The organism is Paraburkholderia sp. HP33-1, assembly GCF_021390595.1.
Lineage (GTDB): Bacteria > Pseudomonadota > Gammaproteobacteria > Burkholderiales > Burkholderiaceae > Paraburkholderia.
This window is the reverse complement of record NZ_JAJEJR010000002.1, coordinates 1,373,043-1,486,018: the sequence shown is the minus strand read 5'-3', so window position 1 is coordinate 1,486,018 and position 112,976 is coordinate 1,373,043. Positions and strand designations below refer to the sequence as shown.

Here is a 112,976-nt window from a genome sequence, read left to right as displayed (position 1 = left end):
TCGACAAGGACGCGCCGTTCAATCCGCGCTGAGCAATGCTTCGCGGATCTTTCTGCCAGATGGAAAGATCCCTTCCGGGTGGCCCCGTTTATCCACGTTGGTGGCGGTCTTATAGTTTTGTCACCGCCTCGCAGTCATCGTCGCAGTAGTCGAAGGTCCCGGAGAATGAGATGAAAGTGTTGAAGATGGTCCTGATTGGCTGTTCTTTGTCCACCGCTGCCGCCCATGCACAAACGGCGCCGGCCGCGTCGGAGCAGCAGGTTGCGCAAGCAGAAAGCCAGCGCGCCGGTAGCGTTGCTGCGCGCAAGCATGTGGAAGCACCGAAAGCGAAAGCCGACGAGTGCGTTGGCCCGATGAGCTTCTGCAATATCGATTTCGGCAGCTAGGCTGCATCACGCGCAACACCTCTCGCTGACCCTGTCACGCGACCCAACACCTGTTTGGGATGCCGTCCGATCGAGACGCCGCGACGGGTGCGGCACCCGCCTATTGAGCGGAGCACATCGCAGAGGTGCGCACCAGTAGACGGAGCTGGCGACTATGGAGAGACTCCCTTTCATGTACGAAGACCGCATTCGCTGCGCCGCGCTGCGCGAAAAAATCACCGCGGCCGCCGACGCCTCGCTCCTGATTCACGACGGCATGCGCGTCGGCGCAAGCGGCTTAACGCGCGCGGGCGACGCGAAGGCCGTGCCGGTAGCGCTCGCCGAGCGTGCGTGCCAGCACAGCGAGGCGCTGCACATCACATTGATGACGGGCGCCTCGTTCGGTCATGACGTGGATCGCATGCTGACCGAAGCACACGTGCTCGCGCGCCGTCTGCCGTTTCAAGTGGACAAGACGTTGCGCGACGCGATCAACCGCGGCGAAGTGATGTTCGTCGATCAGCATCTGTCCGAGATGGCCGAGATGTTGCGTGCGAACCAGTTCGGCAAGCTCGATGTCGCGATCATCGAAGCCGCCGCGATCACGGAGAGCGGCGGCATCGTGCCGACGATGTCGGTCGGCAATTCGGCGAGCTTCGCGATTCTTGCAGACAAGGGCATCGTCGAAATCAATCTTGCGCAGCCGCTCGCGCTCGAAGGCTTGCACGACATCTGGATTCCGGGTCGCCGGCCGCATGTGCAAGCAGTTGCCGACGCTGCAGGCAGGCATCGGCACGATCGCCAACGCGGTGCTGGCAGGTTTCGTCGATTCGCCTTTCGATGTCTTTAAGATGTATTCAGAAGTCCTTCAGGATTCGACGTTCGATCTGATGGATGCCGGTACGGTCACGTTCGCGTCCGGCGCGTCGATCACGTTGTCGACCGCGCGGCAGGCACAGGTATTCGGTGAAATCGAGCGATATCGCGACCGGCTCGTGCTGCGTCCGCAGGCAGTCAGCAACCATCCCGAAGTGATTCGCCGGCCCGGTCTGATCGCGCTGAATACCGCGCTCGAATTCGATATCTACGGCAACGTCAATTCGACGCATGTGGGCGGCACGCATATGATGAATGGGATCGGCGGCTCGGGTGACTTTGCGCGCAATGCGTCGTGCGCGGTGTTCGCGAGCAAGTCGACCGCCAAGGACGGCCGCATTTCGAGCATCGTGCCGATGGTGCCGCATTGCGATCACAACGAACATGACGTGGACGTCGTCGTGACCGAGCAGGGTCTCGCCGATCTGCGCGGCCTCGCGCCGCGCGAACGTGCCACGCTGATCATCGAGCATTGCGCGCATCCTGGGTATCGCAGAACTTCTGCGCGACTACTACCGCGATGCATTGCGCTGCGGAGGGTACACGCCGCAATGCCTCGAGAAGGCGTTCGCATGGCATACGCGGCTGCGCGCGATACAGGGTCGATGCCGCCGTCCTGATCCGCGACGGCCGCAATTGCCGTGATAAAAGCAGAAGAATCAGACAAGAAAAAAGCGCCAGCGGCGCACACCCGCTGGCGCTTCATGCATCGGATGCCGTGCTCAGGAACCTCGTCGCACGAGTCGGATAACAAACAGCAGAATGACCGCGCCGATCACCGCGGTAATGATCGAGCCGATCCAGCCACTGCCGAGCGAGATATGCAGCACGCCGGCGAGCCAGCCGCCGATGAACGCGCCGACGATCCCGACGATGATGTCGACAATCAGGCCGAAACCGCCGCCCTTGACCAGCACACCCGCGAGCCAGCCCGCAATCGCGCCGATGATGATCCATGCGATGATGCCGTGTTCCATATTCGAGACTCCATGGTTGAGTGTGAAAAAATCACAGTGATAGAGCTTAGTCGAAGGTTATGGGACAGTCCCTGTTCAGGACGCGGAACTAACATTATCTGAATCTGCTGCAAGCTAAGTGTAGACGATGCGCGCGAACAGAGGGGACTTGCGTGCCGCGTTTCACTCGGGCGTCGGCTCCGCTTCTCGCGCGGTCCAACTGACGCTGGACACGCTCTTTTCCATGCTCAGGCGACTCGCCATCTGTTCGAGCTTCGATTGATCCTTCGGATGCAACTTCAACGTCGCCGTCACGCGAATGCGGCCCGGCTCGTCGTCGACATCTTCGCTCGTCAGGCTCTGGAATGACAGCGGCGCCGAGTACATCGAGTTGGAGATCGCGGTGCGAATGTGGATCTCGTCGGCTTCGCGGCAGACGATCATCAGCACGTACTCGCGGACGAGGTCGGCGTTTGAAACCGGCGTCGAGTTGATCATCCGGCTCACTTCGCGCAGCGCGGTGTTGGTCAGCAGCACGACCACGGTGCCCGCGAGCGCCGGTCCGTAGTGTCCCGCGCCGCTCAACACGCCGACGGCCGCCGAGCACCACAGCGTCGCTGCCGTGTTGATCCCCTGAATCGAGCCTTTGTCCCGCATGATGACGCCGCCGCCGAGAAAGCCGACGCCGGACACCACATATGCGGCGATCTGCGTGATGCCGCTGATGCCGTTGCCGGTCAATACGCCAAGCGTGACGAACAGGCAGGCGCCGCTTGCGACGAGCGTGATGGTGCGCAGGCCGGCGGTACGCTGGCGTATCTGTCGTTCGAGGCCAATCGCGACGCCGCAAGCAAAAGCGGTGAAAAGCCGCAGGAAGAATTCGAGTGTCATCGTTCAGAAAGGTTGACGTGCGTGCTGACGCAGTGAGAAGCCTACGCGTGAGAACGCCACGGCGTCTACCTCGTGGACGGTAGAAGCATGCGGGCGGGCAAGAGCGGATAGATGCGCGCGCGCAGCCCGAAGCATGCGGCATCGGCATGGCATCGAGTCGCGCTGCGCTTCACCGACAGTACGCGAATGAGAATGAAATGAGAACGACGTGCGCCATCGAGCCCGAGGGCAGGACAGCGACAGCGAAGACTGGCGCGGAAATCCTGCCGCTCAGGCGAGCGGGCAAATCGATTCTCGGCAGGTACAACAGCTACTGTCCAAGATCGTGATTCCGGTCAAAAGAATTGCGCGAATTTTAGGGGGCTGCGCAAAGTTTAGTCAAGCCACAATCGGTAGTGGCGCGCACGTGACTTCGCTATAGCCGCATTGCAGGGGAGTCCAAATTAATCAATGCGGACTCCGAATATTGAATTCAATCCTGTTGTCCCGCAACGAGTCTCAAGCGCGTGATTTCCGAAGGCGCACCGAGTCGCTTCGGCGGTCCCCAATAGCCTGTTCCCCGACTCGTATAGACCCATAGCCCGTTCAGGCGTGCGAGCCCTGCGGTAAACGGCTGTTGCAGGCGCACAAAGAAATTCCACGGAAAGAATTGACCGCCGTGCGTATGACCGGACAGCTGCAGCGTGAACCCGGCCGCCGCAGCCGCTTCGGCTGAGCGTGGCTGGTGCGCGAGCAGCACCCTGATCAGCACGTCGCCCGGCGCGCCCGCGAGCGCTGCGACCGGGTCGCTGCGATGCGCAGGGTCGTGATGACCCGCCGAGTAGTCGGTGACGCCGGCGATCACGGCGCGCGCACCGTCATGATCGACGATGACGTGTTCGTTCAGCAGCACCCGCAAGCCGAGTCGGCGGAATTCGGCGATCCATGAGTTCGCGCCGGAGTAGTACTCGTGATTTCCGGTCACGAGAAACGCGCCGTGCCGCGCGGCGAGTCGCGATAGCGGCTGCGTATGCCGGCTTAGCTGCGGCACGCTGCCATCGACGACATCGCCCGTCACCGCGATCAGATCCGGCTTCAGCCGGTTCACCGCGTCGACGATCGCATCGACGTAGCCGCCCTTGATCGTTGGGCCGACGTGGATGTCGCTGATCTGCACGATCGTGAAGCCTTCGAGGGCGGCAGGCAGATCGTCGATCGGCACTTCGATCGTCACGACGCGCGCGCGACGGCGCGCGTTGAACAGACCGATCAGCGTCGACAACAGCGCGAGCAGCGGCACCGCCGCCGCCGAGTCCATGCGCCAATGCGCGATCGCGAGCGTGTTCGGCCGGATCGCGTCGATCGTCAGCAGCGACACCAGTACGAAGTCGCGCGCGAACGTCAGCACCAGCAGCGAGGAGAAGAAACCCAACGCGAGCAGGCCGACCCACGCGAGCCGGTCGCCGAGCGGCTGGCGCTTGAAGCCGCGCGCCATCATGCCGATCGGGATCACGTAGACCGAAAGCACGAGCCACAGCACGCACAGCCCGCGGCCGGCGGCGTCGATCGGCATGTCGGGAATCAGCCGCAAGCCGACGTAGATATGCAGCAGGATGCCAATCAGGATGACGCGGACAAGAAACGATGAACGTCGCATAAGGAAGATCGAGGCGGGAAGGGGGCCGAAGGGCCGACAGCAGCGACAGCGCGGCGAATTATTGTACCGGCATGTTCAGTCCGTTGCTGTGACCGCAAAATTCGTGCTCCCGCACGGCACGACATATCGCCAGAAGGCGTCCGACCTTGTCACGACGGGGTTCGCGGACGCAGGCGCGATCCATGCTTGCCGTATGGTCAGATCGGCCACGCGCCACGCATTTCAATGCCTAAGCAAGCGAATTAAATGGGCTTTGAGTTGTATTCGTGTCTGCGCTATGCTTGAAACAAGCCAGCTTGTTACCGGGCCAGCGCAGCGACGCTTCGGCCACGACTGGTTCTGTCGCCGGGAAAGATCGGGCGGGGGGAGGCACACCATGAAGCTGCTCAAATCGGACCACCTGTGGCATCACGCGCACGACGTGCATCATGTTCATCATGAGCATCACGTCGGATACGAGGGTAGCCATGTGATGCTGCCGCTCGTCGGAATCTCGCTGATGGCGATTGCCCTCTACTTCGGCGTGCGCGACATTGATTTTTCCGAACTCGGCAAAAGCGCGCTATTCGACGTCGTGATGGTGAGCGTCGCGCTCGGCATCGCGGGCTTGTTCGGCGCGGTCGGCGCGTGGCTGCGCTCGAATGGCGACGAAGCCGAAGAGGGCTTCTGCTTCATCGGCGCGCTGATCGGCACTGTGGTGTTTTATATCGCCTTGCTGACCTGAGGCGGTTTCATCGAACGCACGGCGCGACACTCGTCGCGCCATCCATCATCCAGGCACCGTCACACTATGCGCGCCGCTTCGTCGAACGAAAAACGCGGGCTGCGCGCAAACAGCTTCGACGGATCTCCATAGCCAAGATTGATCAGGAAGTTCGACTTCACGGTCGTGCCCGCAAAGAACGCTTCGTCCACCTTGGCCGCATCGAAGCCGGACATCGGCCCGGTGTCGAGACCGAGCGCACGCGCGGCGAGAATCATATAGCCGCCCTGCAGCGTCGAATTGCGAAACGCCGTGTCCGCGATCAACCGCTCGTTGCCGACGAACCAGCTGCGTGCATCCGCATGAGGAAAGAGCTTGGGCAGATGCTCGTAGAAGGCCATGTCCATGCCGACGATCACCGTGACCGGCGCGGCCATCGTTTTGTCGAGATTGCCGGCCGACATCGCCGGGCGCAGTTTTTCCTTGCCCTCCGGTGTCTTGACGAACACGAAGCGCCCCGGGCTCGAATTGGCCGAGGTCGGGCCGAGCAGTACGAGTTCGGTCAGCTGGCGCAGCACGGCGTCGTCGATCGGCTTGTTCTGCCAGCCGTTGTGCGTACGCGCGTCGCGAAAGAGCTGCGCGAGTGCCTGATCGGAAAGTGTCATGAAAGTAGTCCGTGCGAAAGGAGAGAGGGAACGCGGCGAGTCGCGTCGAATGAAAGCGCAACGCGCGTGAATCAGCGGGCGTGCCGTTGTCGCCATAATAGCCAGGGTTTTTCCTCGCCCGCTTGCATCCCGACATTCCGATGACCGATCTTTTCAACGACTTGCCCACGCCCGACGTCGACTGGTTTCCTGACTGGCTCGAACCGGATACGGCCGAGCACCTGCTTGCCCGTCTGATCGACGAAGTGCAATGGCGCCAGGACATGATGGGCACACCTGCCGGCCGTGTTGCACTGCCGCGCCTGACCGCATGGCAGGGGGAGCCGGACGCGGTGTACGTTTACTCGGGCATCCGCAACGTGCCGCAAGCGTGGACGCCGGCCGTCGCGGAATTGAAAGCCGCCGTCGAGGCGACCAGTGGCGCTCGCTTTAACAGCGTGCTGCTGAATCGTTACCGCAGCGGCGCCGACAGCATGGGCTGGCACGCGGACCGCGAACCCGAGCTCGGCCGACAGCCGGTGATCGCGTCGGTGAGCCTTGGCGTCGCGCGCACGTTCGATCTGCGGCACAACCGCAGCGGCGTCGTGCAATCGTTTTCGCTGAAGGGCGGCAGCCTGCTCGTGATGAAGGGCGACACCCAGGCGCAGTGGCGTCACCGGGTCCCGAAGGAGCCGCGCGTGAGCGGCGAGCGCATCAATTTGACGTTTCGCTGGGTCACGCCGAGAGTTACGCCAACCTGAGGCAGCGAGCAGCCGTACGCTGAGCGCCGCGCTATATCAAAATTGGTATCGAGGGCGCGAATCATATGATTGGACGGTTAACGCGTCGCACAGTACGCTACATCACGATCCAGGTACCGTAAGGGCCGCTAGGGCCGGGCAGACCGCTGGGTCGTCTACACAACAACGATTGGAGACTGTCATGGCGAATACACGACGTGCAGCGTGTCGCGCTCTGGGCGCGCTCGCGCTTTCCGCGAGTCTCGGAGCGCTGACGCTGGCCACGCCCGGCGCGCATGCCGAGGACAAGAAAATTACGCTCGGTTTTGCGCAGGTCGGCGCGGAAAGCGCATGGCGCACCGCGAATACCGAATCGGTGAAGTCGGCGGCGGCGGATGCCGGTATCAACCTCAAGTTCTCGGACGCGCAGCAGAAGCAGGAAAACCAGATCAAGGCGATCCGCTCGTATATCGCGCAGAAGGTCGACGTGATCGCGTTCTCGCCGGTCGTCGAGTCGGGCTGGGAACCGGTACTGCTCGAAGCTAAGGCCGCGAAGATTCCGGTGATCCTGACCGACCGCAACATCGACGTGAAGGACACCTCGCTGTACGTGACGATGATCGGCTCGGACTTCCTCGAAGAAGGACGGCGCGGCGGCAAATGGCTCGAAGAACACTACAAGGACGACAAAGGCCCGATCAATATCGCCGAACTGCAGGGCACCGTCGGCTCCGCACCTGCCAACGACCGTCACTCTGGTCTGATCGAAGTGATCAAGAACGATCCGAAGTTCAAGATCATCGCATCGCAAAGCGGCGACTTCACGCTCGCCGGCGGCAAGCAGGTGATGGAAGCGTTCATCAAGACCTACGGCAACAAGATCAACGTCGTCTATGCTCATAACGACGACATGGCGCTCGGCGCGATCCAGGCGATGGAAGAAGCCGGCATGCATCCGGGCAAGGACGTCATCGTGGTTTCGTTCGACGCGACCAAGGGCGGCTTCCAGGCGATGGTCGCGGGCAAGATGAACGTCGACGTCGAGTGCAGCCCGCTGCTCGGACCGCAGCTGATGTCGGCGGTCAAGGACGTGGTGGCCGGCAAGCCGCTGCCGAAGCGCATCCTGACTCAGGAGACCGTCTTCCCGATGAGCGTGGCCGCGCAGACGCTGCCGTCGCGTAAGTACTGACACGGCGGCGCGTCCGCAGTTCAGTCGCCGCGACCACTGAGGCTCACGGCGCGAAGGAGATGCGCAGTACGGACGCATCGAACAGGTTTCTCCAGTGGTGCCTGACCGCCCGGGCTGCTTCGGCAGCGGGCGGTCTCTTTTCAGGAGCATGCCGCTGGAGCCCGCCGAACCACGCATAGCCGATCGAGCGAGGTCCATGACCCATTCCGCAACCGAAGCAAATCAGCCGGAGCGCGGCACGCCGGGCGCACCAAGCCCACAGGCCGGCGTGAGCGCGCGCGAACCCATTCTGGAGACCTCCGGCGTCAGCAAGACATTTCCGGGCGTGAAGGCGCTGCAGCGCGTCGACTTCCGCCTGTTTCCCGGCGAGGTCCATACGCTGATGGGCCAGAACGGCGCCGGCAAATCCACATTGATCAACGTGCTCACAGGCGTGCTCGAACCCGATGCCGGCACGATCCGCCTCGGCGGTGAGGTGGTCGCCTTCGCGTCGCCGCAGGAAGCCGAGGCGGCCGGCGTGCGCACGCTGTACCAGGAAGTGAACCTGTGCCCGAATCTGTCGGTCGCGGAGAACATCTTTGCGGGCCGGCAACCGCGCCGCTTCGGCACGATCGACTGGTCCGACATCAAGCGGCGTGCGCAGGAAGCGCTCGCGCGCCTCGACGTGTCGCTCGACGTCACGCGTTCGCTCGACGCCTATCCGATCGCCGTGCAACAGATGGTCGCGATTGCGCGAGCATTGTCCGTTGACGCACGCGTATTGATTCTCGACGAACCGACCTCGAGCCTCGACGACGGCGAAGTCGCGCAGCTTTTCAAAATCCTTCGGCATCTTAAGCAATCGGGCATCGCGATCCTGTTCGTCACGCACTTCATCGAGCAGACCTATGCGATCTCCGATCGCATCACGGTGATGCGCAACGGCGAACGTGAAGGCGAATATCTCGCGCGCGATCTGTCCGCGGATCAACTGGTCGCGAAGATGGTCGGCCACGAGCGCATGAGCGCGCGTCTGCGCGAGGCGGCGCGTGAAGGGCAGGCCGCCGACGACCTGCAGGAGATCGCACAGGACCACGCGGATACCAGCGACGCAACGGCTGCGCGGCCGTTCGTCGAGCTGCGCGGTGTCGGCCGGCGCGGCACCTTGCAGCCGATCGATCTCGAAGTGCAGTCCGGCAAGATTCTCGGCCTCGCGGGGCTGCTCGGCTCGGGCCGCACCGAAACCGCGCGCCTGTTGTTCGGCGCGGACCGCGCGGACAGCGGCACGATCCTCGTCAATGGGCGCGCCGTGCGGCTGCGCTCGCCGCACGACGCGGTGCGCCACGGCATCGGCTATTGCGCGGAAGACCGCAAGAAGGAAGGTATCGTCGGTGAATTGTCGATCCGCGAGAACATCGTGCTCGCATTGCAGGCGCGGCGCGGCTGGTGGCGCAAGATCAGCCGGCAACGCGCGCGTGAATTGGCCGATGTATGGATCGAGCGGCTCGGTATCAAGGCGTCCGACGCCGAGCAGCCGATCGCGTTGCTGTCCGGGGGCAACCAGCAGAAGGCGCTGCTCGCACGCTGGCTCGCGACCGATCCAAAACTGCTGATTCTCGACGAGCCGACCCGCGGCATCGACGTCGCCGCGAAGTTCGACATCATGGACCGGTTGCTCGCGCTATGCGCAAACGGCCTGTCCATCCTGTTCATCTCGTCGGAGATCAGTGAAGTGCTGCGCGTGAGCCACCGCGTGGCGGTGCTGCGCGATCGCCGCAAGATCGCCGAGGTGGCCGGCAAGGCATCGAACGAGGACAACATCTACCGACTCATCGCAGGGAGCGGCGAATGAAGCTATCGAACTGGTTCGCGCGCGACGGCGCCGAGCGTCAGCTGCTGTGGCCATGCGTGACGCTCGTGTTGCTGTGCGGATTGAACCTGCTGGTCAATCCGCATTTTCTGGCGCTGCGCGTGCTCGACGGCCACCTGTTCGGCGCGCCGATCGACATCCTGAATCGCGCGGCGCCGCTCGTACTCGTCGCGATCGGCATGACGCTCGTGATCGCGACGCGGGGCATCGACATTTCGGTCGGCGCGGTGGTCGCGATCGCGGGCGCCGCGGCCGCGACGATTCTCGCGACGCAGGCCGTGCCGAGCAGCGGGCTGATTGCGCAGGCACTGCTGGCGGCGCTCGTCGTCGGCGTATTGAGCGGCATGTGGAACGGGCTGCTGGTGGCGTTCGTCGGCATGCAGCCGATCATCGCGACGCTGATTCTGATGGTCGCGGGGCGCGGCGTCGCGCAACTGCTGACGGCCGGGCAGATCATCCCGATCGGCGCGCCCGGCTATCTGTTCGTCGGCGGCGGCTACTTGCTCGGCGTGCCGTTCTCGGTGTGGATCGCGACGGTGGCCGTACTGGCGACCGCCGCATTGGTGGAGGGCACGGCGCTCGGGCTGTTCATCCGTGCGATCGGCGTGAACCCGGTTGCGACACGGCTCGTCGGCCTGCGGTCGAAGGCGATCGTGTTCGCGGTGTACAGCTTCTCGGGCTTGACCGCGGCGCTGGCCGGCATCCTGATCAGTTCGAACGTGCGTAGCGCGGACGGCAACAACGCGGGCCTGCTGCTCGAACTCGACGCCATTCTCGCCGTGACGCTCGGCGGCACGTCGCTGCTCGGCGGCCGCTTCAGTTTCGCGGGCACGATACTCGGCGCGCTGATCATCCAGACGCTCACGTACACGACCTATTCGATCGGCGTGCCGCCGGAGGCGACGCTCGTCGTCAAGGCGGCCGTCGTGCTCGCGGTCAGCGTGATCCAGTCGCCGGCGGCGCGCGCGCTCGCGGTGTCGTTCGGCGCGTCGCTCGTCAAATCGCGTGGGGTGGCACGATGACGCGCGTTCTCGAAGCACTCGCACGCGTGGTCGACCCGCGCACGCTGCCGATCGCGGTGACGATCCTGCTGTTCTGTGCGCTATTCGGCTTTGGTTCGGTGATGTACACCGGTTTCTTCTCGTGGCAGGTGTTGTTCGATCTGCTCGTCGACAACGCGTTCCTGCTGATCGTCGCGATCGGGATGACGTTCGTGATCGTGTCGGGCGGCATCGATCTGTCGGTGGGCTCGATCGTCGCGCTGACGACGATCGTCGAGGCCGTGCTGTCCGAGCACATGCATGTGTCGGTATGGCTCATCATTCCGATCGTGCTGCTGATGGGCACCGTGTTCGGCGCAGTGCAGGGAGCGCTCATTCATTACTTCCGCTTGCAGGCGTTCATCGTGACGCTGGCGGGGATGTTTTTCGCACGTGGCCTGTGCTTCCTGATCACGATACAGTCGATCACGATCACTGATCCCACATTCAAGGCGATCTCCGCGTATCGGCTCAGTCTCGGCGTCGGCTCGGTATCGGCGAACGTGCTGATCGCGCTCGCGACCCTCGCCGCTGCAATCTACGTCGCGCATTACACGCGCTTCGGACGCAACGTGTATGCGGTCGGCGGCAACCCGCGCTCGGCGCTGCTGATGGGGTTGCCGGTCGCGCGCACGCGGGTCGGCGTGTACGCGCTGAGCGGCTTCTGTTCGGCGCTCGGCGGGGCGGTGTTCACGTTCTATGTGCTGTCGGGTTATGGACTGCAAGGACAGGGCATGGAGCTCGATGCGATCGCGGCGACGGTGATCGGCGGCACGCTGCTGACCGGCGGCGTTGGTTATGTGGTCGGCTCGCTGTTCGGCGTCGGCATTCTCGGCACGATTCAGACGCTGATTACGTTCGACGGTACGCTCAGTTCGTGGTGGACGCGGATTGTGATCGGCGCGCTGCTGTGCGCGTTCTGTCTGCTGCAGCGGTTGATCGAGCGGCATGCGAAGTCGATAGGGCGGCTCGGTGGTAACGGTGCGGTTGCGACGACGGGGCATGCGCAGGGGCATGAGGAGACGTCGACGGCGTCGTCGTCGGATTCGCAGGTATTGGGGAGGGCGCCGGGCTAGGGCGCATCCTTCCATGGCTTCAAATAGCGGCGGCCCGGTGCTGGGCCGCCGCATCCCCATCAGTCCACGCGGCTCGTCCCGGCCGCCGGCGCTGCGACCAGCAGATAGCCACGCACCATCGAATTCACCACCGAGCTGGAATAGAGGGCACGCTCAGCGGCGTGAACGCGGCGGGATACGAAACCACGTGAGTGCCACGATCAGCAGGAACGCCGCATAGGCTGTGGCGAACACCCAGCCGGGCAAGTCGTAGTACAGCCAGTAGCTTACCCAGCGCTGGACGAAGCCTTGCTGCCCTGCCTGCCCCGTACGTAGCCAGTCCTCCAGGACCGTCAGCGGACACGGTATGTCGACGATAGCGAGAAGCGCGACGACGCCTATCGCACCGAGATGCGTGAGCCGGAACACACGGTTGCGTATCCAGCCGCGTTTCAACCATGCACCGGCCCAGATCACGAGCAGTCCGCCGACGATGAACAGGACGACCAGCGCGTGTAGCACAAGAACGGTATTGGCCAGCCAGTTCATGAGATGCGATGGCCAGGTGATTTCCAACCCATCACCGTCCCTGCGCTCCATGGAGCTTCGGCAAGTCTCGAGACGAAGAAATCGGCCAACGCGCTGACCTTTGCCGGCCGTGCGCGGGCAGTGGGGGTCACGAAATACAGACCACCTTCGGGCAGTCGCCAGTCAGTCAGGATCGGTTCGAGCTGCCGGTCCGCGAAATACTGTGTGGCGACGAACTCGGGAAGCTCCGTGACGGCGAGCCCCGCGAGCAGCATGGGCAGCAGCGCTTCCACGCTGGTGACCCGCAATGCCCCGCTTGGTGTGATCAGGCATTCCTCGCCACTTGGGTGGGTAAAGCGCCAAACATCGCGCTTGCTCCGGTTGACGTAGGTCAGACACTGGTGAGCGCCCAGATCGTGCGGATGCTGCGGTCTACCGTAGCGGGACAGATAAGCGGGAGAGGCCACGACAAACCGGCGCACGGGTGCAATGAGGCGTGCCGCGAGCGACGAGTCTTCCATGATGGCGATACGGAGTGCGGCGTCGAAGCCTTCCCCGATCAGATCGGCATGGGCATCCGTGAGATGAAGATCCACGGAGATCTCCGGATAGGTGCGGAAGAACTCAGGCAGCAGCGGGGCGACCCAACGAGCACCAAAGGACAGGGGTACCGCGAGCTTGACCAGTCCGCGCGGCCGGCTCGAAGTCTCGCGAGCGAAATCCTCGGCCTCCTCGGCGTCCGCGTAGATCGTTGCCGCTCGCTCGAAGAGCGTATGACCGTAGTCCGTCAGTGCAAGGCGCCGCGAGGTACGGTTAAAGAGCCTCCCGCCCAGCCGCTCTTCCAGACGGGTGACGGCCCGGGAAACCGTGGCAACGGAGACGCCCATCGTCGCCGCCGCGGCAGCGAACGAACCTTCTTCGGCGACCTTCGCGAACATCGCGAATCCTTCAAAGTCCGGCAGTTTTGACATCGGCAAACCTGCAACGATGGTTTTCAATCATTTCCATTTAGAAAACTAGCACGCTGCCCTAAATTTGTCTCGCGACCGCTAAGCGCTTTGCTTCGGAGGGCGCGCAGCTCTCTTTCCCGCATCTTCCGATTCGAGCTTCATCGCAGCTACCGAGACTTTCGTCGACGGCGGACAAGCCCAGATTTGACGTAATCAATCAACCATGGAGAATCAAAATGAACGACCGTATTCATGAACTGCTCTATCGCAACCTTCAGGAGGTCTTTGGCGAAGGTGACGCAGAGCGTCGTCGAGCAGCGATCAAGGAGCTGTATACCGAAGATTGTGTGCTCTACTCGCCTCAGGGTGCACTGTCCGGGCGCGACGCTCTCGACAGATTCGCGGGAGATCTGCGAGCGACGCACCCGCATTTCGCGTACAGGCCGCACGGTAAAGCCCAGGCTCTCCACAATGCGGGTCGCCTGGCATGGGGCTCCGGTCCGCGTGACGAGGCGCCCGACTATACGGGCGTGGATGTCATCATCGTTCGCGATGGAAGGATTCAGGCGCTCTACGTCTTTCTGGATTCCCTGCCGTCATAGCCACGCATCTTTCAATATATGGGCGTGTAGCACCGGGCGCGTGCCACCAAATATGTGCAGCGGTGCATCATGCGTGACCTATCATCAGGAAAGGTATGAGCAGGCCAACTGCGGTTGCGCTGCTGCTCGTCCGGGCTCTGCGGCCCCGAGCTTCGGCGGCCCGCAGAGCAATCCCCGAATCGTGCAACTGATTGCAGATGTCGCGGAGAAAGGGCGATGGTTCGCAAAGAAATACTCGACGCGCTGCGGGTCTACACCGATCCGTTCCGCGTCACGATGGGCAACGATTTCTCCCTGAAGAATTTCGATCCCGGCGAGACGCTGGGACTCAAAATGGATAAGGAGGAGGCGCAAAAACTTCTCCAGCGCGGTTCGAAATGGCTCGCGATGGAGCAGGAGATCCTCTACGCGCAGGATTCCTGGTCCGTGCTGCTGGTGTTTCAGGCCATGGACGCCGCGGGCAAGGATGGGACGATCAAGCACGTCATGTCGCGCGTCAATCCGCAGGGGTGCGATGTCGTCTCGTTCAAGCAGCCGTCGGACGAGGATCTCTCCCACGATTTCCTTTGGCGCTATTGCACGAAAGTCCCCGAGCGCGGGCACATCGGCATCTTCAACCGCTCGTACTACGAGGAGGTGCTGGTGGTGCGCGTGCATCAGCATCTGCTCCGTGCGCAGAAGATTCCGCCGGCACGGGTCAGCAAGAACATATGGGACGAGCGGCTCGCCGACATTGCACGGTTCGAGGACTATCTCACACGCCAGGGCGTAGTCATCCTCAAGTTCTATCTGAACCTGTCGTTCGCGGAGCAGAAGAAACGCTTCATGGAGCGCCTTCACAATCCCGACAAGCACTGGAAGTTTTCCGCAGCCGACATTCGCGAGCGTCGATACTGGAACGACTACATGCACGCCTATGAAGAGGTCATCCGCGCGACGGCCTCCGAAGCCGCTCCGTGGTTCGTCGTGCCCGCCGACAACAAACCTTTCACGCGCCTCATCGTCGCGGCCGCAATCGTCGAGGCCGTCGAGAAGCTCGACCTCGAATATCCAAAACCCACACAAGAGCAGATGAAGGATCTCGCCGCAGCGAGGAAGGAACTCGACGCTGAAGCTGTAGATGCGACGAGACGCGATCAACCGGCGGGCGATCCCGACCATTGAGAGCGGCCCCTGACCCGAAATCACCGGAACCGGGAGAGACGAGGATGAGCTCAGTTGAGAGTACGGCGCCGTGGCATGCGCTACCGGCCGGCGAAATCGAGCAGCAGTTCAACGTGGATCCCGCGCAGGGCCTCGATGCAGCGGATGCAAGCACGCGGCTCACCACCTATGGCCCGAACCGCTTGCCCCAGGGCAAGAAGAAGGGGCCGGTCGCACGATTCCTCGCGCAGCTTCACAACATTCTCATCTATGTCCTGCTCGCGGCCGGGTTCACCAAGTTCATGCTGGGCCTTTGGCTCGACGGCTCGGTCATTCTGGCCGTCGTCATCCTCAACTCGCTGCTCGGTTTTCTGCAGGAAGGAAGGGCCGAGAAGGCGCTCGACTCGATTCGCAACATGCTGTCGGCCGAGGCGCGCGTTCTGCGTGGCGGAGCGGTTCGTCTGATCCCCGCCGAGGAGCTCGTTCCGGGCGATATCGTGCTACTGGAATCGGGCGACAAAATCCCGGCGGACATGCGTCTCGTCGACGCCAGGAATTTGCGCACGGAGGAAGCGGCTCTCACGGGCGAATCGGTCCCGGCCGAGAAGAGCATCGCGCCGGTACCGGCCAAAGCCACGGTCGGCGACCGCGAGAACATGGCGTTCTGCGGCACGATGGTCCTGTCCGGCCGGGCCACCGGCGTCGTCGTGGCGACCGGGAGCCAGACGGAACTCGGCCGGATCAACCAGATGCTCGCCGAGGTCAGCGCGCTCGAGACGCCGCTGCTGCGCCAGATCAAGAAGTTCGGCTACGTCATCACCACGGTGATCGCCTGTGTCAGCGTACTGCTCTTCTCCTGGGGCCACTGGCTCGGACACATGACCTTCGTCCAGCTGTTCCAGGCCATTGTCGGGATTGCGGTATCGGTCATCCCGGAAGGCCTGCCGGCGCTCATCACCATCACGCTCGCCATCGGCGTGCAGCGCATGGCCCAGCGCAACGCCATTATTCGCCGCCTGCCGGCGGTCGAGACGCTAGGCGCCGTCTCGCGCATCTGCTCGGACAAGACGGGTACGCTGACTCTGATGGAGATGATGGTGACCTCCGTCGTGACGGCGGAGGCGGCCTATGCCGTGAGCGGCGATGGCTACGCTCTCGAGGGAGAGGTCAGGGCCGATGGCAAGCCGATCGGCGCCGCGCCGGAGGTGCTCAAGCTGATGGGCCGCGTGTCACTGTTGTGCAACGACGCCGAGCTCTTCGAGGCAGACGGAAAATGGAAAGTGGAGGGTGACCCGACCGAGGGCGCGCTCTATCCGTTCGCCGCCAAGCTGGGCATGGACCGTGCCGCCGAGACGGCCGCCGCACCGAGGATCGACGCGATTCCCTTCGAGTCCGAGCACAAGTTCATGGCGACGCTGAACCGCTCGGCGGACGGCGAGATGCTGTTGGTGAAGGGCGCACCCGAAGTGATTCTCGAGCATTGCGACCGGCAGCAGACGGCGCAAGGTCCCGCGCCGCTCGATCGCGACCATTTCGCGAGGGAGGGGGACCGGCTCGCCGCTCAAGGCGAGCGCGTGCTCGGGCTGGCATGGCTGTCGGACCCGGGGCTCCGTACGGGCGGTTTGGGGCCGCAGGACCTGCCGCGTACCCTCGTGCTTCTCGGCCTCGTGGGCCTCATGGACCCACCTCGCAAAGAGGCCATCGACGCCGTGCGTGAATGCCACGGCGGAGGCATTCGCGTCACGATGATCACGGGTGACCACAAGATCACGGCGGCGGCAATCGCAAGAATGCTGGGCATCGGCGATGGCAAGACGGCCGTGTCCGGCACCGAGATCGAAGCGATGAACGATGCAGCGCTGCAGGAGTGCGTGCGCGGCGTCGACGTCTTCGCGCGCGCCAGCCCCGAGCACAAGCTGCGGCTCGTCAAGGCGATCCAGGCGAACCGGCAGATCGTCGCGATGACGGGCGACGGCGTCAACGACGCGCCCGCGCTCAAGAAGGCGGACATCGGTGTGGCGATGGGCATCAAGGGCACCGAAGTGACGAAGGAGGCGGCGGGTATGATCCTCGTCGACGACAATTTTGCTTCGATCTCCGCGGCGGTGAAGGAGGGGCGCACGGTCTACAACAACATCGAGAAGGCGATGCTGTTCCTGCTGCCGACCAATGTCGCCCAGGGCGCGGTGATCGCGGTGGCGATCCTGTTCGCCTTCACGCTGCCGATCACGGCGCCGCAGATTCTGTGGGTCAACATGATTACTTCAGTCGCGCTGGGCCTGACCATTTCGTTCGAGCCACACGAGGCAGACGTCATGCGCCGCTCGCCGCGTGCGATCGACCGGCCGATCGTCACGCGCTTTGGTATCTGGCGCATCCTCTTCGTGGGCGCGGCGCTCGTGCTCTATACGCTGTCGACCTTCTTCTGGATGAAGGGGCAGGGGGCGTCGGACGAGATGGCGCGCACGGCTGCCGTGAACGCCATCACGCTGGGTCAGGTGTTCTATCTCCTCAATATCCGGCATCTCATCGATTCGTCGCTGTCCGTGCGCGCCCATCAGGGCAATCGCTATCTCTGGTACGGCATAGCCGGTGTCGTGGTGTTGCAGCTTCTGTTCACCTATACGCCGCCGTTCCATGCCATCTTCGACACCGAGGCTCTACCCATGTCGGCGTGGGTGTGGCTCGTGTGCGGCGGATTCCTGTTTTTCCTCGTGGTGGAGATGGAAAAGCTCGTGATTCGACTCATACCCGCATTGAGAGGGCTTGCGACTTCGCAGCATGAGGGCGCGGACTTGCGCAATGATCCGGTGAATCCTGTGTGAAACGTCTATGCTGCGCATCGGCTGTTCTCATGCTAGTCGCCCATACCCATGCCAATCCGCTCGACCACGGTGACCTCGTGACGTTTGCGACGCGCGACGGAGTCACGCAAAGCATTTTTGTCGAGTCGCCTTCGTCGAGCCCGGCGTGGGGCGTCGTCCTGTTCGGGGGCACGCCGGGCGACCTGCATCTGGACGCCACGGGTGCGACGACGCTCAAGGGCAATTTCCTGATCCGCTCGGCGCACCACTGGATCGATCGGGGAGATGCCGTGGTGCTGGTCGATACGCCGTCCGACCATGCGCAGGGTGTGGATGACCTGTTCCGTCGCAGGCACAGTAGGGCTTCCCGGTTGCTGAATGGACGCGCTTTGGTGCGAAGCTGACGCAATCGCCAGGACCGCTCCGCCGTGATAGCCTTTTGGGCAAGCACATGTCATTCATCAACGCTTGTTGCATGCGTCGTCCTGAGTGAGGGGAGCGCGTGCAGATCGTAACGTTCGCCCATCGGAGAGTGCTTATGCCGCTGCACATTCACACGCGCGCCTCTATGTTTTTGATCGCCGGTATCGTTTTTCTTGCCGAATCTGGAACGGCGTTCGCGTTAAACCTCGGCTTCCTTAGAAATACACCGATCAGTCTGATGAGGCAGCGCGACCTGCAGGTGTTGAACGACGCCGCGCGTGTCGCACTCGATACTAAAGAGGATGGCGAATCACTCGACTGGAACAATGACGGCACACGCAATCCTGTGCGGATCGATGGCACCGTAACGCCGCACGACACCGTTAAGGACGGCGATCAAACCTGCCGCAAGATCACGCTGGTTGCAGTTGCGAGAGGTCAATCGCAGAGTTGGACTCCCACGGTCTGCAGGATAGGCAACGGCCGGTGGGACTTGCAGCGGCAGTAGCGGGTAGTCGCCTGCACCACGCGAAGTTCAACGCCGGGTGAACAAGGTTCCAGGTTGAGTAAATCTCGAACACCTGGACCGCCTTTCGACCCGGCACGCACCGGCGTCACATTACTCTTGTTGCAGTTGCGCTTATTGGCGCCTGGTTGTCATTTTCAGCAATTGTCATTGGCCGGCTGCCGGCGACGTTACGCTCGGTCTCGCCAGCGAGTTGTTGACCCCGAAAGCGGGAGCGTTGGTCGTCGCGCTATTGTTCGTGCTATTCGGTTGGCCCGAGTTCGGCTGCCAGGCCCCCTTGCCGCTATCCGTGTTGGTGGCGCCAGGCGTGCCGTAGCCGCTCGTTGTTTGGGCCGGCGACGTCACGCTCGGGGTTGCCAGCGTGTTGTTGCTCTGTGCATAAGCGCCGCCCGACAGCATGAGTGCGGCGACGGCCGCGATTAATGTGCTCGTTGCCTTGTTCATGACCCTTTTCTCCTTGATTGAAATGGAATATTGATGCAAACGATCCGTTTGCAGTGGTGCACGTGAGCAGTATTGACGACATGCAGTGCGCCGACAGCGCGGGATCGAGTCCTTAGCAGGAGATAAAGAGTTTAGGAAAGCGCTCGCTGAGAATTAAATGCCTTGTTCGCAAGGGTGAATTGCGATTTTTGGGGTTATGCCTGATGGGGCCTGGTCCCTAATCTGACCCGCGGCGTGGTGCGGCGTTGTACGGTGCATGCTTTCGCGATCGCGCGCTCGATCACCACGGCGAACTCGCCTGAACGCAGGTCAACCGCATTCGCATGCGAAGAGAACATCATGGACAGTCTTCTCAGCGCGAGCAGTGCCATTCGGCACGACAAGGCAGATACTGAAATCGCACCCGCTACCTGATTAGCAGCGCGAAACAACGACGCAGCGACGGCGTAGGCACTTTCAATTTGCACCTGAAGGCTGCTCGCGAAACGCTCGTTGCGGATCGTACCCACTCCGCGAACCGACGACGTACTGTCAGTGGAATAAGTCGGCGAGCTCCTTCGTTTTGGACATCAGGTGAACAGGTGCGCGTGCCGGATCTCTTTCCGGCGCCGCGTACGTCTGTGTATTTCCACACATTTGCCAGGCGACGCCGGTGATGCCGTGCGCGAAGCGTCGTCTTTTGTCGTCCCGCTTATCGCAGTGGGGTGGGTACCTGCGTGCCTGAAGAACCCCCAAGTGCGAAGCGGGCCGGAGGAGATGATGACATGACACATATCGTCGCCATCCGTCGCCTGCTTCGACGCGCCTGGATTCTGACGATTGAGGTTATCTGTCTGCTTCACGCCTCCTCTGCTGGGGCGCTCCCGATATTCGCCCGTCAAACCGGACAAAGCTGCGTCGCCTGCCATGCAGGTGGACAGTTTCCCGAACTGACTCCCTATGGGCGAATGTTCAAGCTGAACGGCTACACGCTTGGCGAACGAACCATTCCGATTGCCGTGATGGCGACGGCCGACTTGACAAAGACAAGAGTCAACCATGACGCCAGCGGCAACATCATTTCCCCCAAAGACGGATTACCGATTTTCGACGCTGCCAGCATCTTCCTGGCCGGCAAGATCACCGACAGGATTGGTGCGTTCACGCAGTTCACCTACTCGAATTACGATCATCAGGGCAGCGACGGCAAGTGGATCGGCCACTGGGGGTCTGACAACATGGACTTCCGCTATGTGGACAGAATCATAGGGGACGCACACGACCTGATTCTCGGCGCGACGCTGCACAACAATCCGACCGTGCAGGATGTCTGGAACAGCGCGCCGGCATGGAGCTATCCATACGTTTCCTCGTCAACGAGCACGGTGGGCGCGCCGCAATTCCAGCCGATCCTGGAAGGCGCCCTGGCACAGCAGGTTGTCGGCGCCGGGGCCTATGCATACTGGAACCGGACGATTTATGCCGAGTTGTCGTTCTACAGTACGGCCGACGGCATCTGGTCGTTCATGAGCAAGGGGAGCAAGGCCGGCGACCTCGCCCACCCTCAGACCTATCTGCGTGGTCATAACCCTTACTGGCGACTGGCCCTGACTCACGACTGGGGACCAAACAGCGTCATGCTGGGGACCTTCGGCATCAATGTCAACGTCTACCCCAACGACGCCAACGCATTGCCGATCTTCACACAGGGCGTCACCCGCTACCGCGATATCGGCTTCGATGCGCAGTATCAGTACCTGCTCGAACCGAACACCATCACCGCGCAGGCCCGCTATATCCGCGAGAACATCAGCGACCCGCAGAACCTCGTGTATGGCGACAGCAAGTCGGCCAGCCTCGGATCGCTGAGGCTGAAGCTCTCATACGTCTACCAGGACAAATACGGCATCAGCCTTTCTTTCTTCAACGTGACCGGCAGCCCCGACAGCGTCGCTTATCCTGGGAGTGCGAACTTCTCTCCGGCGACGCAAGGCTGGACACCCGAAATATTCTGGATTCCTGTGCAGAACATCCGGGTCGGTCTGCAATACACGCACTTCACGAAATATCTTGGTGCGCGCACGAATTACGACGGGCTCGGACGCAATGCAAGCGACAACGACACGCTCTTTGTTTATCTCTGGGCGGCGTACTGGTGATGTCTCTTGCCGCGCGTCCTTTCGAACATGAAGCAGCATCGTTCATGACGTCTTCCCGTCGCTAGCCATTCAGGGGGATTTGTGAAAACCATGCCATATCTTCGCCCGGGTAAATGCCGGGAATGCTGTCTGAAGCCTCGCAAAATGACAGCGATGTCGCGATGGATCCTGCTCGCCACGTTGCTCGGTGACGCCGGCTGTCACGACATGGAGCATTCCAGGCGGATCGACGATCCTGCCATTACCGGCAAGACGATCGCGTTGCAGGTGTGCTCGAACTGTCACGGTGTGAACGGCGTTTCTGTGTCTCCTACGTTTCCCAAGCTCGCAGGTCAGCAAAGAGAGTATCTGGTCAATCAGTTGATGGACTTCAGGGCCCATCGCCGGTCCGACCCAAATGCGAAAAGATATATGTGGGGCTTTACACATCTAAGCGATGCGCAGATCGAACAGCTTGCCGCGTACTTTTCAAGCCGTCCGCCACCTGCGGGCGGGTCCGGCAATCCTCTGCTCGTTGAAAACGGCAGGACGATTTTCGTATCCGGCTTGCCAGACAAAGGTGTGCCAGCGTGCAGCGCCTGTCATGGCGCACACGGTGAAGGCGCAGGCGAGTTTCCGCGCCTGGCGGGCCAGCATGCGGACTACATAGTGAAGCAGTTGGTGATCTTTCAACACACAGGAGAGAGGCCTCGCGGCGACGTGATGAGTACGATCTGCGTCAAGCTGACGGAAGAGGAGATGCACTCGGTAGCGGCTTTTCTTGAAGCGTCCACGGCTCGGGCCAAGATACAGGCTGATCAGGGCACCGTCGAGACGGGATCGGCCCGCGAATAACCCGACGACGGTGGATAGCGACGTGGCCATTTGCGCTGTGGCCTCGTTACTTCATGCGCGGATCGTCAGCGGCATTGATGAAATCGATACCGCCCGGCCCCATGTACTGAACCTGGACGATCGCCACCTGCCCGGAACCAGCAGATCTGAAGGTCCGAAGCTGGTTCAAAAAAATCGCGCCGACGCGGACGAGGCAGGGCTTCCGGGCCTTGGTTCCGTCAGAAGACGCCGACGTCGAACCAGACACACCCGTCCTCCAGACTGTCGACGAGCCCCGATAAGATGCCTCAGTGATTTTCCTTCCCGGCATGGTGTCTGAGCCATTTGAGCAACGTGTCCGTCACAAAGGCCGGATTTTCGAGGTTTGAAATATGGCCCGCCTCGGGAACCAGCACGTGTCGACAGCCGATCACGTCAGCCATCCTGATCATCTCTGCTGGTGAGCGGGTAGAGTCTAGAGCGCCGCACATCAGGAGCGTGCGGGTCGCATCCAGCCCCACGAGGCCGGGAACGGTATCGGGCCGGCTAAAAATCAGCCGCCCCAGCGGCACGATCGACTCCCGTAGTTGGGAGGCGGAAAACGCGCTCAATCTGTTTCGAAAGGCTGTGGGCACTTCGCCGTCCAACGCGGCACCGGGCCTGAAAAATAAAGGCACGATGGCGTCGAGAATCGGGGGCGGGATTCTACCGAGCGTCTCGATGGTATCGAGCATCTGGAAATATCGCATACGCGTCGAGTCGGGTTCGGTTCCCAGGTATGTGTCCATCATGACGAGGCCGCTGATACGACCGGGTTCGCGCAGGGCGAGTTCGGCGCCCCACATTCCGCCGACCGACAGACCGACGAGCGCGCATTGCTCGATGTCGAGGGCATCGAGGAGGCCGCTCGCGTGGGCGGCAAGGTCACCTAACGTGTGGGCATTTTCAGGGACCGGCCCGGACTGTCCGTGCCCCCAAAGATCCGGTGCTATGACTTGGTATGAGATGGACAACGCCTCTATCTGCGGCGCCCACATTGACGAATCCCACAAATAGCTGTGGCCCAGCAGGACCGGATATCCGGTACCTCGCATCTGATAGTGCAGCGGCTTTCCCGCTATCGTGAAGAATGGCATTTCAGGCTCCCTGACTTCAAACGAACGCAGCAGCGGCGGTGCTTCAAAGCGTTTGTCGGCCTTCGCTGCGGCACACGTTGCGTCGGGCAGCGATCGTGCCACTCGCTTGCGACGACTGCTGCATGGCCGTCGCGACCTAGGAGGCGGATACGATGATCTACGTTCCTGCTACTTCCACAAGGGACAGCGCGTTTCAGCTTTGGTGTCGAACGCCTTTTCGCCAGGAATGGTCGCAATGATCTTGTAGTAGTCCCACGGTTCCTTCGATTCAGCTGGCGTTTTCACCTGCATCAGGAGCATATCGTGGATCATGCTGCCGTCCTGACGGATATAACCCTTTGCGTAGAAGTCGTCGATATGCATCCTGCGCAACTGCGACATGACTTTGTCACTATCGGTCGAACCAGCCGCGCTCACTGCCTTGAGATAAGTCGACGCCGCGGAATAGTCAGCGGCCTGAAGGCTCGATGGCATCCTCTTCATCTTGTCGAAGAAGCGTTGCGACCATTCGCGCGTTGCCGCATCCTTGTTCCAGTACCAGCTATCGGTCAATACTAGGCCCTGCGCGGTCTCCAGACCGAGGTTCTTAACGTCGCCGATGAAGAGCAGCAGCGCCGTGATCTTCATAGTCTTCGTGACGCCAAATTCCCTTGCGGCCTTGATCGCGTTGACCGCATCTCCTCCGGCGTCGGCAAGGCCTAGCACCTGCGCTTTTGAGTCTGCGGCCTGCAACAGGAAAGATGCGAAATCAGCCGCCGATAGCGGATGCCGGACGGCACCGAGCACCTGGCCGCCATTCGCCCTGACAACCTCCGATGTCGTCGTTTCCAGTGACTTGCCGAACGCATAGTCAGCTGTGAGGAAGTACCACGTCTTGCCACCTTGCTTCGTCACGGCCGCTCCCGTGCCCTTCGCGAGCGCCACCGTGTCATACGCGTAGTGGACGGTGTATGGTGTGCATTGCTCGTTGGTCAGCGTATCCACACCTGCGCCTACGTTGATGTAGGGGATTCTTTTATCTGCAGTAACCTGGTTGGTCGAGAGCGCGGTCGCTGAGTTCGTCCCACCGATGATCACATCGACGCCGTCGGTGTCGATCCATTCACGGGCACGCGACGCTGCAATGTCCGCCTTGTTCTGGTGGTCTGCATAGACCACTTCGATTGGCTGTCCATTCACCTTGCCGCCAAAATCGGCGATCGCCATACGGATGGCTTCGAGGCCGCCTTGTCCGTCGCCTTCGGAATAAAGGCCGGAGAAGTCCGTAATAAAGCCAATTTTCACCGGACCGCTATCGGCCAGCGCAGCATCAGGAGAAAACCCTATCGTGATCGCCGCCGCAAGGCAGCATGAAGAGAGTGCGGTCTTGTGCATTCCGGTCTCCATCGGTATTTTTCATCTCTCGCAGCGAGTCGCTTCGCCGACATTTCTTTCAGTTCCGACCGGCAATACCTGGCGACGCCATATCAAGGTGCGCGGATTATGTGTTATCCAGCAAACATCTCTGCGGGAATGTTTAGGTATCCGAGATTACGCGCTGATCGGCCGTTCGGGCCATACGGATTGCACAGCGATTCAACCATTTCGAAATGAGCGTAGTTGGGTGTTTCAATGATTTGTACCGGCTTGCCTGCGGCTTGAACCGCAGCAGCGAAGTCTCGGCTCTGGCGTTGGAAGTCAGCCGTCTCGAAGGTGCCGCAGGCGACGCGCTGCCGCGTGCCGATGAGGGGCTCGTAGTACGCCTGATCGCAGGACATCAATGCAATGGATCGAGAAAAGGCGTGTCCGGGTCGCTGGTGTAAAAGACAACGACACGGAGGGAATCGCTATCGCTGCGGTTATAGCCGGTCATCTTCACGTGCGGCGGTTCCACCATTGCCTGACCTTGAGCAACGGTGACGGGGGGCCTGTCTTCCATCTCCAAAGTGAAGGCACCCTCCAGCACATAGACAGTCACCGGAAACCTGTGCGTGTGAAAAACGGTTTTATCGCCAGGTTTGAAAGTCGCTGTCAAAACGCGAAGTTCCTGTTTTTCCCCCCTCGGCATGCCTTCGACAATTTGTTGAAGAAGTATTTGAGGCTTGACGGTTCCCGGCTCTTGTGCCGCACACGGCAGGCAAAAAGCCGAGCCGAAGGCGACAATGGCGAAAGCCAGAAAGGAAGTCGTTTTCAATTTGTTTGCTCCATACACGTAGTGAGTATTGGCAGAGTCGAACGACGGCAAAGACTGGGGGGCTGTTCCAAAACTGAAACTTACTCGAATTGCGAACCACACCCAGCTCGCGAATTGTTGCGCTTGAAGCTATTTCAGAACTTCGGCGCTAACCGCATTCCTTTCCTTCCGGATACTTACGTCCAGAGAAGTGCGGATCCAACCGTTCCATACAGCATCATTTCGGCCATCCCACGTGGGTGCACGGTGTCAGATTCGATTTGCCAGCCGGTCCCGCAATTGTCGCCGCAGCACTTTGCCGACCGGCGTTTTCGGCAGATCGTTCACGAAGACCACCCGCTTCGGCACTTTGTAAGCGGCGAGGCTCGTCCGCGCAAACTCGATCACGTCCGCCTCGGTCAGCTCCGGTTCCTTTTTCACCACGAAGGCGACGGGCGTCTCGCCGGATTGTGAATCCGCCACGCCAACCACCGCGATCTCCAGAATCCCAGGATGCCGGAACAGCACGCCCTCGACCTCATTCGGGTAGACGTTGAAACCGGAGACCAGAATCATGTCCTTCTTGCGGTCAACAATCCTGATCACGCCGCGGTCATCCATGATCCCAACATCGCCGGTCGCGAAAAATCCGTCCGTACCGATCACATGCGCGGTTTCCTCCGGCCGGTTGAAGTAGCCTTGCATGACGACGGGCCCCGCGACGCAGATTTCGCCCGGCATGCCGTTGCGTACGGTCGCGCCGCTTTCATCGCGGATTTCAATACGCATGGAAGGCAGCGGCACGCCGATCGTCCCTTCAAAGGCAGTGAGCGTCACGGGATTGGCCGTCACCGCGCCGGCGGCTTCCGACAGCCCGTAGACTTCCAGCACCGGTCTACCAGTGAGTTTCTGCCAGCGCTCGGCAACCGCCGGCTGGGTCGCGGTACCGCCCGCGAAGGTGCAGTGCAATGCCGAGAAATCGAGTGCGCCGAAGTCCTCGTTGTTCATCAGCGCTGTAAATAGCGTGTTAAGGCCGCCAACCACGGTTGGCCGGTGCGTTGCAAAATCCTTCACGAGGGCGGGAATGTCGCGAGGGTTCATCACCAGAACGCAGCGAGCGCCCAAATGGAGAAAGACGAGGCATTGGCACACGAGGCCTGCCACGTGGTACAGGGGCAGCGCGATGAGCGTGATTTCGCCGCTCGCCCCCAACGCCGGCTTGATCCAGTCCGCAAACATCAACACATCCGCGAGTACGTTGCCATGCGTCAACACGGCCGCTTTGGGTTCGCCGGTAGTGCCGCCGGTGTATTGCAGGAACGCTCTGGTCTCGCGGTTCAGTGGCGGCTTGGTGAAGTCCGTCGCCGGACGTGCGGTCATCGCGGTTCTGAAAGCGATCGCTTTGGCGATCGTCCAGTCCGGTACAAGTTTTTTCTTTTTCCGAACGACGTAGTCGACAAGGATCGATTTCGGGAAGTTCTGCATCTCCGCCACGCGCGCGACGATAACGTGCTCAATGGGGACGTGGGCGAGCGCCTTCTCGACGGTGGCCGCGGAAATCTCCATGACCACGATCGCACGCGCGCCGGAATCCTTGATCAGATTCGCCAGTTCCGGCGCGGTGTAGAGTGGGTTGACGTTGACCACGGTCAGCCCGGCCCGGAGTGCGGCAAACAGCGCGATCGGGTGTTGCAGGGAGTTCGGCAACATCAGCGCGATGCGGTCACCGGGGTTCAGCCCAAGGTTTTTCTGGAAATAGGCGGCGAGGCGGGTGGAGTTCTCATCCAGTTGGCGGTAGGTGAGATCCACTCCGAACTGGTGAAAGGCGATCTGGTTGCCGAAGCGGGCGACGGCCCGCTCCAGGAGGGCCGCCATCGAGGGGTAATCCGCGAGGTCGATGTCCGCCGCAACTCCGGCCGGATATTGCGAAAGCCATGGCAAGTGTGACATTTCGTTCTCCGTTATTCGCGACGACCTCCGGCTTTGGACCCTCAGCGTATTCTCGCTACCCCTTCTCAAGGGTGCTTTAGCGCACATACATCTCACGGTCACGCTCAAAAGCGGCCGAACTAGCTTAAGCCGAGCGCCTTCAGCCGGCGATAGAGCGTCCGCTCGCTCCACCCAAGATGTGACGCGAGTGCTTTACGCGTGCCGGGGAACGCTTTCACGAAGTCCATCAGTTCTTCATCGGACAGGGAAGGCGAAGAGCGCGCCGGCGAGGACCGCCCGACAATGCCTGCACGTTCCGTAGCGGCGTCCCGTATGTATTCCGGCAAATGCTCGGGGCGGATCACAGCGTCATCGGAAAGAAGACATGCGCGCTCGAGCACGTTGCGCATTTCACGAATATTGCCCGGCCATGCATAAGCTTCCAGTCTCGCAAGGGTATCGGGACTGGCCCTGAACTTGTGGCCTGACGCGCGGGCGCCCGCAGCACCCGCGTTGCCGATGCGCTGGAGAATCGAGTCGACGAGAAGCGCGATGTCGTCACGCCGCTCGCGCAATGGCGGCAGAGAGATCGGGAACGCACTGATCCGGTAATACAGGTCCTCCCGGAATCGCCCATCACGCGTCATTTCGAGCAAAGGCTTATGCGTTGCCGCAACCAGACGAAAGTCGGCGTGCAATGTCTCAGTGCCGCCTACCCGGCGAAACGTGCCCGTCTCGATGAGGCGTAAGAGCTTCACCTGCATCGATAACGGCACGTCACCGATTTCATCCAGGAACAGCGTACCGCCCTGCGCCGTCTCCAGAAGCCCGGGCTTTCTCGTCATGGCACCCGTAAACGCGCCTTTCTCGTAGCCGAAGAACTCGCTCTCGAACAACGACTCCGTGATGCCGGAGCAATCGACGACGACAAAGGGACTCTGCGCGCGCGGGCTCGCCTCGTGTAGTGCGGTGGCGAAGAGTTCCTTGCCCGTCCCGGATTCGCCCAGCAGCAGCACCGGCAACTTCGACGGCGCGACGCGATGCAGCGCCGAGATCGCGTGATTGAAAGCGGCCGACCGTCCGACCAGCCCTTCTTCGCTCGGTTTGGCCGACGCACTGCGAACTGTCACGAGGCGCTCGACGTATGCAATGACGGCATGCTGCGCACCGAATATTGGCCGCAGTTCGACATCAACATGCTCGGGGCCGCGCGGTGTGTAGTGAATGTGAAGCACGCGATCCGGGCCGCGCTGCTCCAGAGCGCGCTTCATCGGACAGTGCTCTCCGGCCTGGTCACAGGGCACGTCGTAGTGATGTGAGATCTGATAGCACTTGTGGCCGATGTATGGTTCACCGGTAACGCCGAACTGGCGCTGGTACGCGGTGTTGGCCGCAAGAATCCGGTATTGCGGATCGAGCACGATCATAGGCTGAGGTTCGTGCTCGAGGTATGAGATGAGCGCGCCAATGTCCGGCGCCCGCTCGTCAGCCGGGACCGTCGGCAAGGCGTTCATTTCAATAATGGGGATGTGCGATTTCATGCCGCAGCTTTCGAAAGATGGTTCACCAAAGCCGGCCGCAAAGCCTCTGCCAACTCTGCCAATTCTGCCACATCACTGCCAGATCTGGCAGTGTCAGCCCTGAACCGCACGTATCGTTGTCAGTCACGCCAAACGAAGATCGAAAAATATCCTTTTGCATCAATTGACTTGCGGGCCGCCAGCCGCCGTAACCGCGGGTGGCACGAAGCTTGTATAAGAGCCCGCGACAAATTGATATAGAGCAAGGAGATGGCGATGACGACTGCGAGCCCGATGATCATCGAGGGCTTTTTCGATCCGGACACGTCCACGATCAGCTATTTGCTAAGAGACGCTGACACGGGCGAGTGTGCCTTGATCGACAGTGTGCTGGACTTCGATCAGAAGTCCGGGCGCACCCGCACGGCATGCGCCGACAAGCTGATTGCGCGCGTTCACGAACTGGGTCTGAACGTGCGCTGGCTGCTCGAGACGCACGTGCACGCCGATCACCTGTCGGCCGCGCCTTATCTGAAGGAAAAAGTCGGCGGTCAGATTGCCATTGGCGCGGAGGTGATGCGCGTGCAGGAAGTCTTCGGCAAGCTCTTCAACGTCGGGCTCGATTTCAAGCGCGACGGCAAGCAGTTCGACCGTCTGCTCACCGACGGCGACGTGCTGGAAATCGGCGGATTGAGCCTGCGCGCGATGCACACGCCAGGCCACACGCCCGCCTGCATGACCTATGTGGTGAGCGACGGCCACGAGACGGCGGCTTTCGTGGGCGACACGTTGTTCATGCCCGACTACGGTACCGCGCGCTGCGACTTTCCAGGCGGCGATGCGCGGGCGCTGTTTCGCTCGATCAACAAGGTGCTGAGCCTGTCTGCCGATACGAAGCTCTATATGTGCCACGACTATCAGCCAGGCGGGCGTGAAGTGCAATTCGTCAGCACGGTTGCCGAGCAGCGCGAGCGCAACGTCCATGTTCGTGACGGAACGAGCGAAGAGGCATTCGTCGCGATGCGCACGGCGCGTGATGCGAAGCTCGGCATGCCTCAGCTGATCCTGCCGTCGGTGCAGGTCAACATGCGAGCCGGGCAGATGCCGCAGGCCGAGGAAAACGGCATCTCGTACCTCAAGATTCCGCTGAACGCTCTTTGAGTGTCGTCACGTCGGATGAACAAATATTCGTGGAGAAATGCATGGAATTCAGAAGACTGACGGACGACCTGTCCGTATCGCCGCAAATTGCAGTGAAGGATCTGGCCGCCATTCGCGCGGCGGGGTATCGCGCCATCATCTGCAATCGCCCCGACGGTGAAGGCCCCGACCAGCCGACCTTCCTTGAAATCGAGGCGGCCGCTCGCGAGCAGGGTTTAGCGGCCTGGTATCTGCCAGTCGAAACGGGCAAGGTCAGCGACGACGACGCTGCGAAATTCGGCGAACTCATGCGCAAGCTCGAAAAGCCCGTGCTGGCCTATTGCCGCACGGGGATGCGTGCTGCAACGCTGTGGGGGCTTTCCGAGGCAGCGTCGAAACCACTGCCGGAAATTCTTGGCGCCGCGCAGGCGGCCGGCTATGAACTGGGTGCGATCACTTCGCGCATTGCCAACGGCGGCAAGGCGCCGGTGAGAGTCGCGGCGGCGAGCCACGACATCGTCATCGTCGGCGCGGGTGCCGCAGGCCTCGCCACGGCCGCCAGTCTTCTCGCGCGCGACGCGACGCTCGATATCGCGGTAATCGACCCCGCCGACACGCACTACTATCAGCCTGGCTGGACGATGGTGGGCGGGGGCGTATTCAGGCCGGAAACGACGGCGCGCGCGATGGCGTCCGTGCTGCCGCGAATCGTTCACTGGATCAAAGCAGGCGTCGCCGCGTTCGAACCCGACAATCACGCGGTGATTCTTGAAGGATGCCGGGTCGTCCGATATCGGAAACTGATCGTGTGCCCCGGGCTCAAGCTCGATTGGGGGGCGATTGCCGGTCTTGCGGAAACGCTCGGGCGTAATGGCGTGACGTCCAACTATCGCTACGATCTTGCGCCTTATACGTGGCAACTGGTACGCGAGATGAAGCACGGCCGCGCCATCTTCACGCAGCCCCCGATGCCCATCAAGTGCGCGGGCGCGCCGCAAAAGGCCATGTATCTGTCGTCCGATCACTGGCAGCGATCAGGCCGGCTGCAAGACATCGAGGTGCAGATGTTCAACGCGGGCGCCGTCCTGTTCGGCGTCTCCGACTACGTCCCGGCATTGATGGAGTATGTCGAGCGATACAGCATTGGACTGAACTTCGGCTACAACCTCACGGAGATCGATGGACCCGCCAGGCTCGCCACGTTTCGACGCGTACTGCAAGACGGCACGGTCGAATCGGTCACCCGCGACTTCGACATGATCCACGTGGTCCCGCCGCAAAAGGCGCCCGACTTCATCCGAGTGAGCCCGCTCGCCGATCAGGCTGGGTGGGTCGACGTCGATCAGACGACGTTGCGCCACAAGACTTTCGCCGACGTCTTCGCGCTAGGCGACGTGATCAATGCGCCGAATGCGAAAACGGCAGCGGCGGCGCGCAAGCAGGCCCCAGTCGTTGCGCACAACGTGCTGGCGAGCATGGGAAGGACGCGCGGGCAAGCCGCTTACGACGGCTATGGCTCATGCCCGCTCACGGTCGAGCGCGGCAAGATCGTGCTCGCGGAGTTTCTGTATGGGGGCAAGGTCGCACCGTCATTCCCGTCCTGGCTCATCAATGGGAAACGCCCGTCACGACTGGCGTGGCTGCTGAAGGAGCGGATGCTGCCGCCGCTCTATTGGCGCGCGATGCTCAAGGGCCGCGAATGGTTGGCAAAGCCGGAAATAGTCGGCTGAGCACGGCGCAAGCATCCCGATAGTGCCGTGTAGCGCCGGTCGCAGCCGGCGTCGCGGCTCATTCCTCCCATCGAACAACTCATGCTGACTTCACTGATACTTGGAATTCTCGTCGGCGCTGTATTGGGCCTGACGGGCGCCGGCGGCGGCATTCTTGCAGTACCCGCACTCGTCGTGGGGATGGGCTGGCCGATGCAGCAGGCGTCGCCCGTCGCGCTGATCGCTGTTGCCGGAAGTGCGGCGATCGGCGCCATCGAGGCCTTCCGCAGCGGACTCGTGCGCTATCGTGCGGCGCTGCTCATGACGATTGCTGGCGCGCCCGTGACTGCCCTGGGCGCACAGCTGGCTCACAAGTTGCCGCAACGGTTGCTGGTTGCGCTTTTTGCTGGGGTGATGCTGCTCGTCGCACTTCGTCTGCTCACTCAGGCGATGGGCCAGAAGACATCGGAGCAAACGACGTCACCATATTGCGTAGGCCGGATGGATCCACGCACGGGACGTCTCGCGTGGACCTGGACCTCGGGCGCCGCGCTCGCGGGGACGGGCGCACTGACAGGCTTGATGACGGGGCTACTCGGGGTGGGCGGCGGCTTCGTCATCGTGCCGATGTTGCGCAAGCTCACGAATGTGTCGATGCACGGCATCGTTGCCACTTCGCTGATGGTCGTCGCCCTCGTCGGCAGCAGCGGCGTCGTCTCGGCGATACGAGCCGGCGTGTTGCCACCGCTGACGCTAACGATCCTGTTCAGCCTCGCGACAGCGCTCGGGATGGTCGTCGGGCGCGGCGCATCGCGTCATCTGTCCGCGCGACATGTACAGATCGGCTTTGCCGGCGTACTTGTCTGCGTTTCGTTGGGAATGGTCGGGAAAGCCTTGCTCGGCGCCTGAGCACAGCGTTAGACGAGCTCAAGGCGCCTGCGCACCGTTCCCACCAATCTGTCAAACGGCAACGTACTGGCAGCCAGCGCAATAGCCTCGGGGAAATTCCCCGTCACGATATCCGTCAACACCTGACCCGGGGGCGCCTCGACCAGCACGTGCGCGCCCATTTCCTGCATCGCCGTCAGCGCATCGAACCAGCGCACCGTGTAGCGTATGTTGGTCGCGAGATCTTCGCGAATCGCCTTGGCCGTATATAACGGACGTCCGCCGCGATTGCCGATATAGACGCCGCGCGGTCGTTCAAACGGTAACTCGCGCGAGTACGCGAGCAGTTCGTCGCTCGCATGCGCGAGCAATTCGCAATGCGAGGGCACGCTGACCGCGAGCCGCGTGGCCTTGCGCGCGCCGGCCGAGAGCGCGTGTTCGATGAACGCGTCTAGCGCATCGTCCGCGCCGGCCATCACGATCTGGCGCGGCGCATTGACGTTGCCGATATACACGCGTTGCCGTTGCTCCGCAGCCTGCTGCGCGACGAGCGTTTCCACCCGCTGCTCGCTCAAGCCAGAGACAGCCGCGAGACCATAGCCCGACGGATAAGCGGTTTCCATCAGCTCGGCGCGTCGCCGTACCATCTTCAACGCGTCGCGAAACGCCACCGCGCCGCAACTGACCGCTGCCGCAAAAGCGCCGACCGACAGCCCCGCGCTGATTTCCGCCGCGAGTCCCTCATCGGCGAGCGCGCGCGCGATTGCGACGCCCGCGATGGTCAAGCCTAGTTGCACGGCGACTGTTGAACTCAAAGCGTCGGGTGAGTCGAGCGTCAGCACGTCGATGTCGAGGGTGTCGGCTGCTTCAGCGAGCGTGTCCTGTACCGCGCGATGCTGCGGCAACCGATGCAGAAAGCCCTCGCTCTGCGCACCCTGGCCGGGAAAGAGAAGCGCGAGCATCAGACAGCGCCATCATGAACAGCAGCAGCCCACGGATCGGCGATCAAGCGAGGACCGCCCGCATGCCGGGCAAGCACATGCGCCTTGCCCGCGGCCCATTCCGCGAGCGCCACACCACCCGCAGGCGTTTCGAGTTGCGCATCGATACGGATGCCGGTACGCACCGCGAGCGTTTGCAATTGCTCCAGCAACGCACGCGCGGCAGCCAATGCGAGCGGTTCGGGGGCGCGGATCAACAGATCGAGATCGCTGGCTTCGTTGACGGTCGGCATGTGTGTCGCCAGTTCAAAACCCGTGCTTCCCGCAGGACCCCAAACGAATCGCGAGAGCGGACCGCACGGATCACGTTGCAGGAAAGTCAGCGCAATGAAAGAGGGCAACGCGTCACGTCCGGTATCAGCTTGGGCTTGCGCCAAGGATTCCGGCGACACGGCACTGACGATATCGTCGGCATGCACCCAGGTGCCATAGCGCTGCGCTCGCTGCGTACCCCGCACGCCGATCGCGACGAACCCATCAGCGGCGAGCGCGCGTCGAACGACCGCGTACGGCGCGCGTTCGAACGTGTCGCGAACCCACGCCGGTTCATCGGCGAGCGCATCCAGCCGCCGCAAGCGCAGCAGATCATGCGGCCGCCACCGCGCGTCGCACGAGGTGGCGCGGGGGGTGGGGAAGGGCGCGGCCGCGCAAACTCGCATCACACGGCATCCCATTGTTCGGCAAGACGCCGCCGCACCTCGATCGACGCCGCGCGAGTCTGCCGCGCCGCCGCTGATTCCAGCCGGCGCGCGAGCGTCCGATTCCCCTCGCGCGCACTGCGAATCTGCTCGGCCAGCACCGCGCGCACGCGCTCGATCTGCGCCGCGTTTGGTGCATCCGCGTCGATGCCTCCGATGAGCTGATCGAGCAGCCCCAACTTCGCGAACGACGCCATCGAATACGACATCGGCACGATCGTCTCGCCGAGTTCGTCGAGCGCTTCGACCGTGCGGCGCGTGACGCGCGCGGCCGCTTCCTTGCCCATCGCGTGGACCATCGTGCCGGGTGCGTCGAGCGCGACAATGCGGTTCGCCTGATAGCCGTGCGCGAGGAACGCGCCCGACATCGCCGGACCGACGATCAGCGCGATCACCGGATGGCCGGCGTCACGCGCGCTCACATAGGCGTCGACGGCGGCCGCGCAGGCGAGGTGAATGCCCAGCATTTCCTCGCGATAGCCGTACGCCTGGCTCTTCACGTCGACGATCGCGACGATCGGGCGGCGGGCGCTGGCGTCCACGCCTGCATCCGCGTCGATCACTTCGCGCACCGCGCGCGCGAGCCGCCAACCCTGTTCGAGCCCGACCACGTTGGTGGTCGCGCGTGGAAAGCGGTTCGCGGGATCGGGCACGACCGTGATGAAGCGCGCGGTTGCGCCGCCGAGCGGCACATCACCGCTCCAGACCGGCGCCGCGCTCGACGGTTCACCTGCGAGTGCATTGAACCAGCGCGCGCCGCGCGTGAGTGTCGTGTCGTTCATGCCTGCTCCCTGTTCGATGCAGCGCGGCCCTGCGGGTTGTACACATCGCGCACCGTCTCGGGCGTGACGTTTGCCGGATCGATCCGCGCGAGCCGCTCCAGGAACGTGTCGACCTGCTCGCTGCGATGCGCGGCCGGTAGGCCCCTCGCGAACGCGGCGTGCACGGCGGCGCGCACCGCATCGGCATCGTCGTCGACGAGCGTGTCGGCGAGCCCGCTCGCGACGCGCTGCTCGCCGCCGATCAGTTGCCAGACCCGGCGACGATCGCTCGCATCGAGTTCGTCGATGCCGGCTTCCTGCTCGATCACTTCGGGTCCGTTCATGCCGAGCCGTCCCTGCTTCGTCACGACCAGGTAGGAGCACAACGCGGCCGCGAGCGACATGCCGCCGAAGCAGCCGACCATGCCCGCGATCACGCCGATCACCGGCACGTGCCGGCGCAGCGCGACAATTGCCGCCTGAATCTCGGCGATGACCGCGAGCCCGAGGTTCGCTTCCTGCAGCCGCACGCCGCCGGTTTCGAACAGCACGACGGGGCGCACGAGCTTGCCGCGCTCACAATCGCGCAGCGCCATTTCGAGCGCCGCGGCGATCTTGCTGCCCGACACTTCGCCGATGCTGCCGCCCTGGAACGCCGATTCGATCGCGGCAACCACGGCCGGTTCACCGTCGATCATGCCGCGCGCGATGACGCAGCCGTCGTCGGCCTGGCAGACGATGCCCTGCATGGGCAGCCACGGCGACGCGATGCGATCGAACGGTCCGAGCAGTTCGCGGAAGCTGCCCGCGTCGAGGAGCGACCGGGCGCGCTCGCGCGCGGGCAGTTCGATGAAGCTCTCGCGCAGCAGCGGCGCGCGATGAACGCTGGAGGTGGTGCTCATGCGCGGTCTCCTTCCTCGGCCGCTTCGACAGCTTCCGCGAGCCGCAGCGCGACTACGCCGGGCGTCGCGCCGAAGTCGTTGATCTCGATGTGCACGGCGCCGTCGTAGCGCGTGAAGAAGCGGTCGAGCACGCTCTTCCAGATGTGGCTATAGCCGTCGACGCTGGTGCGCACGACCACGTGCGCGGCGAGCGCCGAGCCGCTTGCAGCGGCCGTGGCGGGCGAGAGCAGCACTTCCAGATCGCCCGATCCGACCACGCCGACGTGCGCGCGGGTCGTGACGGCGCGTTGCGCCGGATAGTCGAAGGTCAGATGTTCCATGAGGCTCAGCTCCGGCTGGCGTCGCGATGCGCCAGCATGTCGAGAAAGAGGGTGGCGGCGAGCAGATCGGCCGCGCCGCCAGGCGATGCGTTCAGCGACAGCAGTTCGCGTTCGAGCGTGTCGAGCGCGACGCGGCCCGCGGGTGTCGAACTGCCGCCCGCGTCGAGCACGCGTCGCGCGCCGCGCTGGCCCGCATGCAAACCAGCGAGGCCCGCGCGATGCAGCAGGCAGGTATCGTCGAGCTTGCTCATGATCGCGAGCAGCGCGTCGATGCGCGCGGCGTTTTCGTCGAGATTGCGTGCGCGCGCCGCGTGCAAGGCGGGCAGGCCGACGTCGTGCGCGTGCGGAAAGCCGTCCTGTGCTTCGCGCCGCGCGCCGCCGACCTGATAGCGTTGACGCGCGCGTTCGCCGTGGCTGTCGGAAGCAGCGGCGAAGCGGTCAGGAAAGCAGGCGATCTGCGCGGCCAGCGTGCAGACGCGCGAGGTATCCAGATGGTTGGCCGCATTCGACGACGTTTCGAGCGCCACGCCCGCAACGAGCAAGCCGATGATCCAGATCGCGCCGCGATGCGCATTGCTGCCGCCCGTCGCGCGCATCATGTCCTGTTCGCCCGCGCGGCCGATCTGCGCGAGTTCGGCGCGCAGCAGCGCCGATGGCTCCCCGAGGCGGCGCGCCGTGCGGGCGAGCGCCGCGAAGGTCGGTTCGAGCGCGTGCGCGGAGCGCCGCATGATCGCGAGGTCGAGGTCGCGATGCGCGCCGCTGCCGCGCCGGTCGACGAGCGCGGGCTTCGGCGTGAGTTCGGCTTCGTCGATTAGCGCGGTGACCGCGTCGCGCGCGAGTTGGGCGTCGGAAAACGGTGCGACCGCCATCGGTGCGGCCGGCGGGATACCGCACGTATCGCGCAAGACTGAAGCAACCGGCGCGTCCAACCGTTCCAGAAGAGCAGCCGCGTACGCCATCGTCACCAGCTCCGGAAGCGCGCGGGCGGCGCGTACAGTCCGCCCGACCACGTGACCAGATCGTCGATGCTGCGCGCCGCGAGCAGCGACCGCTTCGCTTCGCCGCGCCGGATGCCGAGATCTTCCGGATACGCGACGATGCCGCGCCGGCGCAATTCGGCGGTTTTCTCCGTCTTCGCGCGCAAACCGATCGGCGTGACACCGGCCACTGCCGCGAGCGCCGCGCGCCGCTCGTCAATGCCCTCGGCCTTGTGCAGATGCGCGATGCCTTCCTCGGTGACCACATGGCTCACGTCGTCGCCGTAGATCATCACCGGCGCGATCGGCATATTGTTTTTCGCGCCGACGGCGACCGCGTCGAGTTCATCGACGAAGGTCGGCTCGCCGCCTTTCTTGTATGTCTCGGCAAGCTGCACGACGAGCTTCTGACCACGCGAAACGGCGCCGCCGCCCTTCAGCAGCTTCAGCCACGCCTCGCTCGAATGGCGCCGGCCGCGCGGATCGTGGCCCATGTTCGGCGCGCCGCCGAAACCCGCGAGCCGCCCGCGCGTGACCGTCGACGAATTCGCGTCCGCATCGATCTGCAACGTTGAGCCGATGAACAGATCGACGCCGTATTGCCCGGCCAGCTGACACAGCACGCGGTTCGAGCGCAGGCTGCCGTCGTTGCCGGTGAAGAACACATCGGGGCGCGCCTCGATATACGCCTCCATGCCGACTTCACTGCCGAAGCAGTGGATGCTGTCGACCCAGCCCGATTCGATCGCGGGAATCATCGTCGGGTGCGGATTGAGCGTCCAGTTGCGGCAGATTTTGCCTTTGAGGCCGAGCGACTCGCCATACGTGGGCAGCAGCAGTTCGATCGCCGCGGTATCGAAGCCGATGCCGTGATTCAGCGAGGTGACGCCATACGGCTCGTAGATGCCGCGAATCACCATCATCGCGGTCAGCACCTGCAAGTCGCCGATATGACGCGGATCACGCGTGAACAGCGGCTCGACCGCGAATGGCCGGTCCGCCTGCACGACCACGTCGACCCACGAGCCCGGAATGTCGACGCGCGGCAGTTCGTCGACGATCTCGTTGACCTGCACGATCACGATGCCGTGACGGAACGCGGCGGCCTCGGCGATGGTCGGTGTGTCCTCGGTATTCGGCCCGGTGTACAGGTTGCCGTGACGGTCGGCCTGTTCCGCGCACAGCAGCGCGACGTGCGGCGTCAGATCGACGAACATGCGCGCGTACAGCTCGACATACGTATAGATCGCGCCGATTTCGAGCTGGCCGTCTTCGAGCAGTTGCGCGACACGCAGACTCTGCGGCCCCGCGAATGAGAAGTCGACCTTGTGCGCGATGCCGCGCTCGAACAGCGTCAGATGTTCAGGACGACTGATGCTCGAAATCAGCAGATGCACGTCGTGCAGCTTTTGCGGATCGACCTTGGCGAGCGAGCGCGACAGGAAGTCGGCCTGCTTCTGGTTGTCGCCTTCGAGCGCGACACGGTCGCCGGGCTGGATCAGCGTTTCGAGCGCATCGACGATGCGGTGCGCGGGCAGCACGCCGTCTTCGAGCCACGGCGCGATGGCCGCGAGGCGGCGGTTCTTTTCGTCGCGACGGGTCGTCCACGAGCGGACGATGGACAGCGATGCGGCGGCTTCGGCGGGGTGGTTCATCGGCTGGGTCAGCTCCCGGTGGTGACGCGCGGACGTCGGCCGCGCGGCTTCGGTTGATGCGCAAGCGCGGCTTCCTCGCGCGCGCGCTCGGTCAGGAAACGATGCAGCAACTCGCCGGTGCCGAGCAGATGCGCGACGACGATCGACTGCGCGGCTGCGATATCGCGGCGCTCGACGGCTTCGAGCAGCGCGACGTGCTCGCTGTCGGACTCGCCCTTGTACGACGGTAAGCCGAATTTCAGGCGCAGGTAGCGTTCGCCGCGCCGGTGCAGGAGCCCGATCATGTCCTCGAGCTGCGGCCGGCCGGCGGGCGCGTAAAGACTCATATGAAACGCGGCATTGCGCGCGACGTACAGCGACGGGTCCGCTTCGCGTTCGGCGGCGCGGCACAAGTCCGTGACTTCGCGCAGCGTCGTGGCGGTGTGATTCGGAATCGCGAGGCCGAGCGCGAGACTTTCGAGCGCGGAGCGGATCTCGTAGATCTCGCGCGCCTCGTCGGCGGACAGCGGCGCGACGGTCGCGCCTTTATGGACCGCCGCGCGTGCCCAACCCTCGCTTTCGAGCTGGCGCAGCGCCTCGCGCACGGGAATCGCACTGACAGAGAAATGCCGGGCGATCGCGTCCTGCCGCAACGGTGCGCCAGGCGCGAGCGTGCCGTCGACGATCGCCGCGCGCAGCGCCTCCGCGATCACGTGCGAAGTGCTTTCGCGCGGCGCGGCAGCCGGAAGTATCGAACCGGACATAGGGGCATCCAGGGGAAAACCTTCAGTTGCGTGAGTCATGATATCAAATATTATATATAAAAAGACGCGCATTTCAGCGCGGGCAAACCCGGAAGAGTTTTCACGCATGTCCCGGCAAATACCCCGCGCCGTCCTCTGAGTTAGTTGTATGAGGACATCGCCGATCAATCAACGTCGTCGATCGCCTTCGAGCGCGCCTGTCGTTTTTCGTTACGTTCAACCATCGTAGGCTGGAGGAGCATGATGAATACAGTGACCGACCGACGAGCCGTCGTGCGTCAGCGCACACCGCTCAATCGTTCGCAGATCGCAGGGTTTTGGGGCGCGTGGGCCGGCTGGACGCTCGACGGCATGGACTCGTTCATTTACGCGCTGGTGCTCACGCCCGCGTTGACCGAGCTGTTGCCGCGTTCGGGCATCGCGGCGACGCCGTCGAACGTCGGCCTCGCGGGTTCGATCCTGTTCGCGCTGTTTCTTGTCGGTTGGGGGCTGTCGTTCATCTGGGGACCGCTCGCCGATCGCTTCGGCCGCACCAAGGTGCTCGCCGCGACGATCTTCACGTTCGCGATTTTCACGGGGCTCGCCGCGACCGCGAGCAACGTGTGGCAGCTCGCGATCTATCGTTTCATCGCGGGCGTCGGCATCGGCGGGGAATGGGCGCTTGCGGGCACCTACGTGGCCGAGGCATGGCCCGAGGATCGTCGCAAGATGGGCGCCGGGTATCTACAGACCGGCTACTACGCGGGATTCTTTCTCGCGGCCGCGCTCAATTACACAATCGGTGTGCATTTCGGCTGGCGGGCGATGTTCCTGACCGGCGCGGTGCCGGTCGTCGTCGCGATTCTGATTCTGCTGCGCGTGAAGGAGCCGGAGAAGTGGCAGAAGGCCGAGGCAAAGGCGGTGCGTGTGAAGCCATTGCGCGAGATCCTCGGACCGGCTTACCGGCGCCGCACATGGGTCGCGTGCATTCTGCTGACGATCGCGATCATCGGGCTGTGGGCGGGTGCCGTGTATGAGCCGTCCGCGGTCATCCAGCTCGCGACGCGCGCCGGCATGTCGAAGGGCGATTCGATTCGCACGGCGTCGCTTGCTACCGGTCTGCTGTCGATCGGCACGATCATCGGTTGCCTCGCGTTGCCGCCGCTGGCCGAGCGCATCGGCCGCAAGATGACGCTCGCGGTGTACTTCGCGGGGATGGCGGTGGCGATCGCGGCGAGCTTCGGCTGGGCGTTCTATCTGCCGAATGGCCTCGCGCCGTTTATCGCGTGGCTGTTCGTGCTGGGATTTTTCGGCGGCAACTTCGCGCTGTTCAGCCTGTGGCTGCCCGAGCAGTTCGAAACCCGCGTGCGCGCGACCGCGTTTGCGTTCTGCACGTCGTTTGGGCGCTTCGTCGGCGCGGGCGTCAACTTCCTGCTCGGCGCTGCGGTGCTGCATATGCAGACACTCGGCGTACCGATCGCGTTGACCGCGCTGGCGTTCGTGGTCGGCCTGTTGGTGATTCCGTTCGCGCCGGAGACGCGCGGCGAGGTTCTGCCGCAGTGAGAGAGTGGCGGGGCGCGCTTTACTTCGCGTGACTGCGCGCCCGCCCGTTCGGATTGACCAGCGTGAGCAACGGCCAGCCGAGATTGACGCCAAGACTCGCGGCGACGATCAGCGCCATGCCCGCGAGTTGCGATGGCGACAGCGCGCGGCCGTACACGAGCGCATCCACGACGATCGCGGTCAGCGGATAAACGAACAGCAGCACCGCGATGACCGGCGTGCTGAGCCTGGGCAGCGCGCCGTAAATCAGCACATACGACAAGCCCGTGTGCAGGACGCCCATGCCGACCAGCCAGAACCACTGCATCGGACCGATATACGTGAGCGTCAAAGGCGCGATCAGCGGCGCAATCAGCGGCAGGCAGATCACGCCGACCGCGCATTGCGTGAGCGTCAGCAGATGCGGGCGCAATTCGCCGAGACTCTTGGCGATCAGCGTGACGCTCGCATACAGCAGTGAGCCGAGCAGCGCTTCGCTCAAGCCGATCAGATAGCTGGTGTGGCCTTGCAGATTGCCGGCGGCGATCACGCCCGACGCGAGCACGAGCCCGACGAACGCGGTCGCGATCCAACCGAGCCGGTCCGCGCCGAGCCGCTCGTTGAACAGCGCCGCGCCGATCAACACGACCCAGAACGGTTGCACATGAAACACCACGGTCGCGACCGCGATGCTGGTGCGATGAATCGCGTCGAAAAAGCCGACCCATTGCGTGACCATCAGCACGCCGGAAATCAGCGCGAGAAACATCGTGCGGCGCGTGAACTGCGTGCGCGTGAAAAAGCCCTTCCACGCGCAATACGCGGCGAGCGACAGAAAGCCGAACAGGCATCGGAAGAAAACGAGCGTCAGCGCATCGAGCCGCGCTTCCTCGACGAAAACGCCGATCGTGCCCATCAGCAGCCCGCCACTCGCCAGCGTGATCGCGCCTTGTTGACGTGAGGTGAGGGACATGCGCAACGACTCCGTAAGACGATGCCTGCGAGTATTGCGCCGCTTGCGGCCTCATCACAAACGAATTAAATTGAGCAATTCCATAAGCCCGGTTGATAAATCGTGAACCCTGAATTCGACGTCGACCTGTTGCGCAGCTTCGTCGCGGTGGTGGAGGCGGGCAGCTTCACGAAAGCGGCGGCGAGCGTGCATCGCTCGCAGGCGGCGGTCAGCATGCAGATCAAGCGGCTCGAAACGATGCTCGGCACGACGCTGTTCGCACGCAACACGCGCAACCTGGCGCTGACGCGGCCCGGCAATACGCTGCTCGAATACGCGCGTCGGGCGCTCGCGCTGCAGGAGGAGGCGTGGTCGGCGATCGTGCGGCCCGAGGTGACCGGGCGCGTGGTGCTCGGCGCGCCGGACGACTATGTGTCGTCGCTGCTGTCGCCGGTGTTGCGGCGTTTCGCGACGCTGTACCCGCGCGTCGAGATCGAGATCGTCTGCGCGCAGAGCACGGCGCTCGCGCCGATGCTCGCCGACAACAAGATCGACCTCGCGTTCGTCACGCGCGACCGCAAACTGCGCGGCGAATTCGTGCGCAGCGAGCCGATGGTGTGGGTGGGGGCGTCGGTCGATACGCCGGTGTTGAAGGCCTCGCCGTTGCCGGTGGGCTTGTACGAGCCGGGCTGCGTCGCGCGTCAGCACACGCTTGCTGCGCTGGATGGCGCGCGCATCCGTTATCGCGCGGCGTTCAGCAGCGCGAGCCTGATGGGGCTCGTGGCGACCGTGGATGCTGGTCTGTCGGTGATTGCTCTGACGCGCTGCAGCGTGCCGCCGCGTCTCGCGATACTCGGCGACGCGCAAGGTCTGCCGAGAATTGCGCCGCTCGAAATCGTGGTCGCGCGCAGCGCGAAATCGGATCGGCCGACCTGCGATTATCTGGCGCAGCAGATGGTGCAGGACCTGTCATTGCGGTAGCTGGGAACGCCAGCCCTGACCGTTCAGGTACGCGAATAAGCCGTCACTTCTCCCTCGACAGCGAGCCGCACGCGCTCGCCTGGCCGCGGGCACAGATAGCCGGGCACGCGCGCGCGCACCATCGTGCGCGTGGCGGACTGCAATTGCAACGCCACGCTCGCGTCCTGCCCCTGGAAGATCACATCGGTGACGAGCGCGTCGTGTGCGGCACCGGTGCGCACGGTTTCATCGGCGCGTAGCAGACGGATCTGCTCGGGACGCAACATCACGTCGACCGCGCCGTTGCCCACGCGCGCGACCAGCTCGAGTTCGCCGAGCTCGCAGCTCACGCGATCCTGTTGCGCGACGCCCGGCAACAACACCGCTTCGCCGACGAACGACGCAAGCTCGCGCGTCAGGGGCCGGCGGTACAGCGCCTCGGGCGTCGCGGTCTGGATCAGCCGGCCGTTCCACAGCACCGCGACTTCATGCCCGAGCGACAACGCCTCGGACTGGTCGTGCGTGACCAGCACGGCAGTCGCGCCGGCCGCGCCGAGCGCACGCGCGACCGCCTGGCGCGTTTCGACGCGCAACGCGGCGTCGAGCGATGAGAACGGCTCGTCGAGCATGACCAGCGTTGGAGCAGGTGCGAGCGCGCGGGCGAGCGCGACGCGCTGCTGCTGGCCGCCCGATAGTTGCTGCGGCGCGCGCTCGCCGAAATGCGCGGGCAGGCCGACCAGCTCCAGCAGTTCGGCGACGCGATGCCGCGCGCGGCGCTGCGCGCGCGGCAGGCCGAACACGATGTTGTCCGCGACCGACAGATGCGGAAACAGCGCGCCTTCCTGCGGCACGTAGCCGATGCGGCGTTGTTCCGACGGCACGTGCAGGTTGTCGCCGACGACGCGTCGTCCGTCGATCTCGACGCTGCCGCCGTCCGCGCGCTCGAAGCCGCACAACAGGCGCAACAGCGTGGTCTTGCCGCTGCCCGAGGGGCCGAGCAGCGCGAGCAGCGTGCCGCGCTCGACCGAGAGATCGATGCCGTGCAGCACCGGGTGACCGTCGAACGATTTCTGCAGTCCGCGGATACGAAGTTCGCTCATGAAAATCCGAAGCAGGTCGAAGAAAAGCAGCGATCAAAAAAAGCAGGCGCGTGTTAGCCTCGCTCGCCGAGCAGCGCCGAACGGCCGAGCAGCGTGAACAGCAGCCCCGAGGCGAACAGCGAGATGCCGGTCAGCAGCGCCGCATACGGCGCGGCGGCGGCGAACGCCATCGTCGAAGTATCAGCCCAAATCTGGGTAGCGAGCGTTTGCGTATCGAGCGGCGACAGCAGCAGCGTCGCGTTCAGCTCGGTGACGACCGAGATGAACACCATCGCAGCGGCCGCGCCGAGCCCGGGGCCCGCGAGTGGCAGGACCACGCGCACGAGCGTCTGGGTCCAGTTCAAGCCGAGCGCGCGCGCGGTTTCCTCGAGGCGCGGCTGCGCCTGCATGAATGCGGCGCGTACGCTGACGAGCGCGACCGGCATGAACAGGATCGCGTACGCGACGACCAGCAGCGTCGCGCTTTGATAGAGCGGCTGCAGCGCATGCACCGCGAGCGAGACGATCGCGAGCGCAATCACGAGCCCCGGCACGCCCTGCGCGAGAAACACGGTGCGCTCGAACAGCGTCGCGAAACGCGTCGGATAACGCACCAGCAGAAACGCGAGCGGCACGACGAGCAGGGTGGTCAGCGCGGCGGCGGCGAGGCCGAAACCGAGCGACGACAACGTCGCGTTCCACAGCAACTCGGGCGACACATCGGCGGGCGTCACGGCGGCCGCGCCCGGCTGCGTGAGCCAGAAGCCGATCATGCCGAGCGGCACGCCGAGCGTCGCGAGCGTGAGCAGCGCAAAACCCGCGACGACGAGCCAGCGCCACGCGCCGAGCTGGTAGCGCAACACCGCGCGGCGCGTGCCGCGATCGACGCGCTCGTAGCGCGCCGCGCCGCGCACGTGAAACTCGAATGCGAGTACGACGAGGCAGATCACGATCAGCAGACACGCGAGCAGCGATGCGCCGCCGCCGTCGAAACTGGTGCGGTATTCCGCGTAGATCTGCGTGGTGAACGTGCGGAAGCGCAGCAGCGTGAACGCGCCGAACTCTGAGAGCACGCCGAGCGCGACTAGCAGCATGCCGCCGAGCAGCGCCGGGCGCAGTTGCGGCAGCACGACGCGCACGAAGCTGGTCCAGCGGTTGCAGCCGAGCGCGCGTGAGCTTTCCTCGAGGGCCGGGTCCATGCCGCGCAACGCGGCGGCGACCGGCAGATAGACGAGCGGAAAATACGCGCAGCTCAGCACGAGCAGCGCGCCGTTGAAGTCCTGCAAGTCCTCGCTCAACGACACCCACGCATAGCTCGAAATGAACGCTGGCATGGCGAGCGGCGCGGCACACAGCACGGCCCACGCGCGCCGTCCGGGCAGATGCGTTCGTTCGACGAACCACGCGGCGGCTGTGCCGATCACCGCGCAGACCAGCGTCGTCGTGACGGTGATCAACACCGTGTTGACGAGCAACTCGCCGACGAGCGGCCGCCAGATCAGATCGAGCGCGTCACCGAGGTCGAAGCTCGCCGCGCGCCAGAACGTAAACGCAATCGGCAGCAGCACCAGCAAAGCGCTGAGTGCCGCCGCCGCGAACAGGCCGCACGGCGCGCGCGTCCGCACGCGCGCCGGGGCAGGGGGGACAGCCGGCGGACCGGCTGACAGAGCTTCGCTCATTTACAGAAGACCTGCCTGACGCAGCAGCTTGCCGGCCTGGCTATCGTCGCCGAGCTGCTGAATCGTCAGCGTGGGCGGAGTCAGTTCGGCGAACGGTTTGAGGATCGGGTCCGGCGCGACGCCCGCGTGCAGCGGATACTCGAACATCACGTGGCTGTTGGCCATCAGTTGCTGCGCGCGTTCGCTGACCAGATAGGCGAGAAACTTCTGCGCACCGTCCGCGTTGTGCGCGGACTTCAGCACGGCCGCGCCCGATACGTTGACGAGCGCGCCGGCGTCGCCGTGGCCGAAGTGATAGATCGCGCTGCGGGTTTTCGCATCGCCGATTTCCGCATGCAGACGAGTCCAGTAGTAGTTGTTGATCAGACCGGTCGCGACCGCGCCGCGATTGACCGCGGCGACCACGCCTTCGTCGTCGTCGAAGATCTGCGAGTTGGCTTTCAGGCCCTTCAGCCATGCGAGCGTCTGCTCTTCGCCCTTCAGCGCGAGCACCGCGCTTACGAGCGGCAGGAAATCGGCGTCGCTCGGCGCGATGCCGACCTTGCCTTTCCATTCCGGCTTCGCGAGGTCGAACACCGATTGCGGCAGCTGCGACGCCTGCAGTTTCGTCGTGTTGTACGCGAGCACGCTCTCGCGCGCGGTCACGGCGACCCACACGCCGCCCGGCGAATTGAAACGAGCCGGCACAGCGCCGAGCGTCGCTGCGTCAACCTTCGCGAGCAGACCCTTTTCCTCGAGCAGCATCAGCTCCGGCGAGTTCTCCGTGAAGTACACGTCGGCGGGCGACGCCGCGCCTTCCGCGACGATCTGCGCGGCGAGCGCCGGCCCTTCGCCGTTGCGGATTTTCACGGAGATGCCCGACTGCTTTTCGAAGTCCTTGGCGAGCAGATTGACGACCTGCTCGTGCTGCGCGTTGTACAGCGTGATCGACGCGGCATGGGCCGCCGACGGCATCGTCCCGAGCGCGGTGAGCGAGAGTGCGGCCACGCTGCCTAGCGCGCGCAAGCGGGTGGCAAACCAGGAATAAGCCATGTTGCAGAAGTCCGTGTTGATTGTGTTGAGTGAGCCCGGCGTTGCGCGCCCGGCGTTCTTCGTTGACTTCATCACGTCTCGAACAGCCCCGCGCCGACATACGAACCCGGCTTCGCCCCCGGCGGCACGACGAAGATCGCACTGCCGATGTGGGTCGTGAACTGGTTCATCATGTCGAACTTCGCGAGCCGGTCGTTGATCGGGATGAAGCCGGTGCGCGGGTCGCGCTGGTGCGCGATGAAAATCAGCCCCGCGTCGTACTCGGTTTCCTGGCGCCACGGCGGCCAGCGCTCGATATAGAAGTTCGTGCCTTCGTTGTACGAATACGAGCGGCGCAGAATCTGCGCGCCGTTGTTGCTAGCCTGATTCGACAGACGCACGTGCGAGTTCTCCGGGATCATCGGGTTGCCGTCCTTGTCCGCGGCCTTCAGGTCCACCGCGTCGAACTCGTTCTTGCTGCCGATCGGCGCGCCGCTGTACTTGTGGCGGCCGAACACCTGTTCCTGAAAGCCCAGCTCGGTGTTGTCCCAATGTTCGAGCGTGATGCGGATGCGGCGCACGACCGTATAGGTGCCACCTTCCATCCACGGCGCGTCGTCGGTGGCGCGGGCCCACACGAACTGGTTCATCAGCTCCGGCTTCGCGGTCGACGGATTGTTGGTGCCGTCCTTGAAGCCCATCAGATTGCGCGGCGTCTGACCGCGCGGACCGGACAGGAAACCGGCCTGGCCCCAGCGCATCGTCGCGACGCCATAGGCGCGGCGCGACAATTGGCGCACCGCGTGAAACGCGACCTGCGCGTCGTTCGCGCATGCCTGGATGAACAGGTCGCCGCCGGTTTTCTCCTTGATCAGCTGATCGCCGTTGAAGCGTGGCAAATCGACGAGTGCGGCGGGGCGGCGCGAGGCGAGCCCGTAGCGGTCCTTACCGTCCTTCGTGAAGAGGCCGGGGCCGAAGCCGAACGTGATCGTCAGACCGTTCGGGCCGAGGCCGAGCACGTCGCCGGAATCGGGCGCGGCCTGGTTGTCGCCGACGGGCATCGCGAACGCCGTGCCGCCCTGGGTGAGACGAGCGGCCGCTTCGGTCCAGGCGCGCAGCAGTGCGATCACGTCGTCGCGCTTGTCAGTGGTCAGATCGAGCGCGGCGACGTAAGTGTGGCTCTGCTGCGGCGTGACGATGCCGCCTTGATGCGGGCCGTAGAACGGCTCGACCGCGAGCTGCGGATCGGCGTTCTGCGCGCTATGCGCGGGCGCCTTCGCGAGCGCGGCCGGCGAGTTCGCAAGCCCGGCGCCGAGACTCGCGCCGGCGGCGACCGCGGCGCCGCCCGCTTTCAGGAAGCCGCGTCGTGACGGCCGTGGGGGGTGATCGTTTGTCATGGTCACTTCATCTTCTTGAAGCCTGCGTGGGTGCCGCTTACTTCGCGAGCACCAGCGTATTCACGTCGTCTTCGACGTAGTAGAAGCCGTCGCCTTGCGGCGTCATCGCGATACCGAACAGGTCGCCGTTGCCGGGGGGCGATTGCGCCTTGTCGGTATCGATCCAGCGTGCGTAGAGCTGCGTGCCGGTCGCCGGATCGATCTCGACGACCTGGCCGTTCAGCGCGTTGGTCACGAGCAGGTGCCCGTTGGGCGCGCTGACCATCGCGAGCGGACGATGCAGCAGGCCGTCGGCACTCAGCTGGCGGCCGACGCCCGCGCTGGTATCACGCGTGAGCGGATCGTCGATCTCGGTGATGCGGTTGCCGATCGCATCGGACACGTACAGCAGTTTCTGATCGGCCGACAGCGCGAGGCCGGTCGGCCCGACGAGGAACACGCCCTTGTCGGCCTGCGCGCCGAAGCCGCTGCCGATCACGGTTTCCTTCTTCACGACGGGCGGCTTGCCTTCGGGCACGTCGAGTTCCAGGCGCAGCACGGTGGCCTGCTTGAATACGGGCGGATTGCCGTCCGCGCCGCCGACACCGAAGCCCGCATTGCTGACGAACAGTGTCGCGCTCGTGCCGTTGTCGACGACCGCCATGTTGCCCCACGGGTCGTTGATGTTCGGTGTCGAGATCGACGACGCGATCTTACCCTGCGGGTCGATCACGATCAGGCAGCCGGCGCCTTTCGTACCGGTCGTGCCGTCGTTGCTAGGCGTGCTGCCGACGATCACCCAGCCGGACTTCAGCATCGTCATCGCGGTGGACAGGCCGATGCCGCCCGGGCATTGCTTCAGGTCGCGCGGCACGGCCGCGAACACCGTCGTCTGTCTGGTGTCCGGGTGATAGTCGATGATCGTGCTGCCGGTGCCTTGCAGATTCGTCGAGTTGTTGAAGTTGCCGACCAGAACGTCGCCTTGCTTCACGGTGCCCGCGCTGACCGGCGCGACCACGATCGCGTACGGGTTCTGGTCGCCGTTGTCGGGCACTGTGTTGATCAGCGTCGTGTGATGCTTGATGGTTTCAAGGAAGCCTTGCGGCTCGGCCTGTGCGTTGACGGCCACCGTGAGGGCGGCGGCGCCGGCCGTCGCGGTGAGCAGGGCTCGCGCGGCGCGTGGCGAAAACTTGCGCGTGAGTGGATTCACGATTGGGCCTCCGTAGGGGCGCACAAAGCTGGGATGGCGGTGACGATCGAAAGCATGGGAAGTGCTGGTCCGGTTACGTGAGTTTGCGTATCACTGTGAGGCGAGCGGCATCAGAAATTGATCGTGGTCCGCATGCCGACGACGAACGTATTGCGCAGCGGCTGCGTCGGGTCGGTCGGGTTCTGGCCCGCGCCGGCGTTGAACGTGTATTGCGCGTCGGCCTGCAGCTGCCACCACGGATTGACCTGGTACTGATAGGTCGCTTCGAGCGTGGTTTCGCTGGTGCGCACGCCGTACGGGCTGCCGTTGAATGCCAGGAAGTCCTGATCAAGTCCGTTGACGTGACTGCCGATCTTGATGTAGGTCAGCGCGAGGCCGGCGCTGTCGTTGTCGCGGCCCTTGAACGGCGCCTTCAGCACGACGCCGAGGTTGGCCGCGACGCTCACGAGGTTGCGATCGCCCGGCGCGCCCATCACCCGCGCGAACACGCCGAGGCTGCGCGGTTCGTCGGGGTCGGGGCGCCACACCATCTGGTCGGCGACGGCGTAGAAGCTGTAGTTGCCGTTGTGATTCGCGGGGATACCGCTCGACGCTGGATTCGCGAGCGACAGCCCCATGTTGTCGTAACGCTGATCGGCGAACTTGTTGGTGTTGTACCAGACGCCGAGCTTGTAGGTGCCCGGCAGACCGGCACGACCCACGCCGACCATTTCGCCTTCGGCCGGCTGGTTGATCGCGTACTGCAACTCGCCGATCCACAACGCGCCGTTATGCAGGTTGAAGTTCGTGCCGCTCATGTTGCTCGGGTCGTTGCCGAGCGGGTCGCCGGAGTACACGCCGGCGAGCGCGGTCAGCGACGGCGTGATCTGGCCGCGCACGCGTACGCCGAGACCCGCGAGCGGATAGGCGGGTCCGCCCGACGGCATGTCGTACGAGGGCAGCGCGGGCCAGCCGAACATCGTGTTGAGGAACAGGGCCGCATACGTGCTCGTGATGAATTCCTGGTCGAGACTCTGCTGGCCGATCTTTACGTCGACGCGCTTGTTCAGGAATGACTGCTGATACCAGAGCTCCCACAGACGCGTCGCGTCGTCGGCCTCGATGCCGCTTGCCGTGTTCAGCGTGCCGAGCTTGTTCGCGCTCAGGTTCGCGCCGTGAATCTGCAGCGCGCTGACGTTGAAGAGGCCGCCCGGAAGGCCGAACGCTTTTTGCGTATCCATCTGCAAGGTGGCGGTGGTCAGGCCGTCGTAATCGGCGCCGCGCTCGAGACCGCCGCGCAGATTGGCCAGCACTTCGCTGGTTTCGGTCAGCGTGAAGGTCATCCCGTACTTGCCGAGCCACGGACGCAGGCCGCCCATGTCGCCGAGCAATTGCTGACGGTTCCACAGGCCCGTCCATTGGTTGGTCTGCGTCGCCTGAATGTTCAGGTCGGCTTCAGGGGCTTCCGGGTTGGCATCGGGGTTGGCTTCGGCCAGCGCCGAATGGGCGGTCAACGAGGCCCACGCGAAGGCCGTGCAGACGGCGGCGCGCCGCATCGAAGGCAAACGCGTACGATGAGTTGCGCCTGTATGTGCAGAAGAGTCGCAAATGGAACGCGCATTGGCGCGCGTTCCAGCGAGTTGGGCGAACTTCATCCAAATCCTTATTAGTGTTGTTTCGACCGATGTGATCAATTTGCGACTGCCTGGCGCGGCCTCGCGTGATGTTCCGGGATGCCAAAGCAGCAGATGGCGTGATCGTACGCAAGCGTATTGCGAGAGTCAACACAAATGAGAACGATTCGCAACAAGATTACGGAAATGTAATTCCAAGATTGACGGAGTATCCGAAAACTGCATGAAGACGTACGGCGACGTTAGTCACAACGCAATGCAAACGTATTGATTCAGTCCGACCGAACGTGCGAAAGGGTGGGGTGTCGAAGCGCACGGGTAACCCCGAAAGTAAGAGTAAGGAGGTCGAAATGAGCAAGCGCATTCTTGTGGTGGTCGACGTTGAAAGGGGGTGGGCACCTTGCGTTTTGCGGCGCGGCGTCGCTCATGAGCCGATGTCGCGCCGAAAGCCGCTATGATCGCGTCGAACCCGCAACCCAACCGGAATTCCGCCGATGTCCCACACCATCAATCTGGAAAGCTACTTCGCCCGCATCGGCTATCAAGGCCCGCGCGCCGCTACGCTCGACGTGTTGCGGGCGATTCACCGGCTGCATCCCGCCGCGATCCCGTTCGAGAACCTGAACCCGCTGACGGGCCGGCCGGTCAGGCTCGACCTCGAAGCCATCGAACGCAAGCTCGTGAGCGCCAGGCGCGGCGGCTATTGCTTCGAGCAGAACCTGCTGTTTGCGAACGTGCTGATGCAACTCGGCTTCAAGGTGACGCCGCTGCTCGCGCGGGTCGTATGGGGCCGCGAGCCCGGCACGATTGCGCCGCGCACGCACACGGTGCTGCGCGTCGATATCGACGGCGAAGCGTGGATAGCCGACGTGGGCTTCGGCGGCGTGACGCTGACCGCGCCGCTGCGTCTGACCGCCGGCCTCGCGCAGCCGGTTCCGCTCGGCACGTTCCGCCTCGCAGACGCAGGGCACGACACCGTCTATCTCGAGGTGTTGGCCCCGGACGAAAGCTGGGTGCGCGTTTATCACGTGGGTCTGCGCGCAGTCGAGTGGGTCGACTATGAAACCTCAAACTGGTACTCGTCGACGTCGCCGGATTCGATCTTCCTGCGCAACCTGATCGTGGCCCGCGTGTTGCGCGAGTCGCGCCTGGCGCTGTTCAACGATCAGTTCAACGAGCGTGACGGAGAAGGACAGATCGTCGACGAACGGCGCCTCGCGAGCGCCGCCGAACTCGCCGATTGTCTGCGCGAACGCTTCGGTGTGAACCTGGAGGACGTCGATATCGCCGACGTGTTCGAGCGCGTGCGCACGCGCAACGAGACCGCGTAACGAGACCGCTGGAGGGAGCCGCCATGGTCACGCGTCTGATCCTGCAATCGCTGGCGTGGCTGGCGGTCATGGGCGGGTTGCTGTTCGGCTCGGCCGGCACGCTCGCGTGGCCGGCCGCGTGGTGGTATCTGATCGAGCTGGCGGTGTTGAGCCTGTGGCTCGGCTTATGGCTCGCGCGTCACGATCCCGGGTTGCTTGCGGAGCGGCTCGCGCCGTTGGTGCAGGCGCAGCAGAGTCGCTGGGATCGTCCGTTCATGGCCGCAATCTGGACTGTATGGTGCGGCTGGCTGATCCTGATGGGCTTCGACGCGATGCGCTTTCGCTGGTCCGCGCCGGTGCCGGCGTGGCTCATGATCTTCGGCGCGCTGTGCGTGTTCCTGTGCATCTTTATTTGCCGCTTCGTATTTCGCGCGAACAGCTATGCGGCGCCGGTCGTCAAGATCCAGGCGAGCCGCGGGCACAAGGTCGCCGACACCGGTCCCTATGCCTACGTGCGTCATCCGATGTACGCGTGCGCGCTGCTGTTCTTCGTCGGCACGCCACTGCAGCTCGGCTCGTGGTGGGGGTTCGCGGCGCTGCCCGTGATGGCGTACGGCATGGGCTGGCGCGCGGTGCGCGAGGAGCGGCTGCTTGCCGAGCAGCTCGACGGCTACTCGGCCTACATGGAACGCGTGCGTTACCGTTTCGTGCCGTTTATCTGGTAGCGCGTTCCGGTGGTACCGCCGCCGTCGAATTGGGTAAGATTGGGCCCGGCCGCCGGAGATCCGGCCACGGTGTACCTGATGTCACACCGGCGAACCACCGATGAGGTTTGGAGTGAAAACAACTACACAGGCGCACAAAATGCCCGCCGTACAGACCGAGCAGAAACAGGATTTCGCCGAACGCGATGGTGATACGCCGGCCAAAGCGATGCCCGCGTACGAACAGATCAAACGCTACGTGCTCCAGCGCATCAGCGAAGGCGAATGGAAGCCAGGCGGGCTGATCCCTTCCGAAACTGAACTGGTCAAGGAGTTCGGCGTTGCGCGCATGACGGTGTCGCGCGCGCTGCGCGAGCTGACCGCCGAGCGTGTACTCACGCGCGTGCAGGGCTCGGGCACCTTCGTCGCGCCGCAACGGTATGAATCGACGGTGCTGGAGATCCGCAATATCGCTGATGAAATCGCCGCGCGCGGTCATCGTCACTCGGCGCGCGTGCTGACGCTCGAACCGAGCGACGACGCCGATGCGCTCAAAGCGCTCGGTCTCGCGAGCGGTCCCGCGTTTCATTCGTGCATCGTGCACAGCGAGGAAGGCGAGCCGATCCAGTACGAAGACCGCTTCGTCAATCCGAAGGTGTTCCCTGAATATCTGCAGCAGGACTTCTCGGTCGAAACGCCGAATCACTACATGGTGCGGCTCGCGCCGGTGCAGCGCGCCGAGTTTCGCATTTATGCGCAGAAGCCCGACGCCTATGTGCGGCGTCATCTGATGATGGATATCGGCGAGCCGTGTCTGCTGTTGTGGCGGCGCACGTGGGTCGGCGAGAACGTCGCGACGTCGGTTTGGCTATGGCATCCGGCGTCGCGCTTTCATCTGGCCGGGACTGTCTAGCAGGGTTTCTGAAGCGCGCTTTATCCCTGCCGCTGCGATGTATTCGGCGAAAAGCGGCAACCGAGTCGATAGCGCGAACCCGGGTGCACGAAGCGCGCGAACGTCACCGCGACGCCGCTCGTCCACGTGCGGCGCGTCAGCGTGAGGCACGGCTCCTCGGCGTGAATTTCGAGCAACCCGGCTTCGGCGGGCGTCGGCAGCGCTGCGTCGACCACGTGTTCGAGATCGTGCATCGGCACGACCGTCAGCAGATACTCGGACGGCTTGAGCGCCGAAAAATCGTGCTGTAGAAAGTCGGGCGCGACGGCCGGATTCACATAGCGATCTTCCAGCTGCACCGGCTGGCCGTTCTCGCGATGCACGCAGACGACATGAAACACCGAAGCGCCCGGCGCGAGCCCCAATGCGTTCGACACCGTGACCGACGCGGTCTCGCGCTGCAACAGCACCATGTCGCAGCGATACGCGTGCCCGCGCGAGCGGATTTCGTCGCCGATATGGGCGATCATCAGCAGTGTCGATTGCGGCTTGTTCGGGGCGACGAAAGTGCCGACGCCCGAGACGCGCGTGACGAGTCCCGCGTCCGCGAGTTCGCGCAGCGCGCGATTGACCGTCATGCGCGATACGCCGAGCGTCGCGACGAGGTCGAGCTCTGAAGGCAGCCGATCGCCCGCTTGGCGCTCGCCCGATTCGATGATCTGGCGGATGTGCTGCTTGACCTGTTCGTAGCGCGCGGCGGGTGGGTCGTCGGAGCCGCGTGCGGTTTTGGCCGCGCTGGCGGAGGATTTGCCTTGACGCTTGTTGCGAACGATGGTGCTCATAGCGGCTGGGTGTCGTCGGGGCCGCGCGTCCAGAACGCATTGCGGTCCAAATAGTTTTGCAGAAACTGCCGCAGACGCGGCTGCGCGGCATCGTGAAACACGTCGCGCGGTTTGCCCTGCACGGCGACGCGGCCTTGATCGATGAACACGACCTTGTCGGCGACCTGCGCGGCAAAGCCCATTTCATGCGTGACCACGGCCATCGTCATGCCGTCGCGCGCGAGCTGCTTCATCACCTGCAGCACTTCGCCGACGAGCTCCGGATCGAGCGCCGAAGTCGGTTCGTCGAACAGCATGATGTGCGGCTCCATCGCGAGCGCGCGTGCAATCGCCACGCGCTGCTGTTGACCACCCGACAGCTTGGCCGGATAGGCGTCGCCCTTGTGCGCGAGGCCCACCGTCTCCAGCATCGTGTTTGCACGGCGGCGCGCTTCGTCGTGCGACAGGTGCCGCACGCGCAGCAACGCTTCCATCACGTTGCCGAGCGCCGTCATGTGCGGCCACAAATTGAACTGCTGAAACACCATGCCGACATTGCGACGCACGCGGTTGATCTCGCCATGCGATGCGCGCACGCGTTTGCCGTTGCGCTCGGTATAGCCGAGCAGTTCGCCTTCGATGCGCACGTCGCCGTGATCGTAGGTTTCGAGCGCGGCGAGGCACCGCAGCAGCGTGCTCTTGCCCGAGCCCGACGGCCCGATCACGCAGACGACTTCGGAGCGCGCGATCTCGAGATCGACGCCGCGCAGCACCTCGACATCGCCGAAGCGTTTGCGTAGATCGCGCACTTCGATCAGCGGCGCGGCGTTCGGTGCGCTCGCCGTGGCGCTCGCGGACGGCGCGGAAGATTGCGCGGAGGAGGACATGTCGGCGATGGCGTTCATAGGAATTCGGGAATCATGCCATGAAGCGTGCGAGGCGGGCTTCGGCCCACATGCCCGCGCGCGAGGTCAGCTCGACCAGCGCGAGGTAGCACACGCACAGCACCAGCAGGGTTTCGACGAAAGCGAAGGTGGCCGAGCCGATGCCGGTCAGCACGAACGTCAGCTCGGGCACGGTGACGATCGACAGCACAGCCGTTTCCTTGCTCAGCACGATGATCAGATTGGTCAGCGCGGGCACGATCAGTACCAGCATCTGCGGCGCCTGGATGCGCAGGATCGCCTGCCAGCGCGTGAGTCCGAGACACGACGCCGCTTCGAGATGGCCTTTCGGCACTGACTGGAAGCCGGAGCGGAATGCCTCGGCGAAATACGCGCTGCCATAAAGGCCGAGGCCGACGATGCCAGCCGTCAGCGGTTCGAGTGTGAGGCCGATCGACGGGCCGCCGTAGTAGAGCAGAAACAGTTGCACGAGAAACGGCGTGCCGCGCAGCAGTTCGATATAGACGCGCAGCGCGACGCGCAGCCAGCGTCCACAGAACAGTTGCAGCACCGCGATCAGGAAGCCGATCACGAGACCGATCGCGACGCCCCCGGCCCACGTGCCGAGCGTCGTCGCGAGACCGGCGGCGATCGGCTGCAGGTTGTGCGTGATGACGGTCGGGTCGAACGTTTGCATGGCGGAGTAGATGTGCGCTTGGGATCGGTCAGGCGTGCTGCAAACGGTGCTCGGCCGCATGCGCGACGAGCGCGAGCGCACCACAGATCATGAAGTAGATGAGCCCGGCTGCGACATACGCTTCGAGCGGCCGGTAAGTGCTCGCGGCGATGTTCTGCGCGGTGCGCGTCAACTCCGCGACGCCGACCACCGAGATCAGCGAAGAAGCCTTGATCAGCAGCACCATTTCATTGACGAGCGACGGCAGCGTCAAACGGAATGCCTGCGGCACCAGAATGCGCCGCAGCGTATCGAGCGACGATAGACCGAGCATGCGCGCGGCTTCGAGATGTCCGGGCGGAATGCTCAGAAAGCCGCCGCGCAGAATTTCCGCGATATACGAGGCCGAGCACAGTGACACTGTGCTGATCGCAGCGACGATCGGCGACACGTTGATGCCGGCGAATGGCAGCAGGTAGTACACGAGCAGCAGCTGCACGAGCATCGGCACGCCGCGAAAGAAGAACACATAGGCGCCGCCTGCGAGACGCGCGGCACGATGCCGTGACAGCCGCGCGCTGCACACGCCGATGCCGACGAAAAAGCCGATCACGAGCCCCGTCAGCGAAATGCCGACGGTGGCGAGCGCCGCATGCAACAACAGCGGCAGACCCTGAACGAAGACGGTCGTGTTGAACATGGATCGCGGCCGATGGAGCGGGGAGGGCGACGCACGCTGCGCTATGGCGACACTATTGCGCAGCGCGTGACGCCTACGTCAAAGACGCTCAGTAATTCGGCGTGGGCTGCGTGGCCGGCATCTCCATCGCGACACCGAACCACTTCTTCTGCAACGCGGCGAGGCGGCCGTCCTTCTGCATCTTCACGAGCGCGGTGTCGAACGCGTCGGCGAGCGGCTTGCTGTCGGCGTCCTTACGCAGTGCATAGGCGAAGTACACCTTCGCGCCGAACGGCGGCTGCACGACCGCGAACGTATCGGGGCGTTGCTTCGCCACATACGCGATATTGGTCATCGAGTTCGCGACCGCGACGATGCGGCCCGCCGCGAGGTCGGCGTAAGCCTGATTGTTGTCGACGTACTCGCGAATTTCAGGCTGCTTCGGCAGCGTGGCCGCGTAGCTCTTCAGCTGATCGAGCTGCGCGCTGCCCTTGCCCGCGCCGACCGCTTTGCCCGCGATATCCGCCGATTGCTTGATCGATGCATCGTTCGCGCGCTTGAGCAGCGCGTCGGTTGCATCGGCGATGGGCAACGTGTACGTGTAGCGTTCCATGCGCGCCTTCGTGACCGTCAGCGGGCCGCCCACCATGTCGAACTTGCCCGCTTCGAGACCGGGCAGCACGCTCGGCCACGGCAGATCGATGAAGCGCACCTTCACGCCGATTTCCTTGCCGACCTCCGCGAACAGGTCCTTGTTGAAGCCCGCCTGCTGACCGTTCTCGAGGAAATCGAACGGCGCGAACTGCATTTCGGTACCGACCACCAGTTCGCCGGCTTTCTTCACTTTGGCGAGCTGGTCTTCGGCGTGGGCGGCCACGCTTGCCGCGCACAGCGCCAGCATGACCAGACGAGACTTCCAGCCTGCAAGGATACGCATGAGGTTCTCCGGGAGCGAAGATGGATTGGGTTGCCGGGTGTTGAAGGTTCTGTGCGGAATCCGCCGCGCCGGCTGCGCGTTGCGGTTCATGCGGGGCAGTATATACCGCGCTTCCGGCGAAAAATAAATGCTCGTGCGAGTAGAGAAAAGCCCTGATTTCGCGGTGCGCGAAGCAACTTGCGGCGATGCTTTTGGCGGTATATACAACTGCAATACCGATGCTTGAAGGAGCAGCGCGATGCCCGTGACCCGCATTCCGATCATCGATCTGGCCGGCGTACGCGCGGGCGATCCGCAAGCGCTGCGACGCGTCGCAACGGAAATTCATGAAGCGTGTACGACGATCGGCTTTTTTTACATCATCAATCACGGCGTACCGCAAGCGACGATCGATGCCGCCGCGCAGGCCGCGCGCACGTTCTTCGCGTTTCCGGTCGACACCAAGCGCCGCGCGGCGGTCAATCGTCGGCATCGTGGCTTCAATGCGCTTGGCGACGCGACGATGTACCAGGCGAAGCGGCCCGATTACAAGGAATTCTTCAGCATCGGTCTCGAACTGCCGGAAGACGATCCTGATGTGGTGGCCGGGCAAGCACTGCGCGGACCGAACAACTGGCCGGACTTCATGCCCGAGCTAAGGCCGGTGCTGTATGACTATTACGAGGCGGTCGGCGCGTGCGGTGCCGATCTGCTGCGCGCGGTCGCCGTGAGCCTCGGCATCGACGCAGATTTCTTCGCGCCGCGCTACACCAAGCGCATGCAGCGCACGCAGATGGTCTATTACCCGCCGCAGCCGCCGCAATCGGATGAAGATCAGTTCGGCGTCGCGCCGCATACCGACTACGGCTGCATCACGCTGCTGTGGCAGGATCAGGTCGGCGGCCTGCAGGTGCGCGAAATCGCCAACGATACGTGGGTCGATGCGCCACCCGTCGAAGGCAGCTTCGTCGTCAATGTCGGCGATCTGCTCGCACGCTGGACCAATGACCGCTTCCGCTCGACGCTGCATCGCGTGATCAATGCGTCGAGGCGCGAGCGCTATTCGATCGCGACGTTCTACGATCCGACCTATGGCGCGCTCGTCGATCCGCGCGAGCTTGGCGCAAGCGACGCGCACAGCAAATATCAGCCGGTCGCCGCGGGCGACTATATTCTCGGCCGCATCAACGATTCGATGGGCTATCGCAAGAAACTCGCCGCGACGGCACCGTAAGGAACCCCTGCATGACAGAGCACGGCGTCACTGAAGCCGGAACGACTACGACCGAACCGCTCGCGACGACACTCGACGCCTTGCGCGCCGCGCTCGGCGCCGACGCGGTGCGCGTCGGTGAACAGATCGGCGAACACGCGATGACCGACTGGACGCGTCACCAGCCGACGCGTCCGGCGGCGCTGCTGTTGCCGCGCACGACCGACGAAGTATCGCGCGCGCTCGCGATTTGCCACGCCGCGCATCAGCCCGTGGTGCCGCAAGGCGGCATGACCGGACTGGCCGGCGGCGCGATCGCGCGTGCCACCGATATCGCGTTGTCGCTCGAACGACTGAGCGGGGTGGAAGAACTGGACGCCGCGTCGGCCACGCTGACCGTGCGCGCCGGCACCACGTTACAGACCGCGCAGGAAGCCGCCGAAGCAGCGGGCCTCGAACTCGCGCTCGATCTCGGCGCGCGCGGGTCGTGCCAGATCGGCGGCAATCTCGCCACCAACGCGGGCGGTAATCGCGTGATCCAGTCCGGCACCGCGCGCGACCAGGTGCTTGGGCTCGAAGTGGTGCTTGCCAATGGCGACGTGCTCAGTTCGCTCGGCAAGATGGTCAAGAACAACACCGGCTACGACCTGAAGCACTGGTTCATCGGTTCGGAGGGCACGCTTGGCGTGATCACGCGCGCGGTGTTGCGGCTGCATCCGCGGCGCGCGGCGCGCCATACGGCGCTCGTCGCGCTCGACGATTACGATGCCGCGGTGAGCCTGCTGCGCCGTCTCGCGACGCGTTTCGGCAACGACATCGGCGCGTTCGAGATCATGTGGCCGGACTTCTACGACTTCGGCGTGAAGCTGACGGGCGCGCGCTCGCCGTTCGAGGCCGCTCATCCGCTCTATGCGCTGATCGAGCACGCGGGCTTCGATGCCGACGACGCTGGCGAACGCTTCGCGCAAGTGTTGACCGATGCGCTCGAAGCGGGCGCGCTGCGCGACGCGGTGATCGCGCAGTCGGTCGGTGATGTGCGCGCACTGTGGGCGATTCGCGAGTGCACGGCGGAGTTTCCAATCAGGCTCGATCCGATCAACTTCGACGTGAGTCTGCCGATCGGCGAAATCGGCGCGTTCGTCGAGCGTTGCCGCGCGGCGCTCGATCAGCGCTGGCCCGGTAACGAATCGTATTTCTTCGGGCATATCGGCGATTCGAATCTGCATGTGACCGTCGATGGCCGCTCGATTCCCGGCGTCGATCATCACGCGGTCTATGCGTTCGTCTACGAGATGCTGAGACCGTTGCGCGGGTCGGTGTCGGCGGAGCATGGCATCGGTTCGCTCAAGCGCGAGTTCCTGCCGATTTCGCGCTCGCCGGCCGAGCTTGCCGCGATGATGGCGATCAAGCGTGCGCTCGATCCGCACGGCATTTTGAATCCGGGGAAGTTGTTCTGAATCTGGTTGAGGCGGCGGGCTGCCAAAATTCGTTCCGCAATTTTCCGCGCCGCTCCGTAGAACTAAGCGATATCAAGAACTTGCCGCCATTTTGCTACCGCAACAGGTTGCAAACTTCCAGCGCTATCCGCCATTCGGCGATGGGCTGAACGATGGGCTCCCAAATTCAAACAGGGTGGAGCCACGCGCGCCGCCTTGCTGTTCCTGATACTGACGGCGGCGCGAAGCGGCGAAGTTCGCAGCGCGATATGGAATGAGTTCGACCTCGAAGCAAGCATCTGGACCATTCCAGGCGAACGGATGGAAGCAAAAGGAACGCACCGCGTTGCTCTGCCTACCCCGGCGCTTGAACTCATAAAAAGGCTGAAGCAATAGAAGTTGCGCGAAACGCTTGTATTTGTCTCGCCGCACGGAAAAGTTGTCAGTGACATCGTGCTCACGTCCTTCCAGCATCAAGTGGAAGCGCAAAGCGACACACCTGGGCGCGCCTGGCAACGGCACACGGCTTTCGTCCCGGCTTCCGCGATTGGGCCAGCGAACACAGCTATGCGCGCGACCTCGCCGAGCGCGCGCTCGCGCATACCGTCGCGTACAAGGTCGAAGCGGCCTATCACTGCACTGATTTGCTGGAACAGCGCCGCCCGCTTATGGAAGCGTGGGCGCAGCACGTCTACCCATTGGGCTGACTGCGCAAAAACGCCGATGTGCTGGACAGAACCGGCATTATTCCGCCTGTCCCTCCGTGCCACGGCGTGCTTCCCGGCGTTAAAAAAGTTGACGTTTGTTGACACAGCTGAAGCCTAAAATCATCCATCGCCCATTCCCTGTCCCTGTAGTCGCCTGCTAGGTTGACTCTCCCCCAACAACTACAGAGGGATTCGGAATGTCGTATCAAAAGGATTCGGACGGCGTGCGCGTGGTGCTCAGCGCGCCGCAACTCGCGGCAGTGCTGACCCGCCGGTCGATCAGCCAGACGGAGATGCTCTCCAACCGGCTATGGGGCGGGTTGCAACTCGTCGGCGGTCTGCTGGAAATGGTCGGAGCCGCGGCGCTGTGTGTGATGCCAGAACCGACGATGGCGAGCAAGGCCGGGTGCATTGTGTTCGGCGCACATGGTTCTGACTCGGCGGCGGCGGGCCTGCGTCAGGTGTGGACAGGGCGCGATACAGCCACCCTCACCCAGCAGGGCACGACGAAGCTGGCCGAGGCGATGAAGGCCGATCCCGACATGGCGAACAATATCGGCCTGTCGCTCGATATGGTCGTGCCGTTCGGCTTTGCCGGTTCAATGAAGGCAGCACGCGTGGCAAGCGTCTCGATGGGGCGAATCAACTTGATGCGGCACGAAGCGAAGGACGGAAGCGGGATTGGAGGACATACAATCCGGAAGCACGTCGGAATAAATAGGGCATGGCTGCAAGCAAGACTGGCACGCGAACCCCGACGCGAAATGGTGAGTTCATTCCCCAACTTGGAAACCGCCGAACGGGCTATTTCTCAGGTAATGCAACAAAACGTAGCGACGATCCGGGTATGGGCACAGGCGAGCAATGGTTCAAAGAGACTTTCTTTGATTGGTGAAACTGGACACACTGTAGGGTACGGGTTGGTCAGGGAGACCGGACAGATGATTGAACTTAGCAAAGTCCAGATGTTCTTGCGGAAGGAACAATACAACGATATGCCATTTTATATCATCACTGCTTATTTGATAAAATAAATTCAAATGGAACAGCCAGACAAATACCCGGAACTTTCGAATTTTATTCGAAATTATTTTGGCGAGGACTTTGATTTGTGGGGAAATTCAATAGAGGAAATATTCGCCTTATACAGAAATGAAAGCGAACCGGCAGCGCGCTCAATGTTGGAACGGGAAATCGACAATTTCTGTTTCGCCAACTCCCACGACTTGGACGCTTCCTTTAAGGCTGCCTACGGACTTTTCTTTAATCCTGTGGCCTGGGGCCACACCACGGCCTCATTCTTTGACGAGTTGAGACGTCTGTTGCACGATTGACCTGCTTGTCGCCGCACCCGGACGGTTCCACAAGCCGTCCGGGGTATGCACACGTGGCGATGTTCGCATTTCACGCCAGACTGTTCGCACATCTGTCCGCCAGGTTGTTCGCACGCCCTGCCGCAAAGGCGAGCCAGTCGCGGATCGCGTGAAATGTGCAGTGGGGTGCGAACAGCTTCAAAGAGTATTAGCTACTCTGATTCCGCGAGTCCTCGCGTCCGCATTGCAAATGTTCGCGGGAAGGCCCGCGCCGCCAATCTACAGGTTTCCCCGCCGCTGGCGGCACGCGCGCAGCAGTTCACTCACGCGCCGCCGTCTGCGTCTGTGCTGCACGAATGTCGGCGAGCATCCTCGAACAGACCAAAAAATTGAAACCTGCGCAACAGTTGAGAGATTGGAAAACTGCTCCGCGGCTCCTTCCAGACTCAACAGCCCCGCCAGCGCGTGCACCTGATCAACGCGAATAACCGCGGCGTTCGCTTCTCCCGGACTAGGGGAAATGAACAACCTCTCTATGGCGCTGGCGTGACAGAAACGAACTGTTTCAGTGTGCAGACACCGAATCAAGCCCCGTCGCCCGAACCGTTTCCTGCGCGCCCGGCGACGCCAGATACTCAAGCAGCGCCTTCGCTTCCTGCGGATGCGTCGCGTTGACCGGAATGCCCGCGGCGAAGCGCGTGACCGATTGCACCGAATCCGGGATCTTGCCGACGAAGGTCGCCCCCTTCACCGGCAGCAACTCGCTGACCTGCTGGAAGCCGATTTCATACTCGCCGCTCGCCACGACCGAGGCGACCGGGATCTTCGGCACCATCTTCGCCTTCGCGCCGACCTGATCTTCGATGCCGAGCCGCTTGAACAACTCGCGCTGAATATAGACACCGCTCGCGCTGTCCGAGTAAGCAATCGACTTCGCATGCAACAGCGCGTCCTTCAGGCCTTCAACAGTGCTGATATCGGGCTTCGGCGCGCCCTCGCGCACCACCATGCCGATGCGCGAATCCGCCAGTTCCACACGCGAACCGGGCATGACCTTGCCCTGCTTGATCAGATCGTCGAGCGCATAGCCGACCATGATCACGACGTCCGCGGATTCGCCGCGCGCGAGCCGGTTCGGAATCGCTTCGGGCGATTGACCCATCGACGGCCCGAGGATCGTATCGAGCGTGTTGCCGGTCGACGCCGCGAACTGCGGCCCGAGCTGTTTATACGCGGCGGTGAAGCCGCCCGAGGTCATGACGCGAAGTTCGGCCGCCTCTACCTGCGTGGCGGCGATGCTGTTGCCGAGCAGCCCGGCGGCGAACAAGGCCAGAAAGAATTTTTTCATTGGTATGGGTGGGTGAGTGCGAAGGGAACGAACGCGCAATAGCAACCATACCGGAATCACGGCGCACCGAGAACCCGCCAAGCGTAGATAACGCGTCGCGCATCGGCAATGTCCCTCCGTCAATGCGCGTTCAGATAATCGACGATCAGCGGATAGACATCGACCGCCGCGTTCTTGCCGAAGATGCAGTCGATATGCCCATAGCCTGGAATCAGATGCCGCTCGTACGGCTGCTCGGGGAAGTGCTCGCGCAGTAGGGCGTACGTGAGCGCGGTGCTGACCGGCAGATAGGTTTCGTTCTTCTCGCCATGAATGAATCCGATCGGCAGACGCATGCCCTCGAGTCCTTTCATGCCGTTCGCACCGGTCAGATACACGTCATCGCCGCGCGCATCGACGACCTTGCCTGCGCGCACCATCGTCGCAAGGTGCTGGAACACGGACATGTCGTGAATGCCGAACAGTTCCTGCAGGTTCGCATGCAACGTCTCGTTCAGTTTGTCGTGCTCGTAGAGCAGGCCATACAGGAACGTCGCGCGATGACAGATCGGATTGCCGCAGCCTTCGCCGTGATCGAGCGGATAGAGACGCAGCGCCTCGTCGAGCAGGTTCGCGGGCCACGAGTCTTCCTGCGTATAGGCAGTGAGGTCGCGCACGCGCAAATGCTGCATCAGGTCGGGAATATGCAAGCCGGCCTTGATGCGTTGCAACGTGCCCGGTACCGGATGCGCGGACACCTGTGAAATCACCGCCGAGCGCACGCCGTCGAGTCCGGACAGCAGCGACATGGTGAGCGCCAGGCCGCCCAGGCAGTGGGCTAGCACCTGGATCTGTGGCACACCGGTCAGCTCGCGAATCTTCGCGACCGCGGCGGGAATGTCTTCGCGCGCGACCTTGTCCACGTTGGTCGGCACCAGCACAGTCGGCAGTTCGATGCTGACGCGCAGATCGACGAGCCACACGTCATAGCCCGAGGCGTACAGATATTCGACGAGGTTGGTCGGCGTCAGATCGGTCGAGAAGATGCGGCTCGATACGCCCGAGCCGTGGATCAGCAGGATCGGCTTCGAGGCTTTGCCGGCGCCCGGATCGAAGTAGCGCGTGAGCTTGAGGCGCGTGCGGTCGGGCGTGTCGAAGTACGTGACTTGCGGCGCCGGCGCGCGCAGCATGCGTTTCGCGCGCGGCGGCGTGTACGGATCGAAGAACTGCAGCGGCGCGGCCACGCCGCCGTATTCGGTGTACAGCACGCCCGCGAAGAACTTGCCGAACTTGAGCGTCCATTCGAGGCGCGTCTTCAGATCGGGCGCATGCGTAACTTCGAGCGTGCGCTGCTCCTTCAGGAAGTTTTCCGGCGTGACGATCAGCGTCGCGGTGCCGACGACGGGCGCATCGTCCTGCGCCGACGCGCGAATCTCCGTGTACAGCGTGTTGGTCTGCTCCCACAGATTGATCGGCGAGGTGCGCGTGATGATCTTCTTGCCGGTTAGATACCACGTTTTGCCTTCGACCGCGTCGAGCGTCATGCGGTAGTTCATGTTGCGCTCGTCGACGTCGGACTCGTTGACGACGAACAGGTTGAACGTGCCGTCGCTGATCGTCAGCGGCTGCGCAGAGAGGGCGGGGCAGGTCAGCGTGCCGGCGGTTCGCGCGAGATGATTCGGGTTGCCTAGCATGTCGGCGAGATCGTCGGACTCGGCCGTCAGCGTGAATTCGATCGGGCTCTTCGCGGCTTCGCCCGCCACGTTCGGCGTGTAGGTGCCGACCATCGTCTCCGTGAAGAGCAGGCCGATCTTCTGCGCGGGCGGCGCGGCGGCGGTGCCCTGCGACTTGTAATCGATCGCCCAGCCGTGCGCTTTGGCCAGCAGCGCGCAATTGCGTTCGGCGAGCGCGGAGATGGTCAGCAACGGATTCACGCCGAGCGACATCGGCATCACCGCGCCGTCCATCACATAGAGGCCGTCGTGCACCTCGGCACCGGCCTTGCCGCTGAACACGCGGCCCTGATGATCGACCACGCCGCGCTCGGCGTCCTCGCCCATTCCGCAGCCGCCGAGCGGATGCACGGTCACGGTGCGCCGGCCGGCGATCTTCGTCGAAATCGGATTGCGCAGATATTTGCCGCCGAGCGGCTCGGTCGCCTTGATCAGCACGTCCTCGATGGTCTGGAAGATCGGCTGACGTCCCGCGTTTTTCCATTCGATGCGCGCGCGGCCTTTGTCACCGACCGTGACGCGGCCGTCTTCGTCGTCGTGCGCCATCACCAGGTAGCTTTGCGTGTGATTCAGCGCTCCGTGATACGGGCCGCGAATCAGGCTGTCGATCGCGCGGGCCTCGTAGGCCATCCTGTCGAACAGCGACGGCGGCCCGGCCGCATCCACGCCTTCGAGCGGCGCGACCGCGCCGAGCATGCCGACGAGCGCCTCGCCGACCGGCCCGGCCAGCGAACCTTCTTCGATCACGTAGCCGTTCTTGACGTTTTCCTCGTCGGCGCGATTGTCGATCAGCCCGGTGATGGTGGGGCCGACCGGCGGAATCTGCCCTTTCTTGTGCTCGCCCCAGCCGACACCGTTGATCGTGTCCTTCGTGTTGTACGCGAACGCGAGCACGTCGCCGTTGCCGGTGAAATGCTTACCGAGCATCTCCGACACGCTCAAGCCCGCGTCGCGCGAGCGCAGCAGCAGCGCGCTCGAACCGATCGTGCCGGCCGCGACGATGACGATGTCGGCCAGCACGAACAGATCGGGTGCGTCGTAGCTTTCGCGGCCGAGCTTCACGAGCTGGAAGTTGATCTTCCATTGCTGCGTATCGGCGTCGCGCAGCACCGAATGCACGGCCGTGCCGGTGAAAATCTGCGCGCCGTGCGCGACCGCGTCGGGCAGATAGTTCATGTGCGTCGAGTTCTTTGCGTCGTAGTTGCAACCCGAGTTGCAGTCGCCGCAACCGACGCAGCGCTGCTGCTCGACGCCCGCCGCGTTCGGGCCGTCCTTGAACGTGACGGTGATCGGCGGACGGCTGAAGTGGTCGGCCATGCCGAGCGCCCGTGCCGATTTTTCGAGCGCCTGCAGCTTCGGCAGCGGGGGGAAATCGTCGGGCACGGGCGACGGTGACAGCATTTTCCACGCGAGCGCATAGCCGTCGCCGCGCCCGGCCTTGTCGGCGCGCAGCGCGGCTGGCCAGCGCGGGTCGTCCCATAGGCGCGGATCGGCCTCGAGCGCGACGTTCGCATTGATCAGCGACGTGCCGCCGAGCCCGCAGCCCACCACCGCGTTGACGTCCTCGTTGACGTGTACTTCGAGCAGCGCGAGCGGCGAACCGATCTGTGCCTCGGCGGTGTTGTACTGGATCTGCTCGGCGCCCTGCACAGGCGTGCGCGGAAACTCGCCGGCCATGAATTCGCGGCCACGCTCGAGCACGCACACGCGACGGCCCGCGCGCGCCATGCGGCTCGCGGCAATCGCGCCGCCGTAGCCGGACCCGATCACGACCACCTCGTAGTACCTTTGCAGCGCCGTCGGCGCGCTCGATAAGCGGTTCATCAGGACCACCTCGTCTGGAATCGGATGCGGGGAACGGAGGCTCGACTTTGGAACAAAGACGGCGTGCAGCAGCAGCTTTTTTATCGTAGGCGGAATGTGCGCGCAAAAAAAGCGCGCCGTGGAAGGCGCGCCGTAGTCGTAGCGTGCGACGCGTAGGGCGACATGACTGGCCGGCCGTTGCCGGGGGGCGGGCCGTCCGGGCAAGCGCCTTTAGCGCGCTTCTTATGTGGGCTGTTGGTTGTCCGAACTATTACGCGGCCACTTCATTGAATTCACTGTCGCTCGATTCCGCCGCGAGCAGATTCAGCGCCACCAGAATCGCCGCGCGATTGTCGACGTCGATCGCGATGCCGAGCACGTCGATGAGCCAGCGGCCGATCTTCGTGTTGGAAAATTCCTCGGCGCCGGCCGTCTTTTTCATCGTGACGCCGAGTTTGACGGCGCGATAGTGATAAGAGGGGACCCGATGCTGAGCCGCGACCGCCGAGAGCCCGCCTTCGCCTTCCGAGCACCAGCCGAGGCTGCCGGCCAGCACGATCCGCTCGGGTTCGTCGAGCCCTTCGATGAACTCGCGCGCAGCGTACCGCACGCGCTGCTCGTCGAGGCCGTATTGCAGCAGCACGCTTTCCACCGGGTCTTCGAGCGCGTGCGCGTGCAGATCGATCTCCTGCGCGATGCCCTCGGTTTCCATCGACACGTTGCGCTGATGGCACGCGCTGCGCAGGCAGTCGATCAGATAACGGCGGAAATACGCGCACACGGCGTAGCTGTTGGACGGCGCGCTGTCGGCGCAGGCGTTCGTTTCGGTATGGCCGGGCGCGAGGCGTAGCACCTTCGCGTAGATGAACTGCGCGACCAGTTCTTCCTTGTCCTCGCCGAGCGCCTGCAATTCGAGCGGGTGGTAGGTCCGCAACGCACGCTTGACCAGTTCGACCATCGAGACCATTTCGTCCGCGGACAGCCGGGTGCGCCTGCGCCACAGGTCAGGCAGGATCGCGTCGTCGAGTTGGCGGGCGAACTCGTAGCCCGGGACTGCGCCCATGGAAACCTCCGTCACCGTTGGCGTGGGGCGCGGCGGGCCGCGGCGCGTGAGCCGCGAAGCGAGGGAAAGGCTGCCTGAAATGCCGCGCTGAAATGTGAATGCAGTATGGTTCGCGGCAAGGCCTTCGCCTATATGGATTAAGTGTTAGCTGATGGGTAAACTGCCGGGTAAACCTTCTGACGGATAACTGACTATTCGTCTGAAGAGTGGGCATTCGCTGTAGAAAAAGCCGCGCGGGTGACCCGTTTTGTCGCCCGGTTCGACCCGCGGCTTCGCCGGAGCGTCGGAGGGCCGTCGCCTGGTCAGTGCTTCGTCTCAACGAAGTTGCATGCCCCCTGAGGAGACCGCCCCATGCGGGCCGACCCGATCCAGCGTGCCATCGACGAAGACCTCGTGCGGGTGCTCTACGCGCAGGACCCGATCGCGTTCTTTTCGCACTGGTTTTCGATCGCGGTGCTCGTGGCGATCTACTGGCCGCATGTGCCGTCGCCGCCATTCTTTATTGCGTGCTTCGTTTTTTACGCGCTCGCCAATTGCGCGGGGCTCGCGCTATGGATCTGCAATCGCCGCTATCCGCACCTGGTCTCGCCGCGCGACTGGATCTATCTGCATGCGCTGCGCGGCGTGCTCCTGTATAGCGGGCCGGGCTTCGCGGTGTGGTTCGCGTTCCAGAGTCCGCAGACCGATCTGCCGCTATTGCATACCGTGATGCTGGTGACGCTCGCGGCCGGCGTATTCATGTCGAATGGTTTCGATCTTCTCAATTTTTCGACGTCGATTCCGTTCCTGTTGCTGCCATCGATCGTGCTGCATTTCGGCTCGCACACGTTCGATCGCACGATTCTTGCGATCGTGCTCGCGTTCTTCTTCTGCGCGATCAACGTCTACGCGATGAGTTATCGCAAGCTGTTTCGCCAGGTCGTGCAGGCGCGTGTCGATCAGCAGTACCTCGCGCAATCGCTGGCCGCGCAAAAGCGCGTCGCCGAACAGGCGAGCCTCGCGAAGACGCGCTTTTTCGCGGCGGCCAGCCACGATCTGCGCCAGCCGCTGCATGCAATCGGCCTGCTCGCGGCGTCGCTGAACGATCCGGCCGCGACGCCCGCGCAGCACGCGAAGACCGCCGGGCACATCGTCTACAACGTCGAGGCGCTCAATCAGCTCTTCAACCAGGTGCTCGATCTTGCGCGGCTTGAAAGCGGCGTGACCCAGGTGATCCGCTTGCACTTCCGGCTCTCCGAGCTGTTCGAACGGGTCGGCAGCCAGTATCGTCCGCAGGCGGCGGCGAAGGGGCTCGCGCTGCGCATCGCGCCGACCTCGATGGTCGTCTACGACGATCCGGTGCTGCTCGAACGCGTGCTGAGCAATCTGCTGTCGAACGCGGTGCGTTATACCGAGCAAGGCGCGATCTGGCTCGGCTTCCGACGCGCGGGGCGACCGAACGGCGGCTTTATCGAGGTGCGCGATTCGGGTATCGGCATTGCGCCGGAAGAGCACGCGCGCATTTTCGAGGAGTTTTATCAGGTGGAGAATCCGCAGCGCGATGCGCGCCAGGGTCATGGGCTCGGGCTGCCGACCGTCAAGCGGCTCGTCGGCCTGCTCGGCAGCGAGTTGCAACTGCGCTCCGCGCCGGGGCGCGGCTCGGTGTTCCGCTTTGCGATGCAGGCGGGCGATGCGAGCGGCATCGTCGCGATTCTGAACGACTCGATCGCGGGTGGCGCGGCCGCGCAAGGGCGCCGGGTGCTGTGCGTCGACGACGAGCCGTCGATACTCGAAGGCCTCACGAGTCTGCTCGCGCGTTGGGGCTGCAATGTGCGCGGCGCGCGCGACGAAGTCGAGGCGCTCGCCGCGCTCGAGGACGGTTTCGTGCCGGACGCAGTGCTATGTGACTACCAGCTCGCGCATCACCGCACCGGCGCGCAGGTGTTGAGCGCGTTGCGCGGCGCACTCGGGCGCGCAGGGCATGGCAATGTGGTGACGCTGCTGATCACCGGCGATATGGCATCGCCGGAACTGGCGGCGCTCGCGTTGCAGGGGATTCCGGTGCTGCACAAGCCGGTGACGCCGGCGCGCTTGCGCCGCACGCTGGAAATGCTGTGGCAGCAGGCGGAACTCGACAAGGGGCGGGCGGCGGGCGCGGTGGTGTTGGAGGATGGGGCGGCAGAGGCAGACCCGGCGCATTCGCCCGCCGCAGCCGGCTTGCAGCAAACTGAAGCGGAGTCTGGGGAGCAACGTGCTACAACGTCTTCCCCGCCTCCAGCCATCCGTTGATCACCGCGATCGCGGTCGAGCGGTTATGCACCCCGAGCGCCCGAAAGATCACCGACAAATGCACTTTGACCGTGCCTTCGGCGACGCCGAGTTCGCGCGCGATCATCTTGTTGGTCCAGCCGCGATGCACGAGCCGCATGATGTCCTGCTGTCGCGGTGACAGGTTCTCGAGCAGATGCTGCTGATGCGGCTGCAGCGACGGCACCTGCGTGACCGGTTGGGTCTGCGCGGCCGTAGCCTGGCCCGACGCGCGGGCGGCTTGCGCGGTGGCGCTCGGGGCCGACACAGCAGCCGATCCGTCGGGATCGGCTCCCGCGTATCCTGCCGCCTGGGTCTCGCGCGAGCCGAGCAGACTCAGCGCCTCCATCGGCACGTAAGCACCGCCCGACAGCACCAGCTCGATCGCCTTCAGCATCACGCTGGCGGGCTGGCGCTTCGGCACGAAGCCGAGCGCGCCGGCCGCCAGCACCGCGCGCATCTCGTCGGGCGATTCCTCCGCGGACAGCACCACGACCGGGAGCGCCGGGTTCGCCTTCAGCAGTGTTTCCAGCGAGGTCGCGCCGCTCATGCCCGGCATATGCAGATCGACGATCGCCAGATCGTGATTCGCGTCGGGTCGCGCGGCGGTCGCAAGGGTTTCCCAACTATCGGCTTCGTCGAACTGGGCATCGGGATCGAAGCCGCGCAGCATGCCTTTGACGCCTTGCCGGATCAGTTCATGGTCGTCGGCTACAAGAAACTTCATGATGTCTCCGCGAGTCGAGCCTGTCCGTTGTGGGCCGCCGCCGTTGCGCAGTGCGCCGTTGCGGCGTGCGCAGTTGCAGCATGATTAACTGCTGTACTCGTGAACCGCATCATGGCCGGTCTTCCGCGCTTATTGGTCGATCTTCGGGCCGCCCGTCGAGCCGATCCGATGTCGCCGCGTCGAGTGTCGCACTTATCGCCGCATCCGGTATCGCTCTAACCCGCTGGGATCCCGCTCCCTTGCCGTGCCGCGCGCCGCCTCGCTGAGCGGAGACGCGCCTGGCCGGCGGCCGGCATCGTTCGATGCGCTTCGTGATGTTAAGGCAGGTCTCCCGCGCATAGGTTCCGGCTTGCTACGTAGACGAGCCGCGCGGCCCTTTTTTTAAGCGCTTGCGCGCGCGATCCGGCAGGTTATGCCCGGCGGATCGACGCAGGTTCGCACGTCGCTATCTGACCGCAAACAACGTGGCATTCATCAGAAGCTTGAAGGCGAAACCGAGCGACATCGCGGCGGCCACGCCGAAGCACCATAGCGCGATGAACCAGAGCCAGCCCGGCAGTTTGCGGCTGGCCGATGCGGTGGCCGACGGGCGGGCGCCCTGGGTTTCAGTGATAGTGATGTTGGTCGCCATGACGCACCTTGCCTCGAAAGACCCAGTAACCCATCGTCGTATAGGCGACGATGATCGGCAGGATCACCGCCGCGCCGGCCAGCGTGAATGTCTGGCTCGTACGTGGCGCGGCGGCGTCCCATAGCGTGATGCTCGACGGAATCGCATACGGCCACAGGCTCACGAGCAGCCCGAGATAACCGAGCAGCACGAGCGCCAGCGCGAGCACGAACGGCGTGTTGTGATGGCGCGCGCGCACCGCGCGATGCATGAAGAATGCGCAGATCGCGACGAGGAATGGTACCGGCAGCAGACGGTAGAAGATCCCGTCATGGAACCAGCGTTGCGCGATGCCTGCGTCCATCAGCGGCGTCCACAGACTGACCACCGCGATGAAGCCGAGCAGAACCAGGGTCAGCGGCCAGACGACGCGATGCAGGCGCCGTTGCAGATCGCCCTCGGTCTTCGCGACCAGCCAGCAGCAGCCGAGCAGCGCATAAGTGGCGACGAGCCCGAGGCCCGTGAGCAGGCTGAACGGTGTGAGCCAGCCGAACGCGTCGCCGGCATACGCGCCATCGGCGACCGGAATGCCTTGCAGGAACGCGCCGAGCACGATCCCCTGGAAGAATGCCGCGCCCGCCGAGCCACCGATGAACGCGAGGTCCCACAAATGCCTCGTGCGGCGCGCCTTGGCGCGGATCTCGAACGACACGCCGCGAAAGATCAGGCACACGAGCATGAACACGAGCGGCAGATAGAGCGCCGACAGCACGGTCGAGTAGACGACCGGAAACACCGCGAACAGCGCGGCGCCGCCGAGCACGAGCCAGGTTTCGTTGCCGTCCCACACCGGCGCGACCGTGTTCATCATCAGGTCGCGTTCCTTTTCGTCGGGGAAGAACGGAAAGACGATGCCGATGCCGAGGTCGAAGCCGTCCAGCACGACGTACATGAAAAGGCCCAGCGCGATGATCGCGGCCCATACGACGGTTACGTCCATTTTCTTTCTCTTGAATCGCGGGTTAGACGGCGTCGATCATCTGATCGGCGGCGGAGAGGGGGCGGCGTGCGGTCTGCGCGGGCGTCGGCTGCGGCAGACCATGGGGCCTGTCGTGCGACTTGCCGCCAGGCAGCGCGGGGCCCGAGCGCATTAGCTTCAGCATGTAGTAGATGCCGGTGCCGAACACGAGGAAGTACACGACCACGAAGGTCATCAGCGACAGGCCGACCTGCTGCGTGGTCAGCGGCGATACCGCCTGCGACGTGCGCATCACGCCGTACACGACCCACGGCTGGCGGCCCGCTTCGGTGGTGACCCAGCCGGCCAGCAGCGTGACGAAGCCGCTCGGCCCCATCGCAACGCACAGCCGCTGGAACCACTTCGCTTCGAACAGACGCCCGCGGCGGTGCAGTACCCAGGCCGCGATCGACATCGCGATCATCAGCACGCCGAGGCCGGCCATGATGCGGAAGCTCCAGAACACGACGGTCGAATCCGGCCGGTCCTGCGGCGGAAATTCCTTCAGGCCGCGGATTTCTCCGTCCCAGCTATGCGTGAGGATCAGGCTGCCGAGGTGCGGCACCGACACCGCATAGCGTGTGGTTTCCGCCTTCATGTCGGGGATCCCGAACAGGTTCAGCGCGGTGCCGCCTTTTTCGGTGTCCCAAAGACCTTCGATCGCCGCGATCTTCGCCGGCTGATACTCGCGCGTATTCAGGCCGTGCTGATCGCCGACGAATGCCTGGATCGGCGTGAGGATCAACAGCAGCCACAGCGCCATCGAGAACATCTTCTTGACGGCGGGGTCGCGCCGGCCGCGCAGCAGATGCCAGGCGCCGACCGCCGCGACCACCAGCCCCGCGACGATGAACGCCGCGAGCGCCATATGCGCGAGCCGGTACGGGAAGGAAGGATTGAAGATGATCTTGAACCAGTCGAGCGGCACGACATGGCCGTCGACGACATCGAAACCCTGCGGCGTCTGCATCCAGCTATTGGACGCGAGAATCCAGAAGGTCGAGATCAGCGTGCCGATCGCGACCATCAGCGTCGCGCCGAAGTGCGCGCGCGGACTCACGCGCTGCCAGCCGAACAGCATGATGCCGAGGAAGCCCGCTTCGAGAAAGAACGCGGTCATCACCTCGTACATCAACAACGGACCGGTGATGGGCCCGGCGAAACTCGAAAAGCCCGACCAGTTGGTGCCGAACTGATAGGCCATCACGACGCCGGAGACGACGCCCATGCCGAAGGCCACTGCGAAGATCTTTGACCAGAACAGACAAAGATCTTTGTAGTACGCCTTGCCGGTTTGCAGCCAGCGCCATTCGAGTACCGCGATGAAACTGGCGAGACCGATACTGAGCGCGGGGAAAACTATATGAAAAGAAACGGTGAACGCGAATTGAATGCGGGCGAGATCGAATGCCGATATTGCGGAGGTCATGATCGTGTTGTGCGCGATGGCCGCTTGAGTGGAATTACGCGCGTCGACCGGTGTCGATGCGCACTGCGCTGGACAGATGGCGCAAGAGTAGGGGATCGAAACAAAATGTGTTGCGACGCGATGTGCGTCAAAAAACCGCGTTGTTTTATGCGAAATGAGCTTATTGACGGGATAAGCCGTTGATGAGCATCACGTTTCTTTAATCGGCTGTTGTGCGGCTGTGCGCGCGTTGCGGCGTGAGCTGCGTCAATCGACCGCGCTGCAGCAATCCGCTTCGTCGCGCCGCGCGCGGGCTTGTCGAGCCTCGGTCGCGGGTCGTAGCCGTCGCCAGCCGACAATCGATCCATCTGAACCGACTTCCTCGGTCCGCGCTCGCCTCAGGCGATTCTTTTACTTCTACGCTTGTGCCGTTTCCGTGATTCACTGGCGTTTCCGCGCGGCGTTCTGTCATGCGTCGCGCGCATGCTTCGTGAACAGCGTTCGCTTCATCCACCTGCCGGCGACGGCAGACTTCAACAACAAGGAGTCAGCAGATGAGCACGATCAAAACGAAAGACGGTACCTCGATTTTCTACAAGGACTGGGGCAAGGGCCGCCCGGTCGTGTTTTCGCATGGCTGGCCGCTCACCGCCGATGCGTGGGATGCGCAGATGCTGTTTCTCGGCAGCAAGGGCTTTCGCGTGATCGCGCACGACCGGCGCGGTCACGGCCGCTCGGAGCAGCCGTGGGACGGCAACGAGATGGACACCTACGCCGACGATCTAGCCGCGCTGATCGAACATCTCGACCTGCAGGACGCGACGCTGGTCGGTCATTCGACGGGCGGCGGCGAAGTCGCGCATTACATCGGCCGGCATGGCACGGGGCGCGTCGCGAAGGCCGTGCTGATCGGCGCGGTGCCGCCGCTGATGCTGAAGACCGCGGATAATCCGCTTGGCCTGCCGATCGACGTGTTCGACGGCATCCGCAAGGGCGTCGTCGACGATCGCTCGCAGTTCTTCAAGGATCTGGCCGTGCCGTTCTACGGCTACAACCGCGAGGGCGCGAAAGTGTCACAGGGCGTGATCGATTCGTTCTGGCGCCAGGGCATGGCCGGCTCGATCAAGGGGTTGTACGACTGCATCAAGCAGTTCTCCGAAGTCGACTACACCGAAGATCTGAAGAAGATCGATGTGCCGACCCTGGTGCTGCACGGCGACGACGACCAGATCGTGCCGATCGACGCATCCGCCCGGCAGACCGCGAAGATCGTCAAGGACGCGACGCTGAAGGTCTATCCGGGCGGCCAGCACGGCATGTGCACGGTCGAGGCCGACAAGGTGAATGCTGACCTGCTCGAATTCATCGGCTCCTGAGGGCTCGGGAACGCAATGGTGTAGTCAGGTGACGACGCGGGCGGTGCGCTGGCGCCGCTCGCGCCGGTCGCCAGCTCAAAGAATCCGCTGTTGGTTATACGATGTCGCATAAATGCTTTGATCGTATGTCTTTGTTTTTTAACGGGATGCGAAACTCGGCACCGGCAATTTAAGGGTAAATGCGGAGTTGAATTCCGCCTGCTCATCGTCGATAGTACGTTGTCGTACAACTTGAGTGTGTTTGGATGACGCGCGCGGCGCGGTTCGCGGCCCGCTCAACCCCCTGTCAGTCCCGTGTAGACCTCGCGCGCGGCGCAGTAAAAGGAACCCCTTATGAAGAAGATTGCCCTGAGTGGCGCCGGCGGCCAGCTCGGCTCCGTGGTACGTGCTGAATTCGTCGCGCGCGGCGTGCCGTTGCGCTCGGCCGCGGGCTCGAAAGTGCTGACGCCGCTCGTCGACGGCGAAGACGTGATGAACGGTGACCTGCGCGATCCGGCAATCGTCGACCGTCTGCTGAACGGGGTGGACGTGCTGATCCATTTCGCGGGCACGAGCGTCGAGCGTCCGCTGCCTGAGATCATCGAGAACAACCTGCGCGGCCTCGTCGAAGTCTACGAAGGTGCGCGACGCAACGGCGTGAAGCGCATCGTGTTCGCGAGCTCGAACCACGCGATCGGCATGTATCCGGTCACCGAGCATCTGAGCCTCGACTGCGAACTGCGCCCGGATGGCTTCTACGGCCTGTCCAAGGTGTGGGGCGAAGCGCTCGCCCGCATGTACTGGGACAAGCACGGCATCGAAAGCGTGTGCGTGCGAATCGGCAGTTGCCTCGCGCGTCCGACCGAGCAACGCCACCTGAGCACCTGGTTCGGCCACAAGGACCTGTTCCATTTCCTCGACCGCTGCGTCGAAGCGGAAGACGTCGGCTTCCTGACCATCTGGGGCGTGTCGGCCAATACGCGCAGCTGGTGGGACAACAGCGGCGCCGCGCGTCTGGGCTACGAGCCGAAGCAGAACGCCGAGGACTACGCGGAAGACATTCTGTCGCGCCCGAATCCGCTCGATGAACTGTGCCAAAGCTATCAGGGCGGTAGCTTCGTCGGCATCGACTATTCGCGCAAGGCTTAAGTCCCGGTCGGTTTGACGGGCATTGCATCACGAGGAGTAGCAGCAATGAAGATCAAGGGTATTCGTTGGTGGATGGTCGCTCTGGTCGCGGCCGGGCTAATCATCAACTACCTGGCACGCAATACGTTGTCGGTCGCGGCACCGACGATGATGAAGGAACTCAACATCACGACTGAGCAGTATTCGCATGTGGTCGTGGCGTGGCAGCTCTGCTATGCGTTCATGCAACCGGTCGCCGGTTTCGTGCTCGACACGATCGGCACCAAGGTCGGCTTCGCGGTGTTCGCGCTCGCGTGGTCGGTCGCTTGCGCGGCCGCCGCATGGGCAACAGGCTGGCGTAGCCTCGCGGTGTTTCGCGGTATTCTCGGTCTCGCTGAATCGGCCGGTATTCCTGCCGGCGTGAAGGCAACGAGCGAATGGTTCCCGGCGAAGGAGCGTTCGGTTGCGATCGGCTGGTTCAATATCGGCTCGTCGATCGGCGCGCTGCTTGCGCCGCCGCTCGTCGTGTGGGCGCTGTTTCACGGCAAGTGGCAACTCGCGTTCGTGATCGTCGGCGGCGCGGGCATCGTGTGGAGCCTGCTGTGGATGATCGTCTACAAGCATCCGCGCAACCAGAAGCTGCTGGGCAACGCGGAGCGCGACTACATCCTGAGCGGCCAGGAAGCGAAGCATCACGACGACATCAACACGCCGAAGCGCAACTGGCGCGCAATGTTGGCGAGCCGCGACTTCTGGGCGATCGGTATTCCGCGGATTCTGTCCGAACCGGCGTGGCAAACGTTCAACGCGTGGATTCCGCTGTACATGATGACCGAGCGTCACATGAACCTGAAGGAAGTCGCGATGTTCGCGTGGATGCCGTTCCTCGCCGCCGATATCGGCTGCGTGCTCGGCGGTTATCTGAGCCCGCTGTTCCACAAGTACGCCAAGGTGTCGCTGTTCACGTCGCGCAAGATGGTGTTCGTGGTTGGCGCGCTGTTCATGATCGGGCCGGCATGCATTGGTCTCGTCGAGAGCCCGTATATGGCGGTGGCGCTGCTGTGCGTCGGCGGTTTCGCGCACCAGACGCTGTCGGGTGCGCTGTACGCGATCACGTCGGACATGTTCGGCAAGCACGAAGTCGCGACTGCGACGGGCATGGGCGGCATGGCCGGCTACCTCGGCGCCGCGGCGTTCACCGCGCTGTTCGGCGTGCTCGTCACGCAGATCGGCTACAGCCCGCTGTTCGTCGTGCTGGCGGTGTTCGACCTGATCGCCGCGGCTGTGGTCTGCCTGATGGCCAAAAGTTCGGAAAAGATGCCGGAGCCGAAGTGGGTGTCGCCCGGTGCGGCGACGGCGAAGTAATGTGAAGTGCGGTCGGCTCTAGTGGGCCGATTCAGTGAAAGAAGCGGCGTCCGTAAAACTGGGCGCCGTTTTTTTTGATTGGCGGGGTTTGAGGCGGTCGACTGGTTGGAGGTGCTGTGGGGCGAGCATCGCTCCCGATCAGAAGACGAATTGCGATCGAGCCGCCCATCGGTCACATGCGGACAGACGGAAAACCCGATCGCAACTGTGAAGTGGCGCGTTACAACAGCGCGCTTACGCGGTCTTCTGACCGATCTCGTGATTCGCGAGCACTTCGAGCGCGCGGACCATCGCCGAGTGATCCCATGCCTTGCCACCGTGCGCGACGCACGCGTTGAACAGCGCCTGGCAAGTGGCGGTGTTCGGCAGCGACACGCCGAGCGCCTGCGCGGTCGACAGCGCGAGGTTCAGATCCTTCTGGTGCAGTTCGATGCGGAAGCCCGGATCGAACGTGCGCTTCGTCATGCGCTCGCCATGCACTTCGAGAATGCGCGACGATGCGAAGCCGCCCATCAGCGCCTCACGCACACGCGCCGCATCGACACCCGCCTTCGACGCGAGCAGCAGCGCTTCGCCGACCGCTTCGATCGTGGCCGCGACGATCACCTGGTTTGCGACCTTGCACACCTGGCCCGCGCCGACCGCGCCGATCAATGTGATGTTCTTGCCCATCATGTCGAAGAGGGGCTTCACGCTGTCGAATGTGGCCTGTTCGCCGCCGACCATGATGGTTAGCGAGCCGGCCTTCGCGCCGACTTCGCCTCCGGACACCGGCGCGTCGAGGTAATCGGCGCCGGTTTCGCGCACGCGCGCCGCGAACTCGCGAGTCGCCATCGGCGAGATCGAGCTCATGTCGACGACGGTCTGGCCCGCGCGCAGCGCGCTCGCGAGGCCGTTCTCGCCGAACAGCACGCGTTCGACGTCGGGCGTGTCCGGCACCATGATGAAGATCACGTCCGCGTGCGCGGCGACCGCGGCGGGGTTGTCACATGCGACGGCGCCGGCCTGCGTGAGTTCGGCGGGCACGCCGCTACGCGTGAAGGCGGCGAGCGTCACGCCGTTTTTCAGAAGGTTGGCGGCCATGGGCTTGCCCATGATGCCGAGTCCGATAAAGCCTGCTTTTTGCATGGAATGCTCCGAAGATGTCGTGGCGGCGACGTTCAAGCCTCGCCCGCCGGTTTCTGCATGAAGTGCTTCTGCGCCGCCTGCGCGGCGCCCTTGAGCAGCCCGAGATCCGCGCAGACGGCGACGACACGCGCGCCCATCGACAGATAACGTTCCGCGTCGGCCTGCACCGGCGCTAGAATGCCGCTCGACTTGCCGGCCGCCTGCGCGCGCTCGAACACATGCGCGATCGCCTGCTGCACGTCCGGATGGTTCGCATTGCCGAGGTGGCCATACGAAGCCGCGAGGTCGGACGGGCCGATGAAGACCGCGTCGATGCCGTCCACCGCGAGGATGCTGTCGATCGCTTCGACTGCCTTGCGGCTTTCGATCTGCGCGATGACGCAGACGTTGTCGTTGGCGATGGAGAAGTAGTCGGGCACAGTGCCATAGCGGTTGCCGCGATGGCCGACCGACACGCCGCGGATGCCCTGCGGCGGATAGCGCGTCGACGCGACCGCACGGGCGGCGTCGTCGGCGCTGTCGACGAAGGGCACGAGGAAGTTCGAGAAGCCGCTGTCGAGAAAACGTTTGATCACGACGCTGTCGTTGGCCGGTGGTCGGACGACTGGCGCGCTGCCGCTGTCCTTGAGCGCCATCAGTTGCGGGATCAACGTGAGCACGTCGTTGGGCGCGTGTTCGGCGTCCAGCAGCATCCAGTCGAAGCCGACCGTGCCCAGCAGTTCAGTGGCGATCGGGCTCGCGAGCGAAGCCCAGCAGCCGATCTGGGTTTTTCCTTCGCGCACCGCGCGCCGGAAGCGGTTGGGCAAGGATTCGTAAGGCGTGACTGTGGGCATGCGGAATCTCCTCGAACTACGATGGATCGGGAAAAGCTGCGACGACGCCCAAAAACCAAGCAGAATGCGAAGTTATAAGTCGTCGTATGACTGGTGGCAGATTAGCACCGCAGACCTCTGTTGTAACGGGCGAGTAAACCCGAGTATCCCAGTCCGACAAGCGTTTCGGGTTGCACGAAGCCCCCGCAATGTTGTAGGATGACCTATATCTGAAGCCTTCATTCAAGGAAAGCCAAAATGCCTATTACCGGCGAAATGCTGATCGGTCGCAAAGCAGTGCGCGGCGAAGAAAAACCGCTGCGCGCGTTCAATCCTGCCACGGGTTCCGAGATTGCCGAGCCGGTGTTCGGCAGCGGCACCGTCGAAAACGTCGAGCAGGCGTGCGCGCTCGCGCGACAGGCGTTCGACGCCTATCGTCAACTGCCGCTCGCAGTGCGCGCCGAGTTTCTGGATCGTATCGCGGACGGCATCACTGCGCTCGGCGATGAGCTGATCGAGCGCGCCCAGGCTGAATCGGGCCTGCCGAAGGCGCGTCTGGAAGGCGAGCGCGGCCGCACCACGGGCCAGCTGAAGCTGTTCGCGCAGACCGTGCGCGCGGGTCAGTGGCTCAACGCGACGCTCGACTCGCCGCTGCCGGATCGCAAGCCGCTGCCGCGCTCGGATCTGCGTATGCAGAAGATCGCGCTCGGCCCGGTTGCCGTGTTCGGCGCGAGCAACTTCCCGCTCGCGTTCTCGGTGGCCGGCGGCGACACCGCCGCGGCGCTCGCGGCCGGCTGCCCGGTCGTCGTGAAGGCGCACCGCGCGCACCTCGGCACGTCGGAGCTGGTCGGTCGTGTGATCCAGCGCGTCGCGCAGGAAATGGATCTGCCCGAAGGCGTGTTCTCGATGATCGTCGGCGCGGGCAACTCGGTCGGCGAGGCGCTGGTTGCGCACCCGGCCATCAAGGCGGTCGGTTTCACCGGTTCGCGCGCGGGCGGCACCTCGCTGATGCGCGTCGCGGCGGCGCGTCCCGAGCCGATTCCGGTTTACGCGGAAATGAGCAGCATCAACCCGGTGTTCCTGCTGCCGAACGCTCTGTCGGCACGCGGCGACAGCATCGCACGCGGTTTCGTCGACTCGCTCGTGCTCGGCGCGGGCCAGTTCTGCACGAACCCGGGCCTCGCCATCGCGATCGACAGCGATGCGCTGAAGGGCTTCGTCGCGGCGGCATCGGAAGCGCTTGCCGCGAAGCCGGCGCAAACCATGCTGACCTCGGGCATCCACGCCGCGTATGAAGACGGCGAAAGCAAGCTGGCCGCGACCAGGGGCGTCGAAGTCGTGGCGCGCGGCGTGGCCTCGACCGGCCCGACCCAGGCTTGCGCGGCACTGTTCGTGACCGATGCGCAGACGTTCCTCGCGAACCCGGCGCTCGAAGACGAAGTGTTCGGCCCGGTGTCGACGATCATCCGCTGCAAGGACGAGCAGGAAATGCTGACGGTCGCCGAGCACTTCGCCGGCCAGCTGACTGCGACGCTGCAGATGGACAGCGCCGATGTGGCGGGTGCGAAGAAGCTCGTGACGATTCTCGAGCGCAAGGCGGGCCGGATCCTGGTCAACGGCTTCCCGACCGGCGTCGAGGTGTGCCACGCGATGGTCCACGGCGGCCCGTTCCCGGCAACGTCGGACAGCCGCGCGACCTCGGTCGGCACGACGTCGATCGACCGCTTCCTGCGTCCGGTCTGCTACCAGGACTTCCCGGCCGAGTTGCTGCCGGAAACGCTGGCCGACGGCAATCCGCTGGAACTGTGGCGTCGTCGCGACGGCGAACTCACGCGCGGTTAATGGCGTGATGCCGTCCTGAACGGATGCGCGCCGGGGCCGATCGCCTGGGTGCGCATCGAAGGAAAGGGCGGAAGCCATCGCAAGATAAAAAAATGGCCGGGAGATTCCCGGCCATTTTTTTCACCCGCGAGCTTCGCGAGAATCAGGTGTTCGCTTCGCTCGCTTCATTCGCGCGGCGCAGCCGCTCGCGGCTATTGGACAGATGCATCCGCATCGCCGCGCGTGCGCCTTCCGCGTCGCGCCGCGAGATCGCCTCGAGGATGCTCTCGTGCTCGAGATTCACGAGCGACAGGTACGCATCAGGATCGGCGTGCGCGATGCCGGCCGAGTCGAGCCGATTGCGCGGAATCAGCGCGCTGCCCATTTGCATGAGGATGTCGACGAAATAGCGGTTGCCCGTGGCGCGCGCGACCGAAATGTGGAACTGCAGGTCGGCTTCCACGCTGTCGAGCCCGTTGTGACGCGTGGCCTCGATCCCGTCGAGCGCGCTGCGCATGCGCGCGAGGTCGTCCGGTTTCGCGCGTTGCGCGGCGAGACCGGCGCATTCGGTTTCGAGGCTGATGCGCAGCTCCAGAATGGACAGCACGTCGCGCAGCGTGGTGGCGGGCACCATGTCGATGCCGAGCTTTTCGCGCTGTGGCTCGAGCACGAAGCTGCCGATGCCGTGGCGAGTCTCGATGACTTTGCCTGCCTGCAGGCGCGAGATTGCCTCGCGAATCACCGTGCGGCTCACGCTGAGCGTGTTCATCAGCTGCGATTCGGTCGGGAGTTTGTCGCCCGGCTTCAGCACGTTGGCCGCGATCTGCTCGGTGACGTAGTTGACGACGAACTCGGCAAGATTGCGAGCGCGTCGTGGCGGTGCCGCGGATGCTAGTGGAGTAGCCATCGAAAACGCTCCTTGTCTCGAAGATTGCTGGGGATCCAACATTTTATTATATCGTCGTCTGACGACTGATTATATAAGCGCCGAATCATTTTGGACGCAAATCTCACATCTATCGGCGGATGCCCGACATTTTGCGCCTCGGGACGCAAAAAACGTGCGGGGCGGCGGGCCTCCGCCGCCCGGAAGTACGATAACCGGGACGATAACCAGGCCTATACCTGGCTCACGCCGCGCGCAACTCGACCCGCCGGATGTCCTTGACGATCACGAGATAGCTGATCACCGTCAGCAGGGCGTTCGCGCCGACGAACACCAGTGCGCCGTTGAACGAGCCCGAGCGCGCGACGAGATAACCGATCACGATCGGCGTCACGATGCCGGCGATGTTGCCGAACATGTTGAAGATCGCGCCGGACAGGCCAAGCGCCTCCTTCGGCGATGTATCGGCGACCACCGCCCAGCCGAGCGCGCCGATGCCCTTGCCGAAGAACGCCAGCGACATCAGCGCGACGACGATCCAGTCGGTCGCCACGTAGTTGCAGCCGATGATACAGGTCGACAGCAGCATGCCGCCGACGATCGGCACCTTGCGCGCGACGGTCAGCGAACAGCCGCGGCGGATCAACCCGTCCGACAGCACGCCGCCGAGCACCCCGCCGAGAAAACCGCAGATCGCAGGCAGCGAGGCCACGAATCCCGCCTGCAGGATTGTCATGCCGCGCGCCTGCACGAGGTAGATCGGAAACCAGGTCAGGAAGAAGTAGGTCAGCACGTTGATGCAGTACTGCGCGAGATACACACCGAGCAGCATGCGGTTGCTGAGCAGCTGGCGCATCAGCGTCCAGCCGCCGGCCTTCGATACGTCGTCCGGCCGCGTCTTGCGCGCACCGTTGACGAGGCCGCCGCCTTGCTCGATGTACTCGAGTTCGGCGCGCGACACGCGCGGGTGGTCGGCGGGATTCTTCATCACCTTGAGCCACGTCAGCGCGAGCAGCAGGCCGGCCACGCCCATCACGACGTAGACCATCTGCCAGCCGAACGCGTGCGTGAGCCACGCCATCAGCGGCGTGAACACGACCGCGGCGAAGTATTGCGCGGCGTTGAAGATCGCCGACGCGGTGCCGCGCTCGTTGGTCGGGAACCAGCTCGCGACGACCTTGGCGTTCGCCGGGAACGCCGGCGCCTCGGCCGCGCCCATCACGAAGCGCAGCGCGAACAGTGCGGTGATCGCCGCACCGGCGCTGCCGAGCAGGCCGACCGAGCTTTGCAGCAGCGTGAACAGCGACCACGAGAAGATGCTCGCCGCGTACACGCGGCGCGGGCCGAAGCGGTCGAGCAGCCAGCCGGCCGGCAGTTGCGACAGAACGTAGGCCCAGCTGAATGCGGAGAAGATATAGCCCATGCGGATCGCGTCGAGGCTGAACGCGGTGCGCATCGCGGAACCGGTGACGGACAGCGTCGCGCGGTCGGCATAGTTGAGCGTGGTGATCACAAAAATCAGCAGCAGGATCCCGTAGCGGACCTTGGTGCGGGCCGCGCTAGAGGCGGCGTTGGTGGAACTGGCCGTGCGGCTCAAGTCCATGGGTCATCTCCTGAATTGTCGAGGGAGGTGTGGCCTCCGCGCGGGGCGGCCCGCAGGGCGCCTGCCTGTCCTGCAAATGCACAAACGCCCGGCGACGTTGCCGTGCCGGGCGTTCGCAACGGGGCCGTCTATGCGGCCCTCGCTGATGAGGCTCGCGAGCCGCTTCGCTCGAAGCCGTCGCGCCGGTGCCTACTGCGGTCCGAGCTTCTTGATCAGCGCGTCGAGCTGCTCCATTTCTTCCGAAGTCAGATCGGTCAGCGGTGCGCGCACCGGACCCGCGTCGTGGCCGACCAGCTTCGCGCCAGCCTTGACGATGCTGACCGCGTAGCCTGCGCGGCGGTTGCGGATCTTCAGGTACGGCAGGAAGAATTCGTCGATCAGCTTGCCGACCGTGGCGTGGTCGTCAGCGGCGATCGCGCGGTAGAAGTCCATCGCGGTCTTCGGAATGAAGTTGAACACCGCCGACGAGTACACCGGCACGCCCAGCGCCTTGTAGGCTGCTGCGTAGACTTCCGCGGTCGGCAGGCCGCCGAGGTACGAGAAGCGGTCGCCGAGGCGGCGGCGGATCGTCACCATGTTTTCGATCTCGCCCACACCGTCCTTGAAGCCGATCAGGTTCGGGCAACGGTCGGCCAGACGTTCGAGCATGTCGGCGTTAAGCTTGGAGTTCGCGCGGTTGTAGATGATCACGCCCATGTTCGGCACGGCCTTGCAGACCTGTTCCGCGTGCTCTGCGATGCCGTCCTGGCTGGCTTCGGTCAAGTAGTGCGGCATCAGCAGGATGCCGTGCGCGCCGAGGCGCTGAGCTTCCTTCGCGTAGGCGATCGCCACGCGGGTCGGGCCGCCGGCGCCGGCGAGGATCGGTACCTTGCCCTTGCAGACTTCGACCGCGGTCTTGACGACCTGCGTGTAGTCGTCTTGTGTCAGCGAGAAGAATTCACCCGTGCCGCCGGCGACGAACAGCGCCGAAGCGCCGTACGGAGCGAGCCATTCGAGGCGCTCGGCGTAGGTGTCGGCGCGGAAGTCGCCTTTAGCGTCGAAGTCGGTGACGGGGAAGGACAGGAGGCCTTCCGAAACGATCTGCTTGAGTTCCTGCGGTGTCGTCATGTTGAGTATTCAGGCGTCGGATTACGGTGTTTGTCGGATCCAGCCAGTACAACGGACGTCGTACTGGTAGAAATTCTTTAGAAATTGGATTTCTTATACGTCATCGTACAACAAGAAATCGGACAACTCAACGGGGTTTTCACGGCATAATTCACCCTATAGGGTAAATACGGAACATCCGGGCAAAGTTTCATGTTGTAGGATGACGTATGATTGCTGGCGAAGCAGGCTGATTACGCCTTAAGGATCGATTCAATGGAACAAACTCCGCTCTACATACGCGTTCATCCCAATGACAATGTCGCGATCGTCGTCAACGACGGCGGTCTGGGCGAGGGCGCGGTGTTTCCCGATGGCCTCAGGCTGCGCGAGCGTGTGCCGCAGGGCCACAAGGTCGCGCTGGCCGATCTCGCCGAGGGCGACGAGGTCATCCGCTACAACGTGGTGATCGGCTATGCGCTGAAGCCGCTGCCGAAGGGCAGCTGGATCAACGAGCACGTGATCCGCATGCCGAGCCCGCCGGGGCTCGAAGACCTGCCGATCGCCACGATCAAGGCGCCGGACATGCCGGCGCTCGAAGGCTACACGTTCGAGGGCTACCGTAACTCGGACGGCTCGGTCGGCACGCGCAACATCCTCGCGATCACGACCACCGTGCAGTGCGTAGCCGACGTTGTGCAACACGCCGTCACGCGTATCAAGGCCGAGCTGCTGCCGAAATATCCGAACGTCGACGATGTCGTCAGCCTCGGCCACACCTACGGCTGCGGCGTCGCGATCGACGCGCCCGACGCGATGGTGCCGATCCGCACCGTGCGCAACATCGCGCTGAATCCGAACTTCGGCGGCGAAGTGATGATGGTGAGCCTCGGCTGCGAGAAGCTGCAGCCCGAGCGTCTGATGCCGCCGGGCACGATTCCGATCGCGGCGGCCGCGGTCGTCGACGATGTCGCCGATATCGGCGACATGGCGCTCGATCAGAACGGCGACGTCGTGGTGCTGCAGGATGAATCGCACGTCGGCTTCCAGTCGATGATCACGTCGATCATGAAGATGGCCGAGGGGCACCTGAAGCGCCTGAACAACCGCCGCCGCGAAACCTGCCCGGCGTCGGATCTGGTGATCGGCGTGCAGTGCGGCGGCAGCGACGCGTTCTCGGGCCTGACCGCGAACCCGGCCGTCGGCTTCGCGACCGACCTGCTGGTGCGCGCCGGCGCGACCGTGATGTTCTCGGAAGTCACCGAAGTGCGCGACGGCGTCGATCAGCTGACCGCGCGCGCAGCCAACGCGGATGTCGCACAGGCGATCATTCGCGAGATGCAGTGGTACGACGATTACCTGAAGCGCGGCGGCGCGGACCGCAGCGCGAACACGACGCCCGGCAACAAGAAGGGCGGCCTGTCGAACATCGTCGAAAAGGCGATGGGCTCGATCATCAAGTCGGGCAACTCGGCGATCTCGGGCGTGCTGTCGCCTGGTGAGAAGGTCCAACAGAAGGGCCTGATCTATGCGGCGACGCCGGCCAGCGACTTCATCTGCGGCACGCTGCAGGTCGCCTCGGGCATCACGCTGCACGTGTTCACGACGGGCCGCGGCACGCCGTACAGCCTCGCGGAAGTGCCGGTCATCAAGGTCGCGACGCGTTCGGACCTCGCGCGTCGCTGGCATGACCTGATGGACATCAACGCCGGCACGATCGCGACCGGCCAGTCCAGCATCGAGGAGGTGGGCTGGGAGCTGTTCCGCCTGATGCTCGAAGTCGCGAGCGGCCGCCAGCAGACCTGCGCGGAGAAGCTCGGACTGCACAATGCGTTGACGCTGTTCAACCCGGCGCCGGTGACCTGATCAGGCACCCTGCGCCATCAAACCTCAGGCGAGCGCCGGTCCAGCCGGCGCTCGCTTTTCTATTCAATAGATCCAATCGCCATCACAACAGCAAAGAGACATGACCGATTTGAACGTTGACCGCTCCGCTACCAAGAAACCCTTCCGTCGTCTGCTGCTCACCGGTGCCGCGGGCAACCTCGGCAAGCAACTGCGTCCCGCGCTCGCGCAATGGGCCGACGTCGTGCGCGTGTCCGATATCTCGTCGCTCGGCGAAGTCGCCGCGCACGAGGAAGCGCAGGTCGTCAATCTCGCCGATGAAGCGGCGGTGCACGCGCTGCTCGAAGGCGTCGACGCGGTGGTGCATCTCGGCGGCATTTCCGTCGAAGCGCCGTTCGAAGACCTGCTCGAAGCGAACATCCGCGGCGTGTACAACCTGTACTCGGCCGCGCAGAAGCACGGCGTGAAGCGCGTCATCTACGCGAGCTCGAATCACGCGGTCGGATTCCACCCGGTGACGTCAGTTCTCGATACCAACGTGCCGCTGCGCCCGGACGGCATGTACGGCGTGACGAAGTGCTTCGGCGAGTCGCTGTCGCGCTACTACTTCGACCGCTTCGGCCTCGAAACCGTGTGTCTGCGGATCGGCTCGTCGTTCGAGCAGCCGAAGACCGCGCGGATGCTGGTCACTTATTTGAGCTACCGCGATTTCATCGAACTCGTGCGCTGCTCGCTGTTCACGAACCGCGTCGGCCACGCGATCGTTTACGGCGTGTCGAACAACCGCATCTCGTGGGTCGACAACACGAACGCCGCGTTCCTCGGCTACCGTCCGCAGGACAGCTCGGCGCAGTTCGAGCACCTGTTCCCGCCGAGCGCCCCCGACACGCGCTTCGACGACCCGACCCAGTTGTACCAGGGCGGCCCGTTCGTGCTTGCCGGTCCGATGGAGCCGAAGCGGGAGCCCAAATAATGAGCGCGAATCCGCAGGTAGTGCGGTTCGAGGCGGCGGGGCCGCTGCCTGCGGCCACGGGCGAAAGCCCGGTCTGGCGCGCGGCCGAGCAGGCGCTGTACTGGGTCGACATTCCGGCGAAGAAGATCGTGCGTGGCTCGCTCGAGACGGGCAAGCGCACCGAATGGCTGCTGCCGGAACAGGTCGCCTGTATCGCGTTCGATAGGGCCGGCACGGTGCTCGCCGGCTGCGAGACCGGGTTGTTCGCGCTCACGCTCGCGGATGCGTCGAAAGCGGCGAGCGGCGGGCCGCTCACGGCGTCGCTGCGCAAGCTGGCGGCACCAGAATTTCCCCACAGTGGCATGCGTTTCAACGATGGCCGCTGCGATCGGCAAGGACGCTTCTGGGCCGGCACGATGGTCATGGACATGGCCGCGGCGATCCCGGCCGGTGCGCTGTACCGCTTCGACGCGAAGGGCGTGCTGTCCGCGCCGGTCGTCGATTCGCTGATCACGCAGAACGGCCTCGGCTGGTCGCCGGACGGCGCGACGATGTATCTGTCCGACTCGCATCCGCTGCGCCGGCTGATCTGGGCGTTCGACTACGACGTCGAGACCGGCGAGCCGCGCAACCGTCGCGTGTTCGCCGATCTGCACCACTACGCGGGCCGCCCGGACGGCGCGGCAGTGGACGCCGACGGCTGCTACTGGATCTGTGCGAACGACGCCGGTCTGCTGCTGCGCTTCACGCCACAAGGCAAGCTGGACCGGCAGATTCCGGTGCCGGCCATCAAGCCTGCAATGTGCGCGTTCGGCGGCCGTGATCTCGATACGCTGTTCGTCACGTCGATTCGCCCGGCCAACGGCGCGAGCGAGCACGACGGTCATGTGTTCGCGCTGCGGCCTGGCGTGAGCGGGCTGCTTGAGCCCGAATACGCAGGTCAACTGTAATCAGCCTTACAACACGCATGCGCCGGGATGAAATTTTTTTCCCGGCGTTTTTAATTTTTGGGTCTGTTTTCGTAGCCCGGCATTCGTCACTCATCGTACAACATGTAGCGTAGAGACCACGGTCCTCGTGTTTCTTCAGCAAAAAAACAACACCTCCGGAGACCCCGCCGATTCCGTCCCCATCCAATGCCAGACGGCGCGGGGCCTTGGCGGGATGCCACGTCGGTCATAGGTACCGGCGCTTTTCTTGATGCGGGTAAATACCGTCTGTACAAGTTAAAACCCCTTTAATAGACTTCATATGTCGTCGTACAACATATAAGTCCAAACAAATGGCTTTCTGTGTTTGTGTGGCAGCGCGATTGAGGTAAGTAGTCGAGTGGTCGACTGGAGTGCTGGGTTGTCTGTGCCGGGGAAGTCGCACAGCCAGTACGGCGAGCGCCCGCACCTGCAAGGGGGCGAGCGTGAAGCCGGAGACGCATCAAAACCATGTCACATCCGCTATTGCTGGGATGGTCTATTTTTCAAGGAATGTCACGATGAACAAGAAGTTTGCCTATTCCCGTGTTTCGATGATCGTCGCTGCCGCGGCGCTGGCGTTCGGCACGATGTCGGCTGAAGCGCGCGTGTTCCGCGTTGCTGACGTGCACGGCGACACCTTCCCGACCAACATGGCCGTGAAGTACATGGGCGAGGAGATCAGCAAGGCGACCGACGGCAAGGACACCGTGAAGGTGTTCGGCAACAGCGCGCTCGGTTCGGAAAACGACACGATCGACCAGGTCCGTATCGGTGCGCTCGACATGGCGCGTGCCAACGGTGCTGCGTTCAACGAAATCGTGCCGGAATCGATGATCCCGTCGCTGCCGTTCCTGTTCCGCGACATCGACCATTTCCGCAAGGTCATGTACGGGCCGGAAGGCCAGAAGATCCTCGACGCGTTCACCGCGAAGGGCATGGTCGCGCTGACGTTCTACGAGAGCGGCGCGCGCTCGATGTACGCAAAGAAGGCGATCAAGTCGCCGGCTGACATGAAGGGCCTCAAGGTTCGCGTGCAGCCGTCTGACCTGATGGTCGACGAAATCAAGGCGATGGGCGGCACGCCGACCCCGATGCCGTTCTCGGAAGTCTACACGGGCCTGAAGACGGGCCTCGTCGACGGCGCCGAAAACAACCTGCCGTCGTACGACGAGACCAAGCATTTCGAAGTCGCGCAGGTCTACTCGGAAACCCAGCATTCGATGACGCCGGAAGTGCTGGTGTTCTCGAAGAAGGTGTGGGACACGCTGTCGCCGCAAGAGCAGCAGATCATCAAGAAGGCCGCGGCTGACTCGGTGCCGTACTACCAGAAGCTGTGGACCGCGCGTGAAGCCGACGCGGCGAAGGCCGTCACGAAGGGTGGCGCAACGATCGTCACGGCTTCGCAGATCGACCGTGCGGCTTTCGTGAAGGTGATGCAGCCTGTGTGGGCGAAGTACGAAAAGACTCCGCAGATGAAGCAGATCGTCGACGAGATCGAAGCAGTCAAGTAAGTCTCGCGTCCCGGACGCAATCAGCATCAGCAACGTTTATCGCAGCAGCGGCGTGACTGGTCCCGCGAGGAAACTCGCGAGACCGTCCGTCGCGCGATGGCGCGCGCGTGTGTACAGATGGCGTCTCGTCGGGACGGCTGAATTTCAAGCATAAGTCGGTCGTAAGCAAGGACAGGGTCATGAGTTTCCTGAAACGCCCAAATGATTTTCTTTTTCGCGTGCTGCTGGTCGTGGCGTCGTTGAGCCTCGCCGCACTTTGCCTGCTCGTGATTTATAGCGTGGTGATGCGCTACGTGTTTAGCGACGCACCCGATTACGTCGAGCCCATCGCATTGTTGCTGGTGATCCTGATCGCGATGTTCGGCGCCGCGCTCAAGGTTCGCGAGGGCGGTCACATCGGACTCGACTCGCTCGTCAAGACATTGCCGGAGAAGGGCCAGTTGATTGCGAAAGGGATTCAGCACCTCTGCCTGATCGCTTTCGCGGTGGCGGTTTTCATCGGTTGCTTCGAGATGGCGGAAACCACGATGGGCGACCGCATTCCGATCATCGGCGTGCCGGAAGGCGTGCGCTACGTGATCCCGATCATCGCGAGTGTGTGCATCGCGTTGTTCTCGATCGAGCATCTGCTCGAGCTCTTCTCCGGGAAAAAACGGGAAGAGCCAGCGCTCGAACTCTCCGCCACGGAATAAAAGTAGAACCATCATGGAACTTGCCCTTCTTACCGCCAGTTTTCTAGTTTTCCTCTTCCTCGGGGTTCCGGTTTCATTCGCGTTGGGTCTGTCCTGCGTTCTGACGTATCTGTTCGAAGGTCTGCCGACCGCGACCGCGATGCAGTCGATGATCTCGGGCATGAACGGTTTTTCGTTCCTCGCGGTCCCGTTCTTCATCTTCTCCGGCGAGCTGATGCTTCACGGCGGTATCGCTGACCGCATCCTGCGTTTCGCGCAGGCCACGGTCGGCCATTTCCGCGGTGGCCTCGGCATGGCCAACGTGGTTGCCTGTACGCTGTTCGGCGGCGTGTCGGGTTCGCCGACCGCGGATACGTCGGCCATGGGCGGCGTCGTGATCCCGCTGATGAAGCGCGAAGGCTATAGCGCCGCCTACGCGGTCAACGTGACCACGCACTCATCGCTGGCCGGCGCGCTGATGCCGACCTCGACCAACATGATCATCTACGCGTTCGCGGCGCAAGGCGTGAGCGGCGTGCTGAACGGCAAGCAGATGAGCGGTGTGTCGATCGGCGATCTGCTGTTCTCGGGTCTGTTGCCGGTGCTGTGGGTGATGGGCTTCGTGCTGATCGCCGCTTACTGGCAGGCCGTCAAGTTCGGCTATCCGCGCCGTCCCGACGGCTCGACCGGACTACAGCGCTTCCCGGGCTGGATGGCGGTGCTGCGTACGTTCATCGGTGCGGTGCCGGGTCTGATGGTCATCGCGATCATTCTGTTCTGTGTTGCGCGCGGTATTGCCACTGCAACAGAGGCCGCCGCGATTGCCGTGGGTTATTCGCTGGTGCTGACCATCTTCGTGTATCGCTCGTTGTCGATGGCGAAGCTCGGCCATGCGCTCGGCAAGGCGGCGAAAACGACCGGCGTGGTGCTGCTGCTGATCGGCGTGTCGAACATGCTGCGTTTCCAGATGGCCTATCTGGAGATCCCCGACGCGATCGAACGCATGCTCGACGGCGCGACCTCGCTGCCCTGGCTGATGCTGTTGTACATCAACGTCATTCAGGTGTTCCTCGGTACGTTCGTCGACATGGCGGCGCACATCCTGATCACGACCCCGCTGTTCCTGCCGATGGCAATGCACAACGGTGTGGGCCCGGTTCAGTTCGGCATCATGATCCTGCTGAACTGCGCATTGGGTCTCGTGCATCCGCCGATTGGTTCAGTTCAGTTTATTGGGTGCGCAATTGGCAACGTGTCGATAGGGGAAACTACTAAGGTGGCGTGGCCGTATTACCTCGCTATCTTCTCGGCGATCAATGTAGTCACCTATGTCCCGTGGTTCTCGACCTGGTTGCCGAGCATCATCAACGGTCACCCGGTGTTCTGATCCAAATAAGACGTCTTCACCACACTCAGCGGCGCTCGTACAGGCCGTTCATAGAAAGTTTTTAACGAGGAGTAAAAATGAAAAAGGCAGTTATCGCTTCGGCTGTGGGGTTGGTCGCCCTGAGCGCGCATGCTCAAAGCAGCGTGACGTTGTACGGTATCGTTGACGCGGGGTTGGGTTGGCAGAGCAGCTCGACGTCGTTGAGCGCATTGGCTTCGGCGAAGCCGTCGGCGGGTGGTCGCTCGGTGGTCAAGATGATCAACGGCGTCTGGGCAGGTAGCCGTTTCGGCCTGAAGGGCTCGGAAGATCTGGGCGGCGGCACGAAGACGATTTTCACGTTGGAACAGGGCTTTAACAGCGCAACCGGCGCGGAAGGCGTGTCGGGTCTGGCATTCAACCGCCAGGCATGGGTCGGTCTGACGAACGCGAAGTTCGGTACGCTGACGGCTGGCCGCCAGTACACGTCGTACTACACGCTGCTGTCGCCGTACAGCCCGACCACGTGGCTGACCGGTTTCTACGGCGCGCACCCGGGTGATATCGACTCGCTGGATACGCTGTACCGCTCGAACAACTCGCTGGTCTACACGTCGCCGAACTTCTCGGGTCTGACGGTCAGCGGTTCGTACTCGCTGGGCGGCAACCCGGGCAGCTTCGCTGCTGGCCAGGTCTGGAGCGTGGCAGCACAGTACCTGAACGGCCCGGTCGGTATCGCTGCAGGTATCCAGCGCATCGACAATGCAGGGATTTTCACCCCCGCCACCGCCACTGCCGCGGCCAGCACGAACTGGAATTCCGCGATGTCGAACAACGGCGCTCAGCCGGCCGTGTCGGCAATCAACAACGGCTTCCAGACCGCAGCGAAGCAGCAGCGCGTTGCAGTGACGGGCGGCTATGCGTTCAACTCGGCGTGGGACGTTTCGTTCGCATACTCGAACGTTCAATACGCTGCGGGCACGGGTTCGCTGTTCCACGGCACGCAAATCTGGAACACCGGTGGCGCAGTGCTGCACTGGAAGCCGATCTCGGTGCTGGACCTGGCCGCTGGCTATAGCTACACCCGTGCAACGTCGTCGAACGGCATTGAGAACACGGCTAGCTACAACCAGTTCAACCTCTCGCAGTACTACACGCTGTCGAAGCGTACCGGCCTGTACGCGCTGGAAGCGTATCAGCGCGCTGGCGGCCAGACGCTGGCAGGCAACGGCAAGACCATCATCGATGCAACCGCAAGCATCGGTGACGGCCAGAACAGCACGCCGTCGTCGTCGCGCAGCCAGGTTGCTGTCGGCGTCGGTCTGATCACCAAGTTCTAAATAGTTACTGAATACGTGGCGGCGCGTTGTTTTGCCGCCACATCGACGCAGGTTTTTCGCGTCGTCAGTCTCGCAAGCTGCGCACGTCGAGTGCGCAGCTTTTTTTATTGGCGTGCCATTTTGATGTGTCGAAAGCGCTGGTCTCGCTAGTGCTACCCACTGGCATGCCGTGCGGGGCGTTCAGGGTGGTGAGTCGAGCGTGACTCTTCCTGTGTGACGAACTTTCCTGAGCTGTCCACTTCGATTCCCCAGTCGCCGTGCTCGTACCAGTCATCGCCAAGCAACTCGCACGGATGCTGGGCTCGGCTCTGTCCATTGCCGCACCGCATGTCATTGGCCTGACAGTAATGATCGCAGCCCCAACAGAGCCGCTCAGGATGAATCGGGTGCAACGGAAATTTCTTTGCCATGCTGCCTCCCAGTCGTCTTGTCTCACCGGTCGTTAGTTGATTTTCCTCCACTGACTAATGAATGAAGCCAGGACAGAATGACGCGATCTGACTCGCCGAAAGGCTGCGAGCGCCTGGGGTATCAAACCTGAGCGGCACATGATGGCCGACATGTCGGCCGTCTGGAACGTCCCCGACATGATTGTGGCTGCGTGCGCACGGGCTTTCGCGCTACGATAAGAACCCGGCGCGCCTGCTGCGCCGTTTCGCGAGGAGACACCAATGCGTGAATTGCGATGGGCCTCGGAAGAGGGCGATGGCATCGAACACCTGGTATTCGATGCGCGCGATGACGGCTTCGCCGTCGAAAGCGTCGTGGTCGGGCAGCGCTATGGCAAGGCATATGGGCTGCATTACGCGGTGCGCTGCGACGCGCAATGGCGCACGCGCTACGCGCGGCTGAAGATCGTCGGCGGTGGCGAAGTGGAATTGCATGGCGATGGCGACGGCCACTGGCACGACGGGCACGGCCTCACGCTGAGTGCGATCGAGGGCTGCATCGACATCGATATCGCCGCGACACCGTACACCAACACGTTGCCGATCCGCCGCCTGCAACTGGCCCAAGGCGAGCGTCAGCCGATCGAGGTCGCCTATATCTCGACGCCGGATTTGCAGGTCACGCGCGTCGATCAGGCGTACACGTGCATCGAGTTGAATCGCGAGTACCGCTATGAAGGCATTTTTCGCGAATTTACCGCGAATTTGAGCGTGGATAGTGATGGCCTCGTAATCGACTATCCGACATTGTTCACGCGCTTGCCGCGCGCGCATTAGGTTTTGCGTTCGGCGCCGGCGCGCTCTTCGCGCCGGCCCTGGCGCCGTGGTTCGTCTCGTTCACTTGATGCGCGTCGACAAGAAGCCGCCACCAGCGCGCGGGCCTAGTCGCGAGTGCCGCTTGCCGCGCTTGAAACGTCGTCCGGTTGGGTCGATGCACCGCGGCCGAGCGTGCGTTGCATCAGCGTCGTGTCGAGCCAGCGGCCGTGCTTGTAGCCGACAGCCTTGAGCGTGCCGGTCAACTCGAAACCGAGTTGCGTGTGTAACGACAGAGAGCCGCCGCTGCCGCCGTCGGCGATCACCGCGATCATCTGACGCCACGGTCCGGTCTCACAACGTTCGATCAGCGCCTGCAGCAGCACGCGTCCGATGCCGCGTCCGCGATACGCATCGTTCACGTAGATCGAATCTTCGATCGTGTTGCGATAGGCGGCACGCGGGCGATACAGCGTCGCGTAGCAATAGCCCGCAATCTCGCCATCGATCTCCGCGACCATGTACGGCAGTCCGTGGCTGCGCACCGCCGCGAGCCGCGCGCGCAGATCGTCGACTGATGGCGGGGTCTCTTCGAACGACGCGACGCCGGTCAGCACGTGGTGCGCGTAGATCGCCTGGATCGCGGGGAGGTCGGCTTCGGCGGCATCGCGGATAAGTGGGGCGTCGAGCGGAGGATGGGTGAGGCTCATGCGTGGTCCTGTCGTGGCCGGTGCAGTCCGGCCGTAGAGTAGCCTTCACTATGCCTGTCACCGGTGCGGATTTGAAGCGGGTCAAAAATCGGCGCATGAGCGTGAGCCCTAAGTGAGCGCGACACCCCGCCGCGCCCCTCAAAGATCGAACTGATCGAACTCGCTCTGCAACTCGCGATTGCGCGCCACCCGTTCGTCGATAACCGGCCCGCGCCGCTCGACGACCGCTGAGATCAGCAGATTGAACAGGCAAGTCAGTGGCGCGAGCGAATCCCAGAACTGACCGACGTCGGTCTTCACTTGCAGCAGGTCGCCTTCGAATTCGCGCGCCCACGGACAGTAGATATCGGTGACCAGCGCGAACGGCAGACCCCGGCGCGACGCCGCCTGGCAATAGCGTCGCGCGATCGTGGAATAGGCACGAGTGTCGGTGACGATCAGGTACGGTGCACTGAATTCCGAGTTCAGCGAATCGACATAGGAACCCGACATGCCGTCAGAATAGAACACACGCGGGCGGATGTATTCGAGGTAGCTGTAGAACGCGTTGCTGATGCCGCGCGTCGACTGGATGCCGAGGATGTAGACCGCGTCGGCATTCGCGATGCGCTCGGCGACGCGCGCGAAGGCCGGCGAGCGCGCGAGTTCGTACACATGCTGGATCGCGCCAATCTCGAGTTCGAGCGATTGGGTGAGCGCGGCGTCGCGCGGCGAGGAGCCGTCCGCTGCGCTCGGTTGATGAGGCTCGCCGGTCCGCGTGCTGTCGCTCGCGCTACGGCGGAACGCGTCGAGCCGGTCGGTGATCAGCCAGGGGCGCTGTTGCGTGCCGCGCAGTTCGCGCTTCAGATCGTCGAGATTGCGATAGCCGATGCTGCGCAGAAAGCGACCGACCGAGATGCCGCTCGTGCCGGCTTGCTGCGCGATCTGGTCGGCGGTCTCGAGGCCGAGCCGGTCGAGATTCGCGAGCATGTAGCTGGCGACGCGTTTCGAGGTCGGCGTGAGTTCGGCAAAACGGGCTTCGACGGTTTGAGCAAAAGCGGTCGTCATCGTCAGTCGCGGCGCGGGGCCAAGGTTGAGCCAATCGACGAAATGATGACATATCGATCCGCGGCTCGCCCAATTCGATCTCGAAAAGGGCTGCTCGCCGTGCGATGGCCAACCCGCGTCAGACTGCCGGCCGGACCGGCGCCGCGCGTGAAAAGTGCCGTGCGCCGGCCACGCAGGCGACCACGATCACGGTGACGATAATCATCGACGGCGGTACCTGCTCGTGCAGCAGCGCGCCAGCGAGCAACAGCCCGAAGAACGGCTGCAACAACTGCAACTGGCCGACCGCCGCGATACCTCCGAGCACAAGCCCGCGATACCAGAACACGAAGCCGATCAGCATGCTGAACAGCGACACATACGCGAGTCCCCACAGCGCGGCGGCGCCGACACCGTCGAACGACGCGGGCCGCGTCCACCAGGCGAGCGGCAGCATCAGCGGCAGCGACAGCACGAGCGCCCACGAAATCACCTGCCAGCCGCCGAGGTGACGTGACAGCCGCGCGCCTTCCGCATAACCAAGCCCGCATACGACGATCGCGGCGAGCATCAGCGCGTCGCCGAGGGGCGACGCATCGATGCCGTGGCGAAGCGCGAACGCGGCCACGGCGGCGCTGCCGAGCGCCGAAAACAGCCAGAACGCCGGCTGCGGCCGTTCGCCACCGCGCAGCACCCCGAAGATCGCGGTGGCGAGCGGCAGAAGGCCGATGAACACGACCGCATGCGCGGCGCTGACATGACGCAGTGCAAGCGCGGTCAACAAGGGAAAGCCGACCACGACGCCGAGCGCGACTACCACGAGCGGCAGCAGTTCGCGCCGCGCGGGCCGCGTCTCGCGGAACGCCAGCAACAGCAGCAGACCGAGAATGCCCGCGATCGTCGCGCGCGCCACGGTCAGAAACACCGGATCGAGTCCCTGCACGGCAAGCCGCGTGGCCGGCAGCGAGCCGCTGAAAATCAGTACGCCCGCGAGACCGCTGAGCCAGCCGTTGCCTGTTTTGTCCATTGCAAACATCCCTGCGCTGAAAGAGTCTCATGATGCGCGCCGGGGGCAAAAACGGTAAGCTACAGATCAGTACAGTTTGCACAAACTGTACTGAACATGGAGCAGTACAGATGGCGGAAAACGCGAATAACGAGACGGTGTCGGGCACGCGCGTCGGCCTCGTGATGGACAATCTGCGCGAGCGCATCGCGAGCCGCTCGCTGATGCCGGGCGCGCGCGTGCCATCGATCCGGGCGATGACCGACACGCTCGGCGTGTCGAAGTCGACCGTGGTGGAAGCATACGACCGGCTGGTCGCCGAGGGCGTGATCGTCGCGCGGCGCGGCTCCGGTTTCTTCGTGTCGGGCCATGCGCCGCCGCTCGCGCTCGCCGATCTCGGGCCGCGGCTCGATCGCGAGGTCGATCCGCTCTGGCTCACGCGGCAGTCGCTAGAAACCGGCTCGAAAGTGCTGAAACCCGGCTGCGGCTGGATGCCGGATTCGTGGCTGCCGGAAGACGGCGTGCGCCGCGCGTTGCGCGCGGTCGCGCGTGATCCGCAGTCACTGCTGGTCGATTACGCGAGCCCGGCCGGCTTGCCCGCGCTGCGTCAGCAGCTCGCATGGCGGCTCTCGGCGCACGGCGTCGATGCACCGCCCGAGCAGATCGTGCTGACCGACGGCGGCACGAATGCACTCGATCTCGTGTGCCGCTTCCTGCTCGAACCCGGCGACACGGTGCTGATCGACGATCCGTGCTACTTCAACTTTCAGGCGCTGCTGCGCGCGCATCGCGTGCGGATCGCGAGCGTGCCGTACACGCCGCAAGGGCCGGATCTCGCCGCGTTCGAGCGCGTGCTGATCGAGCAGCGTCCGCGGCTCTACGTGACGAACTCGGCGATCCACAATCCGACCGGCGCGACGCTCGCGCCGGCCGTCGCGCACCGGTTGCTGAAGCTCGCCGGCGAGCACGATCTGCTGATCGTCGAGGACGATATCTTCGCCGACTTCGAGGACGAAGCCGCGCCGCGCCTCGCCGCGTTCGACGGTCTCGCGCGCGTGGTGTCGATCGGCAGTTTTTCGAAGACGTTGTCGGCGGCGGTACGCTGCGGCTATATTGCCGCGCGCGCCGAGTGGATCGAACCGCTGATCGATCTGAAGCTCGCGACGTCGTTCGGCAATGGTCAGCTTGCGGCGAGCGTCGTGCATCGGATGCTCGTCGACGGCACGTATCGGCGTCATCTCGAGGCGATGCGCGCGAAGCTCGCCGATGCGATGGGCGAGACCGTCAGGCGTCTCGGCTATGCGGGCCTCGACATCTGGACCCGGCCGCGCGCGGGTCTGTTCGTGTGGGCGCGCTTGCCCGCTGCGCTCGATGCCGCCGACATCGCGCGTCATGCGATGACGGCGGGCGTCGTGTTCGCGCCGGGCAACGTGTTCAGCGCGTCGCAAACGGCGACGGGATTTCTGCGCTTCAACGTGTCGCAATGCAATCGCCCGAAGGTGTACGAGGCATTGCAACGAGCGATGGACACCTGCGCCGTGTCGGCCGACAGCCGCGTTTGATCGATTGTCGGCCTTCCTCGCAACGCTATTTGCACAGCAGAAGCATCCGTTCCTCTTCCGAGCAAGGCATGTGCGGTTTCGGCGCGGGTTGCGCGGCCGCCGCGCTCATTGCCGCGCTGCGGTTCGCGAGGCACGCGCGCAGATGCTTCTCGACTGGACCGTAGTACTTCCAGCCGTGCACGAGCGTCGGCAATTCGAGCTTCACCTGTTTCCATTTCGGATGGCCATGCTCCTGCAGATTGTCGAAGTTCGCGCACAACGAGTCGGCGAAATGATTCAGATTGCTGACGGTGTCGCGCAAGCCGTAATCGTAGGTGACCAGAAACGCTTTGACGGTCAGGCCCGGCACGTCTTCCTTCAGCCAGTCTGGGTAGCTGCTCTGGCGGATCGTCGTCGGAAAGTAAGTCTGCTTCGCGCGGACCGTCTCGGGCGCGTTGGGATCGGCGGGCAGCAGACGCAGCTGTGACAGCAACTCGGGTTTCATGGTGGTGAACAGATTCGCCGGCTGCCCGACCACGATGATCGCAACGTCGATCTTCTTCACGATCAACGAGGCGAGCGCGTCCTCGTTGCTCAGATGCGCGACGTTCTGCTCGGGAATGGGCTGGCCGAACATCAGGCGATAGAGCGTCGTCGCCGACTGCGCCGTACCGCTGCCTAGCAGGCCGACGCTGATGGTCTTGTCCTTGATGTCGGCTAGCGTTTTCAGCGGCGAATCCGCACGCACGACGACGTTAATTTCCTCGTCGTAGAGCGGCATGATGAGTCGCAGCGGCCGGATCGTCGCGCCCGCATCGGAGTTGCCCGAGTTGGCCATGTCGATGAACGCCTGGTACACGTCGGACTGCACGAGCGCGAGCTTCACACCAGGCTCGTAGCGCATGCGCTGCACGTTTTCGGCAGACCCTTTCGACGCCACCACCTCCAGGTCGATGCCGACCGGCTGGGCCACCCATTTCGATAGGTCGTTACCGATCTGGATATAGGTGCCGCGCTCCGGTCCGGTGACGATCTTGTAGTGCGTCGGTTCCGCGCCGGCCAGTGAACATGCGACCAGCACCATCAGCCCCAGCCATCCCGCGAGAAGTCTCTTTAGCATGGTCTTTCTACCTATCGGTCAGGTTGATCCAGCTTCACGCGTGGCGCGTGAAAGCACCAGTGATCCGGCTGCCATGTCAAGCTCAGGCTGCTGCGAGGTTCGGCCCGCCTGCTTCCCCGCAGAGGACGCACGTTACTGTACGAATCAGCACAGGCGGCGGCCATTTGATTCGGTATGCAGATCAATATTCTTTGCGCGACGGCGCACTCGATCGCCGCTGCGGGCATTACTCGAACGTTTGCCTCATGCGATCGCGACAAGCTCGCCGTTCGCTTGCGTGCCGGCGCCCGTGGTCGCTGCATGCGGCGCAGGCAACGGCGCCCAGCCGGTCTCGCGTATCACGCGCTCGAGGATCACTTTCGCGGCGTCGTTACCGCTGTCGATGGCGAGCGCCTCGTTCGCGTGCTCTCGTGCGCACGGCCACGACTGCTGCGCAACGCAAGCCTGCGCGGCCTGTAGCGCAGTATCGCGACGCTGGACGAGTGGGCGCATCTGATCGGCAAGGCTCTGCGCGTTGCTATTGCCCGGTTGAAACGTTTGCGCGGCAGCGAGAGCGGCTTGCGCTTTGGACAGATCGCTCGCGCGCAATGCGGTCTGCGCGACCTGCAAGGCTTGTCCCGCGTCGTGGAATTGCGGCGCGGGCCGCACGGGCGTCGCGGCCACCGTCGGTGTGGCAGGTGGCGCAGCAGGTGTCGCGGGAACCGCGGGCGCGACGGGCACGACGGGCGTGGGCTTCGCCGCCATCTCGGCCACAGCAGGTGGCGCGGGCTTGACCGCGGTCGATGCATGTGCGGTCTGCGCTGGAGCCACCACTGGCGCAGACGCAAGCGGCGCGATCATGCCAGTCGTCGTTCTGGCATCCTGAGTAATTTGCTCCACGCCTTTTTCTTCCGACTCGCCGTCGTTACTGAATAGCGTATAGGCGACATATGCCAGGCCGATCGCGACAACCGCGCCAATCACGTACAAAACGAGCCAGATCGTCTGCGCAGTGTTGCGTGGCGCATACATCGGATCTTCATAAGGAGGGATCGTGGTGTTGGTCGACACGAGCGCCGTGTGACTGATCGGCTCGGTCGGCAAAAGCGGTTCGGACGTCATCGCGGGAGTGCCGATGGCGGGTTTGTCCGCTATGCCGAGTTCGTCGTCGAATCGGGGCAGGGGTTTGTGCGTGGCGCTCGCGCGGCTGCCTGGGATGCCCATGCGCCTGTGCAGATCGTCCTGGTCGAACGGATGCGCCATGCCGCAGTAAGGGCAGGTGTCGACTTGCCGGTACAAGGCGCCACCGCAGCGTTTGCAGGGCGTTGGAAAGCTTTCGCCGGTTGTTGTCTGGGTGGACATGCTGTGGACCCACCTTTGGAAAACGATGCCATGAAGGCATGCTCCGGATCGCGTTGAGGCGGGGGTCAGGTCCGCGGAATCACGATCCACATGCGCCGGAGTGTCGCCACGACTTAGGCAGCGCCTACGTTTATGCTGTTTGCAATATGTGGCGTTTCACCGGTGACGTCAACGCGGTTGGCCCCTGGATTGTGTGCGCTACCGCTCATTCCGAGGTATGAAGAAATCTTGACCATGCGCTCAAAACGAGGCCGGCGCGTTTTGCGTGCGGCCTCGTCATCGAACTGTCATGAGGCGATTGCCGGAAAGTGTGTGCATCAGCGCCTGGATCAGGCGCCGCTGAACGATCAGTGCTTGCGCAACGGATGATCCTTTAGCAGCCATGCGAGTACGAAGGCGAGCACCACGACACATGCGGCCGACAGGTAGACGGTGTGCAGCGCGCCCGCGAACGCATGCAGATAGTCGTTGCGCAATGCTTCGGGCAGCTGATGAATCGCGGCTGGACCCAACGCGTGCGGAAGTTCGGTGTCGGGCGGGATCAGCTTTTCGAGGCGTCCGGCAAGGCTGTTCGAGAACACGGCGCCGAAGCCGGCCACGCCGATCGAGCCGCCGATCGAGCGAAACAGCGTCACGCCCGAGGTCGCCACACCCATATGCTTGAACTCGACGGTGTTCTGGACTGCGAGCACCAGCACCTGCATCACCATGCCGAGGCCGCAGCCGAGTAGACCCAGGTAGAGATACATCACATGAATCGGCGTGTCGATCTGCAGGCGTGCGAGCAGCAGCATCGCAACGGAGACGAGGAACGTGCCGATGATCGGGAATCTCCGGTACTTGCCGATCTTGCTGATGACGCGGCCCGTCACAATCGACAGGATGAACACGCCGCCCATCATCGGCAGCATCTGCATGCCGGCTACCGACGGCGTGGAGCCCTTCACGACCTGTAAATAGAGCGGAATGAACGTCACCGAGCCGAACAGCGAGACGCCAATGATGAAGCTCACGAGACTGCTGATCAGAAACGTGCGCTGTTTGAACAGTCCGAGCGGCATGATCGGTTCGACCGCGCTGCGTTCCTCGTGAATGAAGCCCCAGATCGAGACTAGCCCGATGCCGAGCGTGAACCACAGTTGCGGCGAAGTCCACGGCAGAATCGTGCCGCCCTGGCTCGTGAACAGGATGATGCAGGTCAGCGCGCCGGCGAGAAACGCGGCGCCCATGTAGTCGATGGTGTGCTTCACGTGACGTGCGTGCGGCTTGAACACGGCGCCGATCACGACGAGCGACACGATGCCGAGCGGCAGGTTGATGTAGAAAATCCAGCGCCACGTCAGATGTTCGACCAGAAAGCCGCCGAGCAGCGGACCGATGACCGTGGCAAGACCGAAGATCCCGCCGAACACGCCCTGATAGCGGCCACGCTCGGCGGGCGGAATCACGTCTGCGATTGCCGCCATCGTCACGACGAGCAGGCCGCCGCCACCGAGGCCTTGCACCGCGCGCAGCACGATCAGCTGACTCATGTTCTGCGCGATGCCGCATAGCGCCGAGCCGACGAGAAAGATGACGATGGCCGTCTGTAGCACGATCTTGCGGCCGAAGAGGTCGCCGAACTTGCCGTACAGCGGCACGACGATCGTCGAGCTGAGCAGGTAGGCGGTCACGACCCACGACAGGTTGTTGAGCCCGCCGAGGTCGCCGACGATGGTCGGCAGCGCGGTCGAGACGATCGTCTGGTCGAGCGCGGCGAGCAGCATAACCAGCAGCAGCGCCGGAAACAGCAGCCGGATCGGCGGGTGCTCGACGGCGGGCGAGGCCGAGTGCGGATCCTGCGGCGCGGAGTCGACGGACGGAGTCGTGACGGGTTGTTCCATGGCGGCAACGCATTGAAATTAATTAACCAAGCGATTAATATATGCGACATCACCTCTAACGTCAAATTCAATGCAATGGCAAGGATTTCGTCTGACACCGCCGCGGCGGACAATGTCGTGACAGTTGCGGGGCCCGCCGCTCCGATTGCCGCAAAAGAGCGCGGCCCGTCGAAGCCCAGGCCCAAGGCAGCACGGGCGGATACGCAAATCGCGAACGTCGCGGGCACCGCGCCCGCTGTGTCGGCCGCCCGCCGGCCCGGCCGGCCAACGGGCGCCGCGCGGGGCCCCGAGCAGCGCGCACGTTTGCTTGACACCGCGCTCACGCTGTTTGCGAGGCAGGGCATCGTCGAGACATCGCTAGGTGAGATTGCCCGCGAGGCCGGCTGCACGCCCGCCATGGTGCACTACTACTTCAGGACTCGTGATCAGCTGCTCGACGTGCTGATCGACGAGTGTTTCGCACCGTTACGCGCGAGCCTTGGCCTGCCTTTTCAGGAGAATCCGGACGATCCGGTCGCGGCAATCACGCAGCTCACCGAGCGCCTCGTGCAGATCGCGAGCGATAACCCGTGGTTCGCGTCACTGTGGGTACGCGAAGTGATCAGCGACGGCGGGCTATTGCGCCAGCGCATTCATGAGCGTTCTGGTTTCGCGCACCAGAAGGCATCGTTGTTGGCGATTGCGCGCTGGCAGAAGGAGGGGCGCCTGAATGCATCGATCGAGCCAGCGCTCGTGTTCGTCACGCTGCTCGGCATGACGATTCTGCCGCTCGCCACTTCGAAGCTGTGGCGCAATGATCCTTTGCGCCGCAATATCGGCGGCGCGGAGATCGCACGGCACGCGGTGGCGCTGCTGGTGCAGGGGATTGGACCCGGCAAGGGCGATTGAACCGGCGGCCGGTGTGGCGCGCCGGCCGTCTTGTCTTTTGGCGAAGCCCTAGATTTTGCGGGTTTTCTTCCACTCGTCGAACGCCGCCTTCGTCGCTTCGTTCGGCGGATAGGTGCCGGGGAGCACCGCGCCAGCGCCAATTCTTTCGGTCAGGAACGCTTCGAGTTGTTCCTGCTCGGCCGCGGCTTGCGCGACCTCGTCGGCCATCTTCCGCGGAATCACGACGACCCCATCCACATCTCCGACGATCACGTCGCCTGGAAACACAGCAACGCCACCACAGCCGATCGGCACGTTGATATCGACTGCGTGATGGCGGATCAGATTGGGCGGCGCGCTGGCGCCTGCGCAGAACACCGGCATGTCGAGCGCGGCGATCGTCGCGCTGTCGCGCACCGGGCCGTCGGACACCATGCCGGCAACGCCGCGCACCTGTAAGCGCAGCGACAGAATCGAACCGAACGACGCGCTGCCGCGCTCACCGCGGCAGTCCTGCACGAGCACATGGCCCGGCGGAATAGTCTCGACGCATTTGCGCTGCGCGTACTCGGGGTCCGCGAACAGCTCGAGCACGTCGATGTCTTCGCGCGACGGGATGTTGCGTAGCGTGAACGCCGGCCCGACCAGATTCGCGCCGCGCTGCGGACCCAACGGCGCGACGCCCTGCATGAACGTGTTGCGCAAGCCGCGCTTGAATAGCTGGGTGGTCAGCGTGGCGGTACTGACGTGACGGAGGATATCGAGCGTCGCGGCGGAAAGTGCGGGCGATGTAGCAGACATGGTGTCGGGTTGCCTCGGGTTGGAATGCGGGGACATCGATAAGGGCATGCGCGCCCGCGATGATAGCGCCGCTGCGCCACACGTTAGCAGTCCGGCGCCAAAGCATCGCGGCATCATTTGCAACCGCCGCGGCACCTCTGTTCGCGCAATACGAACCGCCGCAATGAGGCACGCGACATGCTCTCAGTGACATTGGATGCGAAGGACAGAATCGATACCGGGCGGAGAAAGGGCGTGCGAACGAGGTTCGCGCGAACCGCGCCGGAACATCGGGTGCCGGCAATCGGCGAGCCGCGGAAAACTGCGGACAGTCAGCAGATAAGTCGCGGTAAGCATCGAGGGCGGTTTTTTCATCGGCGTGCAATTTTGACGCGTTACCGTGCGCACGCGTTGTACTCGGGAAGGTGCCGAGCGATGCTTTACAATCGCGGACCTGTCTGCAACTCGGCGTGCGAAATCGAGTCGGAATCATGGACAGCAACACCCTGGCCGCGCAAATCGGCGGCGATCAGCAAAGTGAAACAATGGCCGTCTCCGATGGCCTAACCGGTTTTCCAGAGCAACAAGATACGATGAACGCAGCAATGAGGCTCGATCAAGCTACGATCGTGCTGGTGGAGGACGACCCGGACAGCCGGGAATCGTTGACTTTGCTACTCGAGGCGGAAGGCGCGAAGGTTTGCGCGGTCGCCGATGCGGAAGAGGGCGTCGAAGCGGTGACGCGCTTGCTTCCCGACGCGGTCGTCTGCGACCTCGACTTGCCGGCCATGGATGGCTTCTATCTGATCCAGCGGCTGCGCGACCACGAGATTTGCGGCGGTCATTCGCCCGCGGTGGCGGTGGCCCTCACCGGCCATACTGACGACGCTTACCGCCTGCGCAGCATCGGCGAAGGCTTCCAGCATTTCATGACCAAACCCGCGTTGCCCGAAGCGCTCGTGACGCTGCTGCACGACGCGATCGACGCCCGCGCGGCGGGGTGATCGACGCTTCGCAGCGCTTGTCGTGAAACTGGGTGTCGGAGGGGCGGGCCGGCGCGCAGCGGGGAGTCGCTGCCTCTGGAAGCCACGCACGGCCATTGATGCTTCGCGGCAGGCGCGCCGCTATTTCGCCACGGCCACCGTCGCGGCCTCGCTGGCCGCTTTGGCCGCCTGACAGGCCGAACACAGTCCCTTCAATTCGATTTCGTCGCTTGCGAGCCGATAGCCCGCGTCCTCGATCTGCGCGACGAGGGCCTGGCGCAGCTTCGGTTGATGCAGTTCGGTGACGCTGCCGCATTCCTGACATACGACGAGAATGCCGTGCTGGCATTGCGTCAGATCATGGCAGACAGTGAACGCATTGATCGACTCGATCCGATGCACGAGCCCCGCCGACAGTAAAAAATCCAACGCGCGATAGACGGTCGGCGGCGCGGAGCCCGGGTGGATCTGGCGCATTTCGTCGAGCAGCGAATAGGCCTTGGTCGCGCGTCCCGAGTTCAGCAGCAGCTCGAGCACCTTGCGCCGGATCGGCGTGAGCTTTTCGCCGCGTTCGCGGCAGTATTCCTCGGCGAGTGCGAGAGCCGCTTCCTGTGACGAGCCGTGTGCGTGCGACGGCTCTTGCGCGTCGTGATGCGCATGATGATCGTGTGCATCGGCGGCGGGGGCGACACGTGTGGGAGTGACCGGATGACCGGTCGCGGCGGACTTGGCGGTTTTCATGCGTCGATTATAGAGGCATGCGGGGGGCGGCGCCGCGCCGGTCGAAGCGTCGAGAGAAGCGGGATTCCCGGCAATTGGGGAAAAAATAGGGCCTTTACTGTCGAAAAATGCCTATCCTCTGTCAGACTGGTTCTAGCCATGTTTCGACGGGGTATCGATGAGACAACTGCTTCACCCATCCCGGGCAGTAGCCTTAGCCTTCCTGTTTACGATTGCTGCAGGGGCGCTTCTCCTCAGGTTGCCCTTGTCGCAGGCCAAAGGCGAGGCAGCGCCGTGGCTGACCGCTTTATTTACGGCGACCTCCGCAGTCTGCGTGACCGGGCTCGTCGTCGTCGATACGGGCACCTACTGGTCGAACTTTGGTCAGTGGGTCATCCTCGGGCTGTTCCAGATTGGCGGCTTCGGCATGATGACGGCGGCCACATTGCTGGGACTCATGGTCAACCGGTCGTTGCCGTTGCGAGCGAAACTGATCACCCAGGTCGAGACGCACGCTCTGCGTCTAGGGGACATTGGCGGCGTAGCGCGACTGGTATTCGTCGTGACACTCTTCACTGAACTGATCACAGCACTCTGGCTGATGGTCAGGCTTCATCTCGGGTACCACCTCCAATGGGGCGAGGCCGCCTGGAATGGATTGTTCCATGCGGTCTCGGCGTTCAACAACGCAGGTTTTTCAATTCACCCGGACAGTCTGATGCGCTATGCCGCCGACGCATCGATGCTGGTGCCGCTGATGGTCGCGATCGTCGTGGGGGGAATCGGGTTCCCGGTTCTATACGATCTGCGCGAAAAGCTGCGCGGTGCGCGTCGGCTTTCATTGCACAGCAGGCTCACCCTGATTGTCACGGGAGCGCTGTTGCTGGGTGGTTTTCTTACGCTGCTGCTGTTCGAATGGAGCAATCCGAAGACCCTGGGTCCGATGCCGCTCGGAGAGAAGCTCCTTTCGGCAGCTTTCGCCTCGGTATCGGCGCGCACGGCCGGTTTCAACTCGGTTGACATCGGCGCAATGACTCATGACAGCTGGGCCCTGCATTACTTACTGATGTTCGTGGGCGGGGGCAGCGCGGGAACGGCAGGCGGCGTCAAGCTCGGGACCGTCGCCATTCTGGGCTTGCTCGTGATGGCGGAGATCCGCGGGCTGAGCGATATCGAAGCGTTTGGACGCCGGGTCAGTGTGTCCGCGCAGAGGCAAGCGATTACCGTCGTGACGCTGGGTGCCTTCATGATCACGGTCGGCACACTTGTCATTCTGCCGATCACCCATTTGCCTACCGATCAGGTCATCTTCGAGGTTATTTCGGCGTTCGCTACGGTCGGTCTGTCGACAGGTATCACGGGTGACCTTCCCGCGCCGGCGCAGTTCGTGATCATCGCGCTGATGTATATCGGCCGGGTTGGAACTATTACCTTTGCGACGTCGCTCATGCTCGTAGAGAGACGCGCGCAATATAGCTACCCCGAGGAGCATCCAATTGTTGGCTGACCTGTTCAAGACTTCGCTCGCCTTTTCGAAAGGCGACAGTGTCGTCGTCATCGGTTTGGGGCGTTTCGGCTGTGCCGTGGCTCAATCGCTTGTTCGACTGGGTCATGAGGTCATGGGAATCGACCGGGACGCGCAACGGGTGCAGTTATGGGCGGAGCGGTTGACGCACACCGTCCAGGCCGATTCGACCGACGTGAATACCTTGCGCCAGTTGGGCGTTGCCGACTTCCCCCATGCGATCGTAGGCATTGGCAGCGACCTTTCGGCGAGCCTGATGACGGTGATGGCCCTGACTGAAGTTCAGATCAAGGACATCTGGCTGAAGGCGGTGACCCCGGAGCATGGCCAGATTGCCCATCGCATCGGCGCGCATCATGTGGTTTATCCGGAAGCGGAAATGGGTGAACGGATCGCTCACCTGATTACAGGCCGAATCGTGGATTACATCGAATTCGGCGAAGGATTTGCCGTCGCCACGATTCATGCCCCGGTGCCGACCCACAACCGTCCGCTCGCGGATTGCGGTGTTCTGAAGGCGTTTGGCGTCATGGTCGTGGGCGTCAAGCGCGCGGGTGATAATTTCCAGCACGCGCTGCCCGACACTGTCGTTCTACCGGGCGATCTGTTGATCGTTGCGGGCCCTGCCGGCAAGGTTGAAGAGTTTGCGGGTCGCGCGAAAACCTGAAACCGTGTGCGCCGACCCGCGCCATGCTCAGGTCAACGGGAAGTCCACATACTTCTTGAACCCCGAGCGCGTCGCGAGACGCGAATACCAGCGCTCCAGATTCGGCAGAGAGGGCCGCTGCAAACCGTCGAGGCCGAACCAGCGCTTCGCGTACGCGCCGATCACGATATCGGCGAGCGTGAACTTGTCGCCTTCGAGAAAGAAGCGGCCTTGCAGATGCGTATCCAGCAGACGCCACAGCACGGTGACTGCCTGCACGTCGGCGGCGAGTTTCACGGTGTCGCGCTGGGCCTCGGGCGTACGCACCAGCGTCCAGAACACGGGACGCTCCACAGGCTGCAGCGTCGACAGCGACCAGTCCAGCCAGCGGTCGATACTCGCGCGCAGTTTCGGCTCGGCCGGATACAGCAGGCTCGACTCACCGTATTGCGTCGCCAGATAACGCAGGATCGAGTTGGATTCCCACAGCACGAAGTCGTCGTCAACCAGCGTCGGAATCTTGCCGGTCGGGTTCATCGCGAGATAGTCGGGTTCGTTGTTGCGGCCGAATTGCAAACCCGCGTCGATGCGGTCGAACGGCAGCACGAGTTCGTCGCAGCACCACAAGACCTTCTGGACGTTGACCGAATTGGTGCGTCCCCAGATCGTAATCATCCGGTAAATCCTTTTTTCTTACAGTTGGCAAGCCGCGCGACATGCGCGGCGTTCAGCCAGTAACGATACACGATGCGCGCGCCTTTGCGCGACGGGCCGTCCGGCTGGCATGACGTTGCGTACAATGACCGCACTCCGAATCGCGCGCTGAATACACGCATCCAAACCCACTAAGGCACCGCATGGCCCGCATTGTTCCCGACGACTGGAAGAGCCTTGAAGCGACCGGCGCGGCGGCGCGCGAACGCGAAACGCTCGCGCTGCTCGAAAAGGCATTGCCCGCCGACTACACCGTCTACCACGGCGTGCATTGGACTCGCCTGAATCAGAATTTCTCGGTGTTCGGCGAGGCCGACTTCGTGATCGTCAGTCCCGCGGGGCGCGTGATGATCATCGAGCAGAAAACCGGCTTTCTGCGCGAAACACCGAAGGGGCTCGTCAAGGTGTATCTGCAGACCGAGCGCAACGTCGCGATCGCGCTCGCGCATACGATCGAGAGTCTGCACAGGCGCTTTACCGCGGCGTTCGGCGCGGGCACGTATTTCATCGAGGAACTGCTGTACTGTCCCGATCACGTCGTCAAGGATGCGGCGATCGCCGGCGTGAATCCCGCGCGTATCGTCGACGCGACGCGGCGCGAGCGGCTCGCGGCGACGATCCGCGAAGCGCTGCCGGCCGACGAACCGCGGCTTGCCTGCGCGTCGAAAATCCACCACTTCCTTGCCGACGAACTCGCGTTGACGCCTGACACGAGCGCGCTCGTGGGGCAGGCGGGCACGCTCGTCACGCGCCTCGCGGGCGGACTCGCGACATGGGCCCGGCGGCTCGAATTCGCGCCGTTCCGTTTGCGCGTGATCGGCACGGCGGGCTCGGGCAAGACGCAACTCGCGGTGCAGGTGATGAAGGATGCGGTCGCGCGTGGCGAGCGGCCGTTATATGTGTGCTTCAACCGGCCGCTCGCAGATCACATCGCGCGGGTCGCGCCGCCGGAGGCGAAGGTCGCGAACTATCACCAGCTTTGCGACTGGATCGCGCGCGACGCGGGCCGCGCGCCCGATTTCGAGTCCGCACAAGTGTTCGATCAACTGGAGGTCGTATTCGCCGACACGCGGATCGAACCGCGCTGGCAGTTCGACGTGCTGATCGTCGACGAAGGGCAGGATTTCCAGCAGCCGTGGGTTGCCGCGCTCGAGCGGATGCTGCGGCCGGGCGGCGCGTGGTGGTGGCTCGAAGACCCACTGCAGAATCTGTACATGCGCGAGCCGGTCGCGTTGCCCGGCTGGACCACGCTCAAGGAAACCACCAATTACCGCAGTCCGCGCGACATTCTCGACTATCTGCGCGACGTTCTAGGCGCGTCGGCGCCGCTTGCCGCGGCGCTCGCCTCAGGCAGTCCGTTCGACGGCTCCGAGGTGTCGGTGTCGGTCTACGACGAAGCGCAGGCCGCCGAAAACTGTATTGACGCGACCAAGCGCGCGATCACCCAGGCGCTATCGCTCGGCTTTCGCAAGCAGGACATCGCGGTGCTGTCGTTTCGCGGCCGCGAGGGCTCGGCGATGACCGCGCTCGATCATCTCGGACCGCATCGGCTGCGTAGTTTCACCGGCAAATACGATCTGTTCGGCAACCCGGAGTATCGCGAAGGCGACGTGCTGGTCGAGTCGATCTACCGCTTCAAGGGGCAGGCGGCGCCGTGCGTGATCTTCACGGAGGTCGATTTCGACGCGTTCGACGAACGCAGCGCACGCAAGCTGTTCGTCGGTGCGACGCGCGCGACGATGAAGCTGATCATCGTCGCGTCGCAGCGGACCGCACGGCATTTGCAGCTGCCCGAGGGGAAGGAGAAGTAGGGGGCGGGCGAGACGCCGCACCCACTCAGCGCCTGGCGCTCAACTCCACGCCCTTGCGCCCACCAGCATCCCCGTGCGCGTCAGCGCATCCCACCAGATCACGCGCAGGAGCGGCGCCTGCTGCGCGATCAGCAGCGCCTGCACCGGATCACTTTCGACGAAGTGTGTAACGCCCGCGCGCAGCGCCGCGCTCGCCTTGTGCGCGGCCGCGCCGGCGGGGCTGTCGTCGTGCATGCCGGGCGCTCGCATCACCAGTTGCAAGTGCGCGAAGCCGTGTCGCGCGAGCCACGCTTCGGTGCGCGCGCGATCCATCTCCGGGCGACCCGTGATGATCGTGCGCACGTGCTGCAGGTCGATGCCGGGCAGCACCTCGAACGGCAGCAGCGCGTCACGCTCGGCGAGCGCGGCGGCGAGGTCTTCGTCGTAGCGCGCGAGCGGCACGTCGGGCAGCAGGATGCCGTCGAGGTCGATCGCGTACGCCGCGTATTCGT

General features: G+C 63.6%; 104 protein-coding genes and 1 pseudogene (1 of these 105 only partly in view). 46 read left to right on the top strand and 59 right to left on the bottom strand.

All coding sequences use genetic code 11. From position 1 onward, the window contains the following. Window positions 1-170: 170 nt before the first annotated feature. Window positions 171-386 (top strand): hypothetical protein, encoded by a 216-nt coding sequence (locus L0U81_RS22725; RefSeq protein ID WP_233805746.1) that lies wholly within the window; start codon window positions 171-173, stop codon window positions 384-386. A 172-nt stretch (window positions 387-558) separates the two neighbouring features. Then, window positions 559-1,861 (top strand): annotated as a pseudogene (locus tag L0U81_RS22720) (acetyl-CoA hydrolase/transferase C-terminal domain-containing protein). 102 nt (window positions 1,862-1,963) lie between these two features. On the opposite strand, the gene L0U81_RS22715 reads toward L0U81_RS22720, so the two are convergent. The 3 genes from L0U81_RS22715 to L0U81_RS22705 all read right to left on the bottom strand — a co-directional run bounded on the left by L0U81_RS22715 (window position 1,964) and on the right by L0U81_RS22705 (window position 4,724). Continuing rightward, on the bottom strand, window positions 1,964-2,218 hold the full coding sequence (locus L0U81_RS22715) for a GlsB/YeaQ/YmgE family stress response membrane protein (RefSeq protein ID WP_233805745.1): 255 nt from the start codon (window positions 2,216-2,218) through the stop codon (window positions 1,964-1,966). A gap of 162 nt (window positions 2,219-2,380) precedes the next feature. Continuing rightward, on the bottom strand, window positions 2,381-3,088 hold the full coding sequence (locus tag L0U81_RS22710) for an MgtC/SapB family protein (RefSeq protein ID WP_233805744.1): 708 nt from the start codon (window positions 3,086-3,088) through the stop codon (window positions 2,381-2,383). Window positions 3,089-3,560: 472 nt separating this feature from the next. Then, complete coding sequence (locus L0U81_RS22705; RefSeq protein ID WP_233805743.1) at window positions 3,561-4,724, bottom strand: metallophosphoesterase; 1,164 nt, start codon at window positions 4,722-4,724, stop codon at window positions 3,561-3,563. A 376-nt stretch (window positions 4,725-5,100) separates the two neighbouring features. On the opposite strand from L0U81_RS22705, the gene L0U81_RS22700 reads away from it, so the two are divergent. After that, window positions 5,101-5,448 carry a hypothetical protein gene (locus L0U81_RS22700; protein ID WP_233805742.1) on the top strand — a complete coding sequence of 116 codons (348 nt, stop codon included), beginning with the start codon at window positions 5,101-5,103 and terminating at the stop codon, window positions 5,446-5,448. Between the two features lie 59 nt (window positions 5,449-5,507). On the opposite strand, the gene L0U81_RS22695 is transcribed toward L0U81_RS22700, so the two are convergent. Next, the gene (locus L0U81_RS22695) at window positions 5,508-6,092 is read right to left on the bottom strand and encodes a malonic semialdehyde reductase (protein ID WP_233805741.1); all 585 of its coding nucleotides are present in this window, start codon (window positions 6,090-6,092) and stop codon (window positions 5,508-5,510) included. Window positions 6,093-6,232: 140 nt separating this feature from the next. On the opposite strand from L0U81_RS22695, the gene L0U81_RS22690 reads away from it, so the two are divergent. The 5 genes from L0U81_RS22690 to yjfF all read left to right on the top strand — a co-directional run bounded on the left by L0U81_RS22690 (window position 6,233) and on the right by yjfF (window position 11,965). Next, window positions 6,233-6,832 (top strand): alpha-ketoglutarate-dependent dioxygenase AlkB family protein, encoded by a 600-nt coding sequence (locus L0U81_RS22690; RefSeq protein ID WP_233805740.1) that lies wholly within the window; start codon window positions 6,233-6,235, stop codon window positions 6,830-6,832. 181 nt (window positions 6,833-7,013) lie between these two features. Further along, window positions 7,014-8,000, top strand: a complete 987-nt coding sequence (locus L0U81_RS22685) for an ABC transporter substrate-binding protein (RefSeq protein ID WP_233805739.1) — start codon at window positions 7,014-7,016, stop codon at window positions 7,998-8,000. Between the two features lie 196 nt (window positions 8,001-8,196). Next, a complete protein-coding gene (locus L0U81_RS22680) occupies window positions 8,197-9,831 on the top strand; it encodes a sugar ABC transporter ATP-binding protein (protein ID WP_233805738.1) in 1,635 nt (544 codons plus the stop codon). Beyond that, on the top strand, window positions 9,828-10,871 hold the full coding sequence (locus tag L0U81_RS22675) for an ABC transporter permease (RefSeq protein ID WP_233805737.1): 1,044 nt from the start codon (window positions 9,828-9,830) through the stop codon (window positions 10,869-10,871). Before L0U81_RS22680 ends, L0U81_RS22675 begins: the two co-directional genes overlap by 4 nt. Continuing rightward, window positions 10,868-11,965 (top strand): galactofuranose ABC transporter, permease protein YjfF, encoded by a 1,098-nt coding sequence (yjfF, locus tag L0U81_RS22670; RefSeq protein ID WP_233805736.1) that lies wholly within the window; start codon window positions 10,868-10,870, stop codon window positions 11,963-11,965. The genes L0U81_RS22675 and yjfF overlap by 4 nt, the downstream gene beginning before the upstream one ends. Window positions 11,966-12,118: 153 nt before the next feature. Here yjfF and L0U81_RS22665 read toward each other — a convergent pair whose 3' ends face one another. Next, window positions 12,119-12,493: a DUF2784 domain-containing protein gene (locus L0U81_RS22665; RefSeq protein WP_233805735.1), complete on the bottom strand. Its 375-nt coding sequence runs from the start codon at window positions 12,491-12,493 to the stop codon at window positions 12,119-12,121. Beyond that, entirely contained in the window at window positions 12,490-13,443 is a 954-nt protein-coding gene (locus L0U81_RS22660) for a LysR family transcriptional regulator (RefSeq protein WP_233807903.1), read from the bottom strand. Before L0U81_RS22660 ends, L0U81_RS22665 begins: the two co-directional genes overlap by 4 nt. 215 nt (window positions 13,444-13,658) lie before the next feature. Here L0U81_RS22660 and L0U81_RS22655 point away from each other — a divergent pair, with 215 nt between their 5' ends. The 5 genes from L0U81_RS22655 (at window position 13,659) to L0U81_RS22635 (ending at window position 18,902) form a co-directional block, all read left to right on the top strand. Beyond that, window positions 13,659-14,024 (top strand): nuclear transport factor 2 family protein, encoded by a 366-nt coding sequence (locus tag L0U81_RS22655; RefSeq protein ID WP_233805734.1) that lies wholly within the window; start codon window positions 13,659-13,661, stop codon window positions 14,022-14,024. 216 nt (window positions 14,025-14,240) lie between these two features. Next, window positions 14,241-15,188 (top strand): polyphosphate kinase 2 family protein, encoded by a 948-nt coding sequence (locus L0U81_RS22650; protein WP_326489863.1) that lies wholly within the window; start codon window positions 14,241-14,243, stop codon window positions 15,186-15,188. A 44-nt stretch (window positions 15,189-15,232) separates the two neighbouring features. Next, window positions 15,233-17,992, top strand: a complete 2,760-nt coding sequence (locus tag L0U81_RS22645) for an HAD-IC family P-type ATPase (protein WP_233805732.1) — start codon at window positions 15,233-15,235, stop codon at window positions 17,990-17,992. A 29-nt stretch (window positions 17,993-18,021) separates the two neighbouring features. Next, window positions 18,022-18,375 (top strand): hypothetical protein, encoded by a 354-nt coding sequence (locus L0U81_RS22640; RefSeq protein WP_233805731.1) that lies wholly within the window; start codon window positions 18,022-18,024, stop codon window positions 18,373-18,375. A gap of 134 nt (window positions 18,376-18,509) precedes the next feature. Then, a complete protein-coding gene (locus L0U81_RS22635; RefSeq protein ID WP_233805730.1) occupies window positions 18,510-18,902 on the top strand; it encodes a hypothetical protein in 393 nt (130 codons plus the stop codon). Window positions 18,903-19,067: 165 nt separating this feature from the next. Here the strand turns inward: L0U81_RS22635 and L0U81_RS22630 are convergent, their stop codons facing one another. Beyond that, window positions 19,068-19,364 (bottom strand): hypothetical protein, encoded by a 297-nt coding sequence (locus L0U81_RS22630; RefSeq protein WP_233805729.1) that lies wholly within the window; start codon window positions 19,362-19,364, stop codon window positions 19,068-19,070. Between the two features lie 194 nt (window positions 19,365-19,558). Further along, window positions 19,559-19,873 carry an IclR family transcriptional regulator C-terminal domain-containing protein gene (locus L0U81_RS22625; protein ID WP_233805728.1) on the bottom strand — a complete coding sequence of 105 codons (315 nt, stop codon included), beginning with the start codon at window positions 19,871-19,873 and terminating at the stop codon, window positions 19,559-19,561. A 255-nt stretch (window positions 19,874-20,128) separates the two neighbouring features. Between L0U81_RS22625 and L0U81_RS22620 the strand changes: the two genes are divergently transcribed. Together L0U81_RS22620 and L0U81_RS22615 are read left to right on the top strand one after the other, a co-directional pair. Next, entirely contained in the window at window positions 20,129-21,502 is a 1,374-nt protein-coding gene (locus L0U81_RS22620; protein ID WP_233805727.1) for a cytochrome C, read from the top strand. A gap of 144 nt (window positions 21,503-21,646) precedes the next feature. Continuing rightward, complete coding sequence (locus L0U81_RS22615; protein WP_233805726.1) at window positions 21,647-22,336, top strand: c-type cytochrome; 690 nt, start codon at window positions 21,647-21,649, stop codon at window positions 22,334-22,336. A 46-nt stretch (window positions 22,337-22,382) separates the two neighbouring features. On the opposite strand, the gene L0U81_RS22610 is transcribed toward L0U81_RS22615, so the two are convergent. The 7 genes from L0U81_RS22610 to L0U81_RS22580 all read right to left on the bottom strand — a co-directional run bounded on the left by L0U81_RS22610 (window position 22,383) and on the right by L0U81_RS22580 (window position 29,046). Further along, the gene (locus L0U81_RS22610; protein ID WP_233805725.1) at window positions 22,383-22,583 is read right to left on the bottom strand and encodes a hypothetical protein; all 201 of its coding nucleotides are present in this window, start codon (window positions 22,581-22,583) and stop codon (window positions 22,383-22,385) included. A gap of 40 nt (window positions 22,584-22,623) precedes the next feature. Beyond that, entirely contained in the window at window positions 22,624-23,451 is an 828-nt protein-coding gene (locus L0U81_RS22605) for an alpha/beta fold hydrolase (protein WP_233807902.1), read from the bottom strand. 168 nt (window positions 23,452-23,619) lie between these two features. Continuing rightward, on the bottom strand, window positions 23,620-24,825 hold the full coding sequence (locus L0U81_RS22600) for an ABC transporter substrate-binding protein (protein ID WP_233805724.1): 1,206 nt from the start codon (window positions 24,823-24,825) through the stop codon (window positions 23,620-23,622). 113 nt (window positions 24,826-24,938) lie between these two features. Further along, window positions 24,939-25,208 carry a hypothetical protein gene (locus L0U81_RS22595; RefSeq protein WP_233805723.1) on the bottom strand — a complete coding sequence of 90 codons (270 nt, stop codon included), beginning with the start codon at window positions 25,206-25,208 and terminating at the stop codon, window positions 24,939-24,941. Beyond that, a complete protein-coding gene (locus L0U81_RS22590) occupies window positions 25,208-25,624 on the bottom strand; it encodes a cupin domain-containing protein (protein WP_233805722.1) in 417 nt (138 codons plus the stop codon). Before L0U81_RS22590 ends, L0U81_RS22595 begins: the two co-directional genes overlap by 1 nt. A 249-nt stretch (window positions 25,625-25,873) precedes the next feature. Continuing rightward, window positions 25,874-27,553: an AMP-binding protein gene (locus L0U81_RS22585; protein WP_233805721.1), complete on the bottom strand. Its 1,680-nt coding sequence runs from the start codon at window positions 27,551-27,553 to the stop codon at window positions 25,874-25,876. Between the two features lie 119 nt (window positions 27,554-27,672). Next, complete coding sequence (locus L0U81_RS22580) at window positions 27,673-29,046, bottom strand: sigma-54 interaction domain-containing protein (RefSeq protein ID WP_233807901.1); 1,374 nt, start codon at window positions 29,044-29,046, stop codon at window positions 27,673-27,675. A gap of 282 nt (window positions 29,047-29,328) precedes the next feature. On the opposite strand from L0U81_RS22580, the gene L0U81_RS22575 reads away from it, so the two are divergent. The 3 genes from L0U81_RS22575 to L0U81_RS22565 all read left to right on the top strand — a co-directional run bounded on the left by L0U81_RS22575 (window position 29,329) and on the right by L0U81_RS22565 (window position 32,810). Continuing rightward, window positions 29,329-30,213: an MBL fold metallo-hydrolase gene (locus tag L0U81_RS22575; RefSeq protein WP_233805720.1), complete on the top strand. Its 885-nt coding sequence runs from the start codon at window positions 29,329-29,331 to the stop codon at window positions 30,211-30,213. 41 nt (window positions 30,214-30,254) lie between these two features. After that, a complete protein-coding gene (locus L0U81_RS22570) occupies window positions 30,255-31,922 on the top strand; it encodes a bifunctional protein tyrosine phosphatase family protein/NAD(P)/FAD-dependent oxidoreductase (protein ID WP_233805719.1) in 1,668 nt (555 codons plus the stop codon). An 81-nt stretch (window positions 31,923-32,003) separates the two neighbouring features. After that, a complete protein-coding gene (locus L0U81_RS22565) occupies window positions 32,004-32,810 on the top strand; it encodes a sulfite exporter TauE/SafE family protein (RefSeq protein ID WP_233805718.1) in 807 nt (268 codons plus the stop codon). 8 nt (window positions 32,811-32,818) lie between these two features. On the opposite strand, the gene mdcH is transcribed toward L0U81_RS22565, so the two are convergent. The 8 genes from mdcH to L0U81_RS22525 are packed head-to-tail and all read right to left on the bottom strand — an operon-like array spanning window position 32,819 to window position 39,885. Beyond that, window positions 32,819-33,751 carry a malonate decarboxylase subunit epsilon gene (mdcH, locus tag L0U81_RS22560; protein WP_233805717.1) on the bottom strand — a complete coding sequence of 311 codons (933 nt, stop codon included), beginning with the start codon at window positions 33,749-33,751 and terminating at the stop codon, window positions 32,819-32,821. Continuing rightward, the gene (locus L0U81_RS22555) at window positions 33,751-34,449 is read right to left on the bottom strand and encodes a malonate decarboxylase holo-ACP synthase (protein WP_233807895.1); all 699 of its coding nucleotides are present in this window, start codon (window positions 34,447-34,449) and stop codon (window positions 33,751-33,753) included. The genes mdcH and L0U81_RS22555 overlap by 1 nt, the downstream gene beginning before the upstream one ends. Then, window positions 34,449-35,270, bottom strand: coding sequence for a biotin-independent malonate decarboxylase subunit gamma (gene mdcE / locus L0U81_RS22550; RefSeq protein WP_233805716.1), 822 nt, complete (start codon window positions 35,268-35,270; stop codon window positions 34,449-34,451). The genes L0U81_RS22555 and mdcE overlap by 1 nt, the downstream gene beginning before the upstream one ends. Continuing rightward, on the bottom strand, window positions 35,267-36,151 hold the full coding sequence (locus L0U81_RS22545) for a biotin-independent malonate decarboxylase subunit beta (RefSeq protein ID WP_233805715.1): 885 nt from the start codon (window positions 36,149-36,151) through the stop codon (window positions 35,267-35,269). Before L0U81_RS22545 ends, mdcE begins: the two co-directional genes overlap by 4 nt. Then, entirely contained in the window at window positions 36,148-36,471 is a 324-nt protein-coding gene (locus L0U81_RS22540; protein ID WP_233805714.1) for a malonate decarboxylase subunit delta, read from the bottom strand. Before L0U81_RS22540 ends, L0U81_RS22545 begins: the two co-directional genes overlap by 4 nt. 5 nt (window positions 36,472-36,476) lie before the next feature. Next, on the bottom strand, window positions 36,477-37,430 hold the full coding sequence (locus tag L0U81_RS22535; RefSeq protein WP_233805713.1) for a triphosphoribosyl-dephospho-CoA synthase: 954 nt from the start codon (window positions 37,428-37,430) through the stop codon (window positions 36,477-36,479). 2 nt (window positions 37,431-37,432) lie between these two features. After that, a complete protein-coding gene (mdcA, locus tag L0U81_RS22530) occupies window positions 37,433-39,103 on the bottom strand; it encodes a malonate decarboxylase subunit alpha (protein ID WP_233805712.1) in 1,671 nt (556 codons plus the stop codon). A gap of 8 nt (window positions 39,104-39,111) precedes the next feature. Continuing rightward, window positions 39,112-39,885, bottom strand: a complete 774-nt coding sequence (locus L0U81_RS22525) for a GntR family transcriptional regulator (RefSeq protein WP_233805711.1) — start codon at window positions 39,883-39,885, stop codon at window positions 39,112-39,114. Between the two features lie 204 nt (window positions 39,886-40,089). On the opposite strand from L0U81_RS22525, the gene L0U81_RS22520 reads away from it, so the two are divergent. Next, the gene (locus L0U81_RS22520) at window positions 40,090-41,388 is read left to right on the top strand and encodes an MFS transporter (RefSeq protein WP_233807894.1); all 1,299 of its coding nucleotides are present in this window, start codon (window positions 40,090-40,092) and stop codon (window positions 41,386-41,388) included. A gap of 19 nt (window positions 41,389-41,407) precedes the next feature. On the opposite strand, the gene L0U81_RS22515 is transcribed toward L0U81_RS22520, so the two are convergent. Then, entirely contained in the window at window positions 41,408-42,340 is a 933-nt protein-coding gene (locus tag L0U81_RS22515) for a DMT family transporter (RefSeq protein ID WP_233805710.1), read from the bottom strand. Window positions 42,341-42,442: 102 nt separating this feature from the next. On the opposite strand from L0U81_RS22515, the gene L0U81_RS22510 reads away from it, so the two are divergent. Then, on the top strand, window positions 42,443-43,300 hold the full coding sequence (locus tag L0U81_RS22510) for a LysR family transcriptional regulator (RefSeq protein ID WP_233805709.1): 858 nt from the start codon (window positions 42,443-42,445) through the stop codon (window positions 43,298-43,300). 23 nt (window positions 43,301-43,323) lie between these two features. Here L0U81_RS22510 and L0U81_RS22505 read toward each other — a convergent pair whose 3' ends face one another. The 6 genes from L0U81_RS22505 to L0U81_RS22480 form a co-directional block, all read right to left on the bottom strand. Continuing rightward, window positions 43,324-44,379 (bottom strand): ABC transporter ATP-binding protein, encoded by a 1,056-nt coding sequence (locus tag L0U81_RS22505; RefSeq protein ID WP_233805708.1) that lies wholly within the window; start codon window positions 44,377-44,379, stop codon window positions 43,324-43,326. Between the two features lie 53 nt (window positions 44,380-44,432). Continuing rightward, a complete protein-coding gene (locus L0U81_RS22500; protein WP_233805707.1) occupies window positions 44,433-46,037 on the bottom strand; it encodes an ABC transporter permease in 1,605 nt (534 codons plus the stop codon). Beyond that, a complete protein-coding gene (locus L0U81_RS22495) occupies window positions 46,038-47,069 on the bottom strand; it encodes an iron ABC transporter substrate-binding protein (RefSeq protein ID WP_233807893.1) in 1,032 nt (343 codons plus the stop codon). A 71-nt stretch (window positions 47,070-47,140) separates the two neighbouring features. Then, the gene (gene efeB / locus L0U81_RS22490) at window positions 47,141-48,445 is read right to left on the bottom strand and encodes an iron uptake transporter deferrochelatase/peroxidase subunit (RefSeq protein ID WP_233805706.1); all 1,305 of its coding nucleotides are present in this window, start codon (window positions 48,443-48,445) and stop codon (window positions 47,141-47,143) included. 37 nt (window positions 48,446-48,482) lie between these two features. After that, window positions 48,483-49,634 (bottom strand): hypothetical protein, encoded by a 1,152-nt coding sequence (locus tag L0U81_RS22485; RefSeq protein ID WP_442793444.1) that lies wholly within the window; start codon window positions 49,632-49,634, stop codon window positions 48,483-48,485. A 110-nt stretch (window positions 49,635-49,744) separates the two neighbouring features. After that, window positions 49,745-51,268 carry a carbohydrate porin gene (locus L0U81_RS22480; RefSeq protein WP_233805705.1) on the bottom strand — a complete coding sequence of 508 codons (1,524 nt, stop codon included), beginning with the start codon at window positions 51,266-51,268 and terminating at the stop codon, window positions 49,745-49,747. Window positions 51,269-51,741: 473 nt separating this feature from the next. On the opposite strand from L0U81_RS22480, the gene L0U81_RS22475 reads away from it, so the two are divergent. The 3 genes from L0U81_RS22475 (at window position 51,742) to hutC (L0U81_RS22465) (ending at window position 54,174) form a co-directional block, all read left to right on the top strand. Beyond that, window positions 51,742-52,578, top strand: coding sequence for an arylamine N-acetyltransferase family protein (locus L0U81_RS22475; protein WP_233805704.1), 837 nt, complete (start codon window positions 51,742-51,744; stop codon window positions 52,576-52,578). A gap of 23 nt (window positions 52,579-52,601) precedes the next feature. Beyond that, window positions 52,602-53,282: a methyltransferase family protein gene (locus tag L0U81_RS22470; protein WP_233805703.1), complete on the top strand. Its 681-nt coding sequence runs from the start codon at window positions 52,602-52,604 to the stop codon at window positions 53,280-53,282. A 139-nt stretch (window positions 53,283-53,421) separates the two neighbouring features. After that, the gene (gene hutC, locus L0U81_RS22465) at window positions 53,422-54,174 is read left to right on the top strand and encodes a histidine utilization repressor (protein ID WP_233805702.1); all 753 of its coding nucleotides are present in this window, start codon (window positions 53,422-53,424) and stop codon (window positions 54,172-54,174) included. A 20-nt stretch (window positions 54,175-54,194) separates the two neighbouring features. Here hutC (L0U81_RS22465) and hutC (L0U81_RS22460) read toward each other — a convergent pair whose 3' ends face one another. From hutC (L0U81_RS22460) to L0U81_RS22440, 5 genes are all read right to left on the bottom strand, one after another. Further along, entirely contained in the window at window positions 54,195-54,995 is an 801-nt protein-coding gene (hutC, locus tag L0U81_RS22460; RefSeq protein ID WP_233805701.1) for a histidine utilization repressor, read from the bottom strand. After that, window positions 54,992-55,879: an amino acid ABC transporter ATP-binding protein gene (locus L0U81_RS22455; protein ID WP_326489851.1), complete on the bottom strand. Its 888-nt coding sequence runs from the start codon at window positions 55,877-55,879 to the stop codon at window positions 54,992-54,994. Before L0U81_RS22455 ends, hutC (L0U81_RS22460) begins: the two co-directional genes overlap by 4 nt. A 13-nt stretch (window positions 55,880-55,892) precedes the next feature. Then, window positions 55,893-56,555, bottom strand: coding sequence for an amino acid ABC transporter permease (locus L0U81_RS22450; RefSeq protein ID WP_233805700.1), 663 nt, complete (start codon window positions 56,553-56,555; stop codon window positions 55,893-55,895). 28 nt (window positions 56,556-56,583) lie between these two features. Beyond that, window positions 56,584-57,234 (bottom strand): amino acid ABC transporter permease, encoded by a 651-nt coding sequence (locus L0U81_RS22445; RefSeq protein WP_233805699.1) that lies wholly within the window; start codon window positions 57,232-57,234, stop codon window positions 56,584-56,586. A gap of 88 nt (window positions 57,235-57,322) precedes the next feature. After that, window positions 57,323-58,150 (bottom strand): transporter substrate-binding domain-containing protein, encoded by an 828-nt coding sequence (locus tag L0U81_RS22440; protein ID WP_233805698.1) that lies wholly within the window; start codon window positions 58,148-58,150, stop codon window positions 57,323-57,325. A 238-nt stretch (window positions 58,151-58,388) separates the two neighbouring features. Between L0U81_RS22440 and L0U81_RS22435 the strand changes: the two genes are divergently transcribed. Then, entirely contained in the window at window positions 58,389-59,363 is a 975-nt protein-coding gene (locus tag L0U81_RS22435; RefSeq protein WP_233805697.1) for an isopenicillin N synthase family dioxygenase, read from the top strand. A gap of 11 nt (window positions 59,364-59,374) precedes the next feature. Further along, entirely contained in the window at window positions 59,375-60,799 is a 1,425-nt protein-coding gene (locus L0U81_RS22430; protein WP_233805696.1) for an FAD-binding oxidoreductase, read from the top strand. Between the two features lie 123 nt (window positions 60,800-60,922). Here the strand turns inward: L0U81_RS22430 and L0U81_RS22425 are convergent, their stop codons facing one another. Further along, a complete protein-coding gene (locus tag L0U81_RS22425; protein ID WP_233805695.1) occupies window positions 60,923-61,267 on the bottom strand; it encodes a hypothetical protein in 345 nt (114 codons plus the stop codon). 415 nt (window positions 61,268-61,682) lie between these two features. Between L0U81_RS22425 and L0U81_RS22420 the strand changes: the two genes are divergently transcribed. Both L0U81_RS22420 and L0U81_RS22415 read left to right on the top strand, forming a co-directional pair. Then, a complete protein-coding gene (locus tag L0U81_RS22420; protein WP_233805694.1) occupies window positions 61,683-62,519 on the top strand; it encodes an RNase A-like domain-containing protein in 837 nt (278 codons plus the stop codon). Between the two features lie 6 nt (window positions 62,520-62,525). Beyond that, complete coding sequence (locus tag L0U81_RS22415; protein WP_233805693.1) at window positions 62,526-62,819, top strand: contact-dependent growth inhibition system immunity protein; 294 nt, start codon at window positions 62,526-62,528, stop codon at window positions 62,817-62,819. A 544-nt stretch (window positions 62,820-63,363) separates the two neighbouring features. Here the strand turns inward: L0U81_RS22415 and L0U81_RS22410 are convergent. The 3 genes from L0U81_RS22410 to L0U81_RS22400 all read right to left on the bottom strand — a co-directional run bounded on the left by L0U81_RS22410 (window position 63,364) and on the right by L0U81_RS22400 (window position 68,724). Beyond that, window positions 63,364-64,146, bottom strand: a complete 783-nt coding sequence (locus L0U81_RS22410; RefSeq protein WP_233805692.1) for a substrate-binding domain-containing protein — start codon at window positions 64,144-64,146, stop codon at window positions 63,364-63,366. Window positions 64,147-64,265: 119 nt separating this feature from the next. After that, window positions 64,266-67,682: an alpha/beta fold hydrolase gene (locus L0U81_RS22405; protein WP_233805691.1), complete on the bottom strand. Its 3,417-nt coding sequence runs from the start codon at window positions 67,680-67,682 to the stop codon at window positions 64,266-64,268. A 250-nt stretch (window positions 67,683-67,932) separates the two neighbouring features. Then, the gene (locus tag L0U81_RS22400) at window positions 67,933-68,724 is read right to left on the bottom strand and encodes a hypothetical protein (RefSeq protein ID WP_233805690.1); all 792 of its coding nucleotides are present in this window, start codon (window positions 68,722-68,724) and stop codon (window positions 67,933-67,935) included. 351 nt (window positions 68,725-69,075) lie between these two features. Between L0U81_RS22400 and L0U81_RS22395 the strand changes: the two genes are divergently transcribed. Next, entirely contained in the window at window positions 69,076-70,992 is a 1,917-nt protein-coding gene (locus L0U81_RS22395) for a hybrid sensor histidine kinase/response regulator (protein WP_233805689.1), read from the top strand. Here L0U81_RS22395 and L0U81_RS22390 read toward each other — a convergent pair. From L0U81_RS22390 to L0U81_RS22375, 4 genes are all read right to left on the bottom strand, one after another. Further along, window positions 70,958-71,737 (bottom strand): response regulator transcription factor, encoded by a 780-nt coding sequence (locus L0U81_RS22390; RefSeq protein WP_233805688.1) that lies wholly within the window; start codon window positions 71,735-71,737, stop codon window positions 70,958-70,960. The two genes, L0U81_RS22395 and L0U81_RS22390, sit on opposite strands and share 35 nt — an antisense overlap. Before the next feature lie 445 nt (window positions 71,738-72,182). Continuing rightward, window positions 72,183-72,368, bottom strand: a complete 186-nt coding sequence (locus L0U81_RS22385) for a hypothetical protein (RefSeq protein WP_233805687.1) — start codon at window positions 72,366-72,368, stop codon at window positions 72,183-72,185. Then, window positions 72,343-73,347 (bottom strand): cytochrome d ubiquinol oxidase subunit II, encoded by a 1,005-nt coding sequence (gene cydB, locus L0U81_RS22380; protein WP_233805686.1) that lies wholly within the window; start codon window positions 73,345-73,347, stop codon window positions 72,343-72,345. Before cydB ends, L0U81_RS22385 begins: the two co-directional genes overlap by 26 nt. 22 nt (window positions 73,348-73,369) lie before the next feature. Further along, entirely contained in the window at window positions 73,370-74,794 is a 1,425-nt protein-coding gene (locus tag L0U81_RS22375; protein WP_233805685.1) for a cytochrome ubiquinol oxidase subunit I, read from the bottom strand. Between the two features lie 533 nt (window positions 74,795-75,327). Between L0U81_RS22375 and L0U81_RS22370 the strand changes: the two genes are divergently transcribed. The 3 genes from L0U81_RS22370 to L0U81_RS22360 all read left to right on the top strand — a co-directional run bounded on the left by L0U81_RS22370 (window position 75,328) and on the right by L0U81_RS22360 (window position 78,621). Continuing rightward, the gene (locus L0U81_RS22370; RefSeq protein WP_233805684.1) at window positions 75,328-76,149 is read left to right on the top strand and encodes an alpha/beta fold hydrolase; all 822 of its coding nucleotides are present in this window, start codon (window positions 75,328-75,330) and stop codon (window positions 76,147-76,149) included. A 333-nt stretch (window positions 76,150-76,482) separates the two neighbouring features. Next, window positions 76,483-77,277, top strand: coding sequence for an NAD-dependent epimerase/dehydratase family protein (locus L0U81_RS22365; RefSeq protein WP_233805683.1), 795 nt, complete (start codon window positions 76,483-76,485; stop codon window positions 77,275-77,277). Window positions 77,278-77,322: 45 nt separating this feature from the next. Next, window positions 77,323-78,621, top strand: a complete 1,299-nt coding sequence (locus L0U81_RS22360; RefSeq protein ID WP_233805682.1) for an MFS transporter — start codon at window positions 77,323-77,325, stop codon at window positions 78,619-78,621. Window positions 78,622-78,855: 234 nt separating this feature from the next. Here L0U81_RS22360 and L0U81_RS22355 read toward each other — a convergent pair whose 3' ends face one another. After that, on the bottom strand, window positions 78,856-79,785 hold the full coding sequence (locus L0U81_RS22355; protein ID WP_267957204.1) for a 2-hydroxy-3-oxopropionate reductase: 930 nt from the start codon (window positions 79,783-79,785) through the stop codon (window positions 78,856-78,858). Next, window positions 79,782-80,582, bottom strand: a complete 801-nt coding sequence (garL, locus tag L0U81_RS22350; protein ID WP_233805680.1) for a 2-dehydro-3-deoxyglucarate aldolase — start codon at window positions 80,580-80,582, stop codon at window positions 79,782-79,784. Before garL ends, L0U81_RS22355 begins: the two co-directional genes overlap by 4 nt. Before the next feature lie 237 nt (window positions 80,583-80,819). Here garL and L0U81_RS22345 point away from each other — a divergent pair, with 237 nt between their 5' ends. Next, on the top strand, window positions 80,820-82,403 hold the full coding sequence (locus L0U81_RS22345) for an aldehyde dehydrogenase (NADP(+)) (RefSeq protein ID WP_233805679.1): 1,584 nt from the start codon (window positions 80,820-80,822) through the stop codon (window positions 82,401-82,403). A gap of 142 nt (window positions 82,404-82,545) precedes the next feature. Here L0U81_RS22345 and L0U81_RS22340 read toward each other — a convergent pair whose 3' ends face one another. The 3 genes from L0U81_RS22340 to kdgD all read right to left on the bottom strand — a co-directional run bounded on the left by L0U81_RS22340 (window position 82,546) and on the right by kdgD (window position 85,978). Then, window positions 82,546-83,289: a FadR/GntR family transcriptional regulator gene (locus L0U81_RS22340; protein WP_233805678.1), complete on the bottom strand. Its 744-nt coding sequence runs from the start codon at window positions 83,287-83,289 to the stop codon at window positions 82,546-82,548. 223 nt (window positions 83,290-83,512) lie between these two features. Then, on the bottom strand, window positions 83,513-84,871 hold the full coding sequence (locus tag L0U81_RS22335) for an MFS transporter (RefSeq protein WP_233805677.1): 1,359 nt from the start codon (window positions 84,869-84,871) through the stop codon (window positions 83,513-83,515). 189 nt (window positions 84,872-85,060) lie between these two features. Next, entirely contained in the window at window positions 85,061-85,978 is a 918-nt protein-coding gene (kdgD, locus tag L0U81_RS22330; protein ID WP_233805676.1) for a 5-dehydro-4-deoxyglucarate dehydratase, read from the bottom strand. Window positions 85,979-86,233: 255 nt separating this feature from the next. Between kdgD and garD the strand changes: the two genes are divergently transcribed. The 7 genes from garD (at window position 86,234) to L0U81_RS22295 (ending at window position 94,610) form a co-directional block, all read left to right on the top strand. Then, window positions 86,234-87,823 carry a galactarate dehydratase gene (gene garD / locus L0U81_RS22325; protein ID WP_233805675.1) on the top strand — a complete coding sequence of 530 codons (1,590 nt, stop codon included), beginning with the start codon at window positions 86,234-86,236 and terminating at the stop codon, window positions 87,821-87,823. A 100-nt stretch (window positions 87,824-87,923) separates the two neighbouring features. Further along, a complete protein-coding gene (locus L0U81_RS22320) occupies window positions 87,924-88,775 on the top strand; it encodes an NAD-dependent epimerase/dehydratase family protein (protein WP_233805674.1) in 852 nt (283 codons plus the stop codon). Next, complete coding sequence (locus L0U81_RS22315; protein WP_233805673.1) at window positions 88,775-89,704, top strand: SMP-30/gluconolactonase/LRE family protein; 930 nt, start codon at window positions 88,775-88,777, stop codon at window positions 89,702-89,704. The genes L0U81_RS22320 and L0U81_RS22315 overlap by 1 nt, the downstream gene beginning before the upstream one ends. A gap of 539 nt (window positions 89,705-90,243) precedes the next feature. Then, a complete protein-coding gene (locus L0U81_RS22310; protein ID WP_233805672.1) occupies window positions 90,244-91,236 on the top strand; it encodes a TRAP transporter substrate-binding protein in 993 nt (330 codons plus the stop codon). Between the two features lie 179 nt (window positions 91,237-91,415). Then, window positions 91,416-91,928: a TRAP transporter small permease gene (locus L0U81_RS22305; protein ID WP_233805671.1), complete on the top strand. Its 513-nt coding sequence runs from the start codon at window positions 91,416-91,418 to the stop codon at window positions 91,926-91,928. Between the two features lie 13 nt (window positions 91,929-91,941). Continuing rightward, window positions 91,942-93,294: a TRAP transporter large permease gene (locus tag L0U81_RS22300; RefSeq protein ID WP_233805670.1), complete on the top strand. Its 1,353-nt coding sequence runs from the start codon at window positions 91,942-91,944 to the stop codon at window positions 93,292-93,294. 77 nt (window positions 93,295-93,371) lie between these two features. Beyond that, complete coding sequence (locus tag L0U81_RS22295) at window positions 93,372-94,610, top strand: porin (RefSeq protein WP_233805669.1); 1,239 nt, start codon at window positions 93,372-93,374, stop codon at window positions 94,608-94,610. Between the two features lie 152 nt (window positions 94,611-94,762). Here the strand turns inward: L0U81_RS22295 and L0U81_RS22290 are convergent, their stop codons facing one another. Then, window positions 94,763-95,020, bottom strand: coding sequence for a DUF3079 domain-containing protein (locus L0U81_RS22290; RefSeq protein ID WP_233805668.1), 258 nt, complete (start codon window positions 95,018-95,020; stop codon window positions 94,763-94,765). Window positions 95,021-95,281: 261 nt separating this feature from the next. Here L0U81_RS22290 and L0U81_RS22285 point away from each other — a divergent pair, with 261 nt between their 5' ends. After that, the gene (locus L0U81_RS22285) at window positions 95,282-95,836 is read left to right on the top strand and encodes a putative glycolipid-binding domain-containing protein (protein WP_233805667.1); all 555 of its coding nucleotides are present in this window, start codon (window positions 95,282-95,284) and stop codon (window positions 95,834-95,836) included. Window positions 95,837-95,940: 104 nt separating this feature from the next. On the opposite strand, the gene L0U81_RS22280 is transcribed toward L0U81_RS22285, so the two are convergent. The 3 genes from L0U81_RS22280 to L0U81_RS22270 form a co-directional block, all read right to left on the bottom strand. Further along, a complete protein-coding gene (locus tag L0U81_RS22280) occupies window positions 95,941-96,522 on the bottom strand; it encodes a GNAT family N-acetyltransferase (protein WP_233805666.1) in 582 nt (193 codons plus the stop codon). A gap of 138 nt (window positions 96,523-96,660) precedes the next feature. Next, a complete protein-coding gene (gene sapR, locus L0U81_RS22275) occupies window positions 96,661-97,569 on the bottom strand; it encodes a sap1 transcriptional regulator SapR (protein WP_233805665.1) in 909 nt (302 codons plus the stop codon). A 118-nt stretch (window positions 97,570-97,687) separates the two neighbouring features. Beyond that, window positions 97,688-98,575: a DMT family transporter gene (locus tag L0U81_RS22270; protein ID WP_233805664.1), complete on the bottom strand. Its 888-nt coding sequence runs from the start codon at window positions 98,573-98,575 to the stop codon at window positions 97,688-97,690. A gap of 110 nt (window positions 98,576-98,685) precedes the next feature. Between L0U81_RS22270 and L0U81_RS22265 the strand changes: the two genes are divergently transcribed. Continuing rightward, a complete protein-coding gene (locus tag L0U81_RS22265) occupies window positions 98,686-100,116 on the top strand; it encodes an aminotransferase-like domain-containing protein (protein WP_233805663.1) in 1,431 nt (476 codons plus the stop codon). A gap of 25 nt (window positions 100,117-100,141) precedes the next feature. On the opposite strand, the gene L0U81_RS22260 is transcribed toward L0U81_RS22265, so the two are convergent. From L0U81_RS22260 to L0U81_RS22250, 3 genes are all read right to left on the bottom strand, one after another. Beyond that, window positions 100,142-101,215, bottom strand: coding sequence for a TAXI family TRAP transporter solute-binding subunit (locus L0U81_RS22260; RefSeq protein WP_233805662.1), 1,074 nt, complete (start codon window positions 101,213-101,215; stop codon window positions 100,142-100,144). Between the two features lie 243 nt (window positions 101,216-101,458). Next, window positions 101,459-102,493: a hypothetical protein gene (locus L0U81_RS22255; RefSeq protein ID WP_233805661.1), complete on the bottom strand. Its 1,035-nt coding sequence runs from the start codon at window positions 102,491-102,493 to the stop codon at window positions 101,459-101,461. Window positions 102,494-102,903: 410 nt separating this feature from the next. Further along, window positions 102,904-104,439 carry an MDR family MFS transporter gene (locus L0U81_RS22250; protein ID WP_233805660.1) on the bottom strand — a complete coding sequence of 512 codons (1,536 nt, stop codon included), beginning with the start codon at window positions 104,437-104,439 and terminating at the stop codon, window positions 102,904-102,906. A gap of 75 nt (window positions 104,440-104,514) precedes the next feature. Here L0U81_RS22250 and L0U81_RS22245 point away from each other — a divergent pair, with 75 nt between their 5' ends. Continuing rightward, the gene (locus tag L0U81_RS22245; RefSeq protein WP_267957282.1) at window positions 104,515-105,327 is read left to right on the top strand and encodes a TetR/AcrR family transcriptional regulator; all 813 of its coding nucleotides are present in this window, start codon (window positions 104,515-104,517) and stop codon (window positions 105,325-105,327) included. Window positions 105,328-105,375: 48 nt separating this feature from the next. Here L0U81_RS22245 and L0U81_RS22240 read toward each other — a convergent pair whose 3' ends face one another. Next, complete coding sequence (locus tag L0U81_RS22240; protein WP_233805659.1) at window positions 105,376-106,107, bottom strand: ribonuclease activity regulator RraA; 732 nt, start codon at window positions 106,105-106,107, stop codon at window positions 105,376-105,378. A gap of 470 nt (window positions 106,108-106,577) precedes the next feature. Between L0U81_RS22240 and L0U81_RS22235 the strand changes: the two genes are divergently transcribed. Then, window positions 106,578-107,090, top strand: a complete 513-nt coding sequence (locus tag L0U81_RS22235; RefSeq protein WP_233805658.1) for a response regulator — start codon at window positions 106,578-106,580, stop codon at window positions 107,088-107,090. Window positions 107,091-107,210: 120 nt separating this feature from the next. Here L0U81_RS22235 and L0U81_RS22230 read toward each other — a convergent pair whose 3' ends face one another. Continuing rightward, the gene (locus L0U81_RS22230) at window positions 107,211-107,810 is read right to left on the bottom strand and encodes a Fur family transcriptional regulator (protein WP_233805657.1); all 600 of its coding nucleotides are present in this window, start codon (window positions 107,808-107,810) and stop codon (window positions 107,211-107,213) included. 157 nt (window positions 107,811-107,967) lie between these two features. Between L0U81_RS22230 and L0U81_RS22225 the strand changes: the two genes are divergently transcribed. Beyond that, on the top strand, window positions 107,968-109,296 hold the full coding sequence (locus L0U81_RS22225; protein ID WP_233805656.1) for a TrkH family potassium uptake protein: 1,329 nt from the start codon (window positions 107,968-107,970) through the stop codon (window positions 109,294-109,296). After that, a complete protein-coding gene (locus tag L0U81_RS22220; protein WP_326489850.1) occupies window positions 109,286-109,981 on the top strand; it encodes a potassium channel family protein in 696 nt (231 codons plus the stop codon). Before L0U81_RS22225 ends, L0U81_RS22220 begins: the two co-directional genes overlap by 11 nt. 27 nt (window positions 109,982-110,008) lie before the next feature. Here L0U81_RS22220 and L0U81_RS22215 read toward each other — a convergent pair whose 3' ends face one another. After that, a complete protein-coding gene (locus tag L0U81_RS22215) occupies window positions 110,009-110,635 on the bottom strand; it encodes a glutathione S-transferase family protein (RefSeq protein WP_233805655.1) in 627 nt (208 codons plus the stop codon). A 182-nt stretch (window positions 110,636-110,817) separates the two neighbouring features. Here L0U81_RS22215 and L0U81_RS22210 point away from each other — a divergent pair, with 182 nt between their 5' ends. Then, entirely contained in the window at window positions 110,818-112,485 is a 1,668-nt protein-coding gene (locus tag L0U81_RS22210; protein WP_233805654.1) for an ATP-binding domain-containing protein, read from the top strand. A 39-nt stretch (window positions 112,486-112,524) separates the two neighbouring features. On the opposite strand, the gene L0U81_RS22205 is transcribed toward L0U81_RS22210, so the two are convergent. After that, on the bottom strand, window positions 112,525-112,976 hold the final stretch of the coding sequence (locus L0U81_RS22205; RefSeq protein WP_233805653.1) for a phosphoribosyltransferase. Its footprint extends 496 nt past the window's final position; 452 of the gene's 948 nt are visible here — the last part of the coding sequence; its start codon lies beyond the right edge, outside the window; the stop codon is at window positions 112,525-112,527.

What these genes read in the sequence shown, in the direction of transcription:
- L0U81_RS22540 (WP_233805714.1), bottom strand. Translation starts at nt 36,471, where the DNA reads ATGGAACATCTGACCTTCGACTATCCGGCGCAACGCGCCGTCACGACC.
- L0U81_RS22505 (WP_233805708.1), bottom strand. Translation starts at nt 44,379, where the DNA reads ATGAGCGAACTTCGTATCCGCGGACTGCAGAAATCGTTCGACGGTCAC.
- L0U81_RS22320 (WP_233805674.1), top strand. Translation starts at nt 87,924, where the DNA reads ATGACCGATTTGAACGTTGACCGCTCCGCTACCAAGAAACCCTTCCGT.
- L0U81_RS22615 (WP_233805726.1), top strand. Translation starts at nt 21,647, where the DNA reads ATGACAGCGATGTCGCGATGGATCCTGCTCGCCACGTTGCTCGGTGAC.
- yjfF (WP_233805736.1), top strand. Translation starts at nt 10,868, where the DNA reads ATGACGCGCGTTCTCGAAGCACTCGCACGCGTGGTCGACCCGCGCACG.
- L0U81_RS22715 (WP_233805745.1), bottom strand. Translation starts at nt 2,218, where the DNA reads ATGGAACACGGCATCATCGCATGGATCATCATCGGCGCGATTGCGGGC.
- L0U81_RS22605 (WP_233807902.1), bottom strand. Translation starts at nt 23,451, where the DNA reads ATGCCATTCTTCACGATAGCGGGAAAGCCGCTGCACTATCAGATGCGA.
- L0U81_RS22600 (WP_233805724.1), bottom strand. Translation starts at nt 24,825, where the DNA reads ATGCACAAGACCGCACTCTCTTCATGCTGCCTTGCGGCGGCGATCACG.
- L0U81_RS22690 (WP_233805740.1), top strand. Translation starts at nt 6,233, where the DNA reads ATGACCGATCTTTTCAACGACTTGCCCACGCCCGACGTCGACTGGTTT.
- L0U81_RS22440 (WP_233805698.1), bottom strand. Translation starts at nt 58,150, where the DNA reads ATGCGTATCCTTGCAGGCTGGAAGTCTCGTCTGGTCATGCTGGCGCTG.
- L0U81_RS22650 (WP_326489863.1), top strand. Translation starts at nt 14,241, where the DNA reads ATGGTTCGCAAAGAAATACTCGACGCGCTGCGGGTCTACACCGATCCG.
- L0U81_RS22645 (WP_233805732.1), top strand. Translation starts at nt 15,233, where the DNA reads ATGAGCTCAGTTGAGAGTACGGCGCCGTGGCATGCGCTACCGGCCGGC.
- L0U81_RS22545 (WP_233805715.1), bottom strand. Translation starts at nt 36,151, where the DNA reads ATGAGCACCACCTCCAGCGTTCATCGCGCGCCGCTGCTGCGCGAGAGC.
- L0U81_RS22270 (WP_233805664.1), bottom strand. Translation starts at nt 98,575, where the DNA reads ATGGACAAAACAGGCAACGGCTGGCTCAGCGGTCTCGCGGGCGTACTG.
- L0U81_RS22455 (WP_326489851.1), bottom strand. Translation starts at nt 55,879, where the DNA reads ATGAACGCCATCGCCGACATGTCCTCCTCCGCGCAATCTTCCGCGCCG.
- L0U81_RS22340 (WP_233805678.1), bottom strand. Translation starts at nt 83,289, where the DNA reads ATGGCTACTCCACTAGCATCCGCGGCACCGCCACGACGCGCTCGCAAT.
- L0U81_RS22445 (WP_233805699.1), bottom strand. Translation starts at nt 57,234, where the DNA reads ATGTTCAACACGACCGTCTTCGTTCAGGGTCTGCCGCTGTTGTTGCAT.
- hutC (WP_233805702.1), top strand. Translation starts at nt 53,422, where the DNA reads ATGCCCGCCGTACAGACCGAGCAGAAACAGGATTTCGCCGAACGCGAT.
- sapR (WP_233805665.1), bottom strand. Translation starts at nt 97,569, where the DNA reads ATGACGACCGCTTTTGCTCAAACCGTCGAAGCCCGTTTTGCCGAACTC.
- L0U81_RS22435 (WP_233805697.1), top strand. Translation starts at nt 58,389, where the DNA reads ATGCCCGTGACCCGCATTCCGATCATCGATCTGGCCGGCGTACGCGCG.
- L0U81_RS22260 (WP_233805662.1), bottom strand. Translation starts at nt 101,215, where the DNA reads ATGCTAAAGAGACTTCTCGCGGGATGGCTGGGGCTGATGGTGCTGGTC.
- L0U81_RS22495 (WP_233807893.1), bottom strand. Translation starts at nt 47,069, where the DNA reads ATGGCTTATTCCTGGTTTGCCACCCGCTTGCGCGCGCTAGGCAGCGTG.
- L0U81_RS22555 (WP_233807895.1), bottom strand. Translation starts at nt 34,449, where the DNA reads ATGCGAGTTTGCGCGGCCGCGCCCTTCCCCACCCCCCGCGCCACCTCG.
- L0U81_RS22265 (WP_233805663.1), top strand. Translation starts at nt 98,686, where the DNA reads ATGGCGGAAAACGCGAATAACGAGACGGTGTCGGGCACGCGCGTCGGC.
- garL (WP_233805680.1), bottom strand. Translation starts at nt 80,582, where the DNA reads ATGCCCACAGTCACGCCTTACGAATCCTTGCCCAACCGCTTCCGGCGC.
- L0U81_RS22245 (WP_267957282.1), top strand. Translation starts at nt 104,515, where the DNA reads ATGGCAAGGATTTCGTCTGACACCGCCGCGGCGGACAATGTCGTGACA.
- L0U81_RS22240 (WP_233805659.1), bottom strand. Translation starts at nt 106,107, where the DNA reads ATGTCTGCTACATCGCCCGCACTTTCCGCCGCGACGCTCGATATCCTC.
- L0U81_RS22365 (WP_233805683.1), top strand. Translation starts at nt 76,483, where the DNA reads ATGAAGAAGATTGCCCTGAGTGGCGCCGGCGGCCAGCTCGGCTCCGTG.
- L0U81_RS22430 (WP_233805696.1), top strand. Translation starts at nt 59,375, where the DNA reads ATGACAGAGCACGGCGTCACTGAAGCCGGAACGACTACGACCGAACCG.
- L0U81_RS22580 (WP_233807901.1), bottom strand. Translation starts at nt 29,046, where the DNA reads ATGAACGCCTTGCCGACGGTCCCGGCTGACGAGCGGGCGCCGGACATT.
- L0U81_RS22415 (WP_233805693.1), top strand. Translation starts at nt 62,526, where the DNA reads ATGGAACAGCCAGACAAATACCCGGAACTTTCGAATTTTATTCGAAAT.
- L0U81_RS22225 (WP_233805656.1), top strand. Translation starts at nt 107,968, where the DNA reads ATGAGACAACTGCTTCACCCATCCCGGGCAGTAGCCTTAGCCTTCCTG.
- cydB (WP_233805686.1), bottom strand. Translation starts at nt 73,347, where the DNA reads ATGGACGTAACCGTCGTATGGGCCGCGATCATCGCGCTGGGCCTTTTC.
- L0U81_RS22470 (WP_233805703.1), top strand. Translation starts at nt 52,602, where the DNA reads ATGGTCACGCGTCTGATCCTGCAATCGCTGGCGTGGCTGGCGGTCATG.
- L0U81_RS22525 (WP_233805711.1), bottom strand. Translation starts at nt 39,885, where the DNA reads ATGACTCACGCAACTGAAGGTTTTCCCCTGGATGCCCCTATGTCCGGT.
- L0U81_RS22310 (WP_233805672.1), top strand. Translation starts at nt 90,244, where the DNA reads ATGAACAAGAAGTTTGCCTATTCCCGTGTTTCGATGATCGTCGCTGCC.
- L0U81_RS22705 (WP_233805743.1), bottom strand. Translation starts at nt 4,724, where the DNA reads ATGCGACGTTCATCGTTTCTTGTCCGCGTCATCCTGATTGGCATCCTG.
- L0U81_RS22335 (WP_233805677.1), bottom strand. Translation starts at nt 84,871, where the DNA reads ATGGACTTGAGCCGCACGGCCAGTTCCACCAACGCCGCCTCTAGCGCG.
- L0U81_RS22515 (WP_233805710.1), bottom strand. Translation starts at nt 42,340, where the DNA reads ATGTCCCTCACCTCACGTCAACAAGGCGCGATCACGCTGGCGAGTGGC.
- L0U81_RS22345 (WP_233805679.1), top strand. Translation starts at nt 80,820, where the DNA reads ATGCCTATTACCGGCGAAATGCTGATCGGTCGCAAAGCAGTGCGCGGC.
- L0U81_RS22210 (WP_233805654.1), top strand. Translation starts at nt 110,818, where the DNA reads ATGGCCCGCATTGTTCCCGACGACTGGAAGAGCCTTGAAGCGACCGGC.
- garD (WP_233805675.1), top strand. Translation starts at nt 86,234, where the DNA reads ATGGAACAAACTCCGCTCTACATACGCGTTCATCCCAATGACAATGTC.
- L0U81_RS22665 (WP_233805735.1), bottom strand. Translation starts at nt 12,493, where the DNA reads ATGAACTGGCTGGCCAATACCGTTCTTGTGCTACACGCGCTGGTCGTC.
- L0U81_RS22410 (WP_233805692.1), bottom strand. Translation starts at nt 64,146, where the DNA reads ATGAAAAAATTCTTTCTGGCCTTGTTCGCCGCCGGGCTGCTCGGCAAC.
- L0U81_RS22405 (WP_233805691.1), bottom strand. Translation starts at nt 67,682, where the DNA reads ATGAACCGCTTATCGAGCGCGCCGACGGCGCTGCAAAGGTACTACGAG.
- kdgD (WP_233805676.1), bottom strand. Translation starts at nt 85,978, where the DNA reads ATGACGACACCGCAGGAACTCAAGCAGATCGTTTCGGAAGGCCTCCTG.
- L0U81_RS22685 (WP_233805739.1), top strand. Translation starts at nt 7,014, where the DNA reads ATGGCGAATACACGACGTGCAGCGTGTCGCGCTCTGGGCGCGCTCGCG.
- L0U81_RS22725 (WP_233805746.1), top strand. Translation starts at nt 171, where the DNA reads ATGAAAGTGTTGAAGATGGTCCTGATTGGCTGTTCTTTGTCCACCGCT.
- mdcH (WP_233805717.1), bottom strand. Translation starts at nt 33,751, where the DNA reads ATGCTCGCGCTTCTCTTTCCCGGCCAGGGTGCGCAGAGCGAGGGCTTT.
- L0U81_RS22305 (WP_233805671.1), top strand. Translation starts at nt 91,416, where the DNA reads ATGAGTTTCCTGAAACGCCCAAATGATTTTCTTTTTCGCGTGCTGCTG.
- L0U81_RS22280 (WP_233805666.1), bottom strand. Translation starts at nt 96,522, where the DNA reads ATGAGCCTCACCCATCCTCCGCTCGACGCCCCACTTATCCGCGATGCC.
- L0U81_RS22390 (WP_233805688.1), bottom strand. Translation starts at nt 71,737, where the DNA reads ATGAAGTTTCTTGTAGCCGACGACCATGAACTGATCCGGCAAGGCGTC.
- L0U81_RS22230 (WP_233805657.1), bottom strand. Translation starts at nt 107,810, where the DNA reads ATGAAAACCGCCAAGTCCGCCGCGACCGGTCATCCGGTCACTCCCACA.
- L0U81_RS22655 (WP_233805734.1), top strand. Translation starts at nt 13,659, where the DNA reads ATGAACGACCGTATTCATGAACTGCTCTATCGCAACCTTCAGGAGGTC.
- L0U81_RS22680 (WP_233805738.1), top strand. Translation starts at nt 8,197, where the DNA reads ATGACCCATTCCGCAACCGAAGCAAATCAGCCGGAGCGCGGCACGCCG.
- L0U81_RS22215 (WP_233805655.1), bottom strand. Translation starts at nt 110,635, where the DNA reads ATGATTACGATCTGGGGACGCACCAATTCGGTCAACGTCCAGAAGGTC.
- L0U81_RS22575 (WP_233805720.1), top strand. Translation starts at nt 29,329, where the DNA reads ATGACGACTGCGAGCCCGATGATCATCGAGGGCTTTTTCGATCCGGAC.
- L0U81_RS22300 (WP_233805670.1), top strand. Translation starts at nt 91,942, where the DNA reads ATGGAACTTGCCCTTCTTACCGCCAGTTTTCTAGTTTTCCTCTTCCTC.
- L0U81_RS22235 (WP_233805658.1), top strand. Translation starts at nt 106,578, where the DNA reads ATGGACAGCAACACCCTGGCCGCGCAAATCGGCGGCGATCAGCAAAGT.
- L0U81_RS22400 (WP_233805690.1), bottom strand. Translation starts at nt 68,724, where the DNA reads ATGGGCGCAGTCCCGGGCTACGAGTTCGCCCGCCAACTCGACGACGCG.
- L0U81_RS22375 (WP_233805685.1), bottom strand. Translation starts at nt 74,794, where the DNA reads ATGACCTCCGCAATATCGGCATTCGATCTCGCCCGCATTCAATTCGCG.
- L0U81_RS22500 (WP_233805707.1), bottom strand. Translation starts at nt 46,037, where the DNA reads ATGAGCGAAGCTCTGTCAGCCGGTCCGCCGGCTGTCCCCCCTGCCCCG.
- L0U81_RS22370 (WP_233805684.1), top strand. Translation starts at nt 75,328, where the DNA reads ATGAGCACGATCAAAACGAAAGACGGTACCTCGATTTTCTACAAGGAC.
- L0U81_RS22295 (WP_233805669.1), top strand. Translation starts at nt 93,372, where the DNA reads ATGAAAAAGGCAGTTATCGCTTCGGCTGTGGGGTTGGTCGCCCTGAGC.
- L0U81_RS22385 (WP_233805687.1), bottom strand. Translation starts at nt 72,368, where the DNA reads ATGGCGACCAACATCACTATCACTGAAACCCAGGGCGCCCGCCCGTCG.
- efeB (WP_233805706.1), bottom strand. Translation starts at nt 48,445, where the DNA reads ATGACAAACGATCACCCCCCACGGCCGTCACGACGCGGCTTCCTGAAA.
- mdcE (WP_233805716.1), bottom strand. Translation starts at nt 35,270, where the DNA reads ATGAACGACACGACACTCACGCGCGGCGCGCGCTGGTTCAATGCACTC.
- L0U81_RS22640 (WP_233805731.1), top strand. Translation starts at nt 18,022, where the DNA reads ATGCTAGTCGCCCATACCCATGCCAATCCGCTCGACCACGGTGACCTC.
- L0U81_RS22420 (WP_233805694.1), top strand. Translation starts at nt 61,683, where the DNA reads ATGTCGTATCAAAAGGATTCGGACGGCGTGCGCGTGGTGCTCAGCGCG.
- L0U81_RS22630 (WP_233805729.1), bottom strand. Translation starts at nt 19,364, where the DNA reads ATGAACAAGGCAACGAGCACATTAATCGCGGCCGTCGCCGCACTCATG.
- L0U81_RS22535 (WP_233805713.1), bottom strand. Translation starts at nt 37,430, where the DNA reads ATGGCGTACGCGGCTGCTCTTCTGGAACGGTTGGACGCGCCGGTTGCT.
- L0U81_RS22520 (WP_233807894.1), top strand. Translation starts at nt 40,090, where the DNA reads ATGAATACAGTGACCGACCGACGAGCCGTCGTGCGTCAGCGCACACCG.
- L0U81_RS22675 (WP_233805737.1), top strand. Translation starts at nt 9,828, where the DNA reads ATGAAGCTATCGAACTGGTTCGCGCGCGACGGCGCCGAGCGTCAGCTG.
- L0U81_RS22395 (WP_233805689.1), top strand. Translation starts at nt 69,076, where the DNA reads ATGCGGGCCGACCCGATCCAGCGTGCCATCGACGAAGACCTCGTGCGG.
- L0U81_RS22565 (WP_233805718.1), top strand. Translation starts at nt 32,004, where the DNA reads ATGCTGACTTCACTGATACTTGGAATTCTCGTCGGCGCTGTATTGGGC.
- L0U81_RS22595 (WP_233805723.1), bottom strand. Translation starts at nt 25,208, where the DNA reads ATGTCCTGCGATCAGGCGTACTACGAGCCCCTCATCGGCACGCGGCAG.
- L0U81_RS22250 (WP_233805660.1), bottom strand. Translation starts at nt 104,439, where the DNA reads ATGGAACAACCCGTCACGACTCCGTCCGTCGACTCCGCGCCGCAGGAT.
- L0U81_RS22700 (WP_233805742.1), top strand. Translation starts at nt 5,101, where the DNA reads ATGAAGCTGCTCAAATCGGACCACCTGTGGCATCACGCGCACGACGTG.
- L0U81_RS22620 (WP_233805727.1), top strand. Translation starts at nt 20,129, where the DNA reads ATGACACATATCGTCGCCATCCGTCGCCTGCTTCGACGCGCCTGGATT.
- hutC (WP_233805701.1), bottom strand. Translation starts at nt 54,995, where the DNA reads ATGAGCACCATCGTTCGCAACAAGCGTCAAGGCAAATCCTCCGCCAGC.
- L0U81_RS22585 (WP_233805721.1), bottom strand. Translation starts at nt 27,553, where the DNA reads ATGTCACACTTGCCATGGCTTTCGCAATATCCGGCCGGAGTTGCGGCG.
- L0U81_RS22480 (WP_233805705.1), bottom strand. Translation starts at nt 51,268, where the DNA reads ATGAAGTTCGCCCAACTCGCTGGAACGCGCGCCAATGCGCGTTCCATT.
- L0U81_RS22285 (WP_233805667.1), top strand. Translation starts at nt 95,282, where the DNA reads ATGCGTGAATTGCGATGGGCCTCGGAAGAGGGCGATGGCATCGAACAC.
- L0U81_RS22710 (WP_233805744.1), bottom strand. Translation starts at nt 3,088, where the DNA reads ATGACACTCGAATTCTTCCTGCGGCTTTTCACCGCTTTTGCTTGCGGC.
- L0U81_RS22450 (WP_233805700.1), bottom strand. Translation starts at nt 56,555, where the DNA reads ATGCAAACGTTCGACCCGACCGTCATCACGCACAACCTGCAGCCGATC.
- L0U81_RS22660 (WP_233807903.1), bottom strand. Translation starts at nt 13,443, where the DNA reads ATGTCAAAACTGCCGGACTTTGAAGGATTCGCGATGTTCGCGAAGGTC.
- L0U81_RS22315 (WP_233805673.1), top strand. Translation starts at nt 88,775, where the DNA reads ATGAGCGCGAATCCGCAGGTAGTGCGGTTCGAGGCGGCGGGGCCGCTG.
- L0U81_RS22570 (WP_233805719.1), top strand. Translation starts at nt 30,255, where the DNA reads ATGGAATTCAGAAGACTGACGGACGACCTGTCCGTATCGCCGCAAATT.
- L0U81_RS22695 (WP_233805741.1), bottom strand. Translation starts at nt 6,092, where the DNA reads ATGACACTTTCCGATCAGGCACTCGCGCAGCTCTTTCGCGACGCGCGT.
- mdcA (WP_233805712.1), bottom strand. Translation starts at nt 39,103, where the DNA reads ATGAACCACCCCGCCGAAGCCGCCGCATCGCTGTCCATCGTCCGCTCG.
- L0U81_RS22635 (WP_233805730.1), top strand. Translation starts at nt 18,510, where the DNA reads ATGCCGCTGCACATTCACACGCGCGCCTCTATGTTTTTGATCGCCGGT.
- L0U81_RS22290 (WP_233805668.1), bottom strand. Translation starts at nt 95,020, where the DNA reads ATGGCAAAGAAATTTCCGTTGCACCCGATTCATCCTGAGCGGCTCTGT.
- L0U81_RS22475 (WP_233805704.1), top strand. Translation starts at nt 51,742, where the DNA reads ATGTCCCACACCATCAATCTGGAAAGCTACTTCGCCCGCATCGGCTAT.
- L0U81_RS22360 (WP_233805682.1), top strand. Translation starts at nt 77,323, where the DNA reads ATGAAGATCAAGGGTATTCGTTGGTGGATGGTCGCTCTGGTCGCGGCC.